Annotated in this window: 109 protein-coding genes, 1 rRNA gene, 2 pseudogenes and 1 riboswitch (1 of these 113 only partly in view); of the genes and pseudogenes, 61 read left to right on the top strand and 51 right to left on the bottom strand. The window is 73.5% G+C overall.

Going from position 1 to position 113,295, the window contains the following annotated elements:
• Positions 1–126: 126 nt before the first annotated feature.
• Positions 127–243 (top strand): 5S ribosomal RNA (gene rrf, locus AL2_RS27920).
• Between the two features lie 95 nt (positions 244–338).
• Here the strand turns inward: rrf and AL2_RS38170 are convergent.
• Positions 339–1,664 carry a hypothetical protein gene (locus AL2_RS38170; protein ID WP_168444870.1) on the bottom strand — a complete coding sequence of 442 codons (1,326 nt, stop codon included), beginning with the start codon at positions 1,662–1,664 and terminating at the stop codon, positions 339–341.
• A gap of 6 nt (positions 1,665–1,670) precedes the next feature.
• Between AL2_RS38170 and AL2_RS39485 the strand changes: the two genes are divergently transcribed.
• Both AL2_RS39485 and AL2_RS27930 read left to right on the top strand, forming a co-directional pair.
• A complete protein-coding gene (locus AL2_RS39485) occupies positions 1,671–2,576 on the top strand; it encodes a hypothetical protein (protein WP_245667001.1) in 906 nt (301 codons plus the stop codon).
• A gap of 105 nt (positions 2,577–2,681) precedes the next feature.
• The gene (locus AL2_RS27930; protein WP_157438418.1) at positions 2,682–3,848 is read left to right on the top strand and encodes an alkaline phosphatase PhoX; all 1,167 of its coding nucleotides are present in this window, start codon (positions 2,682–2,684) and stop codon (positions 3,846–3,848) included.
• Between the two features lie 50 nt (positions 3,849–3,898).
• Here the strand turns inward: AL2_RS27930 and AL2_RS27935 are convergent, their stop codons facing one another.
• On the bottom strand, positions 3,899–4,837 hold the full coding sequence (locus AL2_RS27935) for an MBL fold metallo-hydrolase (protein ID WP_067638737.1): 939 nt from the start codon (positions 4,835–4,837) through the stop codon (positions 3,899–3,901).
• Positions 4,838–4,844: 7 nt separating this feature from the next.
• Positions 4,845–6,194 carry a DUF1015 family protein gene (locus AL2_RS27940; RefSeq protein WP_083946973.1) on the bottom strand — a complete coding sequence of 450 codons (1,350 nt, stop codon included), beginning with the start codon at positions 6,192–6,194 and terminating at the stop codon, positions 4,845–4,847.
• Between the two features lie 66 nt (positions 6,195–6,260).
• On the opposite strand from AL2_RS27940, the gene AL2_RS27945 reads away from it, so the two are divergent.
• Positions 6,261–6,713, top strand: coding sequence for a tetratricopeptide repeat protein (locus AL2_RS27945; protein WP_067638738.1), 453 nt, complete (start codon positions 6,261–6,263; stop codon positions 6,711–6,713).
• Between the two features lie 56 nt (positions 6,714–6,769).
• Entirely contained in the window at positions 6,770–7,771 is a 1,002-nt protein-coding gene (locus tag AL2_RS27950) for an HAD-IIA family hydrolase (RefSeq protein WP_067638740.1), read from the top strand.
• On the opposite strand, the gene AL2_RS27955 is transcribed toward AL2_RS27950, so the two are convergent.
• Entirely contained in the window at positions 7,768–8,154 is a 387-nt protein-coding gene (locus tag AL2_RS27955; protein WP_312032914.1) for an SCP2 sterol-binding domain-containing protein, read from the bottom strand. The two genes, AL2_RS27950 and AL2_RS27955, sit on opposite strands and share 4 nt — an antisense overlap.
• A 156-nt stretch (positions 8,155–8,310) precedes the next feature.
• On the opposite strand from AL2_RS27955, the gene AL2_RS27960 reads away from it, so the two are divergent.
• From AL2_RS27960 to AL2_RS28010, 11 genes and pseudogenes are all read left to right on the top strand, one after another.
• A complete protein-coding gene (locus AL2_RS27960; RefSeq protein ID WP_067638742.1) occupies positions 8,311–8,640 on the top strand; it encodes a hypothetical protein in 330 nt (109 codons plus the stop codon).
• On the top strand, positions 8,637–9,440 hold the full coding sequence (locus AL2_RS27965; RefSeq protein ID WP_067638744.1) for a TlyA family RNA methyltransferase: 804 nt from the start codon (positions 8,637–8,639) through the stop codon (positions 9,438–9,440). Before AL2_RS27960 ends, AL2_RS27965 begins: the two co-directional genes overlap by 4 nt.
• Before the next feature lie 127 nt (positions 9,441–9,567).
• A pseudogene (locus AL2_RS27970) lies at positions 9,568–10,458 on the top strand (NAD kinase); the annotation flags it as partial.
• A gap of 208 nt (positions 10,459–10,666) precedes the next feature.
• Positions 10,667–12,373: a DNA repair protein RecN gene (recN, locus tag AL2_RS27975; RefSeq protein WP_067638746.1), complete on the top strand. Its 1,707-nt coding sequence runs from the start codon at positions 10,667–10,669 to the stop codon at positions 12,371–12,373.
• Positions 12,374–12,467: 94 nt separating this feature from the next.
• Entirely contained in the window at positions 12,468–13,778 is a 1,311-nt protein-coding gene (gene steA / locus AL2_RS27980; protein WP_083946975.1) for a putative cytokinetic ring protein SteA, read from the top strand.
• Positions 13,775–14,731 carry a copper transporter gene (locus AL2_RS27985; protein WP_067638747.1) on the top strand — a complete coding sequence of 319 codons (957 nt, stop codon included), beginning with the start codon at positions 13,775–13,777 and terminating at the stop codon, positions 14,729–14,731. The genes steA and AL2_RS27985 overlap by 4 nt, the downstream gene beginning before the upstream one ends.
• A gap of 4 nt (positions 14,732–14,735) precedes the next feature.
• Positions 14,736–15,713 (top strand): hypothetical protein, encoded by a 978-nt coding sequence (locus tag AL2_RS27990; RefSeq protein WP_245667002.1) that lies wholly within the window; start codon positions 14,736–14,738, stop codon positions 15,711–15,713.
• A 36-nt stretch (positions 15,714–15,749) separates the two neighbouring features.
• On the top strand, positions 15,750–17,411 hold the full coding sequence (murJ, locus tag AL2_RS27995; RefSeq protein WP_067638748.1) for a murein biosynthesis integral membrane protein MurJ: 1,662 nt from the start codon (positions 15,750–15,752) through the stop codon (positions 17,409–17,411).
• Complete coding sequence (locus AL2_RS28000) at positions 17,404–18,600, top strand: glycosyltransferase family 4 protein (protein WP_174550888.1); 1,197 nt, start codon at positions 17,404–17,406, stop codon at positions 18,598–18,600. Before murJ ends, AL2_RS28000 begins: the two co-directional genes overlap by 8 nt.
• A 233-nt stretch (positions 18,601–18,833) precedes the next feature.
• Positions 18,834–19,874 (top strand): TerC family protein, encoded by a 1,041-nt coding sequence (locus tag AL2_RS28005; RefSeq protein ID WP_067639045.1) that lies wholly within the window; start codon positions 18,834–18,836, stop codon positions 19,872–19,874.
• A gap of 74 nt (positions 19,875–19,948) precedes the next feature.
• Positions 19,949–22,135: an acyl-CoA dehydrogenase family protein gene (locus tag AL2_RS28010; RefSeq protein ID WP_067638750.1), complete on the top strand. Its 2,187-nt coding sequence runs from the start codon at positions 19,949–19,951 to the stop codon at positions 22,133–22,135.
• A 6-nt stretch (positions 22,136–22,141) separates the two neighbouring features.
• On the opposite strand, the gene AL2_RS28015 is transcribed toward AL2_RS28010, so the two are convergent.
• Positions 22,142–22,498: a hypothetical protein gene (locus AL2_RS28015; protein ID WP_067638752.1), complete on the bottom strand. Its 357-nt coding sequence runs from the start codon at positions 22,496–22,498 to the stop codon at positions 22,142–22,144.
• A gap of 122 nt (positions 22,499–22,620) precedes the next feature.
• Here AL2_RS28015 and AL2_RS28020 point away from each other — a divergent pair, with 122 nt between their 5' ends.
• From AL2_RS28020 to AL2_RS28030, 3 genes are read left to right on the top strand one after another with little or no spacing between them, the layout of a single operon-like run.
• Entirely contained in the window at positions 22,621–23,043 is a 423-nt protein-coding gene (locus AL2_RS28020) for a hypothetical protein (protein ID WP_067638754.1), read from the top strand.
• Entirely contained in the window at positions 23,040–23,909 is an 870-nt protein-coding gene (locus tag AL2_RS28025; protein ID WP_067638756.1) for an AAA family ATPase, read from the top strand. Before AL2_RS28020 ends, AL2_RS28025 begins: the two co-directional genes overlap by 4 nt.
• A gap of 1 nt (position 23,910) precedes the next feature.
• Positions 23,911–25,302, top strand: coding sequence for a vWA domain-containing protein (locus tag AL2_RS28030; protein WP_067638757.1), 1,392 nt, complete (start codon positions 23,911–23,913; stop codon positions 25,300–25,302).
• On the opposite strand, the gene AL2_RS28035 is transcribed toward AL2_RS28030, so the two are convergent.
• Complete coding sequence (locus tag AL2_RS28035; protein WP_067638761.1) at positions 25,299–26,696, bottom strand: MFS transporter; 1,398 nt, start codon at positions 26,694–26,696, stop codon at positions 25,299–25,301. The two genes, AL2_RS28030 and AL2_RS28035, sit on opposite strands and share 4 nt — an antisense overlap.
• Before the next feature lie 94 nt (positions 26,697–26,790).
• Here AL2_RS28035 and AL2_RS28040 point away from each other — a divergent pair, with 94 nt between their 5' ends.
• Entirely contained in the window at positions 26,791–27,285 is a 495-nt protein-coding gene (locus tag AL2_RS28040) for a winged helix-turn-helix transcriptional regulator (RefSeq protein ID WP_067638763.1), read from the top strand.
• A 74-nt stretch (positions 27,286–27,359) separates the two neighbouring features.
• Entirely contained in the window at positions 27,360–28,952 is a 1,593-nt protein-coding gene (locus tag AL2_RS28045) for an adenylate/guanylate cyclase domain-containing protein (protein WP_067638765.1), read from the top strand.
• On the opposite strand, the gene AL2_RS28050 is transcribed toward AL2_RS28045, so the two are convergent.
• The 3 genes from AL2_RS28050 to AL2_RS28060 are packed head-to-tail and all read right to left on the bottom strand — an operon-like array spanning position 28,949 to position 31,437.
• Positions 28,949–29,656, bottom strand: coding sequence for a hypothetical protein (locus AL2_RS28050; protein ID WP_067638767.1), 708 nt, complete (start codon positions 29,654–29,656; stop codon positions 28,949–28,951). The two genes, AL2_RS28045 and AL2_RS28050, sit on opposite strands and share 4 nt — an antisense overlap.
• A 51-nt stretch (positions 29,657–29,707) precedes the next feature.
• Positions 29,708–30,352: an MBL fold metallo-hydrolase gene (locus AL2_RS28055; RefSeq protein WP_067638769.1), complete on the bottom strand. Its 645-nt coding sequence runs from the start codon at positions 30,350–30,352 to the stop codon at positions 29,708–29,710.
• Positions 30,352–31,437, bottom strand: a complete 1,086-nt coding sequence (locus AL2_RS28060) for an S-(hydroxymethyl)mycothiol dehydrogenase (RefSeq protein WP_067638771.1) — start codon at positions 31,435–31,437, stop codon at positions 30,352–30,354. The genes AL2_RS28055 and AL2_RS28060 overlap by 1 nt, the downstream gene beginning before the upstream one ends.
• Before the next feature lie 158 nt (positions 31,438–31,595).
• On the opposite strand from AL2_RS28060, the gene AL2_RS28065 reads away from it, so the two are divergent.
• The gene (locus tag AL2_RS28065; RefSeq protein ID WP_067638775.1) at positions 31,596–32,888 is read left to right on the top strand and encodes a lipase; all 1,293 of its coding nucleotides are present in this window, start codon (positions 31,596–31,598) and stop codon (positions 32,886–32,888) included.
• Here AL2_RS28065 and AL2_RS28070 read toward each other — a convergent pair.
• Together AL2_RS28070 and AL2_RS28075 are read right to left on the bottom strand one after the other, a co-directional pair.
• Complete coding sequence (locus AL2_RS28070; RefSeq protein WP_245667003.1) at positions 32,881–33,519, bottom strand: ATP-binding protein; 639 nt, start codon at positions 33,517–33,519, stop codon at positions 32,881–32,883. The two genes, AL2_RS28065 and AL2_RS28070, sit on opposite strands and share 8 nt — an antisense overlap.
• 34 nt (positions 33,520–33,553) lie before the next feature.
• Positions 33,554–34,219, bottom strand: a complete 666-nt coding sequence (locus AL2_RS28075) for an MBL fold metallo-hydrolase (RefSeq protein WP_067638777.1) — start codon at positions 34,217–34,219, stop codon at positions 33,554–33,556.
• Between the two features lie 127 nt (positions 34,220–34,346).
• Here AL2_RS28075 and AL2_RS28080 point away from each other — a divergent pair, with 127 nt between their 5' ends.
• The 3 genes from AL2_RS28080 (at position 34,347) to AL2_RS28090 (ending at position 39,513) form a co-directional block, all read left to right on the top strand.
• Positions 34,347–34,895 carry a hypothetical protein gene (locus AL2_RS28080; protein ID WP_157438419.1) on the top strand — a complete coding sequence of 183 codons (549 nt, stop codon included), beginning with the start codon at positions 34,347–34,349 and terminating at the stop codon, positions 34,893–34,895.
• A gap of 5 nt (positions 34,896–34,900) precedes the next feature.
• Complete coding sequence (locus tag AL2_RS28085) at positions 34,901–38,692, top strand: tetratricopeptide repeat protein (RefSeq protein WP_067638781.1); 3,792 nt, start codon at positions 34,901–34,903, stop codon at positions 38,690–38,692.
• A 128-nt stretch (positions 38,693–38,820) separates the two neighbouring features.
• Positions 38,821–39,513, top strand: a complete 693-nt coding sequence (locus tag AL2_RS28090; RefSeq protein ID WP_067638783.1) for a Crp/Fnr family transcriptional regulator — start codon at positions 38,821–38,823, stop codon at positions 39,511–39,513.
• A gap of 6 nt (positions 39,514–39,519) precedes the next feature.
• Here AL2_RS28090 and AL2_RS28095 read toward each other — a convergent pair whose 3' ends face one another.
• The gene (locus AL2_RS28095) at positions 39,520–40,266 is read right to left on the bottom strand and encodes a maleylpyruvate isomerase family mycothiol-dependent enzyme (protein ID WP_067638786.1); all 747 of its coding nucleotides are present in this window, start codon (positions 40,264–40,266) and stop codon (positions 39,520–39,522) included.
• 70 nt (positions 40,267–40,336) lie between these two features.
• On the opposite strand from AL2_RS28095, the gene AL2_RS28100 reads away from it, so the two are divergent.
• A complete protein-coding gene (locus tag AL2_RS28100; RefSeq protein WP_067638788.1) occupies positions 40,337–41,128 on the top strand; it encodes an MBL fold metallo-hydrolase in 792 nt (263 codons plus the stop codon).
• Here AL2_RS28100 and AL2_RS28105 read toward each other — a convergent pair whose 3' ends face one another.
• Positions 41,129–41,536, bottom strand: a complete 408-nt coding sequence (locus tag AL2_RS28105) for a nuclear transport factor 2 family protein (RefSeq protein WP_067638790.1) — start codon at positions 41,534–41,536, stop codon at positions 41,129–41,131.
• An 88-nt stretch (positions 41,537–41,624) separates the two neighbouring features.
• Here AL2_RS28105 and AL2_RS28110 point away from each other — a divergent pair, with 88 nt between their 5' ends.
• The 4 genes from AL2_RS28110 to AL2_RS28125 all read left to right on the top strand — a co-directional run bounded on the left by AL2_RS28110 (position 41,625) and on the right by AL2_RS28125 (position 46,339).
• Entirely contained in the window at positions 41,625–42,203 is a 579-nt protein-coding gene (locus AL2_RS28110) for a TetR/AcrR family transcriptional regulator (RefSeq protein ID WP_067638792.1), read from the top strand.
• A gap of 236 nt (positions 42,204–42,439) precedes the next feature.
• Positions 42,440–45,277: an excinuclease ABC subunit UvrA gene (gene uvrA, locus AL2_RS28115; RefSeq protein ID WP_067638794.1), complete on the top strand. Its 2,838-nt coding sequence runs from the start codon at positions 42,440–42,442 to the stop codon at positions 45,275–45,277.
• Positions 45,278–45,330: 53 nt separating this feature from the next.
• Entirely contained in the window at positions 45,331–45,771 is a 441-nt protein-coding gene (locus tag AL2_RS28120) for a Rieske (2Fe-2S) protein (protein ID WP_312032857.1), read from the top strand.
• A gap of 85 nt (positions 45,772–45,856) precedes the next feature.
• Complete coding sequence (locus AL2_RS28125) at positions 45,857–46,339, top strand: Rieske (2Fe-2S) protein (protein ID WP_067638796.1); 483 nt, start codon at positions 45,857–45,859, stop codon at positions 46,337–46,339.
• Here the strand turns inward: AL2_RS28125 and AL2_RS28130 are convergent.
• Positions 46,326–47,573 carry a mechanosensitive ion channel family protein gene (locus AL2_RS28130; protein WP_067638798.1) on the bottom strand — a complete coding sequence of 416 codons (1,248 nt, stop codon included), beginning with the start codon at positions 47,571–47,573 and terminating at the stop codon, positions 46,326–46,328. The genes AL2_RS28125 and AL2_RS28130 overlap by 14 nt on opposite strands.
• Before the next feature lie 172 nt (positions 47,574–47,745).
• Here AL2_RS28130 and uvrC point away from each other — a divergent pair, with 172 nt between their 5' ends.
• From uvrC to whiA, 4 genes are all read left to right on the top strand, one after another.
• Positions 47,746–49,794, top strand: a complete 2,049-nt coding sequence (gene uvrC / locus AL2_RS28135; RefSeq protein WP_067639051.1) for an excinuclease ABC subunit UvrC — start codon at positions 47,746–47,748, stop codon at positions 49,792–49,794.
• Positions 49,791–50,669 carry an RNase adapter RapZ gene (gene rapZ / locus AL2_RS28140; protein ID WP_067638800.1) on the top strand — a complete coding sequence of 293 codons (879 nt, stop codon included), beginning with the start codon at positions 49,791–49,793 and terminating at the stop codon, positions 50,667–50,669. Before uvrC ends, rapZ begins: the two co-directional genes overlap by 4 nt.
• A 37-nt stretch (positions 50,670–50,706) precedes the next feature.
• Positions 50,707–51,684 (top strand): gluconeogenesis factor YvcK family protein, encoded by a 978-nt coding sequence (locus tag AL2_RS28145; RefSeq protein ID WP_067638802.1) that lies wholly within the window; start codon positions 50,707–50,709, stop codon positions 51,682–51,684.
• Positions 51,685–51,745: 61 nt separating this feature from the next.
• A complete protein-coding gene (gene whiA / locus AL2_RS28150; protein ID WP_067638804.1) occupies positions 51,746–52,726 on the top strand; it encodes a DNA-binding protein WhiA in 981 nt (326 codons plus the stop codon).
• Here the strand turns inward: whiA and AL2_RS28155 are convergent, their stop codons facing one another.
• Genes AL2_RS28155 through AL2_RS28165 form a run of 3 tightly spaced genes read right to left on the bottom strand, consistent with a single transcriptional unit; the run spans position 52,727 to position 55,966 of the window.
• Positions 52,727–53,920: a hypothetical protein gene (locus tag AL2_RS28155; RefSeq protein WP_245667004.1), complete on the bottom strand. Its 1,194-nt coding sequence runs from the start codon at positions 53,918–53,920 to the stop codon at positions 52,727–52,729. It lies immediately after the preceding gene.
• Positions 53,910–55,190 carry a hypothetical protein gene (locus tag AL2_RS28160; RefSeq protein WP_067638809.1) on the bottom strand — a complete coding sequence of 427 codons (1,281 nt, stop codon included), beginning with the start codon at positions 55,188–55,190 and terminating at the stop codon, positions 53,910–53,912. Before AL2_RS28160 ends, AL2_RS28155 begins: the two co-directional genes overlap by 11 nt.
• A complete protein-coding gene (locus AL2_RS28165; RefSeq protein WP_067638812.1) occupies positions 55,187–55,966 on the bottom strand; it encodes a hypothetical protein in 780 nt (259 codons plus the stop codon). Before AL2_RS28165 ends, AL2_RS28160 begins: the two co-directional genes overlap by 4 nt.
• Positions 55,967–56,189: 223 nt before the next feature.
• Between AL2_RS28165 and gap the strand changes: the two genes are divergently transcribed.
• From gap to glyA, 8 genes and pseudogenes are all read left to right on the top strand, one after another.
• Entirely contained in the window at positions 56,190–57,197 is a 1,008-nt protein-coding gene (gap, locus tag AL2_RS28170) for a type I glyceraldehyde-3-phosphate dehydrogenase (protein WP_067638814.1), read from the top strand.
• Positions 57,198–57,285: 88 nt separating this feature from the next.
• Positions 57,286–58,473 (top strand): phosphoglycerate kinase, encoded by a 1,188-nt coding sequence (locus AL2_RS28175; RefSeq protein WP_067638816.1) that lies wholly within the window; start codon positions 57,286–57,288, stop codon positions 58,471–58,473.
• 3 nt (positions 58,474–58,476) lie between these two features.
• On the top strand, positions 58,477–59,289 hold the full coding sequence (gene tpiA, locus AL2_RS28180) for a triose-phosphate isomerase (RefSeq protein ID WP_067638817.1): 813 nt from the start codon (positions 58,477–58,479) through the stop codon (positions 59,287–59,289).
• Positions 59,290–59,426: 137 nt separating this feature from the next.
• Positions 59,427–59,669 carry a preprotein translocase subunit SecG gene (gene secG / locus AL2_RS28185; RefSeq protein ID WP_067638818.1) on the top strand — a complete coding sequence of 81 codons (243 nt, stop codon included), beginning with the start codon at positions 59,427–59,429 and terminating at the stop codon, positions 59,667–59,669.
• Positions 59,670–59,751: 82 nt separating this feature from the next.
• On the top strand, positions 59,752–60,120 hold the full coding sequence (locus AL2_RS28190; RefSeq protein WP_083946979.1) for an RNA polymerase-binding protein RbpA: 369 nt from the start codon (positions 59,752–59,754) through the stop codon (positions 60,118–60,120).
• Positions 60,121–60,309: 189 nt separating this feature from the next.
• Positions 60,310–60,777 (top strand): Lrp/AsnC family transcriptional regulator, encoded by a 468-nt coding sequence (locus tag AL2_RS28195; protein ID WP_067639053.1) that lies wholly within the window; start codon positions 60,310–60,312, stop codon positions 60,775–60,777.
• Positions 60,778–60,910: 133 nt separating this feature from the next.
• A pseudogene (locus tag AL2_RS28200) lies at positions 60,911–61,711 on the top strand (DMT family transporter); the annotation flags it as partial.
• A gap of 86 nt (positions 61,712–61,797) precedes the next feature.
• Positions 61,798–61,884, top strand: a riboswitch (ZMP/ZTP riboswitch).
• A gap of 55 nt (positions 61,885–61,939) precedes the next feature.
• On the top strand, positions 61,940–63,211 hold the full coding sequence (gene glyA / locus AL2_RS28205; protein WP_067638823.1) for a serine hydroxymethyltransferase: 1,272 nt from the start codon (positions 61,940–61,942) through the stop codon (positions 63,209–63,211).
• Between the two features lie 7 nt (positions 63,212–63,218).
• Here glyA and AL2_RS28210 read toward each other — a convergent pair whose 3' ends face one another.
• Both AL2_RS28210 and AL2_RS28215 read right to left on the bottom strand, forming a co-directional pair.
• Positions 63,219–64,001, bottom strand: coding sequence for a class I SAM-dependent methyltransferase (locus tag AL2_RS28210; RefSeq protein WP_067638825.1), 783 nt, complete (start codon positions 63,999–64,001; stop codon positions 63,219–63,221).
• The gene (locus AL2_RS28215; protein ID WP_067638827.1) at positions 63,985–65,049 is read right to left on the bottom strand and encodes a GNAT family N-acetyltransferase; all 1,065 of its coding nucleotides are present in this window, start codon (positions 65,047–65,049) and stop codon (positions 63,985–63,987) included. The genes AL2_RS28210 and AL2_RS28215 overlap by 17 nt, the downstream gene beginning before the upstream one ends.
• A 165-nt stretch (positions 65,050–65,214) precedes the next feature.
• Here AL2_RS28215 and AL2_RS28220 point away from each other — a divergent pair, with 165 nt between their 5' ends.
• From AL2_RS28220 to AL2_RS28230, 3 genes are read left to right on the top strand one after another with little or no spacing between them, the layout of a single operon-like run.
• A complete protein-coding gene (locus AL2_RS28220; protein ID WP_083946980.1) occupies positions 65,215–65,901 on the top strand; it encodes a carboxymuconolactone decarboxylase family protein in 687 nt (228 codons plus the stop codon).
• Positions 65,894–66,487, top strand: a complete 594-nt coding sequence (locus tag AL2_RS28225) for a GNAT family N-acetyltransferase (protein ID WP_067638831.1) — start codon at positions 65,894–65,896, stop codon at positions 66,485–66,487. The genes AL2_RS28220 and AL2_RS28225 overlap by 8 nt, the downstream gene beginning before the upstream one ends.
• A 50-nt stretch (positions 66,488–66,537) precedes the next feature.
• On the top strand, positions 66,538–67,971 hold the full coding sequence (locus tag AL2_RS28230) for an NAD(P)/FAD-dependent oxidoreductase (protein ID WP_067638832.1): 1,434 nt from the start codon (positions 66,538–66,540) through the stop codon (positions 67,969–67,971).
• On the opposite strand, the gene AL2_RS28235 is transcribed toward AL2_RS28230, so the two are convergent.
• The 6 genes from AL2_RS28235 to AL2_RS28260 form a co-directional block, all read right to left on the bottom strand.
• Positions 67,958–68,725, bottom strand: a complete 768-nt coding sequence (locus tag AL2_RS28235) for an isocitrate lyase/PEP mutase family protein (RefSeq protein ID WP_067638833.1) — start codon at positions 68,723–68,725, stop codon at positions 67,958–67,960. The two genes, AL2_RS28230 and AL2_RS28235, sit on opposite strands and share 14 nt — an antisense overlap.
• A gap of 73 nt (positions 68,726–68,798) precedes the next feature.
• Positions 68,799–69,530 carry an aspartate/glutamate racemase family protein gene (locus tag AL2_RS28240; protein WP_067638834.1) on the bottom strand — a complete coding sequence of 244 codons (732 nt, stop codon included), beginning with the start codon at positions 69,528–69,530 and terminating at the stop codon, positions 68,799–68,801.
• A 35-nt stretch (positions 69,531–69,565) separates the two neighbouring features.
• Complete coding sequence (locus AL2_RS28245; protein WP_083946981.1) at positions 69,566–70,978, bottom strand: MmgE/PrpD family protein; 1,413 nt, start codon at positions 70,976–70,978, stop codon at positions 69,566–69,568.
• Positions 70,975–71,793 (bottom strand): cyclase family protein, encoded by an 819-nt coding sequence (locus tag AL2_RS28250; protein WP_067638836.1) that lies wholly within the window; start codon positions 71,791–71,793, stop codon positions 70,975–70,977. Before AL2_RS28250 ends, AL2_RS28245 begins: the two co-directional genes overlap by 4 nt.
• Positions 71,793–72,647, bottom strand: coding sequence for an HpcH/HpaI aldolase/citrate lyase family protein (locus AL2_RS28255; RefSeq protein WP_067638839.1), 855 nt, complete (start codon positions 72,645–72,647; stop codon positions 71,793–71,795). Before AL2_RS28255 ends, AL2_RS28250 begins: the two co-directional genes overlap by 1 nt.
• On the bottom strand, positions 72,644–73,831 hold the full coding sequence (locus tag AL2_RS28260; RefSeq protein ID WP_067638842.1) for a CaiB/BaiF CoA transferase family protein: 1,188 nt from the start codon (positions 73,829–73,831) through the stop codon (positions 72,644–72,646). Before AL2_RS28260 ends, AL2_RS28255 begins: the two co-directional genes overlap by 4 nt.
• A gap of 273 nt (positions 73,832–74,104) precedes the next feature.
• Here AL2_RS28260 and AL2_RS28265 point away from each other — a divergent pair, with 273 nt between their 5' ends.
• Entirely contained in the window at positions 74,105–75,574 is a 1,470-nt protein-coding gene (locus AL2_RS28265; protein WP_067638844.1) for a dihydroorotase, read from the top strand.
• A gap of 16 nt (positions 75,575–75,590) precedes the next feature.
• Complete coding sequence (locus AL2_RS28270) at positions 75,591–76,367, top strand: IclR family transcriptional regulator (protein ID WP_067638846.1); 777 nt, start codon at positions 75,591–75,593, stop codon at positions 76,365–76,367.
• On the opposite strand, the gene AL2_RS28275 is transcribed toward AL2_RS28270, so the two are convergent.
• The gene (locus AL2_RS28275) at positions 76,364–77,092 is read right to left on the bottom strand and encodes a phosphodiesterase (protein ID WP_083946982.1); all 729 of its coding nucleotides are present in this window, start codon (positions 77,090–77,092) and stop codon (positions 76,364–76,366) included. The two genes, AL2_RS28270 and AL2_RS28275, sit on opposite strands and share 4 nt — an antisense overlap.
• A 47-nt stretch (positions 77,093–77,139) precedes the next feature.
• Between AL2_RS28275 and pdxR the strand changes: the two genes are divergently transcribed.
• Positions 77,140–78,525: a MocR-like pyridoxine biosynthesis transcription factor PdxR gene (gene pdxR / locus AL2_RS28280; protein WP_067638849.1), complete on the top strand. Its 1,386-nt coding sequence runs from the start codon at positions 77,140–77,142 to the stop codon at positions 78,523–78,525.
• 82 nt (positions 78,526–78,607) lie between these two features.
• On the opposite strand, the gene AL2_RS38175 is transcribed toward pdxR, so the two are convergent.
• From AL2_RS38175 to AL2_RS28295, 3 genes are read right to left on the bottom strand one after another with little or no spacing between them, the layout of a single operon-like run.
• Positions 78,608–79,180, bottom strand: a complete 573-nt coding sequence (locus tag AL2_RS38175) for a TIGR03086 family metal-binding protein (protein ID WP_067638851.1) — start codon at positions 79,178–79,180, stop codon at positions 78,608–78,610.
• Positions 79,167–79,649, bottom strand: a complete 483-nt coding sequence (locus tag AL2_RS38180) for an SRPBCC family protein (RefSeq protein ID WP_067638853.1) — start codon at positions 79,647–79,649, stop codon at positions 79,167–79,169. Before AL2_RS38180 ends, AL2_RS38175 begins: the two co-directional genes overlap by 14 nt.
• Entirely contained in the window at positions 79,582–79,977 is a 396-nt protein-coding gene (locus tag AL2_RS28295) for an ArsR/SmtB family transcription factor (RefSeq protein ID WP_067638855.1), read from the bottom strand. The genes AL2_RS38180 and AL2_RS28295 overlap by 68 nt, the downstream gene beginning before the upstream one ends.
• Positions 79,978–80,135: 158 nt before the next feature.
• Here AL2_RS28295 and lexA point away from each other — a divergent pair, with 158 nt between their 5' ends.
• Positions 80,136–80,798, top strand: coding sequence for a transcriptional repressor LexA (gene lexA, locus AL2_RS28300; protein WP_067638857.1), 663 nt, complete (start codon positions 80,136–80,138; stop codon positions 80,796–80,798).
• Positions 80,799–80,843: 45 nt separating this feature from the next.
• Here lexA and AL2_RS28305 read toward each other — a convergent pair whose 3' ends face one another.
• Entirely contained in the window at positions 80,844–81,281 is a 438-nt protein-coding gene (locus AL2_RS28305; protein ID WP_168444589.1) for an ATP-binding protein, read from the bottom strand.
• Positions 81,282–81,483: 202 nt separating this feature from the next.
• Between AL2_RS28305 and AL2_RS28310 the strand changes: the two genes are divergently transcribed.
• The 6 genes from AL2_RS28310 (at position 81,484) to AL2_RS28325 (ending at position 83,952) form a co-directional block, all read left to right on the top strand.
• Complete coding sequence (locus tag AL2_RS28310) at positions 81,484–82,320, top strand: helix-turn-helix domain-containing protein (RefSeq protein ID WP_067638859.1); 837 nt, start codon at positions 81,484–81,486, stop codon at positions 82,318–82,320.
• Positions 82,317–82,532, top strand: a complete 216-nt coding sequence (locus tag AL2_RS28315) for a DUF397 domain-containing protein (protein ID WP_067638861.1) — start codon at positions 82,317–82,319, stop codon at positions 82,530–82,532. Before AL2_RS28310 ends, AL2_RS28315 begins: the two co-directional genes overlap by 4 nt.
• 72 nt (positions 82,533–82,604) lie before the next feature.
• A complete protein-coding gene (locus AL2_RS37745) occupies positions 82,605–82,760 on the top strand; it encodes a hypothetical protein (protein ID WP_157438421.1) in 156 nt (51 codons plus the stop codon).
• An 88-nt stretch (positions 82,761–82,848) separates the two neighbouring features.
• Positions 82,849–83,259, top strand: coding sequence for a VOC family protein (locus AL2_RS28320; protein WP_067639061.1), 411 nt, complete (start codon positions 82,849–82,851; stop codon positions 83,257–83,259).
• Positions 83,260–83,289: 30 nt separating this feature from the next.
• Positions 83,290–83,448 carry a PNPOx family protein gene (locus AL2_RS36810; protein ID WP_157438422.1) on the top strand — a complete coding sequence of 53 codons (159 nt, stop codon included), beginning with the start codon at positions 83,290–83,292 and terminating at the stop codon, positions 83,446–83,448.
• 132 nt (positions 83,449–83,580) lie between these two features.
• Positions 83,581–83,952, top strand: coding sequence for a VOC family protein (locus tag AL2_RS28325; RefSeq protein WP_083946985.1), 372 nt, complete (start codon positions 83,581–83,583; stop codon positions 83,950–83,952).
• Between the two features lie 60 nt (positions 83,953–84,012).
• Here AL2_RS28325 and AL2_RS28330 read toward each other — a convergent pair whose 3' ends face one another.
• The 5 genes from AL2_RS28330 to AL2_RS28350 all read right to left on the bottom strand — a co-directional run bounded on the left by AL2_RS28330 (position 84,013) and on the right by AL2_RS28350 (position 88,867).
• Entirely contained in the window at positions 84,013–86,097 is a 2,085-nt protein-coding gene (locus AL2_RS28330; RefSeq protein WP_067638865.1) for an MMPL family transporter, read from the bottom strand.
• Between the two features lies 1 nt (position 86,098).
• Positions 86,099–86,311, bottom strand: a complete 213-nt coding sequence (locus AL2_RS28335) for a hypothetical protein (RefSeq protein ID WP_067638867.1) — start codon at positions 86,309–86,311, stop codon at positions 86,099–86,101.
• A 90-nt stretch (positions 86,312–86,401) separates the two neighbouring features.
• Positions 86,402–87,076: a response regulator gene (locus AL2_RS28340; protein ID WP_067638868.1), complete on the bottom strand. Its 675-nt coding sequence runs from the start codon at positions 87,074–87,076 to the stop codon at positions 86,402–86,404.
• Positions 87,073–88,194 (bottom strand): sensor histidine kinase, encoded by a 1,122-nt coding sequence (locus AL2_RS28345; protein WP_067638871.1) that lies wholly within the window; start codon positions 88,192–88,194, stop codon positions 87,073–87,075. The genes AL2_RS28340 and AL2_RS28345 overlap by 4 nt, the downstream gene beginning before the upstream one ends.
• 217 nt (positions 88,195–88,411) lie before the next feature.
• Positions 88,412–88,867 carry a MarR family winged helix-turn-helix transcriptional regulator gene (locus tag AL2_RS28350; protein ID WP_067638873.1) on the bottom strand — a complete coding sequence of 152 codons (456 nt, stop codon included), beginning with the start codon at positions 88,865–88,867 and terminating at the stop codon, positions 88,412–88,414.
• Positions 88,868–88,950: 83 nt separating this feature from the next.
• On the opposite strand from AL2_RS28350, the gene AL2_RS28355 reads away from it, so the two are divergent.
• A complete protein-coding gene (locus AL2_RS28355) occupies positions 88,951–90,450 on the top strand; it encodes an MDR family MFS transporter (RefSeq protein WP_067638875.1) in 1,500 nt (499 codons plus the stop codon).
• Here AL2_RS28355 and AL2_RS28360 read toward each other — a convergent pair.
• The 4 genes from AL2_RS28360 to AL2_RS28375 all read right to left on the bottom strand — a co-directional run bounded on the left by AL2_RS28360 (position 90,447) and on the right by AL2_RS28375 (position 93,512).
• Positions 90,447–91,112 carry a response regulator transcription factor gene (locus AL2_RS28360; protein WP_067638877.1) on the bottom strand — a complete coding sequence of 222 codons (666 nt, stop codon included), beginning with the start codon at positions 91,110–91,112 and terminating at the stop codon, positions 90,447–90,449. The genes AL2_RS28355 and AL2_RS28360 overlap by 4 nt on opposite strands.
• A gap of 19 nt (positions 91,113–91,131) precedes the next feature.
• Positions 91,132–91,557 (bottom strand): pyridoxamine 5'-phosphate oxidase family protein, encoded by a 426-nt coding sequence (locus tag AL2_RS28365; RefSeq protein ID WP_067638879.1) that lies wholly within the window; start codon positions 91,555–91,557, stop codon positions 91,132–91,134.
• Entirely contained in the window at positions 91,541–92,740 is a 1,200-nt protein-coding gene (locus tag AL2_RS28370) for a sensor histidine kinase (protein ID WP_067638881.1), read from the bottom strand. The genes AL2_RS28365 and AL2_RS28370 overlap by 17 nt, the downstream gene beginning before the upstream one ends.
• A gap of 94 nt (positions 92,741–92,834) precedes the next feature.
• Complete coding sequence (locus AL2_RS28375) at positions 92,835–93,512, bottom strand: DUF2249 domain-containing protein (protein WP_067638882.1); 678 nt, start codon at positions 93,510–93,512, stop codon at positions 92,835–92,837.
• Between the two features lie 91 nt (positions 93,513–93,603).
• Here AL2_RS28375 and fdxA point away from each other — a divergent pair, with 91 nt between their 5' ends.
• On the top strand, positions 93,604–93,930 hold the full coding sequence (fdxA, locus tag AL2_RS38700) for a ferredoxin (RefSeq protein WP_067638883.1): 327 nt from the start codon (positions 93,604–93,606) through the stop codon (positions 93,928–93,930).
• Positions 93,927–94,559 carry a helix-turn-helix transcriptional regulator gene (locus tag AL2_RS28385; RefSeq protein WP_067638885.1) on the top strand — a complete coding sequence of 211 codons (633 nt, stop codon included), beginning with the start codon at positions 93,927–93,929 and terminating at the stop codon, positions 94,557–94,559. The genes fdxA and AL2_RS28385 overlap by 4 nt, the downstream gene beginning before the upstream one ends.
• A 16-nt stretch (positions 94,560–94,575) precedes the next feature.
• On the opposite strand, the gene AL2_RS28390 is transcribed toward AL2_RS28385, so the two are convergent.
• The 9 genes from AL2_RS28390 to tkt all read right to left on the bottom strand — a co-directional run bounded on the left by AL2_RS28390 (position 94,576) and on the right by tkt (position 106,506).
• Entirely contained in the window at positions 94,576–94,908 is a 333-nt protein-coding gene (locus AL2_RS28390; protein ID WP_067638887.1) for a cupin domain-containing protein, read from the bottom strand.
• 57 nt (positions 94,909–94,965) lie between these two features.
• Entirely contained in the window at positions 94,966–96,174 is a 1,209-nt protein-coding gene (locus AL2_RS28395; RefSeq protein WP_067638888.1) for a L,D-transpeptidase, read from the bottom strand.
• Positions 96,175–96,315: 141 nt separating this feature from the next.
• Positions 96,316–97,068, bottom strand: a complete 753-nt coding sequence (gene pgl / locus AL2_RS28400; protein WP_067638893.1) for a 6-phosphogluconolactonase — start codon at positions 97,066–97,068, stop codon at positions 96,316–96,318.
• The gene (locus AL2_RS28405; RefSeq protein WP_067638894.1) at positions 97,065–98,084 is read right to left on the bottom strand and encodes a glucose-6-phosphate dehydrogenase assembly protein OpcA; all 1,020 of its coding nucleotides are present in this window, start codon (positions 98,082–98,084) and stop codon (positions 97,065–97,067) included. The genes pgl and AL2_RS28405 overlap by 4 nt, the downstream gene beginning before the upstream one ends.
• A complete protein-coding gene (gene zwf, locus AL2_RS28410) occupies positions 98,084–99,610 on the bottom strand; it encodes a glucose-6-phosphate dehydrogenase (RefSeq protein WP_067638896.1) in 1,527 nt (508 codons plus the stop codon). Before zwf ends, AL2_RS28405 begins: the two co-directional genes overlap by 1 nt.
• A gap of 183 nt (positions 99,611–99,793) precedes the next feature.
• Positions 99,794–101,488: a phosphoheptose isomerase gene (locus tag AL2_RS28415; protein WP_168444590.1), complete on the bottom strand. Its 1,695-nt coding sequence runs from the start codon at positions 101,486–101,488 to the stop codon at positions 99,794–99,796.
• Positions 101,489–101,602: 114 nt separating this feature from the next.
• Positions 101,603–103,258 carry a glucose-6-phosphate isomerase gene (locus AL2_RS28420; RefSeq protein WP_067638899.1) on the bottom strand — a complete coding sequence of 552 codons (1,656 nt, stop codon included), beginning with the start codon at positions 103,256–103,258 and terminating at the stop codon, positions 101,603–101,605.
• Positions 103,255–104,370 carry a transaldolase gene (gene tal, locus AL2_RS28425; RefSeq protein ID WP_067638901.1) on the bottom strand — a complete coding sequence of 372 codons (1,116 nt, stop codon included), beginning with the start codon at positions 104,368–104,370 and terminating at the stop codon, positions 103,255–103,257. Before tal ends, AL2_RS28420 begins: the two co-directional genes overlap by 4 nt.
• A gap of 9 nt (positions 104,371–104,379) precedes the next feature.
• Complete coding sequence (tkt, locus tag AL2_RS28430) at positions 104,380–106,506, bottom strand: transketolase (protein WP_067638903.1); 2,127 nt, start codon at positions 106,504–106,506, stop codon at positions 104,380–104,382.
• A 481-nt stretch (positions 106,507–106,987) separates the two neighbouring features.
• Between tkt and AL2_RS28435 the strand changes: the two genes are divergently transcribed.
• The 3 genes from AL2_RS28435 to AL2_RS28445 all read left to right on the top strand — a co-directional run bounded on the left by AL2_RS28435 (position 106,988) and on the right by AL2_RS28445 (position 110,314).
• Positions 106,988–107,968, top strand: coding sequence for a heme o synthase (locus AL2_RS28435; protein WP_083946989.1), 981 nt, complete (start codon positions 106,988–106,990; stop codon positions 107,966–107,968).
• A 75-nt stretch (positions 107,969–108,043) separates the two neighbouring features.
• Positions 108,044–109,270 (top strand): PrsW family intramembrane metalloprotease, encoded by a 1,227-nt coding sequence (locus tag AL2_RS28440; RefSeq protein ID WP_067638904.1) that lies wholly within the window; start codon positions 108,044–108,046, stop codon positions 109,268–109,270.
• Positions 109,271–109,318: 48 nt separating this feature from the next.
• Positions 109,319–110,314 carry a COX15/CtaA family protein gene (locus AL2_RS28445; RefSeq protein WP_067638905.1) on the top strand — a complete coding sequence of 332 codons (996 nt, stop codon included), beginning with the start codon at positions 109,319–109,321 and terminating at the stop codon, positions 110,312–110,314.
• Between the two features lie 18 nt (positions 110,315–110,332).
• On the opposite strand, the gene polX is transcribed toward AL2_RS28445, so the two are convergent.
• The 3 genes from polX to AL2_RS28460 form a co-directional block, all read right to left on the bottom strand.
• Positions 110,333–112,051, bottom strand: a complete 1,719-nt coding sequence (gene polX / locus AL2_RS28450) for a DNA polymerase/3'-5' exonuclease PolX (RefSeq protein ID WP_067638906.1) — start codon at positions 112,049–112,051, stop codon at positions 110,333–110,335.
• Between the two features lie 38 nt (positions 112,052–112,089).
• Positions 112,090–112,926, bottom strand: a complete 837-nt coding sequence (gene prcB, locus AL2_RS28455) for a proteasome subunit beta (protein WP_067639065.1) — start codon at positions 112,924–112,926, stop codon at positions 112,090–112,092.
• Between the two features lie 70 nt (positions 112,927–112,996).
• A protein-coding gene (locus AL2_RS28460; protein ID WP_067638909.1) for an EamA family transporter crosses the window boundary here: on the bottom strand, positions 112,997–113,295 show its 3' end. 652 nt of this gene lie beyond the right edge of the window; only the last 299 of its 951 coding nucleotides appear in the window; the start codon falls outside the window, past its right edge; its stop codon occupies positions 112,997–112,999.

Consider the following 113,295-nt stretch of genomic DNA (forward strand, 5'->3'; position numbering starts at 1 on the left):
TTGTTCGCGTCCCTGTGTGGTTCCCAGGAAACAACCTGGGCACCCGTAGTGCATACAAATTGGATACCGAGCCTGGTCGCTTGGACGTCGACTTGCCCACCCGCAGCGCGGGTGGTGCGTGAGGCGTTCGGTGGTTTTGGCGAAGGGGAAACACCCGGTCCCATCCCGAACCCGGAAGTTAAGCCCTTCAGCGCCGATGGTACTGCATGGGAGACTGTGTGGGAGAGTAGGACACCGCCGGACTTGACTTGGTCGAGGGTCGCCCCGATTTGCGGGGCGGCCCTCGACGCATGTCGTGGTCCCGCCAAAGTAGGCTGACAAGTGTCCACGAACCACCATCAAGAACAGTGACGGACGTGATGAGCGCGGAAGACGACGGCCGCGGCGGCGACAGCCGCGAGCGACGGGGCGATGGCGGGCGGAACACCCCGCCCCGCCGTGGGGGCGGTGCCCGTGGCGGCACGGGCGGCTCCGGCGATCGCAAGGGCGGCGGGCCCCGTGGGGGCGCGCCACACGCCGGCGGTGGTTGGAAGGACCGGGATTCGCGCGGTAAGCGCGATGACCGCAAACCAGGCCGTCCGTTCAAGCGTTCCGACGATCGGCGTACCGAATCCCGTGACGGCCGGTCGGATGACCGTCGGGAGCGCAGTTCTTCCGGGGGCCCTCGCGGTGAGCGCGGGGAAGGCCGGTTCGAGGGTCCGCGCGGTGGCCGGGGCAAGCCTGCAGATCGGGGCGAGCGGCGTTTCAGCGGGCCTCGTAGTGCCCAAGGCGGATCTGGCGAGCGGCGGTTCGAAGGTCAGGGCGAGCGGCGGTACGGCGGTGCGCGCGGCGGCCAGGGCAGGCCTGGTGAGAACCGATACGAGGGCTCCCGGGGCGCTCAGGGCAGGCCGGGTGAGCGGCGTTCCAACGGACCCCGCAGTGGCCAGGGTGGATCTGGCGAGCGGCGGTTCGATGGGCCGCGTGGTGGTCAGGGCGGGTCTGGCGAGCGGCGGTTCGATGGGCCCCGCAGTGGCCAGGGCGAGCGCGGTGAGCGGCGGTTCAATGGGCCCCGCGGCGGTCAGGGCGAACGGGGTGAACGCCAGTACGGCGGTGCTCGTGGTGCCTCTGGCGGGCCCGGTGAGAGGCGGTTCGAGGGCTCCCGGGGCGCTCAGGGTGAGCGGCGGTTCGATGGGCCGCGGAGTGGTCAGGGCGGGTCTGGTGAGCGGCGGTTCGATGGGCCGCGTGGTGGTCGGGGCAAGCCGGAGGAGCGCCGAGCCGGTGGTTTCGGCGGATCCCGTGCGCCTCGCCAGGGCCAGGGGGCAGGGCCGCGGCGCGATGGGCGTCCGGGTGGTCCGCGCACTGGTGAGGGCCAGGGCGAGCGCAGGTTCAAGGACCGCGACGAACGTCCGGGCGGGCGCCGGTTCGAAGGCAAGCGTGAAGGGCGTCCGGGCGACCGGGACAGGCCCTTCAAAGGGCGCGGGCCGAAGCGTCCCCAAGACGGCGGACGTTCCTATGGCCCGCCTCGTGACCGTCAGGACAGGCGGGGACGAAGCGACGAGCAGGAACTTCCCAGGCACGATGACCCGCTGCTGCCGGACGATGTCACCGGCGAGGAGCTGGACGTCGACGCGCGCGTTGAACTGCGCACGCTTCCGAAGGACCTGGCGACCAAGGTCGCGCGCCATCTGGTGATGGCGGGACGGCTGGCCGAGGACGAGCCCGAGCAGTCCTACAAGCACGCGAAGGCCGCGCGGCGGCTCGCGTCGCGGGTCGGGATCGTCCGGGAGGCCGCCGGTATCGCGGCATACCACGCGGGCGAGTGGGCGGAGGCGCTCGCGGAGCTGCGGGCCGCGCGGCGGCTCGGCGCCGGCGACGACTCCTACCTGCCGGTGATGGTCGACTGCGAGCGGGGCCTCGGCCGTCCCGAGCGTGCCCTCGACCTGATCAAGTCGCCGGAGGCCGAGAACCTCGACCCGATGGGACGCGTCGAGCTCCGCATCGTGGAGTCGGGCGTCCGCCGCGACATGGGCCAGTACGACGCGGCCGTCGTCACCCTGCAGGTCCCGGAGTTGCGCGACCGGAGGCTCCGGCCGTGGTCGACGCGGCTGTTCTACGCCTACGCGGACGCACTCGCCGAGGCGGGACGGGCGGACGAGGCCGCCGACTGGTTCGCGCGGACCGCCGCCGCCGACCGGGACGGCGACACCGACGCCGCCGAACGTTACGCCGAGATCGAAGGCCTCCACATCCTCGACACCGAGGACACCGAGGAAGACGACGCTGAAATGGTCGGCATCGGCGAAGAAGGCGATGATGTAGGCGACGACGATGGCGCGACCACCGATGCCGCGACTACTGATGGCGCGGTCACTGATGGCGCGGTCATTGGCGATGTGGCCGCTGATGGTGTGGGCACGGAAGATGGTGCGGGTGGCGAGGGACAGGACGTAGCGGAGGCCGGGGCGGCCACGGACATCGCGTTCAAGCCCGCCGAGCCCGAGGTGCGGGAGGCGTCGGACGAGGACGTTCCCGAGGCGCAGGTGCTGTTCCTGGAGCCGAAGCCGGCGGACGGCGAGGAGCCTCCACCAGGGGAGTGACCACCGGTACTTGACTGGCGGGTAGGTTTCCCGGATATTCACGGGACTGTGCCGATCGGGGGCCGCCGGATTCGTCCGGCGGTGATCGACTCCATGAGGAGAGTCATGTCCCTGAACCGACGCACGTTCCTGCGCGCCACCGCCGTCGCCGGCGGCACGACCGTGTTCTCCGGCGCCCTGTGGCAGCGGGCCTTCGCCTCCGGGCCGGCGCAGCCCGGCCCGGGCCCGTACGGTGCGCTGCAGGCCGTGGACGGCAACGGGCTGCAACTGCCGAAGGGGTTCACGAGCCGGATCGTGGCGCGGTCGCTGCAGCGCGTCGAAGGGACGCGGCACACCTGGCATCCCGCGCCCGACGGCGGTGCGTGCTTCCCCGACGGGGACGGCTGGATCTACGTCAGCAACTCGGAGGTCCCCGTCGTCGGCGGTGTGTCCGCCATGCGGTTCGACGCGTCCGGGAAGGTGACGTCCGCGTACCGGATCCTGAACGGCACCACGCTGAACTGCTCCGGTGGGGCGACGCCGTGGAACACGTGGCTGTCGTGCGAGGAGCACGACTACGGCCTCGTGTACGAGACGGATCCGTGCGGGCAGAACTCGGCGGTGCCGCGTCCGGCGATGGGCCGGTTCAAGCACGAGGCCGCCGCGTCCGACCCCGAGCGCAAGGTCGTCTACCTGACCGAGGACCAAAGTGACGGCTGCTTCTACCGGTTCCGCCCGAAGACGTGGGGCGACCTGTCGTCCGGGACGCTCGAAGTCCTGGTCGGCTCCGGGACGGGGTCCGTCACGTGGACGAAAGTGCCGAGCCCGCAGTTCTGGCTTACACCGACCCGCGAGCAGGTGTCGGACGCCATGCGCTTCGACGGCGGCGAGGGCTGCTACTACACGCACGGTGTCTGCTACTTCACCACCAAGGGCGACAACCGTGTGTGGGGCTACGACGCGGCCGGCGAACGGCTGGACATCGCCTACGACGACGACCTCGTCACCAGTGGAGAGGCGCCCCTGCACGGTGTCGACGCCGTGACGGCCACGGCGTCCGGTGACCTGTACGTCGCCGAGGACGGCGACAACATGGAGATCAACCTCATCACCACGGACGGGATCGTGACGCCGTTCCTGCGCGTCCTCGGCCACGACGAGTCGGAGGTCACCGGCTGCGCGTTCAGCCCGGACGGCTCACGCCTGTACTTCTCGTCCCAGCGCGGCAAGAGCGGCTTCATCGCGGGCACGGACGGCTACACGTTCGAGGTCACCGGCCCCTTCCGTCGCTGAGAGCGCTGCGCGCCCCTGCCGGGGGCGTGCCCGTCGTCGAGGACGCGGCTTCAGGCGTGCCTGTTCAGAGCGTGCAGGATGCCGGTGACGTTGCTCTCGGCGCTGTTCAGCACCTCGTACTTGGCGACCAGGTCGGGGTCGGCGTCGTCGGCCATGACGGCGTAGCGGCCCCTGGTCCGGTTGACGACCATGGCGACGGCGTGGTCGAGGTCGAGGTCCTGGTCCTTGGCGTCCTGGACGGCGTCCACCCAGACGCGCAGCTCCTCCGCCGACCGTTCGAGCGTGTCGTCCACCTCGGTCACGGGCCCGTAGTGCGCGAACAGCAGCCGCTGCGGGCCCAGCGACCGGAACTTGCCGAGGGACGCCAGCGCGGCGTCCAGGTCGAAGTCGGGCGGCGGTGTCGCGGGCTTCACGTCCGCCGTCTCCGGGATGTAGATGCCGGCGGCGTCGCCCACGTACAGGTCGCCGGTCTGGGAGTCCACCAGCCCGACGTGGTGCTTGGCGTGGCCGGGGGAGTAGTGCGACTCCAGCCGCCGCCCGCCGCCGAGGTCGATGACGCCGGTGTCCTCGACGGCCCGGATCCGGGACGCGTCCGTCGGCTTCAACTCGCCGAACAGGGTGTCGAGGCTGTCCCCGTACACCATGCGGGCGCTGCGCATGAGCCGCGCCGGGTCGGCCAGGTGCCGCGCGCCCTTCTCGTGGACGACGACCTCCGCGCCCGGGTACATCTGCGCTATGTCGCCGACGCCGCCCGCGTGGTCCAGGTGGATGTGCGTCACGACCACGGTCGCCAGGTCGTCCGCCCCGACGCCCAGTGCCCGCAGCGCCGCCTGCACCACGGGCGCCGAACCGGACGTGCCGGGCTCCACCAGGCATGGCCGGTCGGACAGGATCAGGTATCCGGCGGTGATGCCGCTGTAGCCGGCCATCCGGGTGTCGATCTCGTAGACGTCCCCGCCGAGCGGTGTGATCGTGGTCGCGGTGTCCATTCCCCGATCATGGCCTCTCGGGGGCGTCCGGGTCGAGAAGCCGCAGGACGAGACCGGTGCGGGGCTTGGGCCCGAACGAGGTCGACTTGCGCGGCACGCGCTCGCCCTCGCCCGCGACGGCGAGCACGTCCTCGACCCTCAGCGGGTTGAGGACGACCGCCGTGCCGCCCGAGCGCCGGGCGCGGCCGATCGCGGCGGACGGGTCGTCGTGCACCACCTCGATGGCGTTCTCGTTCTCCGGGACGTCCCACAAGGTGTCGATGAGGAGGTAGTCCAGGACGGCGGTGTCGAGCCTGCACCAGCGCTGGGAGTGCCCGGACGGCTTGCAGCGCGCGATGGCGTCCTCGTGGGGGTCGGTAAGGAGATGAAGGGAGTCGCCTCCACCGAGCAGGAAGGCGGGACCATCCGCATTGGCGAGCGCTTCGATGGCGGACCCCTCGTCCGAGAAGTCGGTCACGTGGAACGCCTTGCGCGCCCTCTCGACCGCGTCGTCCGGACGGAGATCCGGCAGGACGCGGTGGATCGCCCCCAAATGCGGCGGGTAACGGGTGGAGTCGACCAGGAGCGCCAGCCCCTCGTCCCAAGGCCCGGGACCATCACCGGCCGCGTGGTGGCGGGCCTGCAGGGCGCGGTAGGTGGCGTAGCGGTGATGGCCGTCGGCGATGAGGGCCCGCTTGTCGCGAAGGTCGGCGGCCACCCGCGCGTGCAGAGCGGGGTCGGTGATGCGCCACAGCCGGTGCGTCAGCCCGTCGTCCGCGTCGAACTCCAGGAGCGGCGCGGACGAGGCGGCGCCGTCGACGATGCGTGCCGCGTCGCCGCCGCCCTCGTACACCAGGAAGATCGGTTCGAGGTTGGCGTTCGCGGCCGTCATCAGCGCCAGCCGGTCGCGGACCGGGCCGGGGAACACGTTCTCGTGCGGCAGCACGACCCCGTCGGCCTCCGCGCGCAGGCCCAGCCCGCCGATCAGGCCGCGCTGCAGGACCGTCCCGCCGCGCGCCGCCTCGTAGACGTAGAGGGCCGGGCCCGGATCGATGGCGAGCGCGCCCTCGGCCAGCCAGCGGCGGAGCCGCTCGCCCGCCGCGGCGTAGCTCTCCCCGGCCGCGCGCGGCAGGTTCAGCCGGACGATGTTGTGCCCGCCGCCCGCCAGCAGCCGCAGCGCCGCCGCCTCGTCGATCAGGTCGTACGGCGGCATGGTCACCGCCGCCGGGTCGCCGGCCACCTCGGGGACGAACCGGACGCCGCGGAACGGGGCCAGCTCCAGGCCGGCGCCCGTGCGCGGCCCCGCCGTCCCGAAGATCCGGGCGCTGAACTCCTCCGGCCCGAGGCCGGAGGGCAGGTCGTCGTCCACGCTGGGCATGGTATTCACCGGGAGGCGCGCGGCGCCCCGGCGGGTACGGTCGTAATGATCCGAGGGGAGGTCCATATGAGTGGTCAAGGGCTTGGACGCCCGGAGGATTCCCCGGGGAACGACCCGGGTGGCCCTGGCGAGCGGCCCGCCCCGCCCGAAGGCGGGGTCTACGAGTGGTACACGCGGGGCCTGGAGCTGCTGCGGTCGGGCAGCGCCGCCGCCGCGCTGCAGCTGCTGGCCCGGGCCGCCGAGGCCGAACCGGGGTCGCACAGCATCCGGGAGGCGCTCGCCCGCGCCCAGTTCGGCGCCCGGCAGTTCGGCGCGGCGGCGGCGAGCTTCCGCCGGATCGTCGAGGCGGAGCCCGCCGAGGACTACGCGCGGTTCGGGCTCGGGCTGTCGCTGAGCCGGCTGGGCGACTTCGGGGGCGCCGTCGAGCAGCTCGCGCTCGCCGTCGCCATGCGCCCGGACAACCAGGACTACGCGAAGGCGTTGCGGCACGCCAGGGCCACCCTCGACGCCCGGCGCTGACCCGGCCCTTACCCGTCGGTAACATCCCCCGTACGATCACCCGCATGAGGAGCGCGATGAAAGGCAGCGACCGTCCCCTGAGCGAGGCGTACGACGTCGCCCTGCTCGACCTCGACGGGGTCGTCTACGTCGGCCGCAGGCCCGTTCCGGCGGCGGCGGACTCGCTCGCCAAGGCCCGCGCGGCGGGGCAGCGGCTCGCGTTCGTGACGAACAACGCGTCCCGGACCCCGTCGGCCGTCGCGGAACTGCTCACCGACGTGGGCGTCCCGGCCGACCCGGCGGACGTGGTGACCTCCGCGCAGGCCGCCGCACGCCTGCTCGCCGAACGACTGCCCGCGGGGTCGGAGGTGCTCGTGGTCGGCGGCATGGGCCTGCGCCACGCCCTGTACCAGCACGGCCTTCGCCCGGTGTCGACCGCCGCCGGGCGGCCCCCGGCCGTCGCGCAGGGCTACCACCCGGATCTCACCTACGGGGCGCTGTCGGAGGGCGCGCAGGCCGTCAGCATGGGCGCGCTGTTCGTCGGCTCCAACGGCGACCTGACCATCCCCGGCGGCGAGGGGCCGCCGCACCCCGGCAACGGGTCCCTGCTCCGCGTGATCAGCTCGGCGACCGGCGTCGAGCCGATCGTCACCGGCAAGCCCGAGCGGCCGCTGCACCAGGAGTCGATCCTGCGCACCGGCGCCGAGCGCCCCCTCGTCGTGGGCGACCGCCTCGACACCGACATCGAGGGCGCCCGCAACGGCGGCGCCGACAGCCTGCTGGTCTTCACCGGCGTCACCGACCCCATGCAGGCCCTCACCGCCCCGCCGAACCGCCGCCCCGACTACCTGGCCCCGGACCTGACCGGCCTGCTCGTCCCGCATCCGGAGACCGTCTCCGCGGACGGCGGCCACACCTGCCGCGGCTGGACGGCCCGCCGTGAAGGGGACGCCTTCGCCCTCACCGGCTCCGGGGACCCCTACGACGGCCTCCGCGCCCTCGCGTCCGCCGCCTGGGAGACCGACACGCCGGCGTCCCCCGAAGCCCTCTCGGAAGCCCTGGAGGGCCTCGCCCTCTAGAGCAGCTTCCGCAGGCGCAGCAGGTCGAAGATGCTCGCCTCGATCTTGACCCGGCCGGTGGCCCACGCCTTGGCCGGATGCAGCTCGTCGTGCGCCATGGCGACGAGGTCGTCGCTGTCCACGGTCAGCCGGACCTGCGCGGACCCGGGGTCGCCGTCGGGCTCGAACCGGTCGAGACCGCCCTCGTGCACCCGGGTGCGGTAGGCCAGCCCGAGGTCCGGGATGCGGCAGCTGATCGTCCGCTCGACGACGTGCTCGGCGAGCCGGTCGGCGTCCACCTCCGCCAGCCGCGCCGCGACGCGGTCCAGCGCCGCGCGGCAGTCCTCCTCGTTCGCCATGGTCAGGCCGTTCCCCATTCCTCCGGCAACGATGTCGAGCCGCACGACCGGGAGACTACCTCCGCCAAGTGACACTCTGCGGCCGGGCCGGGACGGTCCAGAACCCGGGCCCGGCGGGTGGGCGGGAACATCGCGGTAGCGTTCGGGGTGAGACGGAGGCGACCCGGCACGGGCGATCCGGGACCGTTGGGAGGAGACGCGATGTCGGACGAGGCCGCCGGGACGCGGGAGATCCCCGCTGCGGAGGAGGCGCCGGCCGCCGGGCCGGAGGCGCGGGAGTCGCGGCTTCCGGCCGTGCCGCCGCCGGAGCCGACCGGCGACCCGCGCGTGGACGCCGCCGTGGCGGGCCTCGGCGAGCTCGGCGGGCGGCCCGTCGGCGAGCACGTGGAGATCTTCGAGGACGTCCACCGGCGGCTCCAGGAGCTGCTCGCGTCCGCCGGGCAGGACGAGCCGCCCCAGCCGCCCCAGCAGTCACAGCCGTCACAGCCGTCCCGCCCCGCCTTCCCCGACGCCCTCCGCCCCCGCCCGTGAGCGCTCGCCGGAGATTGGACGCGGAACTGGTGCGGCGGAAGCTGGCGCGGTCGCGGGAGCACGCCGGGCAGCTCATCGCCGACGGGCGGGTGCGGGTCGGCGGGCAGCGGGCGGCGAAGGCCGCGACGCAGGTCGAGGCCGGGGCGGCGATCCTCGTCGCGGAGGCCGCCGGCGGCCCCGAGTACGTGTCGCGCGGCGGGCACAAGCTCGCCGGCGCGCTGAAGGCGTTCGCGGGCCTGGAGGTCGGGGGGCGCACCTGCCTGGACGCCGGCGCCTCCACCGGCGGGTTCACCGACGTCCTGCTGCGCGCGGGCGCCGCGCACGTCTACGCGGTCGATGTCGGATACGGGCAGATCGCCTGGTCGCTGCGCACCGACGACCGGGTCACCGTCATGGAGCGGGTCAACATCCGCGAGCTGGAACCCGGGACGCTCGGCGACCCGCCCCCTGACCTGGTCGTCGGCGACCTCTCGTTCATCTCGCTGAAGCTCGTGCTCGGGCCGGTGCGCGAATGTGTCACACCCGGCGCCGACTATGCGGTCATGGTGAAGCCGCAGTTCGAGGTCGGCAAGGACCGGGTCGGGGCCGGCGGCGTGGTCCGCGACCCGGAGCTGCGCGCGGCGGCCGTGCGGGGCGTCGCCGAGCACGCGGGGACGCTCGGCCTGGGCGTCCTCGGCGTCACGGCGAGCCCGCTGCCGGGGCCGTCCGGGAACGTGGAGTACTTCCTGTGGTTGCGCGCCGGCGCCCCGCCGCTGGACGCGGCCGCGCTGGCGAAGGCGATCGAGGAGGGCCCGCGGTGAGCGGCCGGCTCGCGAACGGACACCGTCCCCGGACCGTACAGAGTGCGTCCGAACCGGGAACGCCCGCATCAGGGACGTTCGTCCAGACGTCTGTACGCCGGAGCGCGTCGGGGAGTGGAGCGAGAGCATGAGCACAAGGTCGGTGCTGGTCGTGACGCACACCGGGCGGCCCGAGGCCGTCCGCAGCGCGCAGCTGGTCATCGAGCGGCTCAGCGAGGCCGGGATACGCGTGCGGGTCCTGGACGACGAGGCCGGGCAGATCGGCAGCACGGGAGTGGAGGTCATGCCGGGCACCGCCGCGGCGGCCGACGGCGCCGAGGTCGTCATGGTCCTCGGCGGCGACGGCACGCTGCTGCGCGCCGCCGACCTGACCCGCACGTCCGGCACCCCGCTGCTCGGCGTCAACCTCGGCCACGTCGGGTTCCTCGCCGAGGCCGAGCGGGAGGACCTCGCCGCCACCGTCGACCGCGTCTGCGACCGCCGCTACGAGGTCGAGGAGCGGATGACGGTCGACGTCACCGCCCGCCGCAACGGCACCGTGATGGGGACGACATGGGCGCTGAACGAGGCGAGCATCGAGAAGGCCGAACGGGAGCGGATGCTGGAGGTCGTCGCCGAGATCGACGGCCGGCCGCTGTCGAACTGGGGCTGCGACGGCGTGGTGTGCGCCACGCCGACCGGCTCCACCGCCTACGCGTTCTCCGCCGGCGGACCGGTGGTGTGGCCGGAGGTGGAGGCGATGCTGGTCGTGCCGATCAGCGCGCACTCGCTGTTCGCCCGCCCGCTGGTGGTGTCGCCCCGCTCGTCGGTCGCGGTGGAGGTGCTGCCGGGCACGCCGCGCGCCGTCCTGTGGTGCGACGGGCGCCGCACGCTGGACCTGCCGCCGGGCGCGCGGGTGGAGGTCCGCCGCGGCGCGGAGCCGGTGCGGCTCGCGCGGCTGCACCTCACCCCGTTCACCGACCGGCTGGTCACCAAGTTCGGGCTGCCCGTGACGGGCTGGCGCGGGCGGGTCCGGCAGCCGTCCCGGCCGTCCCCGCCGCTGGCGGATTCGCAGGTCGGAGACGCCCCGGCGGTCGGCGGCGTGGCCGGTTACCCGGGGCCGGGGTTCGCGCCGGACGGCGGCCCCGGCGGATCGGACGGGGGAGCGTCCGGCGGTGAGAAGGGATAATCTCCACAGGCGCTGATCGGGGATCTGTTTTCGGAGGGTTGTGACGCCGGTGCGTCCGATGGTCGATGAGGTGCGGATCCAGGGCCTCGGGGTGATCGACGAGGCCGTGCTCGATCTGTCGCCCGGTTTCAACGTGGTGACCGGGGAGACCGGGGCGGGCAAGACCATGGTGGTCACCAGCCTCGGGCTGCTGTTCGGCGGCCGCGCCGACCCGCAGCGGGTCAGGCCGGGCGCGGGCCGCGCCACGGTCGAGGGCCGGATCGTCGTCGATCCGGGCGGCCGCGCGGTCGAGCGGGTCGAGGAGTCCGGCGGCGAGCTGGACGACGGCGCGCTGATCATCAGCCGGTCGGTGTCGGCGGAGGGCCGCTCCCGGGCGTTCCTCGGCGGCCGGTCCGTCCCGGTGAGCGTCCTGATCACCCTGGCGGACGACCTGGTCGCCGTGCACGGCCAGTCCGACCAGCAGCGGCTGCTGCAGGCCGGGCGGCAGCGCGCCGCGCTCGACCGGTACGCGGGCGCCGCGCTGACCAAGCCGATGCGCGCCTACACCAAGGCGTACCAGCGGCACCGGCAGGTCACCGCGCTGCTGGAGGAGCTGACGACGCGGGCACGCGAACGGGCCCAGGAGGCCGACGTGCTGCGCTTCGGCCTGGAGGAGATCGAGAAGGTCGAGCCGAAGGACGGCGAGGACGCCGACCTCGCCGCCGAGGAGGAGCGCCTCGGCCACGCCGACGCGCTGCGGGGCGCCGCCGACACCGCGCACGAGGCGCTGCTCGGCGACCCGGCCGCCGCGTTCGAGGCGGCGAACGTGACGAACCTGCTCGGCCAGGCCCGCAACGCGCTGGACGCCGTCCGCGACCACGACCCGGAGCTGGCGGCGCTCGCCGACCGGCTCGCCGAGGCCGGCTACCTGGTGTCCGACGTCGGCACCGACCTCGCGTCCTACGCCGAGTCCGTGGACGCCGACCCGGCGCGGCTCGCGGCCGTCCAGGAGCGGCGCGCGGAGCTGACCGCGCTGACCCGCAAGTACGGCGGGGCGGACGGGACGGTCGCCGAGGTCCAGGAGTGGGCGCGGACGGCCGCGGCCCGCCTCACCGAGCTGGAGGGCGACGACGACCGCATCGAGGAGCTGCGCGCCGAGCACGCCGAGCTGACCGAGCGGCTCACCGCCGAGGCGGGGGAGCTGACCGCGGTCCGCACCCGCGCCGCCGAGCGGTTCTCCGGCGCCGTCACCGCGGAGCTGACGGCGCTCGCGATGCCGCACGCCCGCGTCTCCGTGACGGTCGACGCGACCGGCGACTACGGGCCGCACGGCGTCGACGAGGTGGAGGTGCGGCTCGCGCCGCACCCGGGGTCGCCGCCGCTGCCGCTGCACAAGGGCGCGTCCGGGGGTGAGCTGTCCCGGGTGATGCTGGCCATCGAGGTCGTGTTCGCGGGCGCCGACCCGGTCCCGACGTTCGTGTTCGACGAGGTGGACGCGGGCGTCGGCGGCAAGGCGGCGGTGGAGATCGGGCGGCGGCTGGCGCGGCTGGCCCGCAACGCCCAGGTGATCGTCGTCACGCACCTGCCGCAGGTCGCGGCGTTCGCCGACCAGCACCTGCTGGTGGAGAAGTCCGACGACGGCACCGTGACCAGCAGCGGCGTCACCGCCCTCGACCGGGAGGGACGCGTGCGGGAGCTGTCGCGGATGCTGGCCGGCCTGGAGGACTCCGAGCTCGGCCGCGCGCACGCCGAGGAGCTGCTCGCCATGGCCGCCGGCGAACGGTAATCAGTCCAATAACTACAGAGGGTGCACGAGTGGACACGCTTGGAGAGTCGTCCTTTCCGGCGTTCACCGCCATGCTCTGGCAGGATGGTTGGCGATGAACGACCCGTCACCCACCACCGAGCCCGGCACAGCGGCGGGCGCCGGCCCGGCCGCCGATGCGGCCGCCGACGCGGGCGCCGACGCGGCCGCCGAGCGGGGCGTCCGGCTGACCCGGAGGCTGCCGCGCCGCGTGCTCGCGCTCGGCCGCGGCCGCGAGGACGGCCGCACCGGGGTGAGCGCCACGGTCCGGCTCGACCGCCGCACCAAGGACCTGACCAAGCGGCTGCAGCCCGGCGACGTCGCGGTGATCGACCATGTCGACCTCGACCGCGTCAGCGCCGAGGCGCTGGTGTCGTGCGAGGCCGGCGCCGTGGTGAACGTCGCGCCCAGCATCTCCGGCCGGTACCCGAACCTCGGCCCGCAGATCCTGATCGAGGCCGGCATCCCGCTGCTGGACGACGTCGGCCCGGAGATCTTCACGAAGCTGCGCGAGGGCGACCAGGTCCGCGTCGAGGGCCCCGCCGTGTACCGCGGCGAGGACGTCGTCGCCAAGGGCACCGAGCAGACGGACGAGTCGGTCGAGACGGCGCTGACCGAGGCCAAGGCGGGGCTCGCGTCCCAGCTGGAGGCGTTCGTCGCCAACACGATGGAGTACGTCAAGCGCGAGCGCGACCTGCTCATCGACGGCGTCGGCGTCCCCGACGTCACCACCAGGATCAACGGCAGGCACGCGCTGATCGTCGTCCGCGGCTACCACTACCGCGAGGACATCGCGACCCTGCGGCCCTACATCCGCGAGTACCGCCCGGTGCTGATCGGGGTGGACGGCGGCGCCGACGCGCTGCTGGAGGCCGGCTACCGTCCCGACATGATCGTCGGCGACATGGACTCGGTGTCCGACGACGCGCTCACCTGCGGCGCCGAGATCGTCGTGCACGCCTACCGGGACGGCCGCGCGCCGGGCCTGAAGCGCGTCCACGAGCTCGGGCAGGAGGCCGTGGTGTTCCCGGCCACCGCCACCAGCGAGGACATCGCGATGCTGCTCGCCGACGACAAGGGCGCGACCCTGATCGTCGCGGTCGGCACGCACGCCAACATGGTGGAGTTCCTCGACAAGGGCCGCGCCGGCATGGCCAGCACGTTCCTCACCCGGCTCCGGGTGGGCAGTAAACTCGTCGACGCCAAGGGCGTCAGCAGGCTCTACCGCAGCAGGATCTCCACCTGGTCGCTGCTGTTCCTCGTCCTCGGCGCGTTCATCGCCATCGTCACCGCCGTCGCCATGTCTCCGGCGGGGGACGTCATCAGTCCCCTGATCGCCGACCGCTGGCACGCCTTCGTCTTCTGGCTGACCGGACTCTTCACGTGATCGATTTCCGTTACCATCTCGTCTCCATCGTCGCGATCTTCCTGGCGCTGGCGCTCGGCATCGTGCTGGGCTCCACCACGCTGTCGGACTCGGTGAGCGACACCCTGCGCCAGCAGGCCAACTCGGCGGCCAAGACCGCCCAGCAGGCCCGGCTGGCGCAGCGCGACCTGCAGCACCAGGCCAACGGCCAGGAGCAGTTCACCAAGGTGCTGTCGCCGCAGATCGTCGCGAACCGGCTGAAGGGCCAGTCCGTCGTGCTGATCGAGACGCCGGGCGCCGGCAACGACAGCATCGAGCAGGTCAGCGAGCTGGCGAAGAACGCGGGCGCCGCCGTCACCGGCCGCGTCACGATCCAGAAGAAGCTCCTGGACGACGACCAGCAGACGACCGTCGACGAGCTGTCCACGCAGCTGAAGGCCGACGACGTCGAGTTCGCCGCCGACGCGAGCCCCTACGATAAGGCGGGCGCGGTGCTGGCGAACGCCCTCGTCACCAAGGACCCCGCCAAGTCCGGCCGCGAGGACGCCGTCGGCGGCGCCGTCCTCAACGGCTTCAAGGAGGCCGGGTACGTCACGACCAGCGGCAAGCCGGGCCAGCACGCGACGCTCGCCGTCGTCGTCGCGCCCGCCGCCCCGTACGCCTACGACGGCGGCGACGCCGACAACAAGGCACTGATCTCGCTGGCCTCCGCCCTCGACGGTGCCGGGCGCGGTACCGTCGTCGGTGGCCCGCCGACCTCCGCGCAGGAGGGCGGGCTGATCGCGGCGCTGCGCGACTCCGACGCCGGGGACTCGGTCTCCACCGTGGACGTGGTGGACACCGCGTCCGGGCAGGTCGTGACGATCCTGGCGCTGCAGGAGGAGATCGGCGGCAAGTCCGGGCAGTACGGGACGGGCGCCGGCGTGAGCGGCTACCTGCCCTCGCCCGCGCCCACGGCGGGGAAGAACGGGTGACCTGATGAAACGAGGCATGGCCAGGGGCGCGCGGCTCGCGGCGGGCATGGGCCTCGGCGCCGTGGCGGCGCGCGCCGCCTACGCCGCGCTGACCCGCCGGCCGCCCGGGCTGAACGGCCTGCCGGGCGAGGACGTCTGGGGGCGCGTCAACCACCGCGGCGAGCCGGTGACGCTGCTGGAGGGGCCCGCGGTCGTCGCGGGCGCCGCCGCGGCGGGGCTGCTCGCCCCCGGCGCCACCGCCCGGATGCGCGCCGCCGCGCTCCTCGCGGGCGCCGGCTCCGGCGTCCTCGGCGGGTACGACGACCTCGCGGGGTCCGGCGCGTCCCGCGGCTTCAAGGGCCACCTGACCGCGCTCGCCCGCGGCGAGGTCACCAGCGGGGCGGTGAAGATCCTCGGCATCGGCGCGACCGGGCTGGCCGCCGCCGCGGTCGCCGGGTCCCCCGCCCCGACCCGGACCGGGCGCGCGTTCGACACCCTCGTCAACGGCGCGGTGATCGCCGGGGCCGCGAACCTGATGAACCTGTTCGACCTGCGTCCCGGGCGGGCCGTCAAGGTCGGGCTCCTCACCGGCGCGCCGCTGGCGCTGACCCGGTCGGGCTCCGCCGTCGTCGCGGCGCCGCTCGGCGCCGCCGCCGCGCTCCTGCCCGAGGACCTCGGCGAGCGCGCGATGCTCGGCGACACCGGCGCGAACGCGCTGGGCGCGCTGCTCGGCCTCGCCGCGACCCGGCTCGGCCGGGGGCCGCGGCTCGCCGTCCTCGCCGGCCTCGTCGGGCTGAACGCCGCCAGCGAGTACGTCAGCTTCACCAAGGTCATCGCGGGAAACCCGGTGCTGAACCGCATCGACATGCTCGGCCGCCGCCCGGCCGCCGCCGTCCCCGCTCCCGCCGCGGCGGACAAGCCGGTGACCGAGGACGCGTTCCGCCCGTCCGTCCCGCCGCAGCCGGGGCCCGCGGGCAACGGCGTCGCCGCGGGACCCGCCTAGGCGCAGCGGACGCCCCCCGGCGGAACCTCCACGAGCGTGCCCCCTCCCGAAACGTCCCCGCCGGCCCGGCGCTCCCCGGCCGCGCGCCGGCTTGCCGGCGGCCTCGCCGGCGCCGCCGTCGTCATCGCGGTCATCACCGTCCTGTCGCGGCTGGCCGGGTTCGGGCGCACCTACGCCTTCTCGCAGACGGTCACCACGTCCTGCCTGAGCCAGGCGTACTTCACCTCGACGCAGTTCCCCAGCATCGTCTACGAGATCGTCGCGGGCGGCGCGCTCGCCAGCATGGTCGTGCCGGTGCTGGCCGGGCCGGCCGAGCGCGGCGACCGCGAGCAGGTCCGCCGGATCGGGTCGGCGCTGCTCACCTGGATCGTCGTGCTGATGGTGCCGCTGTCGGCGCTGATGGCGCTCGGCGCCCGCCCGGTCATGGAGCTGCTGGTCGGCGGCGACCTGAAGGGCTGCTCGCGCGGCGACATCGTCGACGTCGGCTCCAGCATGCTCGCGATCATGTCGGCGCAGATGGTCATGTACGGGATGGCGGTCGTCCTGTACGGGCTGCTGCAGTCGCACCGCCGGTTCGTGGCGCCCGCGCTGGCGCCGCTGATGTCGAGCCTGGTGGTGATCGGCGCCTACGTCGCCTACGCGCCGCTCGGCCGCGGCTACGAGAACGACCTGGCGGGCCTGCCGCTGGACGCGGAGCTGACGCTGTCGATCGGCACGGCGCTCGGCGGCGTCGCGATGGCGGCGACCGCCGGGATCGCGGCGTGGCGGCTGAAGCTGAAGCTGCGCCCGACGCTGCGCTTCCCGGACGGGGTGGCGCGCCGGGTGCGGCGGCTCGCGATCGCCGGCCTCGCCACCGTCGCGGCGCAGCAGTTCTCGGCGCTGCTGGTCGTCCGGCTCAGCTACGAGGGGACGGGCGGCGCGCTCGCCAACTACCAGTACGCGTGGGCGATCTACCTGCTGCCGTGGGCGATCCTGGCGGTGCCGATCGCGACCAGCGCGTTCCCGCTGCTGTCGGCGCGGATCAGCGCCGGGGAGCAGGACCGGTTCGACCAGGTCACGGCGTCCACGACCCGCGCGGTGATCCTGGTGTCGTGCGCGGGCGCCGCCTCGCTCGCCGCCGTCGCCGTCCCGATCGCGGCGGTGTTCAACCCCGGCCATCCCGACCAGCAGGAGGTGCTGTCGCGGGCGGTGCTCGCGTTCGCGCCCGGCCTGCTCGGCTACGGGCTCGTCGCGCACCTCGGACGCGTCCTGTACGCGTGCCACAGGGGGCGGATGGGCGCCGCGGCGGTCGTGGCGGGCTGGCTGGTCGTGATGGGCGCCGACGTCGCGCTGGTGCTGTCGGTCGAGCGGCAGTGGGTCGTCGCGGCGCTCGGCATCGGCAACGCGGCCGGGATGACCGTCGCCGGTGCGCTGCTGCTGGGCACGCTCGTCCGCGCCCGGGGCGCCGCATCCGCGCACGGGCTCCCGCGCGCGCTCGCGGCCGGGCTGCTCGGCGGCGCGGCGGGCGGCGCCGCCGGGTACGCGGTCGCCGCGCTGCTCGGCCCCGGCGGCACCGGCCCGGCCGGGGAGCTGCGCAACGTCGGGACCGGGGCGCTCGCCGCGCTGGCCGCCGGCGCCGTCTTCCTGACCATCGCTTTCGTGATCGACGGCCGCGACCTGCGCGCCGTCCTCACCCGGAAGGTGACACGCAATGGCTGACAACCGGGACCTGGACGGGCTGCGCGTCGCGCTCGTCCTCGGCACCAGCGCGGGCGGCGTCGGGCGGCACGTCCGGTCCGTCGCGGCGGGCATCGCCGGACGCGGCGCCCGCGTGCTCGTGTGCGGGCCCGCGCAGACCGGGGAGCGGTTCGGTTTCGCCGGGCCCGGCGTCCGGTTCGCCGAGGTCGACCTCGGCGACCGGCCCCGCCCGGTGAGCGACGCGAAGGCCGTGGCGCGGCTGCGGTCGCTGCTGCGCGGTGCCGACGTGGTGCACGCGCACGGGCTGCGGGCCGGCGCGCTCGCCGTGGCGGCGGGCGCGCGGGTCGCGCCGGGGCCGCTGCGGTTCTCGCGGGGCGGCCCGCCGCTGGCCGTCACCCTGCACAACGCCGTCATCGCGGGCGGGCGGACGGCCGCCGTGTACGGGGCGCTGGAGCGGATCGTGGCGCGCGGCGCCACCCGCGTCCTCGGCGTGTCGCCCGATCTGGAGGAGCGGATGCGGTCCCTCGGCGCCCGGTCGGTGGGGCACGCGATCGTGCCCGCGCCGGCGCCGCGGGCGCAGCCGGGGCCGGCCGTCCGCGCCGACCTGCGGGCGGAGCTGGGCGTGGGGGAGCGGCCGCTGATACTCACGGTCGGGCGGCTCGCCGAGCAGAAGGGCCTGCCCACGCTGCTGGACGCCGCCGCCGGGTGGGCCGGGCGCACCCCGCCGCCGCTCGTCGCGATCGCCGGCGACGGCCCCCTCGAAGACGACCTGCGCGCCCGGATCGAGGCGGAGGACCTGCCCGTGCGGCTGCTCGGCGCCCGCTCCGACGTCCCCGGCCTGCTGGCCGCGTGCGACGTGGCGGTCGTGCCGAGCGTGTGGGAGGGGCAGCCGCTGGTCGTCCAGGAGATCCTGCGGGCGGGCCGGCCGCTCGTCGCCACCCGCGTCGGCGGCATACCGGGCATGGTCGGGGCGGGGCGGCCCGCCGGGGACTCGCTCCTGCACGGGCCGGAGAGCGACACGGCGCTGCTCGTGCCGCCGGGCGACGCGGAGGCGCTGGAGCGCGCGGTGGCGCGCGTCCTGGACGACCCGTCGCTCGCCGCGCGGCTCGCGTCGGCCGCCGCGGAGCGTTCGGCGCTGCTGCCGGGGGAGGACGACGCCGTCGACCAGCTCGCGGGCGTCTACCGGGAGCTCGCCGGCACCCGGCGCTGAGCCTTGGATGCGCCGACCCGGGGCCCGGTTCGGAACCGGATCGGGAAATTACCGCGAACCCGGGAACGCACCCTCGGCGACCTGCGTTGGAATAGGCAATTGGAGGGGAGTATCCCCGCGCGCGGTTCTCGTCAGTACGGTCGGTCCATACCGGCCCGGGTTCCGCGGCCCGCGATCTGTTCAGGGCGGGAGAGACCTCCAGCGCTCGTTCGTGTCCGCTGGAGGTGTTCACGTTGACCGTCTCACCCCTGGTGTGGGGCCTGACCATCGCAGGCATCCTCGCCGTCATCGCCGCCGACCTGTTCCTGATCCACCGCAACGACACGCGGGAATTCACCACCCGCAGGGCCGCGTTCTGGTCCACGGTCTACATCGGCCTCGCCGCGCTGTTCGGCATCGGCGTCTGGCTCTTCGCCGGCGGCCGGTACGCCGGGGAGTACTTCGGCGGGTTCGTCACCGAGAAGAGCCTCAGCGTCGACAACCTCTTCGTGTTCATGGTGATCCTCACGCGGTTCGCCGTGCCGAAGCAGGCGCAGCACGCCGTGCTGATGGCGGGCATCGTGATCGCGCTGCTGCTGCGCGGCATCTTCATCGCGGTCGGCGCCGCGGCGATCTCGACCTTCACGTGGGTGTTCTTCATCTTCGGCGCGTTCCTCATCTGGACCGCGATCGGGCTGGTGCGCGGCGACGAGGACGAGGAGTTCACGGAGAACCGGCTGCTGCGGTGGGCCAAGCGCGTCATCCCCACCTCGGACGAGTACGAGGGCAGCCGGTTCGTCACCCGGGTGGGCGGCCGCCGGCTGATGACCCCGATGGCCATCGTGATGATCGCGATCGGCTCCACCGACGTGCTGTTCGCGCTGGACTCCATCCCGGCGATCTTCGGACTGACCACCGAGCCGTACCTGGTCTTCACGGCCAACGCGTTCGCGCTGATGGGCCTGGTCCAGCTGTACTTCCTGCTCGGCGGCCTCACCGACCGGCTGGTGTACCTCGCGCACGGGCTGGCGTTCATCCTCGGGTTCATCGGGGTCAAGCTGATCTTCCACGCGCTGCACGAGTACGGTGTGGGCTGGGCGCCGGAGATCCCGATCTGGGTGTCCCTCGCGGTGATCGCCGGAACCCTGACGGCCACCACGGTGGCGAGCCTCGCCGCCGGTCGCAGGCCGTCGGGCAAGGGGCTGCGCGAGCCGCTGCACGAGGTCGGTGGAGACGGCAGGGTCGGCGGGGACGGCGCGGACGAGCCGGACGCCGCCGCGACACGCGAGAGCTGACATCCCGCGGCACTCCCCACTGACCCGAATCCTGTTCTAGAATCTCAGTCAAAAGGTCTGAGAGAGGGTTACGCATGGCCATCGGGCTGACCGAGGAGCACGAGGCGCTCGCCGAATCGGTGCGCGGCTTCGCCGAGCGCAACATCCCGGCGACGGCCGTCCGGGCCGTGCTGGACGCCGACGAGGAGGCCAGGCCCGGGTTCTGGCCCGCCCTGGCGGAGCAGGGCCTGCTGGGCCTGCACCTGGACGAGGAGCACGGCGGGCAGGGCTACGGGCTGCTGGAGCTGTCGGTCGTGCTGGAGGAGCTGGGCCGGGCCGCCGCGCCCGGCCCGTTCCTGCCGACCGTCCTGGCGAGCGCGGTCATCGACGCGTCCAGCAACGCCAAGCTGCGCGCGGAGGTGCTGCCCGCGCTCGCCGACGGGTCGAAGACCGCGGCGGTCGCGCTGGACGGCACGCTGACCGGCCGCCGCGACGGCGGCTCCCTGATCGTGTCCGGCACGTCCGGGACGGTGCTCGGCGCCGCGCTCGCCGACGTGATCGTCCTGCCGGTCGCGGCCGAGGACGGCGAGCAGTGGGTCGCGGTCGACGCCGCCGACCTCACCGTCACCCCGGTCGCGAGCCTGGACCGGGTCCGCCGCGTCGCCGCCGTCGAGGCGTCCGATGTCGCCGTCGCCGCCGACCGCGTCGCGGACGGCCTCACCACCGGCCGGGTGAAGGACCTCGCCGCCGCGCTGTTCGGCGCCGAGGCCGCCGGCCTCGCCGGGTGGCTGGTCGAGACCGCCGCCGAGTACGCCAAGGTCCGCGAGCAGTTCGGCCGCCCGATCGGCCAGTTCCAGGGCGTCAAGCACAAGGCCGCCCGCGCGCTCATCGCGCTGGAGCAGGCCCGCGCCGCCGCGTGGGACGCCTCCCGCGCCATGGACGAGGGCACCGAGGAAGCCGGGTTCGCCGCCGCCGTCTCCGCCGTCATCGCGCTCGACGCCGGCGTGCAGACCGCCCGCGACGCCATCCAGATCCTCGGCGGCATCGGCTTCACGTGGGAGCACGACGCGCACGTCTACCTGCGCCGCGCCCTCACCCTCCGGTCGCTGCTCGGCCCGTCCAAGGACTGGGCCGCCAAGATCGCGACGCTGGCGCTGGACGGGGACCGCCGCGAGGTCGTCCTCGAACTCGACGCGGACGCCCAGCCGCTGCGCGAGCGGATCCGCGCCGAGATCGCCGAGCTGGCCGCGGCCGAGGACAGGGCCGCCCGGATGGGCGACGAGGGCTGGACCGTCCCGCACTTCCCGAAGCCGTGGGGCCGGGAGGCGGGGCCGGTCGAGCAGATCCTCATCCAGCAGGAGCTGAAGGCCGCCAAGGTCAAGGCCCCGAACCTGGGGATCGGCGCCTGGCTGGTGCCGTCCCTCGTCCGCTACGGGTCGGACGAGCAGAAGGAGCGCTTCCTGCGCCCGACGCTGCGCGGCCAGATCGTCTGGTGCCAGCTGTTCTCCGAGCCGGGCGCCGGCTCCGACCTCGCGTCCCTGTCGATGAAGGCCGAGCGCGTCGAGGGCGGCTGGAAGCTCACCGGCCAGAAGATCTGGACGTCCCTGGCCCAGCACGCCCAGTGGGGCTTCTGCATCGCCCGCACCGACCCCGGCGCGCCCAAGCACGACGGCATCACCTACTTCCTCGTCGACATGAAGGCCGCGGGGGTGGACGTCCGCCCGCTGCGCGAGCTGACCGGTGAGGCGCTGTTCAACGAGGTGTTCCTGGACGGCGTGTTCGTCCCGGACGAGCAGGTCGTCGGCGAGGTGGACAAGGGCTGGCAGGTCGCGCGGAACACGCTCTCCAACGAGCGGGTGTCGCTGTCGACCGGCGGCGGCCTCGGCATGGGCGTCCCCGAGCTGCTGAGGTTCTTCCGGGACCGCGACCTCGACGCCGTCGCCACCGCCGAGGTCGGCAAGCTCGTCGCGCAGGGCCAGTCGATCGACCTGCTGGGCCTGCGCACCACCCTGAAGCAGCTGAACGGCGTGGAGCCGGGCGCGGAGGCCAGCGTCCGCAAGCTCCTCGGCGTCCAGTTCAACCAGGACGTCGCCGACTACTGCTGGGCCGCGCAGGGCACGGCCGCCGCCACCGAGGTCCCCATGACCGAGAGCGGCATCGTCGCCCGCGCCATGCTGTTCAGCCGCGCGATGACCATCTACGGCGGCACGACGGAGGTCCAGCTGAACATCATCGGCGAGCGCATCCTCGGCCTGCCCCGCGACGCCGAGCCCGGCAAGTAGGGCCGGTCAGCGGGGCCGGAAGGCGTAGGTGAAGTTCACCAGGACGATGCCGGCGATGACGAACAGCAGGCCGGGGAGGCCGGCGTTGACGACGCCGATCGCGCTCAGCGGGATCGCGGCGAGCAGCGACAGCACCGCCATGGCCAGGCTGTGATCGCGGGCCGCGCCGGGCTGGTCGGCGCCGCGCCGCGCTCCGGGTGCCGGACGGTACCGGGAGCGCGGCGCGGCGGTGCGGGAGTCCAGGGCCTGCTCGATGCGGTCCACGACCGTCTCGATGAAGGCGTCGTCGTAGTCGGGTCCGAGCTCGCGCCGGGCCGCCATCGCCGCCGTGAGGTCCTCGCGCGGCAGTCGTGGGGTGGTCATGGCTCCGTTATAGGCGGCCGGCGGCCGCGGCCGCCTCACCCCGGGGGGCGAACCGGCCGGTACCCCGCAGGTAGCAAGCGGAATACACTGCCGCTTTCGCCACAGATCCACGGGAGGTCTTCGTGACCCGTTCGAGCGTCCTCGCCGTCTGCGCCGCCGCCGCGCTCGCGTTGAGCGGGTGCGGCGGGGGTGAGAAGAAGGACGCGGCGGAGGCGGATCCGTCCGCGCCGGCGACGGCGCTGGCGCCGCTGCCGGTGGTGAAGCCGTCCGACGTGAAGCCGCTCGTCGGACGGTGGGTCGGCACGGCCGATGACTTCTTCCAGTTCACGGCGGACGGCAGCGGCGTGTGGGTGCGCGGGAAGCAGAAGCTGTGGAGCGGCACGGCCATCCCCGAGGGCGGCGGCAAGTTCCGCTTCTCGTGGCAGGGCGGCGACCCGCAGACCGCGTCCTACTGGGGGGTCAGTCTCGAGGACGCGCACACGCTCGTCTTCGCGGGGACCAACCAGAAGTACAAGAAGGCCGCCGCGAAGAAGGGCAAGGAATGACCGACGGAATGTTCGCCTCGCCCGCCGACGTGGAGGCCAGGCTGGCCGGCGTCAGCTACCTCGCGGACGAGGCGATCGCGACGACCGTGTACCTCGCGCAGGCGCTCGGGAAGCCGCTGCTCGTGGAGGGCCCGGCCGGGGTCGGCAAGACCGAGCTGGCGAAGGCCGTCGCGGCGTCGACCGGCGCGGAGCTGATCCGGCTGCAGTGCTACGAGGGGCTGGACGAGGCCCGCGCGCTCTACGAGTTCAACTACAAGAAGCAGCTCCTCGCCATCCAGGCGGCCCCGGCGGACCGGGCGTGGCAGGAGACCCACGACGACATCTTCTCCGAGGAGTTCCTGCTGGAGCGGCCGCTGCTGGCGGCGATCCGGCGGAGCGAGCCGACCGTCCTGCTGATCGACGAGGCGGACAAGGCCGACGTCGAGGTGGAGGGCATGCTGCTGGAGGTCCTGTCGGACTTCCAGGTGACGATCCCCGAGCTGGGCACGGTCGGCGCGGTGCGGCGCCCGTTCGTGCTCATCACGTCGAACGCGGCGCGGGAGCTGTCGGAGGCGCTGAAGCGCCGCTGCCTCTACCTGCACCTGGACTACCCGGCGCCGGAGCGGGAGCGCGACATCGTCCTCGCGCAGGTGCCGGGGATCGAGGCGGAGCTGGCCGAGCAGCTCGTCCGCACGGTGGGGACGCTGCGCGACCTGGAGATCAAGAAGGCGCCGTCGATCGCCGAGACCGTCGACTGGGCGCGCACCCTGCTGGCCCTCGGCCTGGACGAGCTGGACGAGGCCGCCGTCGCGCGGACCCTCGGCGTCGTCCTCAAGCACGTCTCCGACCAGGAGCGCGCCGTGAAGGAACTGGGGCTGCAAGGCTGAGATGGCGTCCCTCGTCGACCGGCACACCGGGTTCGTGGCGGAGCTGCGCCGGGCCGGGCTGCCAGTGTCGGTCGCGGAGGGCCTCGACGCGGTCCGCGCCATGCAGGCGATCGACCTGCTCGACCGCGAGTCGCTGCGCGCCGCCTACGCGGCGACGGTCGTCAAGCGGCCCCAGCACCGCCCGACGTTCGACACGCTCTTCGACCTGTGGTTCCCGGCCGCGGTCGGGGACGGAGCGGGGACGGAACCGGACCGGTCCGCGCGGACGCTGAACGACGACGGGCGTCCCGTCCCGCCCGCGCTCGACCCCCAGGTGCAGGCCCGCCGCGACGAGCTGGCCGAGCTGCTGCTCTCCGGCGACGACGCGGGGCTGCGGCAGTTCGCGCGCCTGGCCGTCGCGGAGTACGGGCGGACGCCGGGGCAGGAGTCGTGGTTCTCGTCCGGGGTCATCAACGCGCTGTCTCCCGACACGCTCATGGCGCGGCTGCTGAACGCCGTCCTGGGCGGGCAGGAGCGCGGCGGGATGGCCGAGCGGGTCGCGCGCCGGACGTTCCGCGACCGCGTCTCCCGGTTCCGGGACCTGGTCGCGGGCGAGGTGCGGCGGCGAATCGCCGAGGACACCGGCGTCGAGCGGACCGCCCGCATCACCGTCCGCCCGCCGCTGGAGCGCCTCGACTTCGCCGGCGCGAGCCGGGCCGAGATGGAGGCGCTGCGGCGCGAGGTGTACCCGCTGGCGCGCAAGCTCGCGTCCCGGCTGGTGCAGAGGCAGCGGCACGGCCGCCGGGGCCGGCTGGACTTCCGCCGGACGGTCCGCGCGTCCCTGGCCAGCGGGGGAGTGCCGCTCACCACCCACCACCGGCCGCGCCGCCCGCACAAGCCGGAGCTGGTCGTGCTGTGCGACGCCAGCGACTCGGTGTCGGCGTTCGCGCACTTCACGCTGCTGCTGACGTTCGCGCTGCGGGAGCAGTTCAGCAAGGTCCGCGCGTTCGCCTTCATCGACGCCACCGACGAGATCACCAAGTACTTCGCGCACGGCACGGACGTCGTGGACGCGATGGCGCGCCTCGCCGCCGAGGCCGACCTCGTCTGGATCACCGGCCGCTCCAACTACGGCCACGCCATCAAGGTGTTCGACGACAAGTACCGCGACGCCATCACGCCCAAGACGTCCCTGCTGATCCTGGGGGACGCGCGCTCCAACTACGGGGAGCTGTCGCTGCCGATCGTCCGGTCGATGGTGGACCGCGCCCGGCACGCGTACTGGCTGAACCCCGAGCCGCGCGCCCAGTGGGACACCGGCGACTCGGCCGCGTCCCGCTACGGCGAGCTGCTCCCCATGTTCGAGTGCCGCAACCTGACGCAGCTCGCCGCGTTCATCGAGGAACTCGCCTAGGCCGGTGCGGGTCGGCGGTCGCGGATCACCAGGGCGAGGGCGGCGTAGGCGAGGGCGGCGACCGCGGAGACGACCATCGCGACGTTCGTGCCGTGCGCCAGCGCGGACGGGCCGTGCCCGGAGCCGGTCGCGACGGCCCCCACGACCGCGACGCCCAGCGACGCCCCGATGTAGCGGGCGGTGTTGTTCGCGCCGGCGCCCATGCTCGCCCGGTCGGCGGGGACGCTCTCCACGGCCAGCCGGGCGAGCATCGCGTTGGTGAGGCCGCTCGCGACGCCGGCGACGGCCAGCCCGGGGGCGAGGCGCCACCAGTGCGCGTCGGGGGCGAGGTCCGCCATCGCGAACTCGCCGGCGGCGGCGAGCGCGAACCCGGCGGCCAGCAGCCGCCGGACGGGCAGCCGCGCCGGCAGCCGGTGCGCCTGCAGGGCGACGGCGAACGACAGCGTGGACCAGATCGCCAGCACCAGCGCCGCCTCGACCGGCGACAGCCCCATGACCAGGCTCATCATCGTCGCCAGGTAGGTCATGACGCCGATCACGGCGAGCCCGGTGACGAGCGCGCCCGTCACCGACAGCAGGAACGCCGGTCGCCGGAACAGCGCGAGGTCGACCATCGGCTCCCGGCGCCGCGCCTCGACCACGACGAACGCGGCCAGCAGGACGGCCGCGACGGCGAGCAGCCCGAGGACGCCCGGCGCCGTCCAGCCGGTGCGGCCCCAGGTGATCGCCGCCACCAGCGCCGCCACGCCCAGGCTCATGGTGGCGAGGCCCGGCACGTCCACGCCGCGCGGCCGCTCGGCGCGGGACTCCTCCAGCGCGCGGGCCGCCGCCACCGCGAGCAGCGCGGCCGCGGCGACCGTCGCCCAGTACCAGAGGCGCCACCCGCCGAGGACGGTCAGCCCGGCGGCGGCGATCGGGCCGAGCGCGATGCCGAGGCCGACCATCGCGCCCCACATCCCGGTCGCCCGCGCCCGGGGCGGCCCCGGTTCGAACGAGGCGCCGATGATGCCGAGCCCGGTCACCAGCAGCGCGGCGCTCGCGGCCCCCTGCGCGATCCGTCCCGCGATGAACACCGGGGCGTTCGGCGCGACCGCGCATGCGACGCTGGAGACGGCGAGCACCGCCGCGCCGATCACGAAGGTCCGCCTGCGCCCGCGGTCGTCGGCGAGGCCCCCGGCCGCCAGCAGCGCCGCCGAGAGGCCCAGGCTGATCGAGCTCATCAGCCAGATCTGCGCGGTCGCCCCGGCGTGCAGCCCGCGCGCGGTGTCGGCGAGCGTCGCCGCCGGGGCGCAGTAGTTCATGAGGGCGAGCAGCGTGGCTGCGGCCGGCAGCGCCAGCGCGGCGGGCGGGCCGGACGCGCGGTGCGCGGCGCGGGGTGCGGCCAGCGTCGTCATGGGATCTCCCCTAGTTCATTGAACGAACCGAACGGACCGACCGTAGCACGTCCAAGTTCATTGAATGAACCCCCGGGCGGGTAGTGTGGGATGCATGGCACTCGGCAAGGACTATGCGGCGCAGGACTGCTCGCTGGCCCGCGCGCTGGAGGTCGTGGGGGAGCGCTGGACGCTCCTGATCGTCCGGGACGCCTTCTACGGCGTGCGCCGGTTCAGCGACTTCCACGTCCACCTGGACATTCCGCGTGCGGTGCTGTCCGCGCGGCTGCAGTCGCTCGTCGAGACCGGCGTCCTCGCCAAGGACGGCCACGACTACGTCCTGACGGAGATGGGCATGGAGCTGTGGCCCGTCGTCCACACGCTCGCCCGCTGGGCCGAGGACCACCTGTCCGCCGAGCAGTCCCGCTTCTTCCTGCACGCCGCCTGCGGCACCCGCATCGGCCCGGACGGGACGTGCGCCGCCTGCGGCCGCCACGTGCGGCCGGAGGAGCTGGAGATCCACGCGGGGCCCGGGGTCCGGCGCCGCACCGACCCGGTCAGCATGGTCCTGCGGTCGCCGCACCGCCTGCTGGACCCGATTCGTACCTGAGTGAGCAATCCCTCCCCGAGGTCGCGCGCTTGGTGTGGGGATATGAGAGATATGACCGACTAATCTGCTCGATCATGGAGACCGAAAAGGCGGAGCCTGCGCCCCGGGCCAGGCGGAGCCTCCTCGGTCCGCTGTGGCGGCTGATCGACGGCGCCCCCGGCGACTCCCGCGTGCGGATCGCCCGCCGGGCGCGGATCCTCGTCACGATCGCCACCGGCCTCGCCAACCTCGGCGGCGCCCTCGTCGTGCTCGTGTTCGCGGTCGTCGTCCCCGACCCGGTCGGGCACGTCTCCGAGCGGCTCCAGCTCATCAACCTGATCGTCTTCACCGCCTACGTCGCCGCGGCCGTGCCCGTCGGGCTGCTGCTCGGCGAGCGGTTCTTCCGCCGCGTCCGGCGCCTGGTCGAGCGGCACGAGGAACCCGACCGGCACGAGCGCGCCCTGCTGCTGTACGGGCCGCTGCGGCTGATGGCCCTGCACCTCACGCTGTGGGGCATCGGGACGATCGGCTGGGTCGTCATCAACGCGCCGTTCTCCGGGCTGCTCGCCGTCAAGCTCGGCCTGACCAGCCTGCTCGGCGGCCTCACCACCTGCACGATCGTCTACCTGCTCAGCGAGCGGCTGCTCCGCCGCGCGGTGACCACCGCGCTGCGCAGCGAACTGCCGAGCCGCACCGGCCTGCCCGGGGTCGTCGCCCGCTCGGTGCTCGCCTGGGGGTTCGGCACCGCCGTCCCGATCCTCGGGCTGATCACCCTCGCCATCGGCTCCTTCCTGATCGCCAGGATCACCGTGCGGGACTTCGCGATCGCGGTGCTCGCGCTCGGCGGCATCGCGCTGCTCGTCGGGCTCGGCGTCACCTACACCGCCGCCCGCGCCATCGCCGACCCGGTCGAGTCCGTGCGGCGCGGCCTCGCCCGCGTGCAGCGCGGCGACCTGGACGTCGAGGTCCCCGTCTACGACGCGAGCGAGGTCGGGCTGCTGCAGGCCGGGTTCAACCACATGGCCGCCGGGCTGCGCGAGCACGAGCGGCTCCGCGACCTGTTCGGCCGGCAGGTCGGCGAGGACGTCGCCCGCGTCGCCGTCGAGCGCGGCATCGACCTCGGCGGCGAGTTGCGCGAGGTCGCGGTGGTCTTCGTGGACATCATCGGCTCCACCCGGCTCGCCGCCGACCGGCCGCCCGCCGAGGTCGTCCGGCTGCTGAACGACTTCTTCGCCGTGGTCGTCGAGGTCATCGGCGCGCACGGCGGCTGGATCAACAAGTTCGAGGGCGACGCCGCGCTCGCGGTCTTCGGGGCGCCGCTCGCGCTGGACGGCCTCCCCGGCCGCGTGCTCGCCGCGTCCCGCGAACTGGCCCGCCGGCTGCGCGCCGACGTGCCCGACCTGCGGGCGGCGATCGGCGTCTCGGCGGGCGAGGCGGTGGCCGGGCACATCGGCGCCGAGGAGCGCTTCGAGTACACCGTGATCGGCGACCCGGTGAACGAGGCCGCCCGCCTCACCGACATGGCGAAGAACACCGAGGACCGCGTCCTCGCCGCGGGCTCGCTCGTCGCCCAGGCCGATCCGGAGGAGGCCGCGCGGTGGTCGCTCGGCGACGAGGTCACCCTCCGGGGCCGGACGCAGGCCACCCGGCTCGCGTCGCCCCGCCCGTCCGAGCGCGTGCCGTCCTAGGACGGGCCGAGGGTGGCGCCGTTCAGCGTCGTGTAGAACGGCGACTCGGACAGCCGCGCGCCCTTCTCCTCACCGATGTAGACGTCGGCGTGGTTCTCGCCCCCGTATCCGGGACGGAACAGGTCGGTGACCGTCCAGCGGGCCTTCCGGAACGCCTCGCACACCTCTCGCCCGATGCGGCGGCCGGTGCCGTCCTTGCCGCAGCCGACGATCGCGAACCGCTGGCCGCGCGCCAGGACCGACGTGTCGGCCGCCGCCGACGTCCACGGTTTCAGCGGGCGGCCCTGCGAGTCGCGCGTGGTGTCGTCCAGCCAGAAGCCGACGCTGTGCGACCAGTTCAGGTACCGGCCCCGCTGCGGGCCCGCGGTGATGCGCCCGCTGCCCTCCATCTGGACGACCTTCAGGAAGTCCGATGGATACGACCCGAGCGGCGCCTTCCCGTGCGAGCAGTGGAACCGCGTGCAGCCCTTCACGGCCTTGCGCTCGCCGTCGTAGAGGCTCTCAAGCGCCGTGTAGTAGGTGGTGACGCGCCACCCGCCGACGCGTCCGAGCGGCTGGGGCTTCGCGGTCGCCGCCGTCGCGGCGGGCGTGGGGGCGGGTGCGGGCGCGGCAGGCGGCGGGACGCGGCCCGCCGCCCCTTCGGCGCTCTGCCCGCACCCCGCCAGCACTCCGCACAGCAGCAGGGCCAGCGGTGCCCGTCGCATCGCACCCTCCCGGCTCGGGACGCCTGTCCGCCACCGGGGACACTATCCCGGTCAGTGACCGCGTGCTATCCACTCGTCGAGGTGCGGGGCCTCCGCGCCGATCGTGGTGGAGTCGCCGTGCCCGGTGCGGACGGTCGTCTCCGCCGGCAGCGTCAGCAGCCGCTCCCGGATCGACGTGATGATCGTCGGGAAGTCGGAGAACGACCGGCCGGTGGCGCCCGGCCCGCCGTTGAACAGCGTGTCGCCGGAGAACACCGTGCCCAGCTCCGGCGCGTGCAGGCAGACGGCGCCGGGGGAGTGGCCGGGCGTGTGCAGGACGGTCAGCCCGGTCCCCGCCACCGTGATGACCTCGCCGTCGGCGAGATCACCGTCGGGGCCGATGTCCGGATGCCTCTGCTTCCACAGCATCAGGTCGTCCGGGTGCAGCAGGATCGGCGCACCCGTCCGGGCCTTGAGCGCGGGCGCCGCGTCGATGTGGTCGTCGTGCCCGTGCGTGGACACGATCGCCACGAGCCGCCGGTCGCCGACCGCCGCGGCGATCGCGCCGGCGTCGTGCGCGGCGTCGATGACGACCGCCTCGCTGTCGTCGCCGACGATCCAGACGTTGTTGTCGACGTCCCAGGTGCCGCCGTCCAGCGAGAACGTCCCGGACGTGACGATGTGGTCGATGCGCGCCCGTGGCGCAGCCGGAGCCATCAGAGCACCACCACCGAGCGCAGGACGTCGCCGTGGTGCATCTTCTCGAACGCCGCCTCCACGTCGTCCAGCCCGATGGTCTCGGACACGAACGCGTCGAGGTCCAGGCGGCCCTGCAGGTGGAGGTCGATGAGCATCGGGAAGTCGCGCGAGGGCAGGCAGTCGCCGTACCAGGACGACTTCAGCGAACCGCCGCGGCCGAACACGTCCAGCAGCGGCAGCTCCAGCCTCATCTCCGGCGTCGGAACCCCGACGAGCACCACGGTCCCCGCGAGGTCCCGCGCGTAGAACGCCTGCTCGTAGGTCTCCGGGCGGCCGACCGCGTCCACGACCACGTCGGCGCCGAACCCGCCGGTCAGCTCCCGGACGGTCTCGACGACGTCCTTCTCGCTGCCGTTGATCGTGTGCGTGGCGCCCAGTGCGGACGCGGTGGCGAGCTTGCGCTCGTCCAGGTCCACCGCGATGATCTTCGCGGCGCCCGCCAGCCGGGCGCCGAGCACGGCCGCCGCGCCGACGCCGCCGCAGCCGATGACCGCGACCGAGTCGCCGCGCCCGACCCGGCCGGTGTTGATCGCCGCGCCGAGCCCCGCCATCACCCCGCACCCGAGCAGTCCCGCCACCTCGGGCTTGGCCGCGGAGTCGACCTTCGTGCACTGCCCAGCCGCCACCAGCGTCTTGTCGGCGAAGGCCCCGATCCCGAGGGCCGGCGACAGCTCGGTGCCGTCCTCCAGCGTCATCTTCTGCGCGGCGTTGTGCGTGTTGAAGCAGTACCAGGGACGCCCCCGCAGGCACGCCCGGCACTGCCCGCACACCGCCCGCCAGTTCAGGACCACGAAGTCGCCCGGCGCCACCTCGGTCACCCCGTCGCCGACCGACTCGACCACCCCGGCGGCCTCGTGCCCGAGCAGGAACGGGAACTCGTCGTTGATCCCGCCCTCGCGGTAGTGCAGGTCGGTGTGGCAGACCCCGCACGCCTGGACCTCGACGACCGCCTCGCCCGGCCCGGGGTCCGGGACGTTGATCGTCTCGATCCGCACCGGCTGCCCCCTGCCCGGTGCCACGACCCCGCGTACCTGCTGCGCCATGCTGCCGCCTCTCGTCGTCCCGATCTTCCGACCCTATATTTCTCCCCGCTGACCTGCCCCGCATCCTGCCGCCTCCCGGAAGACCCCCGCAGGTACGAGGGGAGAGATCACCCGCGCGCGCGATGCCGGTCCGGCCGGCCGGCGGGAAGGCTTGCCCCATGACGCGCACCGCATCCGGACTGACCGCCGCCCTGCTGCCCACCGCCCTGCTGGCCACCACCCTGCTGGCCACCGCCCTGCTGACCACCCCCGCGATCACCGCCACCGCCGTTCCCGCCTCCGCCGCCCTGGACCACCGCCCGGCCATCGGGCTCCAGCACGCCGCCCGCGGGCACCTGGTCTCCGCGACCCGTCTCGGCGCCATGTCCGCCGCCGAGGTCCGCGCCTGGCTGGCGACCGAAGACTTCGACGCCTCGGCCGTCCGCTACGGCGTGGACGCCTACCGCCTCGTCTACCGGACGATCGACAGCCGCGGCCGCGCCACGACGGCCAGCGGCCTTCTCGTCCTGCCCCGCAATCGCGACCGCCACCTCGCCACCGTCTCCTACGCGCACGGCACCACCAGCTACAAGCCCGACGCCCCCTCCGTGGCGGACGACGTCTGGGGCCGCGGCCCGGCCGTCACCTACGCCGCCGCCGGATTCGCGGCTGTCGCCCCCGACTATCTCGGCCTCGGCATGGGCCCCGGCGCGCACCCGTGGAAGGACGTCCCGTCCGAGACGACCGCGTCCCTCGACATGCTCCGCGCCGCCCGCCACTTCGCCCCCCGCGAGGGGCGGACCTTGGACGGCCGGGTCTTCGCCACCGGCTTCTCGCAGGGCGCCTCGTCCGCGCTCGGCCTCGCCCGGGCCCTCCAGGACGGCGCCGACCGCCGCTTCCGTCTCCGCGCGGTGGCCCCGATCAGCGGCGCCTACGACTTCCGGGGCGCCGAGCTGCCGGCCCTGCTGAAGGGCGACCTCGACGAGAAGATGTCCGTCGCCTACGCCGCGTACCTGCTCACGTCCTGGAACCGCATCCACGGCGGCATCTACGAAACGCCGTCGGAGGTGTTCGAGGACGAGTACGCGGGCCGCGTCGAGAAGTACTTCGACGGCACGACACCCGGGTCCGTCATGCTCAAGGGCCTGCCGGACACGCTCGGCGAACTCCTCAAGCCGCGCGGCTTCGAGGTGCTGAGCCATCCCACCGGCACCTTCGCCGAGGCGCTGCGCGTGGACGCGGAGGTCTGCACCGCCTGGACCCCGCGCGTCCCCGTCCGCCTCTACAAGATGGCCGGCGACGAGCAGGCCACGACCGCCAACACCGGCCACTGCGCCGCCTGGTTCGGGCAGCGCGGAGTCAGCGTCCCGGTCGTCGATGTGGGCGACCGGCCCTACGGGGAGTCCCGCCACCTGGGGAGCAACCTCGCGGGCACCGCCCAGATCGTCCGCTGGTTCACGGCCCTCAGCTGAAGTAGATGGCCTGCAGCTTGTCCGCGGCGGTGCGGTCCAGGACGGTGACCCCGGCGGCGGGCGGGAGGGCGTCGCCGCCGCGGGCGCGGTCGATCAGGGGCCGCCAGCGGCGGCAGTGCCGGTTGAAGGTGGCGGACGTGACGACGCGGCCGCGGGCGAACTGGCCGGCGCGGGCGGTCTCGGGGGCCACGTCGATGAGGATCAGGTGCAGCCGGCCGCCGCGCCGCCGCGCCAGCCAGCCGAACAGGTGCAGGATGTGCGGCCAGGTGCCGCGGGTGTGCGCGACCACGCCGTGCCCGGCGAGGATCGCGCGTCCGATGCGCCACACGTGGGTGGCGTGGACGAGCGGGGTGCGCAGCCGGACGGGCAGGGGGCGCAGGAACCGCGCCCACCAGTTGCGGGACTGCCGGGAGTCGATCACCAGCACGCCGCCGGCGGGCACCGGGGCCGTCTCGTCGCCGCGGAGCCCGTAGAGCCGGTTGAGCAGGGTGCTCTTGCCCGCCCCCGGAAGCCCGGCGACGAGCACCAGGGACCCCGCCGGGTAGCGCAGGGCGGGTCCCGGGTCCACCTCGTCGAGTTCGTGGATGGTCGTCTCCTGGTTCGGCCCGGTGGTGATGGGGCCAACGAACACCCCGCACCACTTGTTCCGGGCCGGGCCCGCGGAGTCACCAGCCTCGTTCGCGCCATTCCGGCAGGGACGGGCGCTCGCGGCCGAGCGTCGAGTCCTTGCCGTGGCCGGGGTAGAACCAGGTGGCGTCGGGGAGTCGGTCGAAGACGCGTTCCTCGACGTCCGCGAGGAGCTGCTTGAAGCGGGCCGTGTCGCCCCAGGTGTTGCCGACGCCGCCGGGGAAGAGGCTGTCGCCGGTGAACAGGTGCGGGCGGTCCGCCAGCTCGCCGCCGGCGTCGTACAGCAGCGCGATCGAGCCGGGCGTGTGGCCGCGCAGGTGGACGACCTCGAGGGACACCTGCCCGAAGCGGACGGTGTCGCCGTGCTCGACGGGCTCGGCGACCGGCTCGGGCAGCGGCTCGGCGTCGCGGGGATGGGCGGCGACGGGGGCGCCGGTGGCGCGCACCACCTCGCTCAGCGCCATCCAGTGGTCCTGGTGGCGGTGCGTGGTGACGATGCGCGTCAGGGGACCGTCGCCGATCAGCTCCAGCAGCCGGGACGCCTCGTTGGCCGCGTCGATGAGCAGCCGCTCGCCCGTCGCGGTGCAGCGCAGGATGTAGGCGTTGTTGTCGTACGGGCCGACGCTCACCTTCGTGACCGACAGCCCGGGCAGCTCCCGGACGTCGGGGCGCCCGCCGGTCTCGACGTTCCCGGTGTAGGTCATGGGTCCTCCCCGTCGTAGTGCGGAGACCATCTTCCATCATCGCGCGGCCCGGGGCGGGCAGGTCCCGCCAGGAGAATGAGTCGCCAGACGCAGCCGAAGCGTGCGCTTACGGACGGAAAATCCCGTCTTGCCACTGCAGCATGGGAACTGGAAGATCAGGTTCGACCGTGAGGACGGTGAAGCGTTGGTAACCGCATTCCGTCCCGGACCGGACAGGGAGAAGCCGGAGGACCTCCTCGGGCACGCCTGCACACTGGTCCGGCTTTGCGGCCGGGACTCCGCCATCGCCGCGGTGTTCCTCGCCCTCGTCCTGGCCGGGACCGTCTCCCGGCTCGCGGCCGGCCTGCCCGGCCTCCCCGCGCTGGTGCTGCTGCCGGTGCCGGCCGGGTCGTTCGCGATCTCGGCCGGCTACGCGGTCCGGTCGCGCCGCACGCTGCTGTCGGTGCTCGGCGAGGTTCGCGGCCGGACCGGCTCGCCCCTCGACCCGGGCGTGCCGTGGACGCCGTTCGCGTCCGCGGCCGCGCTGGACGACCGGGTCCGCGACGTGGAGCTGCGCCGGCTGCTGTCGGCGGCGCACCGCTGCGGCGAGCTGTCCTCGCAGGCCGTCGCGTGGGCGGTGGCGACCTCGGTGCTGTTCCTCTTCTGGACGCTGGCGGCGGCGATGGCGGGAGGGTGACCGGATTGATCGACCCCGTGCGGACCGACCACGTGCCCGAGGTGCGGCCGGGCAGCTTCTGGGACCGGCTCGACCCCACCGACCGGCAGGCCCTGCGCGCCATGGGCCGGCGCACCGACATCCCGCCCGGCGGGATGCTGTGCCACCAGGGGTCGGTCGCGCCCGCCGTGTTCGTGGTGTTCAAGGCGTCGCCGCGCGCGGCGAGCAACGCGGTGGCGAAGGAGTTCGTCGACTCCAGCGACGGGGACGAGTCGATCATCGATCTGTTCGGGGCCGGGGACCTGGTCGGCTTCCTCGGCCCGTGGGGGCATCCGCAGCGCGGCACCGTCGCCGCGCTCGACCACGTCGCGGCGCTGCGCGTGGACCGTGGCACGTTCCGCAGCCTGCTGGCGGCGAGCCCGCGGGTCGCCGAGGCGATGATGCACGCGATCTCCGAGAGCGTCACGTTCGGCGGCCGCCGGCACGCGGTGCGGGCGGCCGACCATCCGCAGCGGCTCGCCTACCACCTGCTGGAGCTGGCGTACCGGTTCGGCGAGCCGGGCACCGGGGACGAGACGCGCATCCCGCTGAAGCTGAGCCAGGCCGAGCTCGCGAACTGGGCGGGGATCTCCCGCGAGACGCTGGTGCGGTGGTTCCGGTCGTGGCGGGCCAAGGGCATCCTGCACCAGCGGCCCCGGCCGCTGACCGTGCTGGACGTCGAGCGGCTGCGCCGCGCCGCGAGCCCCTGGGGGGACGAGTGGCCCGCCACCGGTGCCGAGCCCGCCCGCCGGGACGGGTCCGCGGCCCGGCCCGCGGGGGACGCCGCGATCGCGGCGCGCGAGCCGGTGCGCCTCGGGCCGCCCGGCGGCCGCCCGCCGGTGGCGCGGCTGCCCGCCGACAACCCGTTCTTCGCCGGCCGCGCGGTGAGCCTCAGCAAGCTGGACCTGCTGGTCGGCCAGTCCGTGTGGCCGCGTGCGGTGGTCGTCCAGGGCATGGCCGGGGTCGGCAAGACGACACTGGCGCTGCACTGGGCGCACCGCGTCGCCGACCGGTTCCCCGACGGCGTCCTGTTCGCGGACCTGCGCGGCACGACCCGCAGCCCGGTCACCCCGGCGGAGGCCATGGGGCAGGTGCTGCGCGCGGCGGGCGTGCCCGGCGACCAGCTCCCGCGCACCGAGGACGAGCTGGCGGCGCAGTGCCGGTCGCTGCTGGGCGACCGCCGGATGCTGCTGATCCTCGACAACGCCGTGCGGCCCGAGCAGGTCAGGCCGCTGGTGGCGGCGGTCGCGTCCGGGCTGGTGGTCGTGACGAGCCGGCGGCGGCTGCCCGCGCCGCTCGAAGGCGCCGACGTCCGGACGCTGGAGCTGCGGGAGATGGCGACGCAGGAGGCCGTCGACCTCATCGCGAACGTCCTCGGGCCGGGGGACGCCCGCGTGCGGGACGAGGAGAAGGCCATCGTGCGGCTCGCCCGCGAGTGCGGTCACCTGCCGCTGGCGCTCGGCGTCATCGCGGGCCGGCTGGCCGAGAACCCGGCCGAGTCGATCGCCGGGACCGTCCGGGAACTGGCCGCCCGGGACGCGCCCGCCGCCCCGGCGCCCGGGGCGTCCGCGCCGGGGCTGAGCGCCGTCGTCGACCCGACGTTCGACATCGCCTACCGGAGCCTGCGCCGCGACCAGCGGGAGGCGTTCCGCAGGGTCGGGCTCGTCGCGGGCCCCGACTTCACGCCCGCCGCCCTCGCCGCCCTCCAGGACCGGACGGTGGACGAGGCGCGCGAGTGCCTGGAGGGACTGCGGCAGGCGTACCTGGTGCAGGACGTCGGCCCGGACCGCTACCGCATGCACGACCTGCTGCGCGACTTCGCCCGCGAGCGCGGGCTCGGGGAGGACTCCGACGGCGAGCTCCAGGCGGCGCAGCGCCGCCTGCTGGCCGGCTACCTCGCCGCGGCCCGCGAGGCGGACGCCGCACTGCCCGGCCGGCCCCGTCCCACCGCCCATCGGGGCGAGGCGCGGGGCCGCCCGTCGGCGGCGGAGCGCGCGGCGGGCCTCGCCTGGTTCGAGGCGGAGCGGCGCAACCTGGTCGCCGCCGTCCACCAGGCCGCCCGGCTCGGCCTGCACCGCACCTGCTGGGAGCTCGCCGACGCGCTGTTCGACTTCCAGGAGTTCCGCCGCTACAGCGAGGACAACATCGCCGTCCAGCAGGCGGGCCTGCACGCCGCCCGCACCGAGGAGGACTGGGCGGCGGCGGCCGTGATGCTGCACAACCTCGCGGTGGCGCAGTTCGCGCTGGGCGGCTCCGTCCAGGCCATCGGCTACGGGGAGGACGCGCGGCGCGCGTTCCGGGCCGCCGACCCGCCCGACCGGTACGGGGAGGCGGTCACGCTCGCGACGCTCGCCGACGTCCACGTCGTGCTGGGCCGCTACCTGACGGCGATCGACCACGCGCGGCGCTCCCTGGAGATCCACGAGGGGCTGGGGGACGACGGGGGAGTGGCCAAGAGCCGCAGCACGCTGGCCCGCGCCCACCTGGGTCTCGGCGACTACGAGACGGCGCTGGAGCACGCGGCGGAGGCGCTCACCGTCCGGCGCCGGATCGAGGACCAGGCGGGCGTGGCCGAGACCCTGCTGACCGTGGCCGGCGTCCACCGGCGCCAGGGGAACGTCCATGAGGCGGTGACGCACGCGCTGGAGGCACTGTCCATCAGGCAGGAACTCGCGGACATGCACGGCGCCGCCCAGGCGCTGACGGAACTCGCGCGGATGAACGCCGCGCTCGGCCTGCGGGACATGGCGCAGCAGGATGCCCAGCAGGCGCTCGGCATGTACCGGGCCCTGGGCGGACGCCACGGGGAGGCGCGCGCGCTGACCACGCTCGGGATGCTGATGTGCGAGGCGACGAAGTTCGCCGAGGCGTTCACCTACTGCGGGGAGGCGCTCCGGCTGCACCGCGACACCAGCGACCGGCACGGCGAGTCGGAGACGCTCGCGCAGATCGGGATCGTCCACTGGCGGCTCGGCCGGCACCGGGAGGCGCGCGAGCACCTGCTGCGGGCGCTGGAGATCCGCCGGGAGATCGGGGACCAGCACGGCGAGGCCCACGACCTGGAGCACCTGTCGGTCGTGATGCGCCGCCTCGGCCGCCCGCAGGAGGCGTTCGTCCTCGGCCTGGAGGCCCTCGACCTGTGGAGCCGGCTCGGCGCGCGCAGCGGCATGGCCGGGACGCTCGGCAGCCTCGCCCGCACCTACTCCTGGCTCGGCCTGCCCGTGGAGGCCGAGCGCGCGGCCCGGCAGGCGCTGCACCTGCGCAGGTCGGGCGGCGACTGGTACGGGCTCGGCGTCGGCCTGGACACCCTCGCCGCCGTGCTGCGCCGCGCCGGCCGCCCCGAGGAGGCGCTCGCGCAGGAGCTGGAGGCGCTGGGCTACCTCGGCGACGTCGGCGACCGGCACAGCGAGGCCACCGGCCTGGTCCACCTCGCCGCCATCCACCTCGACCTCGGCCGCGCCGGCGACGCCCTGGAGACCGGGCGGCGGGCCCTCGACCTGGCCGCCGAGCTGGGCGCCGCCCGCGAGCAGGCGCACGCGCTGCACACGATGGCCCGCGCGTCCCAGCTGCTCGGCGAGCACGCCCGCGCGGTCGAGCACGTCGACGCCGAGATCGCCATCCGCCGCGACATGGACGACCGGCGGGGGCTCCGGCAGGCCCTGGAGCTGCTGGGCGAGTCGCACCTCGCGCTGGGCGCCCGGGCCGCGGCGGCGGACTGCGTCCGGCGCGTCCGCGCCCTCGACAACCTGCTCGAATCCGAAAGATCACTCGACATGTGACGGACGGCGTTCGCGGGCGGGGCCGGAGGACGGGTTGTCCATCGGCGCGGCGCCGCGTTCACTGGACGATGACACCGTGATCATGAGGCTCGCGGCCCCGGCCCGGCCGGGTCCGGTGAGGAGGCCGGATGGAGACCACCCGGTTCTGGGACGCGCTGGACCCGCGCACCCGGGAGGCGCTGCGCGGGGCCGGCGCCCCGGTGGTGATCCGGCCGGGGGCGTTCCTGATGCGCGAGCACACCCGCGCGTCCCAGGTCTTCGTGCTGCGCGCCGGCGCCGTGAAGGTCTGGGTGGACCGGGACGGCGAGATCGCCATCCTGGACGTTCTCGGGCCGGGCGACCTGGTGGGCGAGGTGGAGGCGGCCGACGGCGGGATCCGGCACGCCAACGTCGAGGCGCTGACCCGGGTGGAGGCGCTGGTGCTGCCCGCCGCCCGGTTCCGCGGCGTCCTCGACGCCCATCCCGGGTCGGGGTGGGCCGTCGCCGCCGTCCTCGCCGAGCGGCTGCGCGACTCCAACGACCTGCGCGTCGCCCATTTCCCCGACGACCCCGAGCACCGTCTGGCCTCCCGGCTCCTGCGCCTCGCCGAGCGTTTCGGCACACCGGTCAAGGAGGAGCGGCCGGGCGGCGCGACGGAGGAGGGCGTGCACGTCCGGGTCCCGATCTCGCAGCAGGACCTCGGCCGCTGGACCGGGATGGGGCGCCGGAAGGTCGCGCAGATCCTCGCGGCCGAGCCGCTGCGCGACAGCGTGTCCGTCACGCGCAACGCGATCGTCGTCCGCTCCGCCGACGCGCTGCGCCGGCTCGCCGGGGACGACTGACCCGGCCTAGAACCCGGCGGGGCGGTGCGGCCAGGGCGGCGGGACCGGGAGCGGGCCCTCCGGGCGGACGTGCACGCCCGCGCCGTCCGTGCGGCCGCTCAGCCAGCCGAGCAGCGCCCGTCCAGAGCCGGACGCCTCGGGGCCGCCCGGCGTCCGGCCGAGGTCGGCGGCCTTGCCGTAGTCGGTCGCGGTGATCCGGTATCCGGCGAGCCCGCCGCGCTGCTCGGCCGGCAGCGCCGCCATGTCCGCGAGCGTCGCGGCCGACGACCACCGGACATACGACTCCGGCCAGTCGGCCGGCCCGTACCCGGCGGCGAGGTCGACGTGGTGCGCCTCCACCTCGTTCCACCGGCGGAACACCGTGTACCAGGCGGGGTGCGGCCAGCCCCCCATCGCCTTCACCGGAGCGTTCCAGGCGTCCTCGGGCAGCGTGCGGGCCTGCTCGGCGAACCGCGCGGCGGTGGCGCGGACGTCCGCGACCAGCGCGCCGGCGTCGCGCCCGGCGCCCGCGTCGAGGTCGGCGTTGCGCCGGTCCAGGCTCGGGTACTGCGGGATCTCCACCCCGGTCCGGGCCCCTTCGAGCAGGTTCCAGAGGGAGTCGGCGTTGCGGGCGATATGGGTGGCGACATGCCCGCGGCTCCATCCCGGCAGCGCGGACGGACCGCGCAGATCCTGCTCGGTGAGCTTGCCCAGCGTCCCGATGATCCGCTCCGTGCCCGCGTCCAGCTCGCCGATCACGTCCCGCCAGTCCATGGCCCCTCCTCAACCGAAAAAGAGCCTCCATCCTGTCGCACCCGCCGGTCCGGTGCCAGACAATGTGATCATGGATCTTCCGATCTGCGCGACCTGCGGCGTCCAATATGCCGGGCCGCGCCCCGACTGCCCCATCTGCGAAGACGAGCGCCAGTACGTCGGCTGGGACGGCCAGCGATGGACGACCCTGCGGGAACTGCGGGCCGGTCACCGGGGCCGGATCGCCGAGGAGGGCCCGGACGTCGTCGGGATCGGCGCCGAGCCGTCCACCGCCATCGGGCAGCGTGCCCTGCTGCTGCGCGCCCCGTCCGGCAACGTCCTGTGGGACATGGTCACGTACATCGACGACGACGTGATCCGGCAGGTCAACGACCTCGGCGGTGTCTCCGCGATCGCGATCAGCCACCCGCACTTCTACGGCTCGATGATCGAGTGGGCGCACGCGTTCGACGCGCCCGTCTACATCCACGAGGCCGACCGCCGGTGGGTGGCCCGCCCGGACGACGCGGTCGTCTTCTGGGAGGGCGACACCCGCGAACTCGCCGACGGGCTCACGCTGGTCAACGCGGGCGTCCACTTCGACGGCGGCCAGGTCCTGCACTGGCGCGACGCCCGCGCCCTGTTCTCCGGCGACATCCTGACGGTCGTCCAAGACCGCGACTGGGTGAGCTTCATGTACAGCTACCCGAACCACATCCCGGAACGCCCGCGCATCGTCCGCCGGGCCCTCCGGCTCCTGGAGCCCTACGACTTCGACCGCGTCTACGGCGCCTGGTGGAGGAAGATCGTCTACACCGACGGCAAGGACGCCGTCCGCCGCTCCGCCGACCGCTACCTCACCTACGCCCTGGACGACGAGTGACTATCCGAGCGCCTCCGCAATGGCGCCCCGGTCCTGGTACTCGCGCCAGTGCACGATGCGCCCGTCCCGGGCCCGCAGCACCAGGACGAAGTTCGCCGAGCCCCGCCTCCCGGTGCCCGGCACGGTGGCCACCATTTCGTACTCGGCGACGATCACCTCCGGATCGGCCGTCGCGTGGACGACCACGTTCCGGAACTCCTCGAACTCGATCGGCAGGGCCTCGCGCCCCTCCCGCAGCCGCGCCGCGATCGCCGCGCGCCCTTCGGAGCGCCGCTCGTGCCCGGCCGGCGCGAACGGCATCTCGATCACGGCGTCCTCGGCGAGCATCTCCTCGTCCAGCCCGGCCGCACCGGCGAGGGCGTTGCGCTGGAACCGGGCGAAGAGTTCCTGCGGTGTCGTCTCGGACATGGGTCGTCCCTTCGGGGTCGGCTAACATGAGTTGCGACTCACATTGGAAAATATGAGTCGCGACTCACCTTTGTCAACGGACGGACGCATGACACCGAGCAAGCCCCTGCGCGCGGACGCCCGCCGCAACCGCGCCCGCATCCTGGCCGCCGCCCAGGAGGTCTTCGCCGAGCGCGGCCCCTCCGCGTCCACCGAGGAGGTCGCCGCCCGCGCCGGCGTCGCGATCGGCACGGTCTTCCGCCACTTCCCGGCCAAGCGCGACCTGCTCGCCGCGATCATGAAGGACCTCCGGCAGCGCCTCGTCGACCGAGCGGAAGCCCTCACCTCGGACGGCGACCCGTCCACCGCGTTCTTCGACTACTTCACGTACCTGGTCGAAAGCTCCGCCGAGATCGGCACCGTCGTGGGCCTCCTCGCCGAAGAGGGCACGTCCATCGAGCCCGGCGCGCAGATCATGGCCCTCGCCCAGACCTTCGGCGCCCTCCTGGACGCCGCTCAGCGAGCCGGGGCCGTCCGCCCCGACGCCCGCCTCGACGAGGTGATGGCGCTGGTGACGGCCACCGCCCACGGCGCCCTGGCCGGCTCCTGGTCCGAAGACCTCCGCCACAGGGCGCTGAGCCTCGTCCTGGACGCCCTCCGCCCCCGGAACCCGGCCCATGAGCTGTGAACTGACCGCCTTCATATGGGTCGGGCGGGGGTGGGGTGAGGTGTTGTGGTGGCGAGGGATGTTCGAACACGTGTACGGTGCGAGAGTGCCGTCCGGACCGTTCAGGGCGGGCATGAAATGCGGCGGCGGCCGTCGCCGTTAAGGAGTCGGGGGATTCTGTCGTACCCCGTGGCTAGCCTGAGACCGACGTGTCTCTCCCCATCGCCGCGCCCCAGAAGAGGAACCGGAACAACGCCGTGCATGACCGACTCATCGTGCGTGGAGCACGCGAGCACAACCTGAAGGACGTCTCGCTCGACCTCCCGCGGGACTCCATGATCGTGTTCACCGGTCTGTCGGGTTCCGGGAAGTCCAGCCTGGCGTTCGACACGATCTTCGCGGAGGGCCAGCGCCGGTACGTGGAGTCGCTGTCGGCGTACGCCCGGCAGTTCCTCGGCCAGATGGACAAGCCCGACGTCGACTTCATCGAGGGCCTCTCCCCGGCGGTGTCGATCGACCAGAAGTCGACCAGCAAGAACCCGCGGTCGACGGTCGGGACGATCACCGAGGTGTACGACTACCTGCGGCTGCTGTACGCCCGGATCGGGCACCCGCACTGCCCCGAGTGCGGCCGGCCGATCAGCCGGCAGGCGCCGCAGCAGATCGTCGACCGGGTGCTGGAGCTGGAGCCCGGAACGCGGTTCCAGGTGCTGGCGCCGGTGATCCGCGGGCGCAAGGGCGAGTACCTGGAGCTGTTCCGGGAGCTGCAGTCCAAGGGGTACTCGCGGGCGCTCGTCGACGGCCAGACGGTGCGGATGGACGAGCCGCCCAAGCTGAAGAAGCAGGAGAAGCACGACATCTCCGTCGTGGTCGACCGTCTCTCGGTGAAGGACTCCGCGCGGCAGCGGCTCGCCGACTCGGTCGAGACCGCGCTGGGGCTCGCGGGCGGCACGATCGTCCTCGACTTCGTCGACCTCCCCGAGGACGACGAGAACCGCACCCGGATGTACTCCGAGCACCTCTACTGCCCTTACGACGACCTGTCGTTCGAGGAGCTGGAGCCCCGCTCGTTCTCGTTCAACTCGCCCTACGGCGCCTGCCCCGACTGCACCGGGCTGGGGACGCGCATGGAGGTCGACCCCGAGCTCGTCGTCCCGGACGAGGACCTGACGCTCGGGGAAGGCGCGATCCAGCCCTGGTCCAACGGGCATGTGAGCGACTACTTCCTCCGGCTGCTGTCCGCGCTGGGCGACGCCATGGGGTTCGACCTCAACACCCCCTGGCACAAGCTCCCCGCCAAAGCGCGCAAGGCCGTCCTGAACGGGCACGAGACCCAGGTCCACGTGCGGTACAAGAACCGCTACGGCCGGACGAGGTCGTACTACACCGCCTACGAGGGCGTGATCCCCTACATCCAGCGGCGGCACGCCGAGTCCGAGAGCGACTCCAGCCGGGAGCGGTTCGAGGGCTACATGCGGGAGATCCCGTGCCCGACGTGCGAGGGCGCCCGGCTCAAGCCGGTCGTGCTGGCCGTCACCATGGGCGGGATGTCGATCGCCGAGGTCGCCTCGATGCCGATCGGCGAGGCCGCGAAGTTCCTCCTGGCGATGGAGCTGAACGAGCGCGAGACGCACATCGCCGAGCGCGTCCTCAAGGAGATCAACGCCCGGCTCGGCTTCCTGCTGGACGTCGGCCTCGACTACCTCACCCTCGACCGGGCGTCCGCGACCCTCGCCGGCGGCGAGGCGCAGCGCATCCGGCTCGCGACGCAGATCGGCTCGGGCCTGGTCGGCGTGCTGTACGTGCTGGACGAGCCGTCCATCGGCCTGCACCAGCGCGACAACCACCGGCTGCTGGAGACGCTGATCCGGCTCCGCGACATGGGCAACACGCTGATCGTCGTCGAGCACGACGAGGACACCATCGCCGCCGCCGACTGGATCGTCGACATCGGCCCGCGCGCGGGCGAGCACGGCGGCGAGATCGTCGTGTCCGGCACCGTCGAGGACCTGAAGAAGTCCGAGCGCTCGCTGACCGGCGCCTACCTCGACGGGCGGCGGGAGATCGCCGTCCCGCAGATCCGCCGCCCCTGCACGAGGGGCCGCGAGGTCACCGTGAAGGGCGCCCAGCAGAACAACCTCCGGAACGTGGACGTCGCGTTCCCGCTCGGCGTCCTCACCGCGGTGACCGGTGTGTCCGGGTCGGGCAAGTCGACGCTGGTCAACGACATCCTCTACAACTCGCTGGCCAAGAAGCTGAACGGGGCGAGGACCGTCCCCGGCAAGCACAAGCGCGTCAACGGCGTCGACCAGCTCGACAAGGTCGTCCACGTCGACCAGTCGCCGATCGGGCGCACCCCGCGCTCGAACCCGGCGACCTACACCGGCGTGTTCGACCACATCCGCAAGCTGTTCGCGCAGACCACCGAGGCGAAGGTGCGCGGCTACCAGCCGGGCCGGTTCTCCTTCAACGTCAAGGGCGGCCGCTGCGAGAACTGCTCCGGCGACGGCACCATCAAGATCGAGATGAACTTCCTGCCGGACGTCTACGTCCCGTGCGAGGTCTGCCTCGGCGCCCGCTACAACCGGGAGACCCTGGAGGTCCACTACAAGGGCAAGACGATCTCCGAGGTGCTCGACATGCCGATCGAGCAGGCCACCGAGTTCTTCGAGCCGATCAAGGCGATCCACCGGCACCTGAAGACGCTCAACGACGTCGGGCTCGGGTACGTCCGGCTCGGCCAGCCCGCCCCGACGCTGTCCGGCGGCGAGGCGCAGCGCGTCAAGCTGGCGTCCGAACTGCAGAAGCGGTCCACCGGCCGCACCGTCTACGTGCTGGACGAGCCGACCACCGGCCTGCACTTCGAGGACATCCGCAAGCTCCTCGGCGTCCTGAACGGCCTGGTCGACAAGGGCAACACGGTCATCGTCATCGAGCACAACCTCGACGTCGTCAAGACCGCCGACTGGATCATCGACATGGGGCCCGAGGGCGGTTCCCGGGGCGGCACCGTCGTCGCCACCGGGACCCCCGAGGACGTCGCCGGGGTCGAGGCCAGCCACACCGGCCAGTTCCTCAAGAAGATCCTCGGCTAGGTCGCCGAGGGGCCGGTGCGGAGTCCCCGGAACCGTCCACCAAGATGGGACCCATGGGAGAGAACGTGATGCCCCGGACGGCCGGGGACGGGGGGATCGGGCGGCGCGCCGTGCTGTGCGGCTGCGCCGGGGCCGTCGGCGCCGCGGTGAGCGCCGGATGCGGCGCCGGGGGTGCGAGCGGGGCCAAGTCCGCCGAGGACCTCAAGGGTCAGCAGATCGCGAAGGCCGCGGACGTGCCCGTCGGCGGCGGCAAGATCTACGGGGACGAGAAGGTCGTCGTGACCCAGCCGGCCCAGGGCGCGTTCAAGGCGTTCACGGCGGTCTGCACCCACCAGGGCTGCACGGTCGGCAGCGTCCGGAACGGGCTGATCCACTGCCCCTGCCACGGCAGCGAGTTCAAGATCACGGACGGCTCGGTGGCGAAGGGCCCGGCGGACCGGCCGCTCCAGGAGTACCCGGTCCAGGTGAAGGACGGCGGCATCGTCGTCACCTGACTTGGTTCCGGTTTGAACCATTTCGGTCGCTCGTTCGTGTCTCCAGGTGACGGAAGAACCGAGACATGTCACCGGAGGGGCGAGCATGCCACAGGGGTCCGAGACCAAGGCGGACGGGACGGAGCAGGAGCCGGGGAACGCGCGCAGCCGCCGGGGCCTGCTCATCGGCGCGGGTCTCGCGGGCGTGGCCGGGCTGGCGGCCGCGTGCGGGGGTTCCGGGGACGGCGCGGGGTTCGGCGGCTCGGGCGGCTCGGGCGGCGGGGACGCGGGCACGGACGCCGGCGGCGCCCTCGCGGCGGCCAGTGAGATCCCGGTCGGCGGCGGCAAGGTCTTCGAGGACGCCGAGGTCGTCGTCTGCCAGCCGCAGCAGGGTCGGTTCACGGCGTTCTCCGCCAGCTGCACCCATCGCGGCTGCAGCGTCGGCTCGGTGTCGGGCGGCACGATCAACTGCCCCTGCCACGGCAGCAAGTTCAAGATCAGCGATGGCTCGGTGGTGAACCCGCCCGCGGACGAGCCCCTGAAGAAGAAGAACGTCACCGTCCAGGACGGCAAGATCATGCTCGCCTGAGCGACTTCCGCTGCGCCGGGCCGTCCCCGCGCGGGGCGGTGCCGGCGTCGTCCGGGGCGCCGTCGGGGTCGTCCGGGGCGTTCACCCCCGCCGACGCGCCGCCCGCCGTCTGCGAGTCACGGCTCGCGGCGGTGCCATCGGGGGACGGGGCGGTGCCGTCCGCGGAGGGAGAGGCGCCGTCCGGGGACGCGGCCTCGCCGTCGGCCACGGGCTCGGGGCTCACGCGGAACCGGGGGAGCGCCTGCGGGTGGTGGTCGCGGATGTAGGCGACGAGATGCTCGCGCACGTCGCAGCGCAGGTCCCAGGTGCTCGCCGAGTCGGCGGCGCTCATCAGCGCGCGCATGGTCACCAGCCCGTTCGGCTGCGTCTCCACGAGCTGCAGCACCCACTCGCGCCGGTCCCACAGCGGGTTGTCCCGCAGCGCCGAGTACAGCTCGGTGCGCAGCTCCTCGACCGGCACCGTCCAGTCGACGTGCAGCTCCACCGAGCCGAGCAGCCGGCTGGAGTGCCGGGTCCAGTTCTCGAACGGCTGCTCGGTGAAGTGCGACACCGGGAAGATCATCCGGCGGTCGTCCCAGAGCCGCAGCACCACGTAGGACAGCGTCAGCTCCTCGACCCGCCCCCAGGTGCCCTGCGTGACCACGATGTCGTCCAGCCGCAGCGCGTCGCTGAACGCCAGCTGCAGCCCCGCGAGCAGGTTGCCGAGCGTCGGCCGGGCCGCGATGCCGACGACCAGCCCGGCGACGCCCGCCGACGCCAGCACCCCGGCGCCGATCGCCCGCACGCTCGGGAAGGTGAACAGCGCGGCGCCCACCGCCACGACCGTGATCACCACGGCCGCGATCCGGCGCAGCAGCAGCATCTGGGTGCGGGCGCGGCGGGCCCGCCGGTTGCGCTCGCCCTCGATGTGCATCAGCCGTTCCAGCGGCGGGTCGCTCAGGGCGTAGGCGATCCGCAGCACCAGCCAGGTCGTGGCGCCGATGGCGGCGATCCGCAGCGCGTGCCGGACGGCGCCGTCCGGCTGGCCGTGCAGCAGGTGGTAGGGCATCGCGGCGTTGGCGCTGGTCACCGTCGCGAGCGCGAACGCGGGCGCGGCGACGCGGCGGGCGACCCGGCCCGCGCCCGGCCAGCGGTGCGACAACCGGCCGGCGAGCAGCCGCCGGCCCGCCTCCACGAGGACCACGGACGTGGCGACGACGCCCGCCAGGACGGCCCAGGCCCAGAGAGCGGACACGCGCGCAACGACCTCCTCGGCTGATCGGAAACCTCCGTTCGACCCTCCCTTTCCCGTCACTTTGCGGTCATCCGGCCGCGAACGGGAGATCTATGTCACCTCGCCCCGGTTCGGGGCGGAACGGAACGTGCGGGAGCCCGGCGTGTCGGTGCCGCCCACTAGGCTTCTGAGCGTGGCAGATCCGGCGACCTACCGACCCGCACCGGGCTCGATCCCGGAGTCCCCCGGGGTGTACCGCTTCCGCGACGAGCACGGCCGGGTCATCTACGTGGGAAAGGCGAAGAGCCTGCGCTCGCGGCTGAACTCCTACTTCGCCGACTTCTCCTCGCTGCACCCCCGCACGCAGACGATGGTGCAGACCGCCGCCCGGGTCGACTGGACGGTCGTCGGCACGGAGGTCGAGGCCCTCCAGCTGGAGTACTCCTGGATCAAGGAGTTCGACCCCCGGTTCAACGTCCGCTACCGCGACGACAAGTCCTACCCGTATCTCGCCGTCACCCTGAACGAGGACTTCCCGAGGGTGATGGTGATGCGGGGCGCGAAGCGCAAGGGCGTGCGCTACTTCGGGCCGTACTCGCACGCGTGGGCGATCCGCGAGACGGTCGACCAGCTGCTGCGCGTGTTCCCCGTCCGGACGTGCAGCGCCGGCGTGTTCAAGCGGCAGCACCAGCTCGACCGCCCCTGCCTGCTCGGCTACATCGGCAAGTGCTCCGCGCCGTGCGTCGGCCGCGTCTCGCCGGCCGAGCACCGCCTCCTCGCCGAAGACTTCTGCGACTTCATGGCGGGCAACACGACCCGGTTCATCAAGCGCCTCGAACGCGACATGCGCGAGGCCGCCGCGTCCCAGGAGTACGAGCGCGCCGCCCGGCTCCGCGACGACGTCCGGGCGCTGGAACGCGCGCTGGAGAAGCAGGCCGTCGTGCTGCCCGACAGCACCGACTGCGACATGATCGCCTTCGCCGAGGACGAGCTTGAGGCGGCCGTCCAGGTGTTCTACGTGCGCGGCGGCCGCATCCGCGGCCAGCGCGGCTGGGTCGTCGACAAGGTCGAGGAGGTCACCACCGGCGACCTCGTCGAGGACTTCCTCATCCAGATCTACAGTGAGAGCGAGTCGGTGCCCCGGGAGGTGCTCGTCCCGGCGCTGCCGCCCGACGAGGACGCGATGACCGAGCTGCTGTCGGAGCAGCGCGACGGGCCGGTCCGGCTGCGCGTCCCGCAGCGCGGGGACAAGAAGGCCCTGCTGGAGACGGTCGCGCGCAACGCCCACGAGGCGCTGAAGCAGCACAAGACGCGCCGCGCGTCCGACCTCACCACCCGCAGCCGCGCGCTCCAGGAGATCCAGGACGCCCTTGAGCTGGACGAGGCGCCGCTGCGCATCGAGTGCTACGACGTCTCCAACCTGCAGGGCACGAACGTGGTCGCGTCCATGGTCGTGTTCGAGGACGGACTGGCCCGCAAGAGCGAGTACCGCCGCTTCACGATCAAGGCGGTCGAGGGTCAGGACGACGTCCGCTCCATCCACGAGGTGATCAGCCGCCGGTTCCGCCGCTACCTCGCCGAGAGCGAGAAGACGGGCGAGCTCGACCAGCTCGGCGATCCCCATGAGGCGGTTGCCGGGGGGGCCGGGGGGTCGTCCCCCCAGAGTGAGACAGAGGAGGGCGCGCACCAGCCGATCGATCCCGAGACCGGCAGGCCGCGCAAGTTCGCCTACCCGCCCAACCTGGTGATCGTCGACGGCGGGCCGCCGCAGGTCGCCGCCGCGCAGCGCGCCCTCGACGAGCTGGGCGTCGACGACATCGCGGTCTGCGGGATCGCCAAGCGGCTGGAGGAGCTGTGGCTCCCCGGCGAAGGCGACCCGGTCATCCTGCCGCGCAACAGCGAGGGCATGTTCCTCGTCCAGCGGGTACGCGACGAGGCGCACCGTTTCGCCATCACCTTCCACCGGCAGCGGCGTTCCAAGTCCATGACGGTCAGCGAACTCGATAACGTTCCGGGACTGGGCCCGGCGCGCAGGGCGGCGCTGCTGAAGCACTTCGGCTCGCTGAAGCGGCTGAAGGACGCGACGCCCGAGCAGGTCGCCGAGGTCCCGGGGATCGGGATGCGCAGCGCCGAGGGCATCGTGGCGGCGCTGCACGGCGGTACCGTACCGGCGAGCGAGCGCGCGGGCCGGGGCACGGGCGAGGGCACGGGCGACGGGGAGCACAGGGGGAGACGGGCATGACCAGCGAGACCAAGATCCCGGACATCGTGATCGTCACCGGCATGTCCGGGGCGGGCCGCAGCACCGCGGCGAAGTCCCTGGAGGACCTCGACTGGTTCGTGGTCGACAACCTGCCGCCGGGGCTGCTCGCCACGATGGCCGACCTCGGCGGCCGGGTGAAGGACGCGGTGCCGCGCATCGCCGTCGTCGTGGACGTCCGCAGCCGCGCGTTCACCGAGGACCTGCACTCCTCGATCGCCGAGCTGGAGGCGCGCGGCGTCCACCCGCGGGTGGTGTTCCTGGAGGCGAGCGACGCCGACCTGGTGCGCCGGTTCGAGAGCGTCCGCCGCCCCCACCCGCTGCAGGGCGACGGCCGCCTGGTGGACGGCATCGCCCGCGAGCGGGAGCTCGTCCGCGAGGTGCGGGCCGAGGCCGACCTGGTGATCGACACCAGCGGGCTCAACGTGCACGAGCTGCGCAACAAGATCATCGGCTTCTTCGGCAACGACACCGGCGAGTCCAGCCTGCGCGCGACCGTCGTGTCGTTCGGCTACAAGTACGGCCTGCCGGTCGACGCCGACCTCGTCGTCGACTGCCGGTTCCTGCCGAACCCGCACTGGGTGCCGGAGCTGCGGCCGAAGACGGGGCGCGACACCGCCGTCCGCGACTACGTCCTCGGGCAGCGCGGCGCCAAGGAGTTCCTGGACGCCTACTCCGAGGTCCTGCGGCTCCTCTCCGAGGGCTACGAGCGCGAGGGCAAGCACTACGTGACGCTCGCCGTGGGATGTACCGGCGGAAAACACCGTAGTGTGGCCATGGCTGAACAGATCGCCGCGCGGCTGCGGGACGACGGCATCGAGGTGCAGGTCGCCCACCGCGACCTGGGCCGCGAATGACCGCCCGCCGGTCCCGGACGAGGAGAGACACGGCACGGTGAAGCACCCTGGCCCAACGGCGGGCCCGAAGGTCGTCGCGCTCGGCGGGGGCCACGGACTCTACGCCTCGCTGTCCGCGCTGCGCCGCGTCACCGACCGGCTGACCGCGGTCGTCACCGTCGCCGACGACGGCGGCTCCAGCGGGCGGCTCCGCCGCGAACTCGGCGTGCTGCCGCCCGGCGACCTGCGGATGGCGCTCGCCGCCCTCTGCGGCGACGACGAATGGGGCCAGACCTGGCGGGACGTCGTCCAGCACCGGTTCCGCAGCGAGGGCGACCTCCAGGACCACGCCGTCGGCAACCTCCTCATCGTCGCGCTGTGGGAACTGCTCGGCGGCGCGGACGCGTCCGGCTCCACCGTCGCGGGCCTCGACTGGGTCGGACGGCTGCTCGGCGCGCACGGCCGCGTCCTGCCGATGGCGGCCGTGCCGATGGACATCGTCGCCGAGGTGCGCGGCGCGGACCCGTCCCGTCCCGACGCGGTCACCCACGTCAAAGGGCAGGTCGCGTGCGCGAAGACGCCCGGCAGCGTGCTCGGCGTGTCCCTCGTCCCCGCCGACCCGCCCGCCTGCCCGGAGGCCCTCGCCGCCGTCGACGACGCCGACTGGATCGTGTTCGGCCCCGGTTCCTGGTTCACCAGCGTCCTGCCGCACCTCAAGGTGCCCGCGCTGGCCCGGGCCCTCACCGCCGCCCGCGCCCGCCGCGTCGTCGCGCTCAACCTCGCGCCGCAGCCCGGCGAGACCGACGACTTCTCGCCGCAGACCCACCTGGAGGTCCTGCAGGCGCACGCCCCGGACCTGCGCGTCGACGTCGTCGTCGCCGACCGCGGCGTGGTCGACGACCCGGCCGCGCTCGACAAGGCCGTCCAGGCCCTCGGCGGGCGGCTCGTCCTCGCCGACGTCGCCGCCGACGACGGCTCGCCGCGTCACGAACCCGCCCGGCTGGCCCAAGCCTTCGTACAGATATTCACCGAGTGACGACCCGCCGGGCCGCGATCGGCCACACTGCTGGAAGTCCGATAGGGGGAGGGTTCATCAGATGGCGATGACCGGTGTGGTCAAGGACGAGCTGAGCAGGCTCACGATCATGAAGCCGTGCTGCCGCAAGGCCGAGGTCTCGACGCTGCTGCGGTTCGCGGGGGGACTGCACCTGGTCAGCGGGCGCATCGTGATCGAGGCCGAGATCGACACCGGCGTCGCGGCCCGGCGCCTCATCAAGGACATCGCGGAAGTGTTCGGGCACACCTCCGAAGTCGTCGTGCTCGCGCCGAGCGGGCTGCGCAAGGGCAACCGCTACGTCGTCCGCGTCTTCCGGGACGGCGAGTCGCTCGCCCGGCAGACCGGCCTCATCGACAACAACGGCCGGCCCGTCCGCGGGCTGCCCCGGCACGTGGTCGCGGGGGCGGCCTGCGACGCCGAGTCGGCCTGGCGCGGCGCGTTCCTCGCGCACGGCTCCCTCACCGAACCCGGCCGGTCCATGTCGCTGGAGGTGACCTGCCCCGGCCCGGAGGCCGCGCTCGCCCTGGTGGGCGCCGCCCGCCGCCTCAAGATCCACGCCAAGGCCCGCGAGGTCCGCGGCATCGACCGCGTCGTCGTCCGCGACGGCGACGCGATCAGCGCGCTGCTCACCCGGCTCGGCGCCCACGACAGCGTCCTCGCCTGGGAGGAGCGCCGGATGCGCCGCGAGGTCCGCGCCACCGCGAACCGGCTCGCCAACTTCGACGACGCCAACCTGCGCCGCTCCGCCCGCGCGGCCGTCGCCGCCGGCGCCCGCGTCGCCCGCGCCCTGGAGATCCTCGGCGACGACGCCCCCGAGCACCTCGTCAACGCAGGCCGCCTCCGCCTGGAGCACAAGCAGGCGTCCCTGGAGGAACTCGGCCAGCTCGCCGACCCGCCCCTCACCAAGGACGCCATCGCCGGCCGCATCCGCCGCCTCCTCGCCATGGCCGACAAGCGCGCCACCGACCAGGGCATCCCCGGCACCGACGCCAACCTCACGGCCGACATGCTGGCGCCGTAGTCAGTCGCCTCTGAGGATTCGGTGGACCAGGTCGCCGCGCAGCTGGCCGTAGCCGGTCTCGGCCCAGACGCTCTCGGACGGGTCCGCCTCGAAGTAGGGGACGTCGCGGCCGTCGCGGCGGTCCATGAGGATGTCCGGGGTCTCCTTCGCGCGGGCGGCGCGGGCGCAGGCGCGGCAGGCGTGCACGTGGAGGCGGCGCCGGGAGCCGATGGGGCGCCACTCGATCCGGCCGGCCGCGTCCCCGTGCAGCGGGTTGAAGAAGCACAGCGGGCTGGGCGGGATCTCCGGCCGCCCCTTCCCCACCGCCTGGGCGGAGGCGAGGGCGTCGCGGCCCTGGTCGACCAGGACCAGGACGCCGGCCAGGTCGGGGACGCCCCGCGCCGCGTCCAGCGTCTTGCCCGCCGCCTGGTACGCGTCCAGCGCCGTGGTCATCAGGGCGTCCGTGCGCTCGCCGGCGTGGACGTCGGTCTCGTCGAGGAGCTCGCCGAACGCGATGACCTCGTGGGACGCCTGCTCGCGGAGCTGGTCCTCGTTCGCGCGCTTGGCGGTGGAGAAGACCGTCCGGGGCAGCAGCAGCGCGCTGCCCTCGCGGTGCACGGACGCCATGCGGCGGCGCCGCCACAGCAGGACGCCGGCGATCCCGGCGGCCGCGACCCCCGCCCCGCCCACCGCGACCGGGAGCATGGACGAGCCGTCGTCGCCGCCGGCCCGCGGCTCCTCCCTGGAGCGCCGCTCCTCGGAACGCTTCCGGATCTCCGCCGAGAGCCGGTCGTACTCCTTCTTGGCGTTGCCCGACAGCATCAGGTCGGCGATGCGGTTCAGGCGGGTCGCGACCGGCGTGTCGTCGTAGGAGCGGTCGAAGGACACCGCCCAGGCGGCGTAGCGGGCCTGGTGGTCGCCGCCGAACTCCTTCGCGCGCAGGTCGTCCCCGATGTCGCTGAAGGTGATGAAGACGCCGTCGTGGCCGAGCCGCTCGTGCACGACCGTCGCCAGCTGCTCGTCGTCGCCCCAGGTGCCGCCCTTCACCAGCGGGACGAGGACGACGTAGACGGGCACGGGGAGCCTGCGGAACTTGGCGATGAGCCGCTCGCGGTCCGGCTGCGGCAGCGCGGACGCCAGGGACGGGTCGACGTGGATCGGGGAGCGTCGCAGGGCCGCGGCCAGCCGCTCGCCGGGGGACGGTTCACTCAACACCCAGATACTCCTGGAGGCGCGGGATGAGGTGGTCGCCGCCGGTCCCGAACGCGGTGTCCTTCCACACCCCGGGGACGGCGTAGTGCGGGCGCGGCCCGTCCGGGCCCTGGACCTTCAGCGTCCGCTGGTCCAGCGCCGTCATGCTCCGGCCGGTGCAGGAGGCGCAGACGGGCCGCTTCCTGGACGTCCGCTCGCCCATCTGCATCCGGCGGTGCTGCGCGGACTCGCCGTGCAGCGGGTTCACGAAGCACGGCGGACGCGGCGCGCCGGTCTCGCGGGCGAGTGCCGCCCGTCCCAGCCGGGCGACCACGATCGCGCCGGCGAGGTCCAGCGACCGGTCCGGGTCGTGGCCCGCGTCGTCGTAGAGGATCTGCGCGACGTCGTACGCCGACACCGCGTACTCGCGGCCGGGGTTCCCGTCGCTCCCGGCCAGCACGGCGCGCAGCCGCTCCAGTTCCCTGCCGCCCGTGCGGCGCAGCCATTTCACGGACGGCTCGGCGGGCGCGCCGGGATGCGTCTCGGGCGCCTCGCCGTCCTCGCCATGGGCGGCGGGGACGGTCTTGCGGGACCGCCGCCGGAGGGCGGCGACGCCCAGGCCGGCGCCGTACAGGGTGAAGCCCGCGGCCGGGCCGGCCAGCAGCAGCCCGGTCAGGAACGGGGCCCTGGTCTCCGGCTCGACGGTCCGCAGCGTGTCCTCCCGCCCGAACGGGTCGGGCTCGGTGTACAGCGAGGGACTCTCCGGGGGAGCGGAGGGCGCCGCCGCGATGACGCCCAGCCGCGTGGCGAGCCGGTCCGCGAGGTCCGCGAACCGGTGCTCGGGGTCGGCGGGCCGGGTCCCGCGCTCGTCGTCGATGCGCCACAGCCGGCGGGGCGCGCCGAACGCCTCCGCCTCGAACCAGGCGGCCTGGTTGACCAGCAGGTAGAGGCCGTCGCGGCGGAGCCGGTCGTGGACGCCGTGCAGGAACACGTCGTCCCGGCCCTGGCTCTCCGAATCCGTCCCGTTCGGGATCACCACCACGTAGACGGGCGTGCCGATCGCGCGGCCCGCCGACTCCATGGCCGCCCGGACGCGGGCGCGTCCGGGCTCGTCCAGTGCCGAGGACATGTCGGGGTCGATGAACAGCGGATCCTTGGCGAGCGCCGCCGCGACCCTGGCCAACCTGTGCTGCGCATAGGCGGGGATCGGGTCGCTCGCGGCCGCCGGAGCCGTGAGCGGCGTCGAGGCGAGCATGAGGGCCGCGAGGACGAGGACCCTGGCGACGGCGTTCACCGGCGGCTCCGCCGCTTCTGGTTCTTGCCGCGCGCTGTCTTGCCGCGCGCCGTCTTGCGGGCCTCGGCCGCCTTGAGCCGTTCGGCCCTGGCGCGCTCGGCGCGGGTCGCCCGTCTCCGGCGCAGCCACACCAGCAGGAGGACGACCGTGACGGCGCTGAGCGCGGTCCCCGCGGCGAACAGGCTCCACTCCGTCCGCCGGGCCTCGCGCTCGGACCGGTCGCGGGCGTCCAGCGCGATCCGGACCTTCGACTTCGGCCGCGGCCCGGCGTTCTCCCGCCGCTCCCTCGCGTGCCCCGACAGGGCGACGTCCACGAACCGCTCGATCGTCGCGACCGCGCCCGCGTCGTAGGGCAGTTCCTGCTCCGCGGCCCGCATCGCGTCCTTCACCGGCAGCGCCCTGCCGCCGTACTGGACGGCGGCCGCCGCCGGGCGCCCGGGATCGGCCACGATGTAGAGACCGGGGCGGTTCAGGCTGTCGTGCAGCAGCGAGACCAGCTCCTCGGCGTCGTAGCCCTCGGTGAGCAGGGTCGGCGTGACCGCGACGTAGACGGGCCCGCCGAGCCGGGCGGCCGCCCTCCGGATGCGCTGGGCCGCGTCCTCCGGCAGCGCCCGGGGTGCGTGATCGGTCACATAGACGGGATCGCGGCGGAGCTCCGCGGCGATGTGGTCGGCGCGGCCGGCCGGCTTGGCACGCTCCATCGGCGCCGCCGCGGCGGCCGCGGGCGGGCAGGCCAGCAGCACGCCGATGATCAGGAGGAACCAGCCGCGCCACATGGTGGGCGAGTGTAGTGATGATCGACGAATGTTGTGAGCTGGGGTGCAAGCGTGGAAATCCCCCGGCCGGGGGACTGCGGGATCACCCGTGAAAACCCACGCGACCGGTGTCGGGCTACTCGTGAGTCATTGGATAAGGTCAAGGAGGGGGAGAGCCCCGGATCCACCGTAGTTAACAGTCCGGGCGAGAACCGGGCGATACGACGTGAGGGAGAGCCGTTCCGTGACCATCCGAGTAGGCATCAACGGTTTCGGCCGGATCGGCCGCAACTTCTACCGCGCGGTGAAGGCCAGCGGAGCCGACATCGAGATCGTGGCGGTCAACGACCTGACCGACAACGCCACGCTCGCCCAGTTGCTCAAGTACGACAGCATCCTCGGCCGTTTCCCCGAGGACGTGCGCGCCACCGCCGACGAGATCGTGGTGGGCGGCAAGGCGATCAAGGCGTTCGCCGAGCGCGACCCCGCCAACCTGAAGTGGAGCGACGTCGGCGCCGACATCGTCGTGGAGTCCACCGGCTTCTTCACCGACGCCACCAAGGCCAAGGTGCACGCCGACAACGGCGCCAAGAAGGTGATCATTTCGGCGCCGGCCAAGAACGAGGACGTTACCCTCGTGCTCGGCGTGAACGACGACAAGTACGACCCGGCGCGGCACACGGTGATCTCCAACGCCTCCTGCACCACCAACTGCCTGGCCCCGCTGGCGAAGGTGCTGCACGACAGCTTCGTCATCGAGAAGGGCCTGATGACGACGATCCACGCCTACACGCAGGACCAGAACCTGCAGGACGCGCCGCACAAGGACCTGCGCCGCGCCCGCGCCGCCGCGCTGAACGTCGTGCCGACCTCCACCGGCGCCGCCAAGGCGATCGGCCTCGTGCTGCCCGAGCTGAAGGGCAAGCTGGACGGCTACGCGCTGCGCGTCCCGGTGCCGACCGGCTCCGCCACCGACCTCACCGTCAACGTGTCCCGCGAGGTCACGGTCGAGGAGGTCAACGAGGCGTTCAAGACCGCCGCCGAGAGCGGCGCGCTGAAGGGGTACCTCACCTACACCAGCGACCCGATCGTCTCCAGCGACATCGTCACCGACCCGTCGTCCTGCATCTTCGACTCCGGGCTGACCAAGGTCATCGGCGACCAGGTCAAGGTCGTCGGCTGGTACGACAACGAGTGGGGCTACTCCAACCGCCTCGTCGACCTCGTCAAGCTCGTCGGCTCGCAGCTCTAACGGAACTCGTCACCGCCGTGGCCGCGCCGTGCCCGGGATCGGGCGCGCGGCCGCGGCGCGGCCGTGTACGGAAGGACATCGCATCCCGATGCGCACCATTGACGATCTCGACGTCGCCGGAAAGCGGGTGCTCGTCCGCGCGGACCTCAACGTCCCGCTGCAGGACGGCGCCATCACCGACGACGGGCGGATCCGGGCCAGCCTCCCGACGATCGAGGCGCTGCGGGCCAGGGGCGCCAAGGTCATCGTCTGCGCCCACCTCGGCCGTCCCAAGGGCCGGGTCAAGCCCGAGTTCTCGCTGGCGCCGGTCGCGGAGCGGCTCGGCGGGCTGCTGGGCGCGGACGTGACGTTCGCGTCCGACGTCGTGGGCGACTCCGCCCGCGCCGCCGCCGAGGGGCTCGCGGACGGCGGCGTCGCGCTGCTGGAGAACCTGCGCTTCGAGCCGGGCGAGACCAGCAAGGACGACGCAGAGCGCGGCGCCCTGGCCGACAGGCTGGCCGCCCTCGCCGAGATCTACGTCGGCGACGGGTTCGGCGCCGTGCACCGCAAGCACGCGTCCGTCTACGACGTGCCGCGGCGGCTCCCGCACGCCGCCGGCGGGCTGATCGCCGCCGAGGTCGAGGTGCTGAAGAAGCTCACCGAGGACGTCGAGCGCCCCTACGCGGTCGCGCTCGGCGGTTCCAAGGTGTCCGACAAGCTCGGCGTGATCGACAACCTGCTGGGCAAGGCCGACCGCATCCTCATCGGCGGCGGCATGGTGTTCACCTTCCTCAAGGCGCAGGGCCACGAGGTCGGCCGGAGCCTCCTCGAAGAGGACCAGCTCGGCACCGTCCGCGAGTACCTGCGGCGCGCCGAGGAGGCCGGCGTCGAGTTCGTCCTGCCGGTCGACATCGTCGCGGCCACCGCGTTCGCGGCCGACGCCGACCACGCCGTGGTCGCCGCCGACGCGATCCCGGCCGACCGGCTCGGCCTCGACATCGGCCCCGAGTCCGGCAAGCTGTTCGCCGCGCGCCTCGCCGACGCCCGGACGGTGTTCTGGAACGGCCCCATGGGCGTGTTCGAGATGGAGCCGTACTCGCACGGCACCCGCGCCGTCGCGCAGGGGCTCCTCGACTCCGGCGCGTTCACCGTGGTCGGCGGCGGCGACTCCGCCGCGGCCGTCCGGCAACTCGGCTTCGACGAGGCCGCCTTCTCCCACATCTCGACCGGCGGCGGCGCCAGCCTCGAATACCTCGAAGGCAAGACGCTGCCCGGCCTGCAGGCCCTGGAGGACTGACCGATGGCCCCCGCTACCTCTTCTTCCGGCAAGCAGAGCGGCCGCAAGCCGCTGATGGCCGGCAACTGGAAGATGAACAACAACCACCTCGAGGCGATCGCGCTCGTCCAGAAGATGGCGTTCGGGCTCAAGGAGCCCGACTTCGACGCCGTCGAAGTCGCCGTGATCCCGCCGTTCACCGCGATCCGCTCCGTGCAGACGCTCGTCGACGCCGACAAGCTCGCCATCCAGTACGGCGCGCAGGACGTCTCCCAGCACGCCTCCGGCGCCTACACCGGCGAGATCGCGGCCTCCATGCTCGCCAAGCTCGGCTGCTCGTACGCCGTGGTCGGGCACTCCGAGCGCCGCCAGTACCACGCCGAGGACGACGCGGTCGTCAACGCCAAGGCCAAGGCCGCGCTCGCCGCCGACATCACCCCGATCCTGTGCATCGGAGAGGGCCTGGAGGTCCGCAAGTCGGGCGAGCACGTCCGGCACTGCCTCACGCAGCTCGACGGCGGCCTGGAGAAGATCCCCGCCGACCAGGTGCGGCGCACCGTGATCGCCTACGAGCCCGTCTGGGCCATCGGCACCGGCGAGGTCGCCACCCCGCAGGACGCACAGGAGGTCTGCGCCGCGATCCGGACGCGGCTCGCCGAGCTGTACGACGGCGGACTGGCCGACGAGGTGCGTATCCTGTACGGCGGTTCGGTCAAGAGCGGCAACGTCGCCAAGCTCATGGCACAGGAAGATGTGGACGGCGCCCTGATCGGTGGTGCCAGCCTGGACCCGGGAGAGTTCGTCAAAATCTGCCGGTACCGGGATCTCCCCGTCTGATCAAAACTGATCAATTCTGTGTGAACTGGGGGTTCTTGCCGAACCAGCGGGTAGTTCGTCGTACCCTTCGTAGCTGACGGGTAAACCGGCCGGCTCGACCCTCCGTCCGCCCCTACAGACAAAGGCGCTGAAGAATCGTGATCATCGCATCGTCCATCGTGCTCATCATCGCGAGCCTGCTGATGGTGGTCCTCGTCCTGATGCACAAGGGCAAGGGCGGCGGGCTGTCGGACATGTTCGGCGGCGGCGTGTCGTCGTCCCTGGGCGGGTCGTCCGTGGTCGAGCGCAACCTCGACCGGCTGACGGTCGGCGTCGGGGTCGTGTGGTTCGCCTCGATCGTCGTCCTGGGGCTGCTGTTCAAGCACAAGGGCGTCGGCTGAGCCACCCGTCTGACACATGCGATCATCCGCGTCGTCCCAGGAGGTCACGGACGGCGGCGGAACACCGAGCGAGGAGTAATCCGTGGGTAGTGGCAACGCGATTCGGGGCAGCCGTGTCGGGGCCGGTCCGATGGGAGAGGCGGAGCGCGGCGACGCCGCCCCCCGCGTCTGGGTGACCTTCTACTGCGCCAACCGGCATGAGACCCGCCCCAGCTTCGCGACGGACGTCGCGGTCCCCGAGACGTGGGACTGCCCGCGCTGCGGGTTCCCCGCCGGCCAGGACTCGGAGAACCCGCCGGCGCCGCCGAAGACCGAGCCGTACAAGACGCACCTCGCGTACGTGAAGGAGCGCCGCAGCGACGAGGACGGCGAGGCCATCCTGGAGGAGGCGCTCGCCAAGCTCCGCCAGAAGCGGGAAGCGGTGAAGCAGGCCATGGAAGCCGCCCGCTAACTGCCTGGTCTAGCCCAAGAAGGGGACGAGTCGTACTCGTCTCCTCTTGGGCTTTCCTGCTCTCACCGTCGTGTCGGCCGGCCGGGAGACACGGTGGCGCGGGACGAATAATCTTCGGAGACGAGGGCTTCCGGGCGTGGTTCGCGTGCGGGAGTTCGGCTTCGCGCGGTGAGTTCGGGAGGAGCGGTGGTGGACGCGGTCGATCAGGCGATCCTGCGGCGGTTGCAGCGGGACGGGCGGCAGACCAACCGGGAGCTGGCCGAGGCGGTGGGGATCGCTCCGTCCACGGCCCTGGAGCGGACGCGGGCGCTGCGGGCGAGGGGCGTCATCACCGGATTCCACGCGGCGGTCGACTTCGAGCGGCTCGGCCGCGGGGTGCAGGCGCTGATCTCGATCCGGATCCGGCCGCAGTCGCGGGAGGCGATCGAGTCGGCGCGGGACGGCATGGCCGCGATGCCCGAGGCCGTCGGCGTCTTCGTCGTGACGGGCAACGAGGACCTGCTCGTGCACGTGGCCGTGCCGAGCACGGCCTATCTGCGCGACTTCGTCCTCGACCGGCTCGCGCGGCGCAAGGAGTTCGTGGACGTGCGCACCCTCGTGGTCTACGACTACGTCCAGCCCGTGGAGCAGTCCGAACTTCCCACGCCTGATCGGTGACGGCGCCGAACGATGTAAGGCCGGATCGCGGCTGCGCAGGACGTCGGCGAAGGAGTAGCGGGCGACGTGGGCACAGCCGCATGAAATTCGGATAGATGATTTCGTGTCCGAATGTTCTTCTAGCTTCGGGTGTATGCATCGACACATCGATCTGTCCGGGGCGCTGCTCGTGCTCGCGGCTGGAGTGCTCTGGGGGACGGTCGGGCCCGCGCAGGTGCTCGCCGGGCCGGACGCCGGTCCGGTGGCGGTCGGCGGCGCCCGGATCTTCGCGGGCGGGCTGATCCTGGCCGGGGTGGTGCTCGTGAGGAACCGGGGCGCGTTTCGGGCGCTGACCCGGCGGACGTGGCCGCCGGTACTGGCGGCCTCCGCCGCTACCGGGATCTTCCAGGCGGCGTTCTTCAGCGCGGTCGACCGCACCGGCGCCGCCGTCGCGACCGCCGTGGTGTTCGGGCTGGCGCCCGTCTCGACCGGGCTGTGCGAGCGGCTCGCCCTGGGGACGCGGCTCAGCCGCAGGTGGTGGGCGGGGACGGCGTGCGCCATCGGTGGCGTCGCGCTGCTGACGATGCCCGGCGCGGCCGTCCACGCCGACCCGCCGGGGATCCTGCTGAGCCTTGTCGCCGGGACGTGCTTCGGCGTCTACACGGTGTCCGCGAAGGTCCTCACCGGGCGGGACGTGGGGATGGCCGCTGCGGTGTCGGTCACGCTCCTGATCGGCGGAGCCGCTCTGCTGCCGTGGACGCTGGCCGCGCTGCCGGCGCTCGCGGAGCCCCGTTCGGCGGCGCTGGTCGCCTGGCTCGCGATCGCGGCCACGGCGGGCGCGTACATGTCCTTCGTCACCGGGCTGGAGCGGGTGACGGCCGCGACCGCCGGGACGCTCAGCCTCGCCGAGCCGCTGGTCGCCGCCGGGCTCGCCATCGCGGTCCTCGGTGAGCGCATGTCGGCGCCCGTCGCGGCCGGGACGCTGCTCCTGTTCGGCGGATTGTGCGTCGTCTCCGTCCCGGCGCGGGCGGCTCGGTATGATGGCGTGCACGTGACTGGCGCAATCAAGGTGGAGACGACCACCGGGGAGCGAAACTAGTCCGCACGCCGCGCGCCTGGGTGTACGGGTCCCCTTCGCCGGGGCGCCCGAAAAGTCCCGGCGCGAGCAGCGCGGAGGCTCACGATGCACCAACCGCCCGTCCCCCATCTGCAGGACCAGGACCCCGAGATCGCCGGGCTGGTCGAGGCCGAGGCCCGCCGCCAGTACGAGAAGCTCCGGCTGATCGCGTCCGAGAACTACGTGTCGCCCGCGGTCCTGGAGGCCACCGGGTCGGTCCTGACGAACAAGTACTCCGAGGGCTACGCCGGCAAGCGCTACTACGAGGGCCAGCAGAACGTCGACCCGATCGAGCTGCTGGCGATCCAGCGGGCGAAGGAGGTGTTCGGCGCCGAGCACGCCAACGTCCAGCCGTACTCGGGGTCGCCCGCGAACCTCGCCGTCTACATGGCGTTCCTGGAGCCGGGCGACCCGGTGATGGGGCTGTCGCTGCCGATGGGCGGGCACCTCACGCACGGCTGGTCGGTGTCGGCCACCGGCAAGTGGTTCCGCCCCGTCCGGTACGACGTGCGCGCCGACACCGGGCGGGTCGACATGGACCAGGTGCGCGACCTGGCGCTGAAGGAGCGGCCGAAGGTGATCTGGTGCGGCGGCACCGCGATCCCGCGGACGATCGACTTCCCGGCGTTCGCGGAGATCGCCCGCGAGGCCGGCGCTGTCCTCGCCGCCGACGTCGCGCACATCGCGGGGCTGATCGCGGGCGGCGCCCACCCGTCGCCGATCGGGCACGCGGACGTGGTCACCACGACCACGCACAAGACGCTGCGCGGCCCGCGCGGCGCCATGATCCTGTCGACGGCCGAGCACGCGAAGGCGATCGACAAGGCGGTCTTCCCCGGGTTGCAGGGCGGCCCGCACGACCACACGACCGCCGCGATCGCCGTCGCGCTGAAGGAGGCGGCGCGGCCGGACTTCTCCCGGTACGCGCGGCAGATCGTCACGAACGCGCAGGTGCTGGCCGCCGCGCTGGTCGACCGCGGCTACGACCTGATCTCCGGCGGCACCGACAACCACCTCATCCTGATCGACCTGACGAACAAGGGCGTCGCGGGCAAGCCCGCCGCGCAGGCCCTCGACCGCGCCGGGATCGAGCTGAACTACAACGCCGTCCCGTTCGACCCGCGCAAGCCGTTCGACCCGTCCGGGCTGCGGCTCGGCACCGCGGCGATCACCACCCGCGGGCTCGGGGAGGAGCACATGCCGCAGGTCGCGGAGTGGATCGACGAGGTCGTGCTGGGCACCGCCAAGCAGGACGAGGCGGTCGCCGGGCGTGTCGCCGGGAAGATCCGGGAGCTGCTCGCGTCCTACCCGATGCCGGGCTGGGCGCCGGCGCCCTAGGCCGTGTTCAGGCGCGGCGGAGGATCGTGATCATGCGCCAGGCTTCGGGATCGGTGAGGGCCACGGTGCCCTCGCCGGTCCCGAAGTCGCCGTAGTGCGCGACCGCGGCGAGGCCGCCCGCGAGGCGGATCGCGGCGTCCAGCTCGGTGGCGGTCCAGAAGCGGTAGGGGACGACGTCGCGGACGACCCGGGTGCCCTCCGCGCCGGTGACGGTCATCGTCACGTGGTCGTCGGCGATCTGGGTGACGGGGTCGAGCCGGTCGGACGGCTCGCCCCACCGCACGCTGGCCCGGACGCCGCCGCGCTCGACCGTCCAGCCGGTGCTGACGCTCGGGTCGTCGCCCAGCCGGTCCCGTGGGTGCGACATCTCCACGATGTAGAGGCCGCCGGGGGACAGGTGCGCGGCGACGCGGTGGAGGTGCGCCACGAACGCGTCCAGGCTCATGAGGTGGGACGTGGAGTCGAGCATGGTCACGATGAGGTCGAACCGGCGGCCCAGGTCGAACCGCGTCATGTCGTCCTGGACCACCTCGATCTCGACGCCGGCGCGTCCGGCCTCGCGGGCGGCGTAGGCGCACATCTCCGGGTTGAGGTCGAGCGCCGTCGCGGTCAGGCCGCGCCGCGCGAACTCGCGGGCGTGCTCGGCCGGCCCGGCGGCCAGCTCCAGCACCGACGCCGGCTTCGCGTCCAGCGCGGCGCACCAGCCGAGGAGCGCGTCGACCTCGGCCGGCACGTCGCGGAACGAGCACGCCAGCTCGTAGGCCCAGGGGTCGTCATAGATGCCGCTCACCCGGCCATCCTGCCAGCGGCTCCGGAGCGGCGGGACGGCCGCCGGGCCGCAGCCTGATCTCCACGATCGCGGTGTCCTCGGTGCGCCGCGTCCGGCCGCCGAACGACGCGAGCAGCCGCCGCATCCGCGCGTTCTCGCTGAGCACCGTCGCGCGCAGCTCCACCAGCCCGCGGTCGCGCGCCAGCAGCAGGAGCAGGTCGGCGAGCCCGCGGCCCAGCCCGCGGCCCTGCCAGGCGTCCTCCACCAGGAACGCCACCTCGGCGACGCCCGGATCGAGGACGTGGATGAGGTGCGCCAGCGCGAGCAGCGACCCGTCCGCGCCCTCGGCGACGAGCGTCAGGCCGCGCGCCGGGTCGCAGAACCGCTCGATCGCCCGCCGCGGCGGGAACGGCTTCGGGCTGAAGTACCGCATCCTGCGGCTGTCCGGCGAGCAGCGCCCGTGCAGGGCCCGGACGGCGTCCGCGTCGCGCGGTTCGATCGGGCGCACGACCACTTGCGTGCCGTCGCGGAGCGTGATCCGGCGGCGGACGGGGCGGCGGGGCGCGGCGGGCAGCGCGGCCCGCACCAGCGCGTCCGCCCGCGCCGCCTCCGTCGCGGTGAACGGGAGGCCGTACCTGCGCAGCCGCACATGGCGGCCGCGGGCGGGGACGGTGAGGACGCACTCGTCCGGTGCGTCTTCGCCCGGTGCGGCCCAGCCCGCCTCGTCCGCGCGGAGCAGGTCGGCCAGGACCTCGGGCATGGCGTCCGGCTCGGCGCGCAGCCGGGACGCGAGGACGAGGGCGCGGGTCGGCTCGTCCACGAGTTCGTGCGGGCGGGCGGGCAGGACGGCGGTGCGGGTCCCGCCCGCCGCGCCCAGCGTCTCGGCGAGCTCCCGCGCGCCGGCGCCGCCGTGCGGGACGTCGACGATGAACTCGTCCACCACCCCCTCGGCGTCCATCAGGACCGACAGGCCGAGGATGTTGGCGCCGCGCCGGCCCAGCGCGGCGGTGAGCAGGGCCAGGCGTCCGGGCCTGTCCTCGATCTCGGTGCGGATGCGGAACAGCGGCATGGGAACGTTCCCTCCAGGGGGCCGGGCGCCCGTTTCGTGCCCGGTGCGGTCGACGGTCAGGCTCGCCCACGCGTGTTACGCCGCCGCTACGTCACCGTGTGCCCGGGGTTTCACATTCCGGACCGGGGGTTGAGCCGCCCGCGCCGACCGCCTAGCGTGCGGTAAGTGATCGACCCCGTGAGCGGTGAGCACGTCAACGACCGACCGCGGCGCGGCCCGTCCCCGGCCCGGCTGCCGCTGCTGCTTCCCGGTTCCCTCAGTGACGAGCAGCGCACCGTGTACGAGGCGGTGACGGGCGGTCCCCGCGCCGCCGACCGGCCGCCCCCCTTCGGCCTCGCCGACGACATCGGCCGGCTGCAGGGCCCCTTCAACGCCATGCTCTACAGCCCGTCCGTGGGGCTGCCGCTGCAGGACCTCGGGGCGGCGCTGCGCTTCCGGACGGCGTTCACCAAGCGCGAGCGGGAGATCGCCACGCTGGTCGTCGCCGCGCACGTCCGGTCCGACTACGAGTGGTACGCGCACGAGCGGATCGGCCGCCGGCAGGGCCTCACCGACGCGGAGATGGACGCGCTGCGGGCGGGCCGCGCGCCCATGCTCGGGGACGTCCGCGAACGCGTCGTGTACGAGGCGACCCGGCAGCTCGCCGCCGAGGACGACCTCGCCGACGCCGTGTTCACCGAGGCGGTCGCGACGCTGGGCCGCGCCGCCGTCGTCGAGCTCGTCACGCTCGTCGGCTACTACAAGGCGCTCGCGCTGCAGCTCCGCGTGTTCCGGGTCGGTGTGCCGGACGGCGAGGACGCGCCCGAGTGGCCCGCCGGCGACCCGGCCCGGCCGGGGGCCGGGGATGAGTGAGGTGCTGCGCACGGTGCGGCTCGCGCTGCACCCGGTGTCGATGCGCGACCACCGCGCGCTGCTGACGCACTGGACGGGGCCGCTCGTCCGGCGCCACCTCTTCGACGACCGGATGGTCCACCCCGTCCAGGTCAGCGAGATCATCGAGGCGAGCGAGCGGGACTTCGCGACGGAGGGCTACGGGCTGTGGGCGCTGCGCCCCGCGCGGTGGTCGGCCGGGATCGACGCGGTGGGCGCCGCGTCGGGCGACCCCCTCATCGGCGTCGCGGGGCTCAGCCACCACGAAGGGCCGCTCGGGCACGGCGTGGACGTCGAGATCCTCTACAGCCTGGAGCCCGACCACTGGGGGCAGGGCCTCGCCGCCGAGGCGTCCCGCGCGGTGCTCGACTACGCGTTCGGGGTGGTCGGGGTGCACCGCGTCACCGCCGAGATCGACATGGCCAACACGGCGTCGGCGGAGATCGCGCTGCAGCTCGGGATGCGCCGGTGGCGGGACGGGCCGTCCGGCCCCGACGGCGCCGCCTACTATGCCGCGGACCGCTCCCGCTGGATCGGATCCCGTCGAATTGTGGACGCCGTCCCATAGAATCCGTTGCCACCTGTTGATTTCGGTGCCGGATACAGCAGGATGTGCGCATGAGCTCCTCCACTGGCCGGGCGCCGCTCGCGGCCGGTTTCGCCAACGGCGGCGTCTCCTTCTGGTACCGGGCGGCCGGACTGCCCGCGCCCGGCCCGCGCCTCCCCGGGCCGCGCACCGCGGACGTCTGCGTCGTCGGCGCCGGATACACCGGCCTCTGGACCGCCTACTACCTCAAGCGCGCCCGCCCCGACCTGCGGATCGTCGTGCTGGAACGCGAGTTCGCCGGGTTCGGCGCGTCGGGCCGCAACGGCGGCTGGGTGCTGGGGGAGATCGCCGGTTCCCGGGAGCGCTATGCCGCCCGGCACGGCCGTCCCGCCGCGATCGCGCTGCAGCGCGCCATGTTCGGCGCGGTGGACGAGGTCGTCCGGGTCGCCGCCGAGGAGGGCATCGGCGCCGACCTGGTGAAGGGCGGCGTGCTGCACGTCGCCCGCGGCGCCGCGCAGCGCGCCCGGCTCGCCGCCATGGTCGACGAGGCCCGCGAGTGGGGCTGGACGGACGACGACCTCGTCCCGCTGCCCGCCACCGAACGGGACGACCGGCTCCGCGTCGAGGGCGCGACCGGCGCGGCGTGGAGCCCGCACTGCGCCCGCGTCCAGCCCGCCGCCCTCGCGCGCGGCCTCGCGTCGGCGGTGCGCAGCCTCGGCGTGGAGATCTACGAGGGGACGCCGGTCGTCCGGATCAACCCGCGGCGGGGCGGCGCGGCCTCCGCCGTCACCCCGTACGGCACCGTCACCGCCGACTACGTCCTGCGCGCCACCGAGGGCTTCACCGCCGGGATGCCCGGCCACCGCCGCGACTGGCTCCCGATGAACAGCTCGATGATCGTCACGACGCCGCTGCCCGCCGTGACCTGGAAGGCGATCGGCTGGGAGCGCCGCGAGCTGCTCGGCGACATGGCGCACTACTACATGTACGCGCAGCGCACCGCCGACGACCGGATCGCGTTCGGCGGCCGGGGCCGCCCCTACCGGTACGGCTCCCGCATCGACGACGGCGGCCGCACCGACCCCGGGACGATCGACGCCCTCTGGACGATGCTGACCACGATGTTCCCCGCCGTCGCCGACGAGGGACGGGTCGATCACACCTGGTCGGGAGTCCTCGGGGTGCCCCGCGACTGGTGCTCGACCGTCGTCCTCGACCAGGAGACCGGGCTCGGCCACGCGGGCGGCTACACCGGGCACGGCGTCGCGACCGCCAACCTCGCCGGCCGCACGCTCCGCGATCTCGTCCTGCGCGAGGACACGCCGCTGACCGCGCTGCCGTGGGTGGACCGCCGCGTCCGCCGGTGGGAGCCGGAGCCGCTGCGCTGGCTCGGCGTCCACGCGATGTACGCGCTCTACCGGGCCGCCGACGCCCGTGAGTCCGCTTCGGCGTCGGCGGACACGTCCGCCCTGGCCCGGTTCGCCGACCGGATCACCGGTCACTGACCAGCCGCTGGACGTCCCCGTAGGAGAGTGCCCGACGGTCGCCGTCCTCGCCGGTGACGCCGAGGGCGGTCGCGACGGCGGCCTGCAGCGCCTCGCGGAACAGCAGCGATCCGGTGCTGACCCGGTGCACCCCCAGCCGCTCCAGCCGCGCGTACTCGGTCTTGCCCGGCATGTACAGGACGTTCAGCGGCAGGTCCGCCGCCCCCAGCACGGCCCGGATGTCGGCGTCGTCCACGATGCCCGGGACGAAGATCCCGTCCGCGCCCGCCTCCGCGAAGGCGCGCGCCCGCCGCAGCGTCTCGTCCCGGTCGGGGTCGCCGAGCCAGAACGTGTCGGTGCGCGCGTTGAGGAACACCTGCGGCGCGGCCCGCTTCACGGCGCTGATCACGGCGACCTGGTGGTCGAGGGGCGCGAGCGTCCCGTCGGAGCGGCCGTCCTCCAGGTTGATCCCGGCGATCCCGAACGAGGCCAGTTCGGTGACCAATCCGGCGATGTCTCCGACCCGGTCGGAGAAGCCGCCCTCGATGTCGACGGTGACCGGCACCGGCAGCCGCGACAGTGCGCGCGCCAGGCCGAGGGTCTCCTCGCGCGTGTCCCCGGTGGCGTCGGTCTTCCCGGCCGCCGCCGCGACGCCGAGGCTCGTCGTCCCGACCGCGGGGAACCCCGCCTGGACCAGCGCCGCACCGCTCGCGAAGTCCCACGCGTTCGGCAGCACCAGCGGACGATCACCGTGGTGCAGGTCCGTGAAGCTCACCGGCCGGCCTCCGTTCCGTTCGTGATGACCAGTTCCGTGTTCTGCACGCCCCCGACCCTAGGGACGGATCGTTTCAGCGCCGGTCGAAGTGTCCGCCGCGCCAGGTGGGGAGGGGGCGGCGGCCCACGGCCACCTCGAAGGCGGCGCGGGCGAGGAGGCGCGTGGAGTCGAGCGTGGGCAGCGGCGACACGTCCGGCGTGACCAGGAGCGGGATCTCGGTGCACACCAGCGCGACGGCGTCGCAGCCGCGCTCGGCGAGCCCCTCGATGATCCGGACGTACGCCCGGCGTGACTCCTCGGTGAAGACGCCGTTGACCAGCTCGTCGAAGATGATCCGGTTGACCGTCTCCCGGTCGGCGGCGTCCGGGACCTCGGCGGCGATGCCGCGCGCGGCCAGTTCGCGGGGGTAGACGGGGCCGTCCATCGTGTAGCGGGTGCCGAGGATGCCGACGCGTGTGCGGCCGTCGCGGGCGGCCCGGCCGGCGACGACGTCCGCGATGTGCAGCCCGGGCAGCGGCAGGTCGTCGCCGGGGCGTTCGAGCGCCAGGTGCGCGGTGTTGTCCGGACAGGCGAAGAAGCCGGCCCCGGCCGCCGCGAGCCGCCGGACGCTCTCGGCCAGCGTCGTCCTGATCGAGTCGTGGTCCCCGGCGTCCCAGGCGGGCATGCTGCGCGCCAGCGCGATGAGGTCGAGCGTCACGTCCGGGTGGTCGTCCGGCCCGAGCTCGCGGAAGCCCTCCTGGCAGAAGGTCCGGAAGCACAGTGCGGCGCCTTCGGCGCTGTGGGCGAGGATGCCGAGATGCCTCATGGCACCCGACACTACTGCGATCTTCCGGACGCCCTTTAGGCCAGCAGGGAGGTCAGGCGGCTCAGGTCCGCCAGGCCGGTGAGGCCGTAGGTCAGGGCGGTGATCTGCTCGGCCCGCGGCTCCGGGACGCGGCGGGTCGCGTTCAGGCGGAACTTCGTCGCCAGCTCCTCGGCCGAGAGCGGGTTACCGGGGCCGCCGCGGTTGGCGTCCACGCGTTCCTCCAGCAGCGCGCCGCCGCGGGTACGGACGCGCAGGACGGCCGGGAACTGGTGCGGGAAGATCTCGTCGCAGCGGGCGTCGGGGACGCAGCGGACCTTGGCCGCCAGCGCCAGCCGGCCGGGGTGTGCGGCGGCCTGGTCGGTGAAGTCCTCGTGGAAGACGCCGAGGCCGCCGCCGCCGAGCAGGGCCGCCGCGACGGTGTAGGGGCCGGAGAACGCGGCGTGGTACCCGGACTCCGGGCGGATCTTGTCCTCGTGCGGCTCGCCGATGGTCCGCAGGACGGGAGACGGAGCGCCCAGTTCGGCCGACTCGATGTCCGCGGGGTCCAGGCCGCGGGCGAGCAGGCGCAGCGCGGCGTCGATCCCGGCATGCGTGAAGTGGTTGCACGGGTACGGCTTGAAGAAGATGCCGGGGAGTTCCCAGTGCTCGCCCAGGCCGGCGGTGAGGGCGTCCAGGTCGACCTGGTCGCCGCAGAACGCCTGGAGGAACCCGAAGCGTCCTTCGAGGACGGTCGGCGGGCCGGTGATCCCGGTGCGGGCGAGCCCGGCGGCGGTGACGGCGGCGTGCGCCGCCCAGCCGCAGTGGATCCGCTTGACCGTGCCGCCCGTGCGGTTGGCCTCCAGGATCCCCGAGCCCATGCTGGCGGCGATGCCCATGGCGTCCGCGATGCCGGCGGCGTCCAGGCCGGAGAGCATCGCGGCGGACGCGGCGGCGCCGACCGTCCCGCAGATCGCGGTGGCGTGCTGCCCGCGCTCGAAGAACACCGAGTTCCCGAGGTCGCGGTCGTATCCGGCCATGCCGAGCCGCACGGTGATCTCGATCCCGACGCCCACCGCGTCCAGGAGCCGGGCCCCGGTCGCGCCCCGGGCCTCGGCCACGGCCAGCGCGGCGGGCACCACCGACGCCGACGGGTGCAGGACGGACGGCAGGTGCGTGTCGTCGAAGTCGAGCGAGTGGGCGAGCGTCCCGTTCAGCAGGGCGGCGCTCGGCTCGGGCAGGCGCGCCGCGGCGCCGATCGCGGTGGCGCGGCCCTCACCGCCCCATTCGGAGACGAGCGCGCCGACGGCGCGGGCGGGAGGTTCTCCGGCCGCGGCCAGGCTGTTGCCCAGGACGTCCAGGACGCGGCGGGCGGCGTCGTCGCGCAAGTCCGGCGGCAGCCCGTGCGAGGCGGCGGAGGCGGCCAGGGCGGCGAGCCGCTGGACGGGCGTCATGCCGTCACCGCCGGTCATGCCGTCACCGCTGCGAGCGGGCGGACGGGGGAGCCGGTGCCGCCCCTGATCCGCAGCGGGGCCAGCACGAACACGAACTCGTGCAGCCCGGCCTCGGCGAGGGCCTCCAGGTTCAGGTGCTCCAGGATGAAGATGCCCGCTTCCACCAGCAGGATCCGGTGCACGGGCAGGACGGCGTGCCCGGCGCCCTCCGGGATCTGCTCGTAGGCGGTCGTGTCGGCGCCCGTCGCGACGATGCCCCGCTCGGCGAGCCAGCGCGCGGCGGACGGGGTCGCGCCGGGGACGCCGGTCTCCCTGCCGAGGTAGGCGGCCGCGTCGCCGAAGTTGCGGGACCAGCCGGTGCGGATCAGCGCCACGTCGCCCGCGCCGGGTCCGGTTCCGGCGCGCTCGGCGGCGAGGTCCAGGTCCCGGGCGGTCACGCCGTAGCCGGGCGGCAGTGTCGCCACCTCGTGGACGGCCGCCACGTCCAGCAGCACGCCCCGGCGGAGCAGGCCCGGGAGGTTCTCGGCGCCGTGCTGGGAGAAGGAGCCGCCGTGCTGGGCGCCGGCGGCGGAGATCCCGCCGTGCAGCTCCCCCTTGTGGCTGACGTGCGACAGCGCGTCGATGTGCGTGCCGACGTGCCCGCCGGTCACGATGATCTCGTTGGCGGCGGACCCGCCGTCCGGGCGCTCCATGTCGCCGTGCCGCCGGATCAGCGTCATCCGGAAGCCGGGATGGTTCGGGGAGCAGGGCATCCCGGTGAAGAACGGCTGGCCCAGCTCGATCAGCCGGACCCCGCCGGAGACGGCCGCGAGCAGCGGATCCTGCGAGTTCATCACTGGCCTTCCTCGGCGGTACGGGCGGCGGACGCGGCGGCGTCGAGCAGCCAGGCGGCGCGCTCGACGACGGCCTTGTCCACGAACCGCCCGGCGGAGTCGATCCAGGCGGCGTCGCCGTGTTCGGCGAGCCCGCCCATGACGTCGCGCGCCCACGCGACGTCGTCCGGGTCGGGGACGCACGCCTCGTGGACGGCGGGGATCTGCGCGGGATGGATCACCGACCGGCCGAAGAACCCGGCCCGCCGCCCGGCGAGGGTGTCGGCGCGCAGCCCGTCCAGGTCGCGGACGGCCGTCCACACGCTCTGCGGCGGGGACGGCAGCCCGGCCGCGCGGGCGGCCACCACGACCCGGGACCGCGGCCACGCCAGCGCCTCGCCGCCCGCGACCCGCAGGTCGGCGGCGAGGTCGGCCTCGCCGAGCGAGATCCCGGCGACCAGCGGGTGCGCGGTCGCGAGCGGCAGCGCGTTCTCGACGCCGAGCGCCGACTCCACGACGGGGAGCACCGGCACGCCGAGCGCGTCGGCGACGCGGCGCAGCTCGCCCGGGTCCTCGCACTTGGGGACCCGTACCCCGGCGAGGGCGGACGGCGCCGCCGACACCGCGGCCGACATCGCCGTGGCCAGCAGCGCGACGTCGGCGGCGCCGTCCGGGGAGGCGGGCGGGTTGATCCGCACGTACGCGGCGTGCCCGGCGGCCAGCGTGTCCAGGACGTTGCGGCGCGCGTCCCGCTTGGCGGACGGCGCGACGGCGTCCTCCAGATCGAGGATCACCGCGTCGGCGCCGGAGGCCAGCGCCGTGCCGATCCGGCCGGGCCGGTCGCCCGGTACGTACAGCCAGGAGCGGGGCGTCATCGGATCACGCCCTTGGCCCGCAGGTCGTCCAGCGCGGCCTCGTCCACGCCGTAGCGGGCGAGGATCTCGGCGGTGTGCGCGCCGAGCGGCGGCCCCGCCGACTCGATCCGTCCCGGTGTCCGCGACAGCCGGAACAGCACGTTCTGCATCTTCACCGGCCCCAGCTCGCCGTCCGGGACGGTCGCGATGGTGCCGAGCGCCTCGAACTGCGGGTCGGCCATGACGTCGGCGGCGGTGTAGACGGGCGCGACGGCGGCCTGCGCGTCCTCGAACGCCTTGACGACCTCGTCGCGGTCCCGCGCGGCGATCCAGGACCCGACCGCCTCGTCCAGGGTGCCGGCGTGCTTCGCGCGCTCCGCGCCCGTCGCGAACCACGGCTCGTCGATCAGCTCGGGCCGCCCGACGAGCCGCATCACCCGCTCGGCGATCGACTGGGCGCTGGTGGAGATCGCGACCCAGCCGCCGTCGCGGGTGCGGTAGGTGTTGCGCGGCGCGTTGTTGTGGGACCGGTTGCCGGTGCGGGCCTGCAGCTCGCCGAGCTGGTCGTAGGCGATGATCTGCGGGCCGAGCAGGGTGAGGATCGGCTCGATGATGGCGAGGTCGACGACCTGGCCCTCGCCGGTGGCGTCCCGCGCGCGCAGCGCCGTCATGACCGCGAACGCGGTGGTCAGCGCGGCGATCCCGTCGGCGAGGCCGAACGGCGGCAGGGTCGGCGGGCCGTCCGGCTCCCCGGTGATCGCGGCGAACCCGCTCATCGCCTCGGCGAGCGTCCCGAATCCGGGCCGCTTCGCGTACGGCCCGGTCTGCCCGAACCCGGTGACCCGGGCGAGGACGAGCCGCGGGTTGATCTCCTTCAGCTCGTCGTAGCCGAGGCCCCAGCGCTCCAGCGTCCCCGGCCGGAAGTTCTCGATCACCACGTCGGCGTCGGCGGCCAGGCGGCGGAACAGGTCCTGCCCCTCGGGGGAGCCGAGGTAGAGCGTCATCGCCTTCTTGTTGCGGCCGAGCATCTTCCACCAGAGCCCGACGCCGTCGCGCTGCGCGCCGTGGCTGCGCACCGGGTCGCCCCCGGGGTGCTCGATTTTGATGACGTCGGCCCCGAAGTCGCCGAGCAGCGTCGCGGCGAGCGGCCCGGCGAACAGCGTGGCCGCATCGAGCACCCGGATCCCGGACAGAGCGTCGGTCATGGACGGTACCGCCTTCACGGGAATGTTCCTCTGAGAGAAACAGTCTGGACAGCTCGGTCGAATCGTAGCCGCTCCAACCCTTTCAAGTTGGCACTGGCTTCCGAGTCGCGTCAAGTCAGCCGAAGTGTTGACCGATGCTGTGACGGGTGCCACGATGACGCATCAGCGACGGAATGTTCCTCTCGGCGGAACATTCGCCGATTGCGGGCACGGCGGAGGTCGGACGGGCCGCCGCCCGCCACGAGACCGCCCGCGGGCATTGAGGAGTGCGCGATGGCCACGACCGAGCTGCTGCTGAAGAACGTGCGGGTGGTCCGCCCCGACGCCGCCGAAGGCACCGAGCCGGAGCGCGCGGACATCGCCGTCAACGGCGGCACCATCGTCCGGGTCGCCCCGGACCTGCCCGGCGACGACGCCGCCACCGTGATCGACGGACGCGGGCGGCTCGCCTTCCCGGGCGTGGTCGACGCCCACCAGCACTGGGGCATCTACAACGAGCTGGCCGCCGACACCCGCACCGAGAGCCGCGCCTGCGCGCAGGGCGGCGTCACCACGTCCCTGACCTACATGCGCACCGGCCAGTACTACCTGAACAAGGGCGGGCCGTACCGGGAGTTCTTCCCCGAGGTGCTGAGCGCGGCGCAGGGCAACGCCTACGTCGACTACGCCTTCCACCTGGCGCCGCTGACGGCCGAGCACATCGACGAGATCCCGTACCTGGTCGAGGAGCACGGCGTCACGTCCTTCAAGATCTTCATGTTCTACGGCGGCCACGGGCTGCACGGGCGCTCGTCCCACCAGAGCGACTTCCTCATGACGCCGCCCGGCGAGCGCTACGACGTCGCGCACTTCGAGTTCGTCATGCGCGGCGTCCAGCGGGCCCGCGAGCGGCTCGTCGGCTACGCGCCGCACATCTCGCTGTCGCTGCACTGCGAGACCGCCGAGATCATGACCGCCTACACCCGGCTCGTCGAGCAGGACGGGTCGCTGTCGGGCCTGCGCGCCTACAGCGCGTCCCGCCCGCCGCACTCGGAAGGGCTGGCCGTCACCACCGCCGCCTACCTGGCGCACGAGACGGGCCTGCCCAGCATCAACCTGCTGCACCTGTCGTCGGAGAAGGCGCTGTCGGCGGCGCTGACCATGGCGGAGGCGTTCCCGCACATCGACTTCCGCCGCGAGGTCACCATCGGGCACCTGCTCGCCGACGTCGACACCGCGCACGGCCTGGGCGGCAAGGTCAACCCGCCGCTGCGCGAACGCTCCGACGTGGAGGCGCTGTGGCGGCACGTCCTGGCCGGGGATGTCGACTGGGTCGTCAGCGACCACGCCTGCTGCCGGGACGAGATGAAGTTCGGCGCCGACCGCGACGACGTCTTCCTGGCCAAGTCCGGGTTCGGCGGCGCCGAGTACCTGCTGCCCGGCCTGGTCGGCGAGGGACTCAAGCGCGGCCTGCCGCTGCGCCGCGTCGCGCAGCTGACGTCCTGGAACCCGGCCCGCCGTTACGGCCTGCTCACCAAGGGCACGATCGCCGAGGGCTACGACGCCGACATCGCCCTGGTCGACCCCGACGCGTCCTGGACGGTCCGCGCCGCCGACTCCGAATCCACCCAGGAGTACACGCCGTTCGAAGGGTTCGCGATGACGGCCCGCGTCACCGACACCTTCGTCCGCGGCCACCACGTCCACAGCGGCGGGGCGATCACCGGCGACCCGGTCGGCCGCTACCTGCACCGCGGCCGGTGAACCCTAGGATCGTCGCGTGACCGACCAGACCGCCGCTCCGCCGTCGGGGGGCACCGAGGTCGCCGGGCGCGTGGCGGACGTGCTGCTGCTGTTCGCCGGCGGGCCCGAACACCTCGGCGTCACCGCCATCAGCCGCGAACTCGGCATCTCCAAGGCCGTCGTCTACCGCATCCTGCAGTCGCTGGTGTCGCGGGAGATGCTGGAGGCGGGCACGTCCGGATACCGGCTCGGCCCCGCAGCCGTCGCGCTCGGCGTCAGCGCGCTGCGCCGCTCCAACGTCCGCGACGCCGCCGCCCCGGTACTGCGCCGGCTGCGGGACGACACCGGTGAGACGACCACGCTGTCCGGGCTGGCCGGCGACGAGCGGGTCTACCTCGACCAGTTCGAGAGCCCCCGCGAAGTCAAGATGACGGTCGAGGTCGGGCGGCGGTTCCCGCTGCACGCCGGCTCCTCCGGCCGCGCCATCCTCGCGGTCCTGCCCGCGGCGCGCCGCGAGGCCCTGCTCGCCCGGCCGCTGGCGGCGCTGACCGGCCGGACCGTCACCGACCGGGCCGTGCTCCGCGCCCGGCTCGCCGAGACCGCCCGGGACGGCGTCGCCGTCTCCCTCGGCGAACGCCAGGCCGACGCGGCCTCGGTCGCCGCGCCCGTCTTCGGCCCCGACGGCCGGGTCGCCGGGTCGATCAGCGTCTGCGGGCCGGGCCATCGCTTCACGCCCGCGGCGATCGACCGCTACCGGACCCTCGTCCGCGACGCCGCCGAGGAGATCACCCGGACGTGGACGACCCACCGCTAGACGGTGCGGAAGTGCGTGGTCAGGCGGCCGCCGTCGTCCAGGAGGTGGAACGCCACGCCCGGGGGAGCGCCATGGTCGGCGACGTCGCCTCCCCGCCGGGGGAAGACGAGCGTCGAGACGACCCCGGGCGCGGTGAGCAGGGGCCGTCCCGCGAAGGTCGTCGCCGCCGCCGTGTGGGCGTGCCCGCACAGCACGGCCACGACCTGCGGGTGCCTGTCGATGACCCCGGCGAGGCGCTCCTCACCGAACTGCCGGATCTCGTCCACGTACGGGATGCCCTGCGTCACCGGCGGATGGTGGAAGCAGACGAACGCGGGCTCATCACGGGCGTTGGAGAGTTGCCGGTCGAGCCAGCCGATCGTCTCGTCGTCCATGAACCCGTGGTCCTCGCCGGGGACGGTCGAGTCGCACATCGCGAACACGGCGCCGGCGATCTTGTGGGCGCGGTTGACCGGGCCGCCGTGCGGCGGCTCGTCCAGGAGACCCTCCCGATAGGGGCCGCGCACGTCGTGGTTGCCGGGGCAGGCCAGCACCGGATGGGGTGAGGCCAGCAGCTTGCGGGCCTGCTCGTACTCGTCCGGCTCCCCGTGGTCGGCGATGTCCCCGGTGATGAGGACGGCGTCGAGCGGCAGCGAGTTCACATGGTCCATGACCCGCGCCATGCGTTCGGCCCTGTGGTCGCTCAGATCGAGGTGGGTGTCGCTGAGCTGGGCGAAAACAATCATGCTCGCGAACCTAGGCGGGAACCGGACCAAGTTTAAGATCCAGTTTCATGCCGAAAGATTGGGCCGGTTCCGTGGACCTCCATTTGCGCGTCGACACCGGCGGCGGCCGCCGCGCGGGCTTGGAGCGCGCCCTCCGCACCGCCATCGCGACGGGACGCCTCACGTCCGGCACACCGCTCCCGTCGACCCGCGCCCTCGCCGGCGAACTCGGCTTCTCGCGCGGCACGGTGACCGCCGCCTACGACCAGCTGATCGCCGAGGGCCACCTCGTCGCCGTGCCCGGCTCCGGAACCCGGGTCGCGCCGACCACCGCCCCCGCGCCCGTCGCCGAACCGGCGTCCCCGGACGCCGCTGCGGCGCCGGCGCATGACCTGCGGCCAGGACGCCCCGACCTGAGCGCGTTCCCCTCGGCAGCATGGCTGCGCTCGACCCGCCGGGTGCTGGCGGCGGCGCCGCCCGACATGCACGCCCTCGGCGACCCGCGCGGCCGCCCCGAACTCCGCGAGGCGCTGGCCGGCTATCTCCGGCGGGCCCGGGGCGTCCACGCCGACCCCGCGCGGATAGTGATCACCTCCGGGTACGGGCAGGCCCTCGGGCTGCTCGCCGCCGTGCTCGCGGGTCCGTTCGCCATGGAGGAACCGGGGCACTTCTTCCACCGCGCCATCGTCGAGCGCGCCGGGCCGGAGATCGTGCCGCTTCCGGTGGACGACCTGGGCGCGCGGACTGAGACGCTCGAGCACGCGGCCACGGCCGTGCTCACCCCGGCGCACCAGTACCCGTCCGGCGCGACCCTCCACCCCGACCGCCGCCGGGCGTTCGCCGCCTGGGCCCGCGGCACCGGCGGGATCGTCATCGAGGACGACTACGACGGCGAGTTCCGCTACGACCGCCAGCCCGTCGGCGCCCTCCAGGGGACCGCCCCCGACCACGTCGTCTACGGCGGCACCACGTCCAAGACCCTCGCCCCCGCGCTGCGCCTCGGCTGGGTCGTGCTGCCGAAGCACCTCGTCGAGCCGTTCGTCGAAGCCAAGCTGTTCGCCGACGCCCACACGCAGTCGCTGGCCCAGCTCGTCCTCGCCGATCTGATCGGCACCCACGCCTACGACCGGCACATCCGCGCGTCCCGCCTCCGCTACCGGCGCCGCCGGGACCTCCTGGCCGAGACGCTGCGCACCCGCGCCCCGCACGTCCGCGTGCAGGGCATCGCAGCCGGCCTGCACGCCCTCGTCCTGCTTCCCCCGGGCGGTCCGGGCGAGGACGAGATCATGCGGCGCGCCGCGTCCGCCGGCCTCGCCCTCACGCCGCTCCACGACCACTGGCAGCACCCGGCCGGCCGCCCGCAGGGCTTCGTCGTCGGCTACAGCACGCCGCTCGGCGCCGCCTACCGGCCCGCCCTGGACGCGCTCTGCACCGTCCTCACGGAGCGGATCTAGGACCTTCGCCCGAGGTGAGAGGGGCCTCCGTACGGGCACGTCTGGATCTTCCTGACCCCGATCGCCGCCTGAACGCCGCTCCTCACCGTCCGGTCCAGAACGGGTCCCGGCCGATGAAGCCCAGCAGTCTGGCCTGGACGTCGGCGCCGGCGGGCACCTCGACCCGGGGCCCGTACTGGCCGGAGGAGCGGAGGACCTCCTCCATCTCCTCCATCCCGCCGAGGAGCTCGGCGCAGAAGTCCGGGTCGAGGCGGTCGTCCTGGCCGGTGGCCCTGGCCAGATCCCAGGTGTGCATGAACACGTCGGCCGTGTAGAACCGGTCGATCGCGGGCGCCAGTGCCAGGGTGCCGATGTGCGGGTTGGTGAGCTTCCGGTCCGCCGTCCCGGGATCGTCCAGCACCGCCTGCACGCCGTCGCAGTGGACCTGCCACGCGGCGACCGGGTCCTCGTCCACCGACGGGCCGCGGGGCAGGTCGATGCCGGCGCCGGACGACAGGAAGCCGGGGAACCACTCGGTCAGGTGACGCACGACGTCGCGGGCGGTCCAGCCGTCGACCGGGGACGGCGCGTCCCAGGAGGCGGTGCCGCGGACCCGGTCGGTGAACAGGCCGGCGACCTCGCGGTGCCGCTCGTCCGGGCGGTCAGACAGTGCCATCGGCGATCAGCCTCTCCAGCTTGGCGTAACCCTCGTTGACTCCGGTCTCCATACCGCTGCGCAGCCACGCGTCGCGGCTCTCGAAGCTGTCGACCAGTGACTGCGCCCGCAGCCGGGTGCGGCCGTCGCCCAGGTCCTCGAACCACAGCGTCTCCAGCGCGACCGCGTCGGGCTCGCCCTCGAACGTGAAGGTCTGGACGATGCGGTCCGGCCGCACCTCGTGGAAGCAGCCGTGGAATCCGTACTCGGTGCCGTCGTGCACCGAGACGTACCGCCAGCTGCCACCGGTCCGCGCGTCCCAGTGCTCGATGCGGGTGACCGTGACGTCCGGGCCCACCCACTGGACGAACAGCTCGGAGTCGGTGTGCGCGCGGAGCAGCTGCTCGGGCTTGGCCGCGAAGTCACGCGTCATCCGGATGACCGGCACGTTCGGGTCGGCTTCGATCGCGGTCTCTTCGTTCTTGCTCATGCTCGTCTCCCTCCATCCGCGCCAGGACCGCGTCGAGGCGCCGGTAGCGCTCCTCGGCACGGCGCCGGTGGCGCTCGATCCAGGCGTCCATGAGGTCGAACGCCTGCTCCTCCAGATGCACGGCGCGGGGCTGCGGGCCGCGCGGGCGGCTGACGAGTCCGGCGTCCTCCAGCACCCGCAGGTGCTTGTAGACGGCCTGGAGCGTCATCCGGTACGGCTCGGCCAGCTGGCTCGCGGTCGCGTCGCCCTCGGCGAGCCGGGCCACCATGTCGAGCCGGGTCGGATCCGCGAGAGCGGCGAACACCCGCGGCAGCGCGTCCGTGGTCACCCTGCGCCTCACTTTCAACTTGCTGGTTTAAAGCACGGTACGCCGCACTCCGCCTACCCGTCAACCACCAGGTTTAAAGCGCAGTTCGCTCAGGGATCATGCTCGGCACGCCTCCGCCGAGGCGGCGATCGTGCGCGGCGGCCCCTACACTTTCCCGGGTGACCAGCGACGACGATCTCGACGGGTTCGAGGGCCTGGACGCCTCGGTTCTCCCTCCGCGCCAGCAGCAGATCTTGGTCGCCATCCGGGACTGGGTGGTCAGGTACGGGTACGCGCCGAGCACGCGGCAGATCGGCGACGCCGTCGGCCTGCGGTCCTCGTCGTCGGTGTCCCGGCACCTGGCGAGCCTGGAGGACAAGGGGTACCTGCGCCGCGGCGCCTCGATGACCCGGCCGATCGACGTGCGGACGTTCCTCCGCGAGCGCTCCGCCTCGGCGGACGCCGGCGACTCGGTGATCGTGCCCGTGGTCGGCGACATCGCCGCCGGCACGCCCATCTCGGCCGAGGAGCACGTCGACGACATGCTGTCGCTGCCCGCCGGGCTGACCGGGCGCGGCACGGTCTTCGCGCTCCGCGTCCGCGGCGACTCGATGATCGAGGCCGCGATCTGCGACGGAGACCTCGTGGTGGTCCGGCAGCAGCCCGAGGCGCATTCCGGCCAGATCGTCGCCGCGATGATCGACGGCGAGGCCACCGTCAAGGTGTTCCGCCGCCGCGACGGCCACGTCCTCCTCGAACCCCGCAACCCGGCCTACGACGCCATCGACGGCGACGACGCGGTGATTCTCGGCATCGTCGTCTCCGTGCTGCGCACCGTGTAGCGCCACCAGTCAGCCCGTCGTTCCCGCCCCGCGCCGCGGGGGCGATCAGCCGCGATGGCTCCGAACAGCCGGGAAGTCGGCCCACACGGTGGTGCGGGCCCCGTCGGCGCGGTGCCCCCACCGCTCCGCGAGCGCGGCGACGATGTGCAGGCCGCGACCGCTCTCGCCGTCCGCCGCGTCCCGCATGACCGGCCGCGCCCCGCCGGCGCCCTCGTCGGTGACCTCGGCCCGCAGCAGCCCGCTTCCCGCCCACAGCGCGATGTCGATCTTCCCGCCCCGTCCCGACGCGGTGTGCCTGATGCCGTTCCCGGCGAACTCGTCCACGACGAGCGCCATGTCGTCCAGCAATTCGTCGCCGGGCGCCAGGTGCTCTGGGACGAGCGTGTCCCGCAGAAAAAGCCGGGCATGCCGGACGGACTGCGCCACACCGGGCAACGTCAGTACGGCCAGCAGCCGCAGCTCTCCCGCCTCACGGGTGGTCATCGTGATTCCTCCTCCGAATGTCACCCGCAAAGGCTGATCGCCCTCCGTCACCGCATCAACACATTCCCGCGACCTGACAGACATCCGTCGCGGGCCCATCGAAAAGCTGAAGTATCGAAGTCCGGGTGTATCGAAGTTCGCCGAATCTGACCCACTTCATCACACACGGTGACAGGATGGGTGCATAACGTCAGACGACCGGTTGTCGTACCGGCGCCGCAAGATCGGCCAGGCGCTCCGCCGGTACCGCGAAGAACGCAACCTGACGCAGGAGGCGGCGGCCCGCCTCGTCGAGCGCTCGCCGGCCACCCTCAGCGCCTACGAGAACGGCCACCGCGCCGTCCGCCCCCGGGACCTCCGCCAGATCCTCGACCACTACGGCATCACCGACGCCCGCGAACGCGCCCGCCTCCTCGACCTCGCCGCCCAAGGCCGCAAGGACGGCTGGTGGCTCGGCTACCAGGAGCGTACGGACCCATTCATCGTCGACTACGCCTCCCTGGAAGGCGACGCCTCACGCATCCGGGAGTTTGAGCCCCAGGTCGTGCCGGGGCTGCTGCAGACGGAGGCGTACACCCAGGCGATCTTCTCCGCTTATGCCCCCGTTCAAGAGCAGCCAGTTCGGGCGGGAGCGCTTGGATTGCGGATGGCGAGGCAGCGAATCCTTTCGGAACCAGCGATTCCCGTGGCTTGGGTGATCGGTGAGGCCGCACTTCGAACGCCGATCGGCGGCCGTAGGGTCATGAAAGAGCAGTTCAGAAAGATACTGGAGGTGACCAGCGCGGCGCACCTGGACCTCCGGATTCTGCCCCTTGCCGCTGGCAGCCACCCAGGGCTGGACGGGACATTCTCCATCCTGGATATCGGGCGGGACGATGCCATGAAGGTCGTCGCCGTCCACAGTCTCGTGCGTAGCTGGTTCGTCGATGACCCTGCGGACGTCTCGTACTACGAGCGGGTCCACGAAGTGCTGGCCTCCCTCGCCTTGCCGAAAGAGGATTCGCGGGCGCTTGTCGAGCGGATAGCGTGCGAACTATGAGCATCCACGAAATCGAGGGTGAGCTGTGGCGAAAGAGCAGCTACAGCACTACGGATGGGACCAACTGCGTAGAGGTGGCCGCTCACGCCCTGTCTCCGGACGTCCTTGCCCGAGACTCCAAGAATCCGTCAGGTCCGGTGCTGAGTTTTACGTCGGCGGAGTGGAGCGCCTTCTTGGACGAGGCCAAGCGCGGCGCGTTCGACCTCCCCTGACGAGGTGCGCGGCGACTCGGAGGCGCGGCGGGCGGTCATAACGCTGATGGGTCGGCCTCCGTCGGCGAGGGCGTGCGGGTGCAGGCGTCGGCGATGGCGGACGTCCGGGGCGACGCGCAGCCCGCGCTGTTCGAGATCTTCCGCATCGAGGACGGCCGGTTCGCGGAGATGTGGGGGGCCAGCGCGGGCTTTCCGGCCTCGGCCAGCCCCGAGGACGTGGTCGGCTGACACGAGGACCGCGCGCTGGGGAAGAGGTGACCGAACCGGTCAGGAATCGAGAAGCGCTGGTCCGCGGGGCCTGGCTAGCGTGATCGGCATGGACATCACTATTCACGCGACCTTCCTCCCGCACGAGGACCCGGAAGTCTCCCTGGCCTTCTACCGCGACGTTCTCGGCTTCGAGGTCCGCAACGACGTCGGGAACGGCAAGATGCGGTGGATCACCGTCGGGCCGGCCGGGCAGCCCGGCACGTCCATCGTGCTGCACCCGCCGGTCGCCGACCCCGGCGTCACCGACGACGAGCGCCGCACCATCGCCGAGATGATGGCCAAGGGCACCTACGCCATGATCATCCTCGCCACCCCGGACCTCGACGGCACCTTCGAGCGCCTGCAGGCCGGCGACACTGAGATCGTCCAGGAGCCGACCGAGCAGCCGTACGGCGTCCGCGACTGCGCCCTCCGCGACCCCGCGGGCAACATGATCCGCATCAACGAGGTGCGCTGAGGGGAGTACCGGAGCTTCGGGAGGCAGGCCATGGCACAGAAAGAGGCCGTGCCGGTGGTACCGAACCGGCTGGACGGCGCCGACCGCGATCAGGCATGGCAGCGCATCGCCGCGGCCCAGCCGCGCATCGCGAGATACCAGAGCAAGTCCGACCGGCAGTACCCGGTCGTCCGGCTCACCCCGCGCTGACCCCGCACGCCGCTGGACGCGGGGGCCGGCCGGACGAGCTGAGCGCAGCTCGTCCGGCCGAGGGCCTGAACGCTTTGCGGACCACTATCGTCGTCCGGTGGAGCGTGAACCAAGGAGCGAGGGGGACGGGGCGTGGCCTGTCGGATCAGTGAGCTCGTGATCGATTGCCGGGACCCTGAGGCGCTGGCCGCGTTCTGGTGCGAGGTCTTGGGGTTCGCGGTGCTCGACCGGGAGGAGTACGCGGTCGAGATCGGGCCTCGGGAAGGGGCCGGCGGGCTTCTGCCGACGCTCATTTTCGACCGGACCGAGGAGCCGAAGGCCGGCAAGCTGCGGCTGCATTTCGACGTGAACGCCACCGACCGCGACCAGGACGCCGAGCTCGAGCGGCTGCTGGCCCTCGGGGCGCGGCCGGCCGACGTCGGGCAGACGGGCGAAGAGAGCTGGGTCGTCCTGCAGGATCCCGAGGGCAACGAGTTCTGCCTCCTGCATGCCCGGCTGAGCTGACTGCGGCGAGTGAGCGGTGGCCGGGCCCGTCACATGGGGTCTGCGCGGGCCCGGCCACGGTCAGGGGTGTTCCAGGGCCACCTTCGGGAGGCGTCTCGCGAGAGGCGCGGGGAGCCACCAGGCGTGTTCTCCGAGTAGCTGCATGACGGCCGGGACGATCAGGCAGCGGATCACCACGGCGTCCAGGAGGACGGCCACGGCGAGGCCCAGGCCGAACTGCTGGAGCATCCGGTCGGGGCTCAGGACGAACGCCGAGAACACGACGATCATGATGGCGGCGGCGGCCGTGATGACCTTGCCGGTGGCGGCCAGGCCCTCGCGGACGGCGCGGGACGGGTCCCGCGTGCGCTCCCATTCCTCGTGGATGCGGGAGACGAGGAACACCTCGTAGTCCATGGAGAGGCCGAAGACGATCGCGAAGATCATCACGGGGATGAACGCCTCGATGGGGCCGCTCTGCGCGCCGAACCGGCCGTCCTGGAACACCAGGGTGACCGCGCCGAGGGCCGCTGAGATCGAGAGCAGGTTGAGCAGCGCGGCCTTGACCGGGATCAGCACCGAGCGGAACACCACCATCAGGAGGAGGGCCGACATGCCGACGACGATCGCGACGAACAGCGGCATACGGGCCGAGACCGCGTCCGAGAAGTCCTGAGTCGCGGCGGTCGGCCCGCCGACCAGGTACTCGACGCCGGTGCTGGATGAGAGCGACGGGAGCACGGCGTCGCGCAGGTCGTGGACGAGGTCGGTGGTCGCCTCGTCCTGCGGCGCGGTGGTCGGGTAGACGATGACGGCCGAGACCGCACCATCCTTGGACGGGATGGGCGGGGTCGTGGCGGCGACGCCTTCGGTGTGGGCGAGGGTTGCCCGGAGGGGGCCCGCGTCGCCCTTGGCGACGATGATCAGCGGGCCGTTGAAGCCGGGGCCGAAGCCCTCCGCCAGGAGGTCGTAGGCCTGGCGGCTGGTGCTGGACGGGGCGTCGTTGCCGGCGTCGGCGAAGCCGAGGCGCATGTGCAGGGCGGGCGCCGACAGAGCGAGCAGCGCGATGACGGCGGCGAGCAGGGCCGGGACGGGACGGCGCTGGACGGCCGACGCCAGCCGGTGCCAGCGGCTCTCACCCGGCCGGGCCTTCGCCGCCCGCTTGAGCACCTGGCGCTGGATGCGGCTCCCGAAGACGCCGAGCAGGGCCGGCAGCAGCGTCAGGGACGCCGCCATCGTGACCAGTACGGTCAGGGCCACCGCGAGCGCCACGCCTTGCAGGGAGCCGAGCCCGAGCGCGATCAGGCCGAGCAGGGCGATGATGACGGTGCAGCCGGCGAAGAAGACGGTGCGTCCGGCGGCGTCCAGGGCGCGGCGGGTCGCGGTGGCCGGGCCGGCGCCGTCGCGGAGCTCCTGCCGGTACCGGTAGAAGATCAGCAGCGCGTAGTCGACGCCGACGCCGAGGCCGATCAGCATCATGATCGGCGGGGTGAAGTCGGCGACGGTGAAGGCGTGCGAGGCCAGCGCGATCAGCCCGATCGCGCCGCCGACCGCGAACAGGGCGGTGACGAGGGGGAGCGCGGCGGCGACGAGGGAGCCGAACAGCAGGACGAGGATGACCAGGGCCGCGAGCATCCCCGCGCCCTCGGCCGCGCCGCCTCCGCCCTCCTCGGCGCCGCGCACCGGGTCGCCGCCCAGTTCGATGCGCAGGCCGTCCCCGGCGGCGGCCTGGGCGGTCTCGATGATCTCGGTGACGTGCTCCTTCGGGACGTCCTCGGCGGTGCCGTTCAGCGTGACGGTGGCGTAGCCGATGGTGCCCGATCCGGAGAGCGACAACTCGCCGACGTCCGCGACCGAGGGGAGCCCGCGGACCTTGGCGAGCATCGGCGCGATGTCCTGGCGGTCGCCCGCCAGGCCGCCCGCGTCCTGCGCGACGATCTGGACGGTGGCGCCCGCCTGCCGGGAGCCGTGCTCGGTCATCAGGTCGGCGGCGGCCTGCGAATCGGTGCCGGGCAGCGAGAAGTCGTTGTGGTAGGCGCTGCCGGCGGCCTGCGAGCCGACCGTGATCGCGGCGACCACCGCGACCCACAGGACGAGTGCGGCCCAGCGGTGGCGCTGTGACCACCCGGCCAGGCGTCCGAAGCGGCCGGAGGATGGAGTGGGCACGTCAACCTCTGTTCGTGAAGCGGGCGCCGATGGCGGCGCCGAGTACGGCGGTCAGGATCGGCACGGCGATGAAGGCGGCGAGCAGCACCGGGGTGCCGTCGACGTCGAGCGTCCGGTCGAGGACGAAGAAGAAGAACGCGCCCACCGTCTCGGTCAGCAGGAAGCCCGCGGCCCCGCCGACGAGGAACCCGATGAAGGCGCCCGGAATGTTCATGCCTCCAGCGTCGGGAACCGGCATGCCGCGCGGCATCGGCCCGCGGTCGGCATCCGGGCCACCTCAGAAGTTGCGGGCCCGGCGCGCCGGCTACCGCCGGGGTCGCATCCAGCGGGGGTTGACCATGCCCGATTCGTAGGCGAGGACGACCAGCTGGGCGCGGTCGCGCACGCCGACCTTCGCCATGATGCGGCTGACGTGGGACTTGACCGTGGCGGGGCTCAGCACGAGCCGGGCGGCGATCTCGTCGTTGCTCTGCCCGGCGGCGACGAGCAGCATGACCTCGCGTTCCCGCTCGGTGAGGGCCTTCAGCCGGGGGCCGGGGGCGGGGACGTCGACGCGTCCGGCGAACTCCCCGATGAGCCGCCGGGTGACGGACGGGGTGATCAGCGCGTCGCCGCGCGCCGCGACCCGCACGGCGTGGATCAGCTCGGCCGGCTCGGTGTCCTTCAGCAGGAAGCCGGTGGCGCCGGCGCGCAGCGCGCCGTACACGTACTCGTCCAGGTCGAACGTCGTGAGGATGACCACCCGGACATCGTTGAGGCGCGGGTCGGCGGTGATGCGGCGGGCGGCCTCCAGGCCGTCCATCCGGGGCATCCGCACGTCGAGCAGCGCCACGTCCGGACGCAGCTCGCGGCAGGCGGCGACGGCCCGCTCGCCGTCGGCGGCCTCGCCGGTGACCGTGATGTCGTCCTCGTCGTCCAGGATGGAGCGGAACCCGGCCCGGACGAGGCCCTGGTCGTCGGCCAGCAGCACCTCGATCACCGGCCGGCCGCCTCGTAGGGCAGCCGCGCCCGGACGAGGAAGCCGCCGTCCGGCCCGGGACCCGCGGTCAGCTCGCCGCCGAGGGCGCGAGCCCGCTGCCGCATGCCCGCCACGCCGCTGCCGGGCCCGCCCGCGCTCTCGCCGGGGCCGTCGTCGGCGACCTCGATGCGCAGCTCGCCGGGCCCGGGCTCGACGCTGACGGTGACCTCGGCGGCGGGGGCGTGCCGCGACACGTTGGTCAGCGACTCCTGGACGATCCGGTAGGCGGCCAGCCCGACCTCGGTGGGCGGATCCGCCATGCGGGCGACGCGGCCGTGCACGGTGAGCCCCGCCGACCGCGCGGACCCGATCAGCTCGCCGATCCCGTCCAGGCCGGGCGCGGGCGTGGTCGGCGCCTCCTCGCCGGCCCGCCGCAGGATCCCGAGCGTCGCGCGCAGGTCGCGCAGCGCCTCCCGGCTCGACTCCTTGATCGCGGCGAGGGCCGCCTCGCCCTGCGCCGGGTCCCGGTGGAAGCGGTGCAGAGACGTCCCCGCCTGGACGTTGATGAGCGAGAGGTGGTGCCCGACGACGTCGTGCAGCTCGCGGGCGATGCGCAGCCGCTCCTCGCCCGCGGCGCGACGCTCGGCCTCCCGGAGGTAGGCGAGGCGGCTGTGCCAGACCCGGCCGAGGGCGACCACGGCCACCACCCAGCCGGTCAGCATGAACAGGGCGACGGCGTTGACCTCGTCGTTCCCGAGCAGCGTGCCGATGCCGGTCCCGATCACGGTCAGGGCGCCGAGGACGACGGCCGCCCGGAGCCGGCCGCAGGCCGCGACCATGTACAGCGCCACGATGAGCGCGATCATCAGCCCGCCGTCGTTGATGCTGGTGACGTAGTAGGCGCCGGTGGCCGCGAGCGCGAGGGCGGCGACCGCCACCGGGAACCGGCGGGAGAAGTACAGCGCACCGCAGGTGAGGACGATCAGCGCCCAGCCGGCCGCCTTCCTCGCCCACGACTCCTCGGCGGCGCCGATGAACGAGTTCAGGGTGCTGACGGCCACCACCAGCAGCACACCGCCGGCGACGACCGCGTCCCGGAGCCGCCCGTGCGGCATCCGGAGAACACGGCGATCACCCATGCCGCCAGCCTAAACGGACACCCCGCCCCGTACCGTCCGCCGGACGTCCCAGCGTCGGGTCCCGGGCCCGCAACTCCCGGTGTATCCGGAGGCCCTCCACCTGCAACCACAGGATGATGCGCGCCGCACGCCGGGAAGCCGCGGGGGAGGAGGCGGCCATGGCGTGAGAGGTGACCGCGAGGCACCGATCGTCCGACCCGGCTCGCCAGCGGGCGGGTCAGCCCTCGTAGGTGTGGACGAAGCGGGCCAGGAGGCGGGCGAACTCGGCGCGCTCCTCCTCCGTCCATTGGCTCATGGCCTTGGCGAAGTGCTCCTGGCGGGTGCGGCGCGTGGCCTCGACGACGCGGCGGCCGGCGTCGGTGAGTTCGAGGTGGATGCGGCGGCCGTCCGCCTGGGACGCGACCCGCCGGACATAGCCGGACTTGACGGCCTCGGCGACGACGCGGCTGCCGCGCGAGGCGTCCACACCGAGCCGGGCGGCGACCAGGCCGACGCTCATCTCCTCGCCGGGGCCGTCGAGGCCCTCGTCGATCACGTCCACGACGTGCAGGACCTGCACGTCCACGGGGAGGTTGTGGTCCCGGATCGCGGCCTTGCCGAGCCGCTGCCGGGACATGCCGCGGCGCAGCCGGACCATGCTCCGCTCGACCGAGTCCAGTGCTTCCTCGCCCATGGCGCCCAGTCTAGTCGGCTTGCACAACTCATGTGTATGCTCTTAGCATCTATATGAGTAACACATATGAATGTGAGGTGCACATGGTTGGGACGACCGTTTCGATGGGCCACCGCGAGCGGCTCTGGGTGTTCGGCGGGCTGATGCTCGCCGGGCTCATGTCCTCGCTGGACGCGACGGTGCTCGGCACCGCGCTGCCCACGATCGTCGGTGACCTCGGCGGCCTCGACCGGATCGCCTGGGTCTCGACGGCGTACGTGCTGGCCACCAGCGTCACGGTCCCGCTGTCGGGGCGCCTCGGCGACCTGTTCGGACGCCGGCCGGTCCTGCTGACCGGGCTGATCGGGTTCCTGGCCGGGTCGGCGGCGTGCGGCGCGGCGCCGGGCATGGACTGGCTGATCGCGTTCCGCGTCGTGCAGGGCGCCGCCGCCGGCTGCCTGATGAGCTCGATGTTCGCGGTGACCGGGGACCTGTTCGAGCCCCGCGAGCGCGCCAAGTACCAGGGGTACTCCGCGCTGATCTTCGCGGTGTCGAGCATCGCGGGGCCGCTGGTCGGCGGGTTCCTCACCGACCACGCGTCGTGGCGGTGGGTGTTCTACCTCAACATGCCGCTCGGCATCGCGGCCATCGCGACGACCCTGCTGTTCCTGCGCCTGCCGAAGCCGGTCGGACGGTCCCGGATCGACTACCCCGGCATCGTCCTGCTCGGCGCGGCGGTCACCTGCTTCACGCTGTTCACCAGCTGGGCCGGGACGCGCTACGCGTGGGGCTCGCCGGTCGTCCTCGCGCTGGCGGCGGGGGCCGTGGTCCTGTTCGCGGTGTGGATCCTCGTCGAGCGGACGGCCGCCGAACCCGTCATCCCGCCCCGGCTGTTCCGCGACCGGTCGTTCGCCGTCGCCTGCGTCGTCGCGGCCGTCGGCGGTGCCACCGGGTTCGGGCTCGCGACGTACCTGCCGATGTTCTTCCAGGTCGTCGGGGGAGTGGACGCCACCAGGTCAGGTCTGCTGCTCCTGCCGATGATGGCCGCCCTGCTGGCCGCCTCCATGGGCGCGGGCCGCTACATCCACCGCACCGGCCGCTACCACCGGCTCCCGGCGGCGAGCATGGCGATCAGCCTGGCCGGCATCGGGCTGCTGGCCACGATGGACGCCGGCACCAGCCTGTTCGCCGCCGGCTGCTACATGGCGGTCCTCGGGTTCGGGGCGGGGCTGTCGCAGCAGGTCGTCGTGCTGATCGCGCAGAACGCCGCGCCGCAGCGGGACCTGGGCGCGGCGAGCTCCGGCGTGTTCGCGACCCGGATGCTCGGCACCGCCACCGGAATGGCCGTCTTCGGCGCGATCATGACGAACCGGTTCGCCGAGGAGGTCGTCCGGCGCGTCCCGGACGGGCGGGTCCCCGCGTTCGCCGACGCCGTCCGCCCGGGGGTCCTCGCCACCCTGCCCGCACCCGTACGGAACGGCGTCGCCGCCGCCTTCGCGGACGCGTTCTCCGGCGTGTTCACCGCCGCGCTGCCCGTTCTCGTGATCGGCCTCGCGGCGGCGCTGCTGCTCCGGGACGTCCCGCTGGCCCCCCGGCGGCGCTAGTCGTCGAGGGCGGCGTCGTGGACGAGGAGGGCGATCTGCACCCGGTTGTTCAGGTCGAGCTTCGCCAGCAGCCGCGACACGTACGCCTTCACGGTGGCGACGCTGAGCGACAGCTCCTGGCCGATCTCGCTGTTGGTCCGGCCGCGTCCGACGAGGGCGGCCACGGTGCGCTCCCCGTCGGTCAGCCGGGCCAGCAGCTCGCGGGCGCGGTCGCGGCGCGGGTCGGCGCCGCTCTCGGCCAGGTAGGACATCATCTTGCGCAGCACCGCCGGGGACATCATCGGCTCGCCTGCCGCGACCTGCCGGATCGCGCGGATGATCTCCGGCGGCGGGGTGTGCTTCAGCAGGAACCCGCTCGCGCCCGCGCGCATCGCCCGCAGGATGTGGTCGTCGGTGTCGAACGTCGTCAGGATGATGATCTCGGGAGGCTCGCGGCGGGCGCGCAGCAGCCCGGTCGCCGCGAGCCCGTCCAGCCGGGGCATCCGGATGTCCATCAGCACGACGTCGGGCCGGTGCTGGTTCACGGCGGCGACGACCTCGGCGCCGTCGGCGACGTCCGCGACCACCTCCAGGTCGCCGGCGTTCGCCAGCATCATCGACAGGCCGGCGCGGACGAGCGCGTCGTCGTCGACGATCAGCACGCGGACGGGAGGGGAGTCCATTCCGCCACCCTAGAGCGGGTCAGGGCCGGTGCAGGCGCCGGCCGCTGACCTCCATCGCCGACAGCCGGAACCACGCCTCGCGGTCGCCGCCGGGCCACGCATCGACTTGCGCGGCCTTCTCCCTCTCCTCCTCCGACAGGGGATGGGCGCCGCCGCGCAACAGCACGCTCCACCCGGCGTGGTCGGCCTCGTCGAACCGGTCCACCTGGAACGCGGCCCGGACCTCGCCGCCGACCACCGACGTCAGCAGGCTGCGGTTCAGCCGGCCGGACACCGACGTCCGGAAGATCACGGCGTCGCCGTCCACGGCGTAGTTCACCGGGATGACCGTGGGTCCCTCGCCGTCGTCGAACGCGACGCGGCCGATGACGCCGCCGGCGATGAGCCGCAGGCACTCGGCGCGGTCGAGCTCTTCCAGGACGGGCCGGTCAGAGGAGTTCGCCATGCACATCACCTTTCCCGCCGGACCCGGGGGCATGCGCTGTCCCGAGCGGCAGGCGCGCCCGCAGCCGGAACCGGCCGTCGGCGGTGTGGCCGTGCTCCAGCGTACCGCCGAGCAGAGCCACCCGCTCGGCGAGCCCGACGAGCCCCGCGCCGGAGCCCGGCGGCGGCGGCGCGGGCGGGCCGGGCGGCAGCGCGTTGACGATCTCGATGTCCAGGTCGGCCCCGGCGTCGAGCGACACCCGCACCCGCGCGCCCGGCGCGTGCTTGCGGGCGTTGGTCAGCCCCTCCTGGACGATCCGGTACGCGTGCCGCCCGACGCGGGCCGGTACGCGTCCGGGGTCGCGGACGTTCTCCTCCAGCGTGATCCGACCGCCGGCCCGCCGCGACTCCCGCACGAGCGCGGACACGTCCGCGAGCGTCGGCTGCGGGCGCTCCGGGGCGGCGTCCGGTGAGTCGTCCCGCAGCACGCCGATCACCTCCCGCAGGTCCTCCATCGCCTCGTAGGCGCTCTGCCGGATGATCCCGGCGGCCTCGCGCTGGTCGGCGGGCGCGTCCGGGCGGAACTCCAGTGCCCCCGCGTGCACCGCCAGCAGCGAGATGCGGTGCGCGAGGACGTCGTGCATCTCCCGGGCGATGCGCTCGCGCTCCAGCAGCCGCGCCTCCTCGACCCGCAGCCGCTGCTCGGTCGCGGCGGCGCGGGCCCGCTCGTCCATCGACGCGATCAGCTCCCGCCGGGACCTGACCAGCATGCCCGCCGTGATCAGCACCGCGTACATCAGGACGAAGACGACGGTGCCCTGCCGGAACTCCTGCCGGTCGGACGTGATGCGGAACAGCGTGACGATGAGCGCCATGTTCGCGCCCGCGATCGGCAGGACGGTCCGCCAGGAACGCAGCATCGCCAGCGAGTACACGGCGAACGCGGCCGTGCCGAGCGCCGACGTCGCCGTCCACTGGGCGAACACCATCGTCACCGCGACGGCCACCGGGTACCGGCGCCGGAACACCAGGAGGAAGGCCAGCCAGACCGAGCCGATCGCGAGGTCCCGCGGGACCACGATCGTCACATCGGCAGGAAGGTCATCCTTCGTCCCGAGCAGCAGCAGCACACCGAGTGCGGCCGCCGCGGCGGTCAGGCCGAGGTCGCCGAGCCAGTCGCGCCGCGATCGCCGGAAGAGGTCCACGCGCCCAACGGTAGCCACACGACCCAGCCCGGCCAGTGGCCGCAGGTAGGCGGACCGTCGACTTTGGTCGGCACGCGCGGGCGGCCGGCCGGCGTCAGGCGCGGCGGCCGATGCGGATCTGCCAGCGCTCGGGGCCGGTCTCCTCGTACTCCCAGGTGAACGCGTCCGGGTGGGCGGCCTCGAACTCGCGCCGCAGGTGCTTCGGGTCGTGGTCGTTGACCAGCGCGAAGGACTCTCCGGGCGCGAGCCGGGAGAAGCGTGCGAAGATGCGCGGATGCTTCTGCCCGCGCGGGATCTCGCGCACGTCGATGACGTCGGGCCGCTCCAGCCGCCCGCCGTCCAGCAGCGTCTGCAGGTCGGCGACCAGGAGCCCGAGGTCGGCGCCGGGCAGCTCGGCGAGGGCCGGCAGCAGGACGGTCTCCTCCACGGTGAGGTGGACGGCGAGGACCGACCCGATGTTGCGGGCGAACGCGGCCGGGTCGCCGGACGGGTCGAGCACGCCGATGCGCCGCTCGATCTCGGCCGCGGTGGTGCGCATCGCGCGGACGAGCAGCCGCGTCTCCGGGGCGCCCGCCGCCGGGGCGTAGAGAGCCTCGTCGGCCGCGGCGAGGTGACGCCGCAGCTCGCCGGCGCAGAACCCGGCCACGATGCCGGGCTCGTGGTCGGCCAGCGCGGCCAGCCGGTTGCGCAGTCGGTCATGGATGTGGCGCACGACGGCCGCGGCCCGCACGGCGGGGTCGGTCTCGGTCGCCTGAATGAAGACGTCTGGCATGGTCACCCCTTTCGCTCCCTGTTCAATTATTATTACATGTAGCATTGTTAGAAACGTGTGGAGGAACGTGTGGAGGCATGAGGAGCGCGCCGTGACCTACGTGATCGCCGAACCCTGCGTCGATGTCAAGGACCTGGCGTGCGTCGACGAGTGCCCCGTCGACTGCATCTACGAGGGCGCGCGCGCCCTGTACATCCATCCGGAGGAATGCGTCGACTGCGGCGCGTGCGAGCCGGTGTGCCCCGTCGAGGCCATCTACTACGAGGACGACCTGCCGGACCGGTGGACCGCCTACACGCGGGCGAACGCCGAGTTCTTCGACGACATCGGCTCGCCGGGCGGGGCCGGGAAACTCGGCGCGCTCGACCGCGACCATCCGCTGATCGCGGCCCAGCCGCCGGCGGGAGGAGCGGCGTGACCACCGAACGCTCCCGCCGCCAGGAGGTCCTCGACATCCTGCGCGACGCCGGCGCCCCGCTGGGCGTCGCCGAGGTCGCCGAGCGGCTCGGCGTCCACGCCAACACCGCCCGGTTCCACCTGGACGCGCTGGCCGCCGAGGGCACCGTCGAGCGGTCCGCCGAGCAGCCGTCCGGCCCCGGCCGCCCCCGCACCGTCTACACCCCGCGCCCCGGCATGGACCGCGGCGGCGCCCGCGGCTACCGGCTGCTCGCCCAGATCCTGCTCAGCCGGCTCGCCTCGGACGGGCCCGCCGCCCGGGAGAGCGCCGCCCAGGCGGGCCGCGAGTGGGGCCGCTTCCTCGTCGACCGGCCGCCGCCCTTCCAGCGGCTGACCGGCGAGGAGGCGACCGACCGGCTCACCGCCCTGCTGGACGACCTGGACTTCGCCCCCCGGCCCGACGGCGACCTCATCCGGCTGCGGCACTGCCCGTTCCTGGAGCTGGCCGAGGAGTACGGGCCGCTGGTCTGCGACGTCCACCTCGGCCTCATGCAGGGCGCGCTGACGGAACTGGACGCGCCCGTCGAGGCCGACCGGCTGGAGCCCTTCGCCGAACCCGGCGCCTGCCACGCGCACCTGCGCCGCGACTGACACCCGGGCCCGCGGCTCAGCCGACCTTGGCGACGGTGAGCAGGACCGCCGCGTCCTCCAGCGCCTCCAGGCTGTGCCGCGCGTCCGGGATGATCAGCAGGTCGCCGGAGATCCCGTCCCAGTGGTCGTCCCCGGAACGCAGCCGGACCCGCCCGTGCAGGACGTGGATGGTCGCCTCGCCGGGGTTCTCGTGCTCCGACAGCGACGTGCCCGCCGTCAGGGCCACGAGCGTCTGGCGCAGGACGTGCTCATGCCCGCCGTAGACGGTGTCGGCGCTGCGCCCGGTCGACCCGGCCGCGGCGCGCTTGAGATGGTCCCGTACCTGTGCGTCCAACGAGAGCTTCTGCATGGCCCTAAGTCTGCCCTTGATCGCCTCGCGCACGCGAACCGGGGTGCTTGAGCCGGGTCACTTCAGCGGCAGGCCCGTGACCGGCTTGCCGACGGCGCTGCCCGCGAGCCAGCCGTCCCACGACTTCGCCCACGGCGTCGGGCCGTTGCCGAACTGGAGCCTGCGGGACGTGCCGGTCACCTTGACGACGTCGCCGCGGTTGGTGAACTCGTAGAACCACTTGGCGTCCTTGGGGGAGGCGTTCACGCACCCGTGGCTGACGTTGTCGTTGCCCTGCGCGTCCGTCGACCACGGCGCCGAGTGGACGAACGTCCCGCTGTAGGTGAGGCGGACGTTCCACTTCGTTGGGATCCGGTACTCGCCCGGGTCGCCGGTGGTCGCCGAGTCCATGATGATGTTCGCCGCCTTCTCCTGGGCGATCATCGTCCCGCTGTAGCTGTCGTGGCCCGGCTTGCCGAGGCTGACCTTCATCGTCCGCACGGTCCTGCCGCCCTCGGTCACCGTCGCGCGGTGCTTCTTGGCGTCGATCGTGGTGATGTGCCGGTCGCCCACGGTGAAGCTCGCGCTGCGGTCCTTCATGCCGTACACGCCGTCGCCGACCTTCAGGCCGGCCAGGTGCGCGATGACCTTCACCTTCTGCCCGGACGGCCAGTACTCGCGGGGTCGGAAGTCGACCTCCTTGTCGCTGATCCAGTACCAGGCGCCCTCGACCGGCTTGGACATCCGGACCTCGAGTGCCTTCTCCACCGCGGCCTTGCCGGCCTTGGTGCCCACCGGCCGGGACAGCAGCAGCTGCACCGGCATGCCGACACCGACGGTCTCGCCGTCCAGCGGCGACATGCCGGAGGTCAGCTTCTTCGCCGGCTTCAGCGTCGTGAACGTGGAGGTCGCGGTGACCTCCTTGCCGCCGTCGCCGGTGCCCTTCGCGGTGACCGTGTACGTCGTGGACGGCTGCAGCGTCCACGACGACTTCCACGACTTCCCGTCCGCCGCCAGCGTGCCCGCTGCCTTGGCGTTCTTCTTGCCGTAGGTGAGGGTAACGCCGGTGAGTCTGCCGTTGTCCGCCGTGACGGTGACGGGCTTGTCCGGCGCCGCCTGCTGCGTGCCCGTCGCGGGCGTGATCGCGAGCTTCACCGCGTCCCCGGCCTTGCCGCCGTCGCCGCCGCCCTTGCCGCTGTCGCCGCCGCCGGACGAGCAGCCCGCGGCGGCGACGAGCGCCGCCCCCGCGATCGCCGCGCTCGCCGTCCCGGTCCGACCCTTGAGCACCTGAGAACTCCTCACGCTCGCCTGCCCGGCCCGCACTGCGGGTCATCCCCCTATCAAGGGGTGCACAAGATAATCACGTGCTCAGGTTATGCACGGTTCAGCGTGAGGCATGCGGAACCAAGGACACTCTTCGGTGTTCTCTCAGATGGGCAGCCGGGACGCGGCGGCCGTGTCGAGCAGGAACAGGGTCCGTTCCTTGCCGCGGGCGCCGGCGACCGGGGCCCTGACCTGCTCCGTTCCCGCCGACAGGCCCAGGCGGACGGCCTCCGCCTTCGACTCGCCGGCAGCCAGCACCCACACCTCCCGCGCCGCGCGCAGCGACGGGAACGTCAGCGAGATCCGGGTGGGCGGCGGCTTGGGGGAGTCGTGCACGGCCACGACCGGACGCTCGTCGTGCAGCGCCGGCATGCCCGGGAACAGCGAGGCGACGTGGGCGTCCGGGCCCACGCCGAGCATCAGCACGTCGAACTCCGGCACCGGCTCGCCGGCGCCCGCGGCGGCGCGCAGCTCGGCGGCGTACCGCTCCGCCGCCGCCTCCGGGTCGTCGCCGTCCGGGCCGTCCGACGGGGCCATCGGGTGCACCCGCGCTGGGTCGACCGGGACGTGGTCGAGCAGCGCCGCCCGCGCTCCGGTCTCGTTGCGCTCGGCGTCCCCGGCGGGACGGAACCGCTCGTCGCCCCACCACACGTCCAGGCGGCTCCAGTCGATCGCGTCGCGCGCGCCCGTCGCGGCGAGCGCCGCCAGCACGGCGGTGCCGGCGCCGCCGCCGGTCAGCACGGCCGACGCCGTGCCGCGCGCCGCCTGGGCGTCGGCGATGCGGGTCACCAGCCGCGCGGCGGCGGCCTCGGCGAGCAGGTCCAGGTCGCGGTGGACCAGCACCTGCGGGGCGCTCACGCGTCCCCCTGGTGCTCTTCCGCGTGCTGCTTGGCGGGCTCGGTCCGCGCCGCCTCGGGGGTCGCCGACACCGGGTCGTCCGCGACCCCCGGCTCCGCCGTGCCGTGCGCGAGGTCCTTGGCGAACCGGGCGGCGGCGTCGCGGTAGACCTCGTCGGGGTCGAGGCGCCGCAGCTCCTCGGCCAGCAGCTCGGCCATCGGGCGGCGCAGCAGCGACACCTGCCGGTCGGGCTGGCCCGGCCGGCACAGCGTCGCGACCCGGCCGTCCGGGCGGTGGATCTGGATGTCGCCGCCGGCCGTCGTCAGCCGCACGCCGGTGATCCCGGGCCCTTCGGACACGGTCCGCCGCATCGGCACGCCCAGCCGGACCGACAGCCACGCCGCCAGCAGCTCCGCGCTCGGGCTGTCCGGCTCGGCGGTCACCTCGCCGGACAGGACGTCGCTGTGGTCCTGGTCGAGCGCGGCGGCCAGCAGCGACCGCCACGAGGTGAGCCGCGTCCAGGTGAAGTCGGTGTCGCCCGGCCGGTAGCCCTGCGCGAGCTGGGCGAGGGTGCCGAGCCGGTCGCGGGCCGCGTAGGAGTCGGTCACCCGGCGCTGCGCGAGGGCGCCCAGCGGGTCCTTCGCCGGCACCTTCGGCACCTTGCCGCCCGGCCACCACGTCACCACCGGCGTGTCCGGCATGAGCAGCGGGACGACGACGGAGTCGGCGTGCTCGGCGAGCGGGCCGTACATGCGCAGCAGCACCGTCTCGCCCGGTCCGGTCTCGCCCATCCGGATCTCGGCGTCCAGCCGCGACGAGCCGCCGCGCGCGTCGCGGGAGATCACGGTCAGCACCCGGCACGGGTGCTCGCGCGCCGCCTCCGTCGCGGCGCGGACCGCGTCGTACTGCGCCGACTCGTCGGTCACGATGATCATGGTGAGCACCATGCCGACGGCCGGGCCGCCCATCAGATGCCGGGACTGCGTCAGCGCGTCCTGGATCTTGCGGGTGGTGGTTCCGGTGAGATCGATGTTCATTAGAGCCGCCTCCAGGTGCGCCCGTCCCGCGCCATGAGCTCGTCGGCGCTGTCGGGCCCGTAGCCGCCGGACTTGTACTGGTCGAGACCGCTGCGGCTCGCCCAGTACTCGGTGATCGGGTCGAGGATCTGCCAGGACAGCTCGACCTCCTCCTGCCGGGGGAACAGCGGCGGGTCGCCGATCAGCACGTCCAGCAGCAGCCGCTCGTAGGCCTCGGGGGACGTCTCGGTGAACGACTCGCCGTAGGCGAAGTCCATGTTGACGTCGCGGATCTCCATCGAGGTGCCGGGCACCTTGGAGCCGAACCGGACCGTGATGCCCTCGTCCGGCTGCACCCGCATCACCAGGGCGTTCTGCCCGAGCTCCTCGGTGTCGGTCTGCGAGAACGGCAGGTGCGGCGCCTTCTGGAACACCATCGCGACCTCGGTCACCCGGCGGCTGAGCCGCTTGCCCGTGCGCAGGTAGAACGGGACGCCCGCCCAGCGCCGGTTCTCGATCTCCAGCTTGATGGCCGCGTAGGTCTCGGTGCGGGAGTCGGCCGGGATGCCGTCCTCCTCCAGGTAGCCCCGGACGTTCACGCCGCCCTGCCAGCCCGACGCGTACTGCCCCCGCGCGGTGGACTCGGCGACGTTGCCGGGCACCCGCACCGACGACAGGATCTTGGCCTTCTCGGCGCGGACGGCCTCCGCGCGGAACGACGTCGGCTCCTCCATCGCGGTCAGCGCCAGCAGCTGCAGCAGGTGGTTCTGGATGACGTCGCGTGCGGCGCCTATGCCGTCGTAGTAGCCGGCCCGGCCGCCGATCCCGATGTCCTCGGCCATAGTGATCTGCACGTGGTCGACGTACGAGCGGTTCCAGATCGGCTCGAACATCGTGTTGGCGAACCGCAGCGCCAGGATGTTCTGCACCGTCTCCTTGCCGAGGTAGTGGTCGATCCGGAAGATCGACTCCTCGGGGAAGACGCGGTGCACGGTGTCGTTCAGCTCCACCGCGGTCTTCAGGTCGCTGCCGAACGGCTTCTCGATCACGACCCGGCGCCAGGCGCCGTCCTTGCGGTCGGCCAGCCCGCTGCGCTGCAGCTGCTCGACGACCTGCGGGAAGAACTTCGGCGGGATCGACAGGTAGAAGGCGTAGTTGCCGCCGGTGCCGCGGCTCTCGTCCAGCTCCTTGACCGCCATCGACAGCGCGTCGAACGCGCCCGGGTCGGAGAACTCGCCGGGGACGAAGTGCATGCCCTCCGACAGGTGCGTCCACACGTCCTCGCGGAACGGGGTCCGCGCGTGCGCCTTGACCGACTCGTAGGCGATCTGCCGGAAGTCCTCGTTCTCCCAGTCGCGGCGCGCGAAGCCGACCAGCGAGAAGCCCGGCGGCAGCAGCCCCCGGTTCGCCAGGTCGTAGATCGCCGGGAGCAGCTTCTTGCGGGACAGGTCGCCGGTGACCCCGAACAGTACGAGCACGCACGGCCCGGCCACCCGCGGCAGGCGCTTGTCCCGCGGGTCACGGAGCGGATTGGCTGGGTTGGTCACGTGGCCCCCTCTGATCGGACTGCGCCTTCTCGTCGCACTACTGCAAGCATCCTGCCCCAACTCGCCGCACGGACCCGAATTCCGGGCACGGGCGACGGCACCGCCCTGCGCGGCGCCGCCGCGGGCTCCCCCGCCACCCCCCAGGTATACGCCTGTGCCCGACTGATCATTCCCGGTGCGGGATCACGGCCTGCGCGCCCCCGCCACCGCGCGGACCGCCTCGGTCAGCCGCCCGGCGCCCTCGATCGGGTCGCGCAGGTGCAGCCGTATCACCGGCAGCCGGCGCTCGCGCAGCGCCCGCAGCTCGCCGAGGGCGCGCGCCAGCCGCAGCTGCGCCAGGCTGTAGGGGCGGCCCGGGACGGGATGCGCGGCGAGCGCGTCGCCCGGCGCGGGGTCGCCGGTGATGATGAGGAACGCGCCGTTGCCGGGGCCGTCCTTGTGCACCGGGCCGGTCGCGTGCGGGTAGCCGGGACCCGGCCCGTAGGCGACGGGACGGCCGGACGCGCGGGCCAGCGACGGCGCCAGGTAGCGCCCGGAGAAGTCGCCCGACAGGTACGTCATCACCGACAGGTACCCGTCGCTCGGCACCGAGGCGACCAGCCCGCCGAGGACGGTCTGCAGCTCCGCGCCGGGCGGCCACGGGAAGTCGGCGTGCACCTCGATGCCCTCCTCGACGTACACCGGCCGCTCCGCCGTCAGCGAGCCCGACGCCGCGGTGCGCAGCAGCGTCGCCGCGTCGTCCTCCGCCTCCTGCACGACGGTGCTCCCGGCCTCGAACGGGTTCACGCCGAGCAGCCACCCGGCGACCGCCGTCGCGTACTCCCACAGCAGGAACTGCGCGCCGAGCGGCGCCCACACCGAGGTGTCGGAATCGTCCTGCGCCGCCGTCTTCGGGTTGATCGACACGCCGTGCACGTCGGGGAAGTTGCCGCGCCCGCCGGCCGGCTCGAACGCCAGCACGCCGCGGCCCCGCTTGCCGGTGCCGACCGCGAGCAGCTGGGTGATCCACGCGCTCAGCGCGCCCGGCCCGCCCGGCTCGCGCAGCAGCACCTTGTCGCGGGCGAGGCCGCCCGGCTCCTGCTGCGCGCAGCCGCCGATGACGGCGCCGAGCAGCAGCCCCGGGTTGTCCTCGTCCTTGGACAGCGACGGCACCAGCGACGCCGCCTCGTCCAGCAGCCGGTCGGCGTCCGCGCCCGCCAGCACCGCCGGGACGAGCCCGTACGCCGACAGCGCGCCGTAGTGCCCCGGCAGGTAGGGGTCGGTCAGCCCGATCCGGTAGCCGCACTGGCGGGCGAAATCGTGCAGCGGGCTCCCGTGGTCGGTGATGACCAGGAACCGGCCCGCGATCTCCCGCTCCGACAGGCCCCGCTTCCGGAACGCCTCCGCGAAGATCCGCCGGTAGGCGTCGCCCTCCAGCGACACGCCCGCCTTGCTCGCCAGCACGACGAGCGTCCGGTCGAGCCGCTCCATCGCGAACGCCAGCGCGGCGGTGTCGCCGCCGTCCAGCACGGTCAGCTCGGCGCCCGCGCCGGCGCCGCCGCCCGCGCCGCCGCCGCCCGCGCCGGCGAGCGCGGGCGCGTGCGCCTCCATGATCGCCTGCGCGGCGAGGCTCTCCGCCCCGACGCCGATCAGCACGACGTGGTCGAGCCCCGACTGGCGCGCCTCGGCCACCAGGCCGTTCACCTGGTTCAGCAGCCCGCGGGAGGCGAACGGCAGGTCGAGCCAGCCCAGCCGGCTGTGGTCCACCGCGCGCCGCCCCCACAGCCGCGGGTCCTTGGCGGCCAGCGCGCCGGGGACGCCGCAGCTCACGAGGTAGTCCCTCGCCCGCAGCGCCGCGTCCAGCACGTCACCACGCGTCAATACGTCGAATCCGGACACCGTTCCTCCCGCCCCCATCGTTTCAGGAGAGAACGGGCATTCGCGACCATCTCCATTGATCTTCTTTGGTCGCGTCCCGGATCCGCCCCGGTCTCGGTGCGTCCGGGCGGGCGGTCAGGCGAGCGCGCCGGCCAACTGCGCGAGACCCTCGGCGCGGTCGCGCAGGTGCAGCCGGACGGCCGGGCACCCCAGCGAACGCAGCACCCGCAGGTCGCCGAACGCCTGCGCGAGCTGCAGCTCGCCCAGGCTGTAGGGCCGTCCCGGCACCGGCACGTCCTCGGTGACCGCGCCGGTGATCTGCAGGAACGCGCCGTTCAGCGGCCCGCCCTTGTGGTACTGCCCGGCCGTGTCCAGGTAGCGCGGCCCCCAGCCGAACGTCACCGGCGCCGGGCGCCTGCGGACCCCGGCGCCCCGCGCCGCCAGCAGCGGGCGCAGCCCGGCCGCCGCCGCGTCGCCGGAGCGGTCCAGGTAGGCGAGCACCGCGAGGTAGCCGCCGTCCGGGACGCCGGCGAGGATCGTCTCCAGCGCCTCGGCCAGCGTCCGCGCGCCGCCCAGCGCGTCCTGCGGGGCGTGCACCTCGACCGCGCCCTCGACCAGCTCCGGCGGGCGCCGTACGACCGTGGGCGCCGTGCCCTCCTCCGACCGCAGCAGCGCGGCCGTGCTCTCCCGCGACGCGCCGGTGTCCGGCTCGTCGAACGGGTTCACGCCGATCACGCGGGACGCGACCGCGACCGCGTACTCCCACAGCAGGAACTGCCCGCCGAGCGGGCCCGCCACGCTGATCCCCGCCTCGCGGCCGGGGCCAGGCTCGTCCGGGCGGCGGCCGAGGATGACGCGCCGCAGGTCGTCGGCCAGCTCGAAGCCCGGGGCCTCGACGCCCTCCACCACGACCGGCAGCAGGCCCCTGCCGTCCTTGCCCATCGCCCCCGCGACCAGCTGCTCCGCCCACCCGGCGAGGCCGTGCAGGCCGGAGCCGTGGTCGGCGATCACGAGCTTGTCGCGGACGCCGAGCGCCGAGGAGCCCAGCGCCGCGCCCAGCGCCAGCGCGGGGTTGTCGTAGGGCTGCCGCAGCACCGCCGCGAGCCCGGACGCCTCGTCCAGCACGCCGTCGACGTCCACGCCCGCGAGCGCCGCCGGGACCAGCGAGCGGGCGCCGAGCGCGCCGAACCGGCCGTCGGTGCCGGGCTCGGCCACGACGAGGTGCTGGCCGACGTCCGCCGCGAAGCGGGCCGGCTCGGAGCCGTCCTCGGCGACGGCGACGAACCGGCGCGCCAGCTCCGCGCCGCTCAGCCCGGCCGCGGAGAACGCGCGCCCGAACACGCGGTGCAGCGACTGCGCCTCGATGCTCCCGCCCGCCACGACCACGAGCGTCCGGGCCAGGTCGCCCGCCAGCACGCCCGACACCTCGTGCGGGTCGGTCGTGTCGAGGACGATCAGCTCGGCGCCCGCCGCCCGGCACACCGCCTCGGCGCCGAGTGCCGCACCGCCCGAGGCGACCAGCACGATCCGGTCCAGGCCGGCGTCGCGCGCCTCGCCCGCCGGTCCGGCCAGCCGGTCCCGCAGCGACCGGGAGGTCTCCGGCAGGTCCAGCCAGCCGAGCCGGCGGGCGGCGAGCGGGGCCGCGTCCGGCCCCCACAGCTTGGCGCTCCGGGACGCGAGCGAGCCCGGCACGCCGTCGGAGACGAGACGGTCCAGGACCGTCTCGCCCTCGTCGACGACGGCGCCGCGGATGGTGACCGAGATCCCCCCGGCGGTCACCACCGAGGTCACGCGCCGGCCGCCTTGGCCTCCAGCTCGCCGGTGATGGAGTCGAGCATGCCCTGCCACGAGGCCGCGAACTTCTCCACGCCCTCGTCCTCCAGGACGCGCACGACGTCGTCGTAGTCGACGCCGACCTCCTTGAGCGCCGCCATGTGCGCGCGGGCGTCGTCGTAGGTGGCGCGGACGGTGTCGCCGCGCACCTGGCCGTGGTCGGCCTCCGCCACCAGCGTCGCCTCCGGCATCGTGTTGACGGTGCCCGGCGCGACCAGCTCGTCCACGTACAGCGTGTCGTTGAGGTTCGGGTCCTTCACCCCGGTCGAGGCCCACAGCGGCCGCTGGGGACGGGCCCCGGCGTCCTTCAGCGCCTTCCACCGGTCCGTGCCGAACTTCTCCTCGTACAGCGCGTACGCGAGCCGGGCGTTGGCGAGGCCCGCCTTGGAGCGCAGCTCCTTCGCCCGGTCCGAAGCGATCTTGTCGAGCCGCTTGTCGATCTCGGTGTCGACCCGGCTGACGAAGAACGACGCCACCGACGCCATCGCCGACAGGTCGTGCCCGTTCTCGCGGGCCTGCTCCATGCCGGCGAAGAACGCGTCGACGACCTCGCCGTAGCGCTCCAGCGAGAAGATCAGCGTCACGTTCACGCTGATGCCCTCGGCCAGCACCGCCGTGATGGCGGGCAGGCCCTCCCTCGTCGCGGGGATCTTGATGAACAGGTTGGGCCGGTCCACCAGCCACCACAGCATCCGCGCCTCGGCGACCGTCTTGGCCGTGTCCGTGGCGAGGCGCGGGTCGACCTCGATCGACACGCGGCCGTCCACGCCGCCGGTCCGGTCGTAGACCGGGCGCAGCACGTCGCAGCCCCACCGGATGTCGTGCGTGGTGATCGCCCGGGACGCCTCCTCGACGTCAACGCCGAGCAGCGCCAGGTCGCGGACCTGGTCGTCGTAGGCGTTGCCCTTGCTCAGCGCCTTCGCGAAGATCGTCGGGTTGGACGTGATGCCCACGACGTGCTTGTCCTTGACGAGCTCCGCCAGGTTGCCCGTCCGCAACCGCTCCCGGCTGATGTCGTCGAGCCAGATGGACACGCCCTCGTCCGAGAGCCGCTTCAGAATGTCGCTCATCGTCCTCTCCTAGTTGCCGGTGGTGGCGCCGCGCCCGGCGCCGTGCACGCCCACCTTGATCAGGCTGGCCCGCGCCGCCGCGACGACCCGCTCGGAGGTGATGCCGAACTGCTGGAACAGCGTCTTGTAGTCGGCGGACGCGCCGAAGTGCTCCAGGCTCACCGATTCGCCGTCGTCGCCGACGTAGCCGCGCCAGCCGAGCGCGATGCCCGCCTCGACCGACACGCGGGCGCGGACGCCGGGCGGCAGCACCTCCTGCCGGTAGGCGTCGGTCTGCTCCTCGAACCACTCCACGCACGGCATCGACACGACGCGGGTCGGGGTGCCCTCGGCCTCCAGCGTCCGGCGCGCGTCCAGCGCGAGCTGCACCTCGCTGCCCGTCGCGATGATGATCACCTCGGGCCGCCCGTTGCCGGCGTCGGCCAGCACGTAACCGCCCTTGGCGGCGCCGTCCGCGGACGCGAGCTCGCCGCCGCGCTCGAACGTCGGCAGCTTCTGCCGGGTCAGCGCGAGGCCGGCGGGCCGGTCGGTGTGCCCGAGGACGGTCCGCCACGCCACCGCCGTCTCGTTGGCGTCCGCCGGCCGGACCACGTCCAGGCCGGGGATCGCCCGCAGCGCCCACAGGTGCTCGACGGGCTGGTGCGTGGGGCCGTCCTCGCCGAGGCCGATCGAGTCGTGCGTCCACACGTAGGTGACCGGCAGCTTCATCAGCGCCGCCAGCCGGACGGCCGGGCGCATGTAGTCGCTGAAGATCAGGAACGTGCCGCCGTACGGGCGGGTGCCGCCGTGCAGCGCGATGCCGTTGCAGATCGCGCCCATGGCGTGCTCGCGGATGCCGAAGTGGAGCGTCCGGCCGTAGCGGTGGCCCGGGAACTCCTTGGTCTGGAACTCCTCGGGGACGAAGGACGGCTCGCCCTTCATCGTCGTGTTGTTGCTCTCGGCGAGGTCGGCCGAGCCGCCCCACAGCTCCGGCAGCACCGGCGCCAGCGCCGCCAGGATCTCGCCGGACGCCGCGCGGGTCGCGATGTCCTTGCCGGCCTCGAACACCGGGAGCGCCTCCTCCCAGCCGGGCGGCGGCGTGCGGGACGAGATCCGGTCGAACTCGGAGGCCCGCTCCGGGTTCGCCGACCGCCACGCGTCGAACGCCTTGCTCCACTCGGCGTGGTCGGCGCGGCCTCGGTCGGCGACCTCGCGGGCGTGCGCCAGGACGTCCGCGGGGGCCTGGAACGTCTCGGCCGGGTCCAGGCCGAGGATCCGCTTGGTCGCGGCGACCTCGTCGGCGCCGAGCGCCGAACCGTGGACCTTCCCGGTGTTCTTCTTGTTCGGCGCCGGCCAGCCGATGATCGTGCGCAGCGCGATGAACGACGGGCGGGCGGTCTCCGCCTTCGCCGCCTCGAACGCCGCGGCGAGCGCGGCGACGTTCTCCTCGTAGTCGCCGTTCTCGGTCCAGTCGACGTGGTGGACGTCCCAGCCGTACGCCGCGTAGCGGGCCCGCACGTCCTCCGACAGCGCGATCGCGGTGTCGTCCTCGATGGAGATCTTGTTGTCGTCGTAGAGCAGCACCAGGTTGCCCAGCCGCTGGTGGGCAGCCAAGGCGCTCGCCTCGTGGCTGATGCCCTCCTCGATGTCGCCGTCCGACGCGAACGCCCAGATCATGTGGTCGAACGGGGACTCGCCCTGCGGTGCGTCAGGGTCGAACAGGCCGCGCTCGCGGCGGGCCGCCATCGCCATCCCGACCGCGTTCGCGATGCCCTGCCCAAGCGGCCCCGTGGTCGTCTCCACCCCGGCCGTGTGCCCGTGCTCCGGGTGGCCCGGGGTGAGGCTGCCCCACTTGCGCAGCGCCTTCAGGTCGTCCAGCGTCATCGGGTAGCCCGACATGTACAGCTGGATGTAAAGGGTCAGGCTGGAGTGCCCGCAGGAGAGCACGAACCTGTCCCGGCCGGCCCAGTTCGGATCGGTCGGGTCGTGCCGGAGGAAGCGCTGGAAGAGAAGGTAGGCGGCGGGCGCAAGGCTCATCGCCGTGCCGGGGTGACCGGAGCCGGCCTCCTCGACCGCGTCCATGGCGAGGGCGCGGATCACGTCCACCGCGCGCCGGTCCTTGTCGGACCACTCAAATGTGCTGTTGTCCCTGCTCACGGAACGCCAGGCTCCTCTCGAACCGGTGTTAGACCACTGTGCAACGTCGTGGCGCGCCTGCATCCCTGCCCCGTGCCGCCGCCCGGTCCGCGGCGGGCGAAGATCATGCCGCGCCCCCTGGCGAGCCTATCGCGCGGGGCGGCCGCCCCAGGCTGAGCGGAACGAGCCGCGTTCCGGGGAGTGCGGGCCGCTCGCGCCTTCAGGCACCCTTGCCCGTACGTCCCGCGGGCTAACCCCCCCGCACGGGTGATCCCGCGGGGGATCCGGACGCGCGGCGGGCGGGGCCGGCGCCGTTCCGGCGCGTCGGGCGACCCGGTGCGCGACCCCCGGAGGGGGCGGACTACAGTGATTGCGCGGCTGACGGCCAGTGGCCGCGGCAACAAGACCAAGCCGAAGTCGCACCGATCCGAGGCCGGCCCGGAACACGGGGGCACCGCCGAGGTGGACCGATTTCTCATCCCTAGTTGGACGTGGACCGATTGTGACGGTGCTCAGTAATAAGCGCGGGATCGAGCTCGAAGAGCGGGCGCTCGTGCCGGCCCTCGTGCCGGAACCCGCCGACAGCGCCGCCCGCCGGACGGTGGGCGCGAGTCTGCGCGCCTACGTGGCGCTGACCAAGCCGCGCGTCATCGAACTGCTGTTGATCACCACCATCCCGGTGATGTTCCTCGCGGCCGACGGCCTCCCGCCGCTGTCCACCGTGCTGCTCACGCTGGCGTTCGGGACCATGTCCGCCGGCTCCGCCAACGCGATCAACTGCTACATCGACCGCGACATCGACGCCAAGATGCGCCGCACCCGGCGCCGCCCGCTGGCCCGCCACCAGGTCTCCCCGGCCCGCGCCCTCATCTTCGGGGTGACGCTCGCCGTGCTGTCCACGGCCGGGTTCCTGCTCACGGTGAACGCCATCGCCGCGGCCGGGTCGCTGTTCGCGATCCTGTTCTACGTCTTCGTGTACTCGCTGCTGCTCAAGCGGCGCACCTCGCAGAACGTCGTGTGGGGCGGCATCGCCGGATGCATGCCCGTCCTCATCGGCTGGGCCGCGATCACCGGGTCCGTGGCGTGGACGCCGCTCGTGCTGTTCATGGTGGTGTTCCTGTGGACGCCGCCGCACACGTGGACGCTCGCGATGCGCTACCGCGAGGACTACGCCGTCGCCAAGGTCCCGATGCTGCCGGTCGTCGCGTCCGAGCGCCGCGTCGTCACCGAGAGCCTCGCCTACACCTACGCCACCGTCGTGTGCTCGCTGGCGCTGTGGCCGGTCGCCGGGATGAGCCCGGTGTACGGGGCCGTGGCGGTCGTGCTCGGCCTGGTGTTCCTCGCGGAGGGCCACCGGCTGCTGAAGGCGGTGCGCGCCGGGGTGACCGGCGTCCACCTGCGGCCGATGCGGTTCTTCCACCTCTCCAACGTGTACCTGGCGCTGCTGTTCACCGCCGTCGCGGTCGACCCGCTCCTGCACTGAGCACTGAAGCCGGGCGGTCACCGTCGGTGAGCGCCCGGCTTAGCGTTACGCCCGGGGTCCCGTTACGCTCACGTCATGGCGCGCATGGATCCGAAGGCGGTGCTCGAAGGCCGCGTTCCGGGCAGACCCCCGGTCGGCCTCATCGTCGGCATGACCGTGTCCGGGCTCTGCATCCTGATCGCGTTCGGCACCGACGCCGCGCTCGGCGGAGCGGGCTTCTGGGTCGGCGTGCTGCTCGCCATCCTCCCCATCCCGGTGCTGGTCGCCCTCGCGCTCACCCTGGACCGGCTGGAGCCCGAACCGCCGCGCGCCCTCGCGTTCTCGTTCATGTGGGGCGCGGGCATCGCCGTGCTCGGCGCGCTCGTCCTCAACACCGCCGGGCTCCTGTACGTGACCGTGCCCATCTTCGGCGAGACCGAGGGCCACTTCGTCAGCGCCACGTTCGGCGCGCCGATCATCGAGGAGACGCTGAAGGGCGCCGTCCTGTTCGGCCTGCTCTGGTTCCGCCGCAACGAGATCGACGGGTTCGCCGACGGCATCATCTACGCCTGCATGGTCGGACTCGGCTTCGCGATGATGGAGAACATCACCTACTACATGCGGGCGTTCGAGGACGGCGGCACCCAGCAGCTGCAGGCGGTGTTCATCCTGCGCGGCCTCATCGCGCCGCTCAGCCACCCGCTGTTCACCTCCATGACCGGCCTCGGCGTCGCCTACGCCGCCACGCACCGGCGCGGGCAGATCATCGCGCCACTGGCCGGGCTGCTCGGCGCGATGGTCCTGCACGGGCTGTGGAACGGCTCGGCGGGCGCGTTCGGCCTCGCCGGCCTCGGCATCGTCTACCTGCTGGACTTCTGCGTCCTGGTCGCGCTGATCGTCATCGTCTTCGTGGAGCGGCGCGGCACCGTCCGGCGCATCGAGGCGTACCTGCCGATGTACGCCGGGACGGGCCTGGTGACGCCGCAGGACGTGCGGATGCTGCGCTCCCTCCCGTCCCGCCGGGCCGCCCGCCGCTGGGCCCGGTCCGTGGGCGGCCCGCCCGCCGGCCGCGCCATGACCGACTACCAGCTCGCCGCGACCGAGCTGGCGCTGCTGCACAAGCGCGCCGACCGGGGCGTGGCCGACCAGCGCTGGTTCGTCACCCGGCGCGACTCGCTGCTGGAGCTGATGTCCCTGGCCAGGCAGGCGTTCCTGCGCACCCCGCCGCGCCCCGGCGCGAACTGGCCGGCGGGCCCGCCGTGGGCCGGGCAGGGCCCGTCCGGGTTCCTGCCGCCGCGGCCGCCCGGGCCCTACGGCACATAACCGGGGGGCGGGTCAAGGGCACGGGAACCCGGCCATACGATTGATGCCGTGGCAGAGCGACAGTCCTCCAATCCCCTGGTCCGGACCTGGAACGCCGTGTGGCGTCCGACCCCCGGATCGCTGCGGCTGCTCGCGCTCCTCGGCGTCATCGGCAACGTCCTGATCGTCATCAGCGGCGGCGCCGTCCGCGTCACCAAGTCCGGGCTCGGCTGCCCCGAATGGCCGCGGTGCACCGGCGACAGCCTCGTCCCCACCCACACCCCCGAGCACCACCTGCTGAACATGTCGATCGAGTTCGGCAACCGGATGATCACCTTCCTGGTGCTGGGCATCGGCATCCTGGTGTTCATCGCGGCGCTGCGGCTGCGCCCGCGCCGCAAGGAGCTGGTCTGGTGGGCGCTGGCGCAGCCGATGAGCGTGGTCGCGCAGGCGGTCATCGGCGGCATCGTGGTCCTCACCAAGCTGCACCCGGCGGCCGTGTCGCTGCACTTCCTCGTCTCACCGGCGCTGCTCGTCTTCTGCGTGGCGCTGTGGGTCCGCGCGGGCGAGGGCGACGCCCCGCCGCGCCGCCTCGCCGGCCCGTGGACGCGCGGCCTCGCCGCCGCGCTGCTGGTGTCGTCCGCCGCCGTCCTCGTCGCGGGCACGGTCGTCACCGGCACCGGCCCGCACGCGGGGGACGCCGACTCCCGCCGGTACGGCTTCAACATCACCGACGTCGCCCGCATCCACGGCGAACTGGCCTGGCTCACCATCGCCCTGACCGCGGCCGTCATCATCGTCCTCTACCGGACGGGCGCCCCGGCCGCCGCGAAACGGCGCGCGCTGGAGCTGGCCGGACTGATCGTGGTCCAGGGCGCCATCGGCTACACCCAGTACTTCCTGGGCGTCCCCGCCGGGCTGGTGCTCCTGCACATGCTCGGCTCGGTCCTGATGTGGATCGCGGCGTTCCGCCTCTTCTTCGCCCTCCGCACCCGCGGCCCCGTCCCCGCGGCGGGACCGGCCCCGGCGGCGCCCACCCAGGCGGAGGCCCCCCAGCCCGTCTGACGGGAGCGTCCGCGGCGGTCAGTCCGACCGGATGAACTCGCGGAGGCGGCCGAGGGGCCAGGTGTTGATGACGTCGTCGGGGGTCAGCCAGCCGCGCTGGGCGGTGCCCACGCCGTAGCGGATGTTGCGGTGGTGGCCGAGGGAGTGCGCGTCGGTGTCGATGGAGAACTTCACGCCGAGCCGCTTCGCGCGGCGGATCAGGTCGGCGGGCAGGTCGAGGCGGTCGGGGAACGAGTCGATCTCCATGGCGGTGCCGGTGCGGGCGGCGGCGCGGAACACCTCGTCCCAGTCGGCGTCCACCGGCGGGCGGCGGCCGATGCTGCGGGCGGTGGGATGGCCGATGACGTGCACGTGCGGGTTCTCGCAGGCGCGGACCAGGCGGCGGGTCATGGCGTCCCGGTCCTGGGTGAAGTGGGAGTGGACGGACGCGACGCAGACGTCGAAGCCGGAGAGGAAGGCGGCGTCCCAGTCGACGCCGCCGTCGGGGTCGATGTTGAGCTCGGTGCCGTGGAGCAGGACCAGGTCGGGGTAGCTCTTCTGGAGTTCGGCGACCTCGGCGCGCTGGGCGAGCATCTTCTCGTCCGTCATCCGCTGCATGACCAGGTTCGGCGCGTGGTCGGTGATCGCGTAGTACTCCAGGCCGCGGGCGTGCGCGGCGGCGACCATGTCCGCGAGCGACGCGACGCCGTCGGTCAGGTCGGTGTGGCTGTGCAGGTCGCCGCGCAGGTCCCGGGCGGTGACGAGCCGGGGCAGCTCGTCCCTGAGGGCCGCCTCGATCTCGCCGGTGTCCTCGCGGAGCGCCGGGTGGACCCAGGGCAGGCCGAGGCGCTCGTAGACCTCCTCCTCGGTCTCCGACACGATCAGCTCGTTCGACTCGGCGTCGAACAGGCCGTACTCCGACAGCTTGAGACCCGCCTTCACGGCGATCTCGCGGGTGCGGATGTTGTGCGCCTGCGAGCCGGTGAAGTACTGCAGCGCGGCGCCCCACGACTCGGGCGGGACCACCCGCAGATCGACCTGCAGCCCCTTGGCGGTGCGGATCGAGGTCTTCTTGTCGCCGCCCGCGATGACCTCCGCGACGAACGGCAGCGCCGTGAACGCCTCCATGATCGGACGCGGGTCGCGGGACGCGGCGAGGACGTCCACGTCGCCGATCGTCTCGCGCATCCGGCGCAGCGACCCGGCGTGGGCGCAGCGCTCCACCTGCGGAAGCTCCGACAGGGCGGCGACGATCTCGTCGGCGGCCGTCGCGGCGGCGTCGACCAGGACGCGCTCACCGGAGCTCCGCATCAGCTCGATGCCGCGGAGGATGTTCTCCTCGGTCTTGGCGCCGAAGCCCTTGAGGCCGCGCAGGCGGCCCTCCTTGATGGCGGCGGCCAGCTCGTCCACCGAGGAGATCCCGAGCTCGGTGTAGACGGCGAGGGCCTTCTTCGGGCCGAGCGTCGGAATGGCGGTGAGCGCGCGGACGCCGGCGGGGATCTGGGTGCGCAGCTCCTCCACCTGCCGGATCGTGCCGGTGGTGTTGTAGTCGAGGACCTTCCTGGCGATCGCGTCGCCCACCGCCGGGATCTTGCGGAGCCCGGCCAGGTCGAGGCCGGCGATGTCGTCGGGGTGCCCGGCGATCGCCCGCGCGGCCTTCTCGTACGCCCTGATCTTGAAGGCGTCCCCGCCGGTGATGGACAGCAGGTCGGCCAGTTCCTGGATGAGGGCTGCGGCCTCGTCGTTCGCGCGTGCCATACGGCGAGTCTAGAAGCCGGGTACGACGTTACCCGTGATCAGCGCAGGGGTGCGGTGGGGCCGTTCGGGTTGTCCATCCGGGCGCGCATGACCGCCGCGGCGATCGCGGACACCTCGTCCTCGGGGAGGCGGCGGTAGCCGTCCCCGGTGACGACCGCGACCGTCGGGTAGATGCGCCGCGCCGGGTCGGGCCCGCCCGTGGCGGTGTCGTCGTCGGCCGCGTCGTAGAGGGCCTGGACGCACACGGTGGCGGCGTCCTCCACGGACAGGTCCCGCCGGTAGAGCTTCTTCAGCGCGCCCATCGCGTAGGGGGAGCCGGACCCGTCCGCGTGGAACTCGCGGGCCTCCTGCGGGGCGCCGGTGATGTCGTAGGTGTAGATCCGGCCCTCGCCCGCGTCCGGGTCGTACCCGGTGAACAGCGGGACGACCGCGAGGCCCTGCAGCGCCTGGGCGAGGTTCGCCTGGATGACCGCGCCCAGCCGGCGGGCCTTGCCCGGCAGCGACAGCGGGACGGTCTCCATCTTCTCGTAGTGCTCCAGCTCGACCTGGAACAGCCGGACCATCTCCAGCGCCAGCCCGACCGTCCCCGCGAACGCGACGGCGGAGTACTCGTCGGCGCGCTGGACCTTGTCCAGCTGCCGGTAGGCGATGCGGTTGCCCTGGGTGGCGCGCCGGTCGCCGGCCATCATGACCCCGCCCGGGAACGTCAGCGCCAGGACGGTCGTGCCGTGCGGCAGCTCCGGGGCGTCGCCCTCCGGCACCCGGTTGACCGGGAGCAGCTCGGGGGAGTGCAGGCGCAGGAAGTCGACGAACGACGCCGGCCCCGCCTCGAAGAGCTCGGGCGGGATCCCCTGGTCCTCGGTCCGGCCGATCACGGCGGCTCCTCTCCCCACGCTGGACGACCCGTACATCGCGATCCTTCCACGCTGCCACATCGGCCGCCAGTTACGCCTCGGGTGCCTCCACCGGTTCCTTCTGGCCCCGCGTGGCGCCGGCGCAGGCGACGATGACGCAGCCGATCGCGACCCACTGGCGTCCGCTGAGGATCTCGCCGAGCACCACCACGCCGACGAGCGCGGCGACGGCGGGCTCCAGGCTCATCAGGATCCCGAAGACCCGGGCGGGCACTCGGCGCAGCGCCTCCAGCTCCAGCGAGTACGGGATCACCGACGACAGCAGGCCGACGCCGAGCCCGATCAGCAGCAGCACCGGGTCGAGGAGGGCGCCGCCGCCGGCGGCGACGC

This window comes from Actinomadura latina NBRC 106108 (genome assembly GCF_001552195.1).
GTDB classification, from domain to species: domain Bacteria; phylum Actinomycetota; class Actinomycetes; order Streptosporangiales; family Streptosporangiaceae; genus Spirillospora; species Spirillospora latina.

Coding starts and splice junctions, on each gene's coding strand:
- AL2_RS38170 (WP_168444870.1), bottom strand. CDS start 1,664: ATGGCGCGCGACCTTGGTCGCCAGGTCCTTCGGAAGCGTGCGCAGTTC.
- AL2_RS39485 (WP_245667001.1), top strand. CDS start 1,671: ATGGCGGGACGGCTGGCCGAGGACGAGCCCGAGCAGTCCTACAAGCAC.
- AL2_RS27930 (WP_157438418.1), top strand. CDS start 2,682: ATGTCCCTGAACCGACGCACGTTCCTGCGCGCCACCGCCGTCGCCGGC.
- AL2_RS27935 (WP_067638737.1), bottom strand. CDS start 4,837: ATGGACACCGCGACCACGATCACACCGCTCGGCGGGGACGTCTACGAG.
- AL2_RS27940 (WP_083946973.1), bottom strand. CDS start 6,194: ATGCCCAGCGTGGACGACGACCTGCCCTCCGGCCTCGGGCCGGAGGAG.
- AL2_RS27945 (WP_067638738.1), top strand. CDS start 6,261: ATGAGTGGTCAAGGGCTTGGACGCCCGGAGGATTCCCCGGGGAACGAC.
- AL2_RS27950 (WP_067638740.1), top strand. CDS start 6,770: ATGAAAGGCAGCGACCGTCCCCTGAGCGAGGCGTACGACGTCGCCCTG.
- AL2_RS27960 (WP_067638742.1), top strand. CDS start 8,311: ATGTCGGACGAGGCCGCCGGGACGCGGGAGATCCCCGCTGCGGAGGAG.
- recN (WP_067638746.1), top strand. CDS start 10,667: ATGGTCGATGAGGTGCGGATCCAGGGCCTCGGGGTGATCGACGAGGCC.
- steA (WP_083946975.1), top strand. CDS start 12,468: ATGAACGACCCGTCACCCACCACCGAGCCCGGCACAGCGGCGGGCGCC.
- AL2_RS27990 (WP_245667002.1), top strand. CDS start 14,736: ATGAAACGAGGCATGGCCAGGGGCGCGCGGCTCGCGGCGGGCATGGGC.
- AL2_RS28000 (WP_174550888.1), top strand. CDS start 17,404: ATGGCTGACAACCGGGACCTGGACGGGCTGCGCGTCGCGCTCGTCCTC.
- AL2_RS28010 (WP_067638750.1), top strand. CDS start 19,949: ATGGCCATCGGGCTGACCGAGGAGCACGAGGCGCTCGCCGAATCGGTG.
- AL2_RS28015 (WP_067638752.1), bottom strand. CDS start 22,498: ATGACCACCCCACGACTGCCGCGCGAGGACCTCACGGCGGCGATGGCG.
- AL2_RS28025 (WP_067638756.1), top strand. CDS start 23,040: ATGACCGACGGAATGTTCGCCTCGCCCGCCGACGTGGAGGCCAGGCTG.
- AL2_RS28030 (WP_067638757.1), top strand. CDS start 23,911: ATGGCGTCCCTCGTCGACCGGCACACCGGGTTCGTGGCGGAGCTGCGC.
- AL2_RS28035 (WP_067638761.1), bottom strand. CDS start 26,696: ATGACGACGCTGGCCGCACCCCGCGCCGCGCACCGCGCGTCCGGCCCG.
- AL2_RS28040 (WP_067638763.1), top strand. CDS start 26,791: ATGGCACTCGGCAAGGACTATGCGGCGCAGGACTGCTCGCTGGCCCGC.
- AL2_RS28045 (WP_067638765.1), top strand. CDS start 27,360: ATGGAGACCGAAAAGGCGGAGCCTGCGCCCCGGGCCAGGCGGAGCCTC.
- AL2_RS28050 (WP_067638767.1), bottom strand. CDS start 29,656: ATGCGACGGGCACCGCTGGCCCTGCTGCTGTGCGGAGTGCTGGCGGGG.
- AL2_RS28055 (WP_067638769.1), bottom strand. CDS start 30,352: ATGGCTCCGGCTGCGCCACGGGCGCGCATCGACCACATCGTCACGTCC.
- AL2_RS28060 (WP_067638771.1), bottom strand. CDS start 31,437: ATGGCGCAGCAGGTACGCGGGGTCGTGGCACCGGGCAGGGGGCAGCCG.
- AL2_RS28065 (WP_067638775.1), top strand. CDS start 31,596: ATGACGCGCACCGCATCCGGACTGACCGCCGCCCTGCTGCCCACCGCC.
- AL2_RS28075 (WP_067638777.1), bottom strand. CDS start 34,219: ATGACCTACACCGGGAACGTCGAGACCGGCGGGCGCCCCGACGTCCGG.
- AL2_RS28090 (WP_067638783.1), top strand. CDS start 38,821: ATGGAGACCACCCGGTTCTGGGACGCGCTGGACCCGCGCACCCGGGAG.
- AL2_RS28095 (WP_067638786.1), bottom strand. CDS start 40,266: ATGGACTGGCGGGACGTGATCGGCGAGCTGGACGCGGGCACGGAGCGG.
- AL2_RS28100 (WP_067638788.1), top strand. CDS start 40,337: ATGGATCTTCCGATCTGCGCGACCTGCGGCGTCCAATATGCCGGGCCG.
- AL2_RS28105 (WP_067638790.1), bottom strand. CDS start 41,536: ATGTCCGAGACGACACCGCAGGAACTCTTCGCCCGGTTCCAGCGCAAC.
- AL2_RS28110 (WP_067638792.1), top strand. CDS start 41,625: ATGACACCGAGCAAGCCCCTGCGCGCGGACGCCCGCCGCAACCGCGCC.
- AL2_RS28120 (WP_312032857.1), top strand. CDS start 45,331: ATGGGAGAGAACGTGATGCCCCGGACGGCCGGGGACGGGGGGATCGGG.
- AL2_RS28125 (WP_067638796.1), top strand. CDS start 45,857: ATGCCACAGGGGTCCGAGACCAAGGCGGACGGGACGGAGCAGGAGCCG.
- rapZ (WP_067638800.1), top strand. CDS start 49,791: ATGACCAGCGAGACCAAGATCCCGGACATCGTGATCGTCACCGGCATG.
- whiA (WP_067638804.1), top strand. CDS start 51,746: ATGGCGATGACCGGTGTGGTCAAGGACGAGCTGAGCAGGCTCACGATC.
- AL2_RS28165 (WP_067638812.1), bottom strand. CDS start 55,966: ATGTGGCGCGGCTGGTTCCTCCTGATCATCGGCGTGCTGCTGGCCTGC.
- AL2_RS28175 (WP_067638816.1), top strand. CDS start 57,286: ATGCGCACCATTGACGATCTCGACGTCGCCGGAAAGCGGGTGCTCGTC.
- tpiA (WP_067638817.1), top strand. CDS start 58,477: ATGGCCCCCGCTACCTCTTCTTCCGGCAAGCAGAGCGGCCGCAAGCCG.
- glyA (WP_067638823.1), top strand. CDS start 61,940: ATGCACCAACCGCCCGTCCCCCATCTGCAGGACCAGGACCCCGAGATC.
- AL2_RS28215 (WP_067638827.1), bottom strand. CDS start 65,049: ATGCCGCTGTTCCGCATCCGCACCGAGATCGAGGACAGGCCCGGACGC.
- AL2_RS28225 (WP_067638831.1), top strand. CDS start 65,894: ATGAGTGAGGTGCTGCGCACGGTGCGGCTCGCGCTGCACCCGGTGTCG.
- AL2_RS28230 (WP_067638832.1), top strand. CDS start 66,538: ATGAGCTCCTCCACTGGCCGGGCGCCGCTCGCGGCCGGTTTCGCCAAC.
- AL2_RS28240 (WP_067638834.1), bottom strand. CDS start 69,530: ATGAGGCATCTCGGCATCCTCGCCCACAGCGCCGAAGGCGCCGCACTG.
- AL2_RS28245 (WP_083946981.1), bottom strand. CDS start 70,978: ATGACCGGCGGTGACGGCATGACGCCCGTCCAGCGGCTCGCCGCCCTG.
- AL2_RS28250 (WP_067638836.1), bottom strand. CDS start 71,793: ATGAACTCGCAGGATCCGCTGCTCGCGGCCGTCTCCGGCGGGGTCCGG.
- AL2_RS28255 (WP_067638839.1), bottom strand. CDS start 72,647: ATGACGCCCCGCTCCTGGCTGTACGTACCGGGCGACCGGCCCGGCCGG.
- AL2_RS28260 (WP_067638842.1), bottom strand. CDS start 73,831: ATGACCGACGCTCTGTCCGGGATCCGGGTGCTCGATGCGGCCACGCTG.
- AL2_RS28265 (WP_067638844.1), top strand. CDS start 74,105: ATGGCCACGACCGAGCTGCTGCTGAAGAACGTGCGGGTGGTCCGCCCC.
- AL2_RS28275 (WP_083946982.1), bottom strand. CDS start 77,092: ATGATTGTTTTCGCCCAGCTCAGCGACACCCACCTCGATCTGAGCGAC.
- pdxR (WP_067638849.1), top strand. CDS start 77,140: ATGCCGAAAGATTGGGCCGGTTCCGTGGACCTCCATTTGCGCGTCGAC.
- AL2_RS38175 (WP_067638851.1), bottom strand. CDS start 79,180: ATGGCACTGTCTGACCGCCCGGACGAGCGGCACCGCGAGGTCGCCGGC.
- AL2_RS38180 (WP_067638853.1), bottom strand. CDS start 79,649: ATGAGCAAGAACGAAGAGACCGCGATCGAAGCCGACCCGAACGTGCCG.
- AL2_RS28305 (WP_168444589.1), bottom strand. CDS start 81,281: ATGACCACCCGTGAGGCGGGAGAGCTGCGGCTGCTGGCCGTACTGACG.
- AL2_RS28315 (WP_067638861.1), top strand. CDS start 82,317: ATGAGCATCCACGAAATCGAGGGTGAGCTGTGGCGAAAGAGCAGCTAC.
- AL2_RS28320 (WP_067639061.1), top strand. CDS start 82,849: ATGGACATCACTATTCACGCGACCTTCCTCCCGCACGAGGACCCGGAA.
- AL2_RS36810 (WP_157438422.1), top strand. CDS start 83,290: ATGGCACAGAAAGAGGCCGTGCCGGTGGTACCGAACCGGCTGGACGGC.
- AL2_RS28335 (WP_067638867.1), bottom strand. CDS start 86,311: ATGAACATTCCGGGCGCCTTCATCGGGTTCCTCGTCGGCGGGGCCGCG.
- AL2_RS28345 (WP_067638871.1), bottom strand. CDS start 88,194: ATGGGTGATCGCCGTGTTCTCCGGATGCCGCACGGGCGGCTCCGGGAC.
- AL2_RS28350 (WP_067638873.1), bottom strand. CDS start 88,867: ATGGGCGAGGAAGCACTGGACTCGGTCGAGCGGAGCATGGTCCGGCTG.
- AL2_RS28355 (WP_067638875.1), top strand. CDS start 88,951: ATGGTTGGGACGACCGTTTCGATGGGCCACCGCGAGCGGCTCTGGGTG.
- AL2_RS28360 (WP_067638877.1), bottom strand. CDS start 91,112: ATGGACTCCCCTCCCGTCCGCGTGCTGATCGTCGACGACGACGCGCTC.
- AL2_RS28365 (WP_067638879.1), bottom strand. CDS start 91,557: ATGGCGAACTCCTCTGACCGGCCCGTCCTGGAAGAGCTCGACCGCGCC.
- AL2_RS28375 (WP_067638882.1), bottom strand. CDS start 93,512: ATGCCAGACGTCTTCATTCAGGCGACCGAGACCGACCCCGCCGTGCGG.
- AL2_RS28390 (WP_067638887.1), bottom strand. CDS start 94,908: ATGCAGAAGCTCTCGTTGGACGCACAGGTACGGGACCATCTCAAGCGC.
- AL2_RS28405 (WP_067638894.1), bottom strand. CDS start 98,084: ATGAACATCGATCTCACCGGAACCACCACCCGCAAGATCCAGGACGCG.
- tal (WP_067638901.1), bottom strand. CDS start 104,370: ATGAGCGACATTCTGAAGCGGCTCTCGGACGAGGGCGTGTCCATCTGG.
- AL2_RS28440 (WP_067638904.1), top strand. CDS start 108,044: ATGGCGCGCATGGATCCGAAGGCGGTGCTCGAAGGCCGCGTTCCGGGC.
- polX (WP_067638906.1), bottom strand. CDS start 112,051: ATGGCACGCGCGAACGACGAGGCCGCAGCCCTCATCCAGGAACTGGCC.